Source organism: Streptomyces sp. NPDC111520, assembly GCF_055635295.1.
In genome coordinates this window covers 1-112,746 of record NZ_JBVKBW010000002.1, presented here as the reverse complement: position 1 = coordinate 112,746, position 112,746 = coordinate 1, and the positions used below count along the sequence as shown (strand labels likewise).

Sequence of the window (112,746 nt, the reverse complement as noted above, 5' to 3'; positions counted from 1 at the left end):
GGCGTCCCGGGCGAGGACGTCCGTCGAGCCGTTGGTGTTGAAGTCGTGCGGGTTGGCCTGGCGTGAGACCTGGAAGCTCCCGCCGGCGGTCGCCGACGCGCCGACGCCGTCGGCCGGGGCCGCGGTGATCTGCCAGGTGTAGGCACCGTTCGGGGCGCTGATGCCCTCCAGGACGCCGTCCCAGACGAAGGCGAAGCGGCTGTCGGAGACCGGCTGGGACAGGCGCTTGGTGAGCTTCTTGCCGGTGGCCGTGTGCGTGAGCGTGAGGTCGACGGTGGCGTCCGGGCGGGACAGGGTCCACTCCATCGGGACCGTGGTGCCCGGCTTCTCCAGGCTCACCGTGGTGGGCGCCTGCGACGCCGTCACCTTGACCCCGAGGACCCGGTCCGTACGGGCCACGAGCGTGGCGCTCGGCAGGTGGTCGTCCCCCTCCCAGATCCGGAACAGCCCGTCGGTGTCACCCGTCGAACCGCGCACGAACAGCCCGCCGTCGGGCGCGTGGGCCACGCTGGAGAAGTGCTCCAGGAGCTTGTACGGCGCGGAGGAGGAGCCCTTGATGCTCCGGGCGTACAGCGGGCTCAGCTGCGCGTCGGCCGCCTTGCCCGGGACCCCGTAGAGCAGCGAGTCCCTGGTGATGCCGGCGATGACGGCACCGCTCATGGAGCTGTCCATGGCGAACCTCTGGTGGTCGCGGACCCCGTCCACGACGAGTTCGGTGACGCCGCCCCGGTACTCGACCGCCGCCTCGTAGTCGGCGGTGTAGGCGCCCGTCGAGGCCTGGGTCCACGGGGCGATGTTCCACCCGCTGCCCTGCTCGATCGGCGCGTCGCTGTTGACGGTCGTGCGCGTCCGCCAGTACTCGGTCCGGTAGGTGGCCGAGTTCGGGAAGACCCGGTTGCTGCTGAGGACGATCATGACGTTGCTCGCGGAGGCGACGACCTTGAAGTCGATGCTGTAGGGGTTGGACGAGCGCTTCGTCTTCTTGGTGACGCCGTCGGCCCGGGAGAGCTGCCAGAGCTCGTGGTAGTCCCTGTCGCCTGTCGGAACCTTCACGAAGAGGTCGCCGCCGACCACGCCGACGAGCTTCGCGCCGGGCTTGAACTCGGACGCGAGGTCGTAGGACGCGGACCAGCCGGCGCCCTCGCTCATGTCCCGGAGGAAGACCGTGCTGCCGCCGTCGCTGGTCACGACGACGTCGGAGTTGCTGTCGTAGCCCACGGTGCCCGCGCTGATCGGCAGCACCGAGCCGTCGGCGTACGCGTGCCACTCCAGGACCTTGTTGCCGGAGCCGTCCGTCCGGGACGTGAGGTATCCGGTGTCGCCGGTGCTGACGATCTCCGCGTCGAGGGGCAGATGCGCCTCGCCGGTGACGGCGGCCACGGCGCCGGTCCCGGTCACGGCGGCGGGAGCGGCCACGGCCCCGGCCGAGCCCAGCGCGCCGGCGCCGATCGTCACGGCGAGAACGGTCGCGACGGAGGCGGCGAGACGGCGCCGGGTGGTGCGTATGGAAGCCAAGGAAGTCCTTCCTCATGAGCCGAGCTGTCCGCACATGCGTGCGAGGCACTCGGTTGGACCTGCGAAGGGGGTGTGGGGTTGTACGAGTTGCTCGTGTTCCTCGGGGAGCGACGAGCGGACCGGGAGCGCGGAACATGCCTCAGCCGGCACCGGGTTGAGGCCCTGGTGAGTCCGGTGTGGACGTGGCTGGGCCAGCCTTGCGCGGCTCCCGGGCGATGAGCTGACGGGAGCGTGCCCGCCCGGCGAAGAACGGGGTGCCGTGGCGGGCGCGGGCCACGTCCGCCCGGTCCCCTCCGGGTGGCGTGCACTCGGAGGGGACCGCCGCGGACCGGGTCTAGCAGAAGCCGTTGAGGCCCCACCACTCGCCGTCGGTCCGCTCGCCGCCGAGCAGGAGCCCGTTGCCGCGCCCGCGGTAGGTGACCAGCCAGCCGGGGTTGCCCGCGAAGCCGTCGATCTTGTACTTGTCGTTGGTCACGGCGACGAGGTCGGGGCGGCCGTCGCCGGAGAAGTCACCGGGGGCGATGAGGTTGGCCATGGCGTTCCAGCCGCCCGTACCCGCCAGGACGCGGCTGCCGAGGGCGCCGGCGCGGCCCGGGTAGAGCCACAGCTTGCCGGTGGCCGCCTCGCGGGCGTAGAGGTCGGGGCGGCCGTCGCCGTTCATGTCGCCCACGCCGACGAGTGCGTTCATCGAGTTCCAGCCACCGGTGCCGATGAGCTTGCGGGAGCCGAGGGAGCCGGTGGAGGTGCCCGGGTACAGGTACAGCTTGCCCGTGGACTTCTGGACCGCGATGAGGTCGGAGCGGCCGTCGCCGGTGAGGTCGCCGAAGGCGGTGACGTTGCTCATGCCGTTCCAGCCGCCCGCGCCGATCAGTTTGCGGGAGCCGAGGGAGCCGGTGCCCGTGCCCGGGTAGAGCCAGAGCTTGCCGGTGGACGCCTCGCGGGCGATGAGGTCCTCTCGGCCGTCGCGGCTGAAGTCGCCGTGCCGGGTGAGGGCGCTCATGCCGTTCCAGCCGCCGTTGCCGATGAGCCGGCCGGTGTCGTCGCCCGGGGTGAACCAGAGCCGGCCGACCTTGTCCCTGGTGATGACGTCGGCCTTGAGGTCCCCGTTCATGTCACCGAAGCCGAGCGCCTTGGGTGAGGTCTCGGCGACCCAGGACGGGTAGGCGGGCCGGCTGCACTCGCGCTCGGTGCGGACGAACTTGATCGAACTGGTCGTCGCGGGGATGTCCCCGCTCCATGCCAGCGACGAATCGGCGGGTTCCTCCGCGGAGTAGCCGTCCCACGGCACGTGGTTCTTGGCGTCGTAGGTGCAGGCGATCGACTTGGTGCGGTTGACGTGCGAGTGAATCTTGTTGCTCCACGTACCCAGGTCCGCGACGTCCTTGTTGGTCATGTACCGCGTCCCGGTGCCGTCGTCGCCGGTCCAACCGCACCAGTACCCCACCGTGCAGCCGTACACGTCCTTGGCGGCGGCCGGAACCGCGTTCACAGTGGCGAGGGCGGTGCCGGCGACCATCAGGCCGGACAGCATCGCCGCCCCCCGGATGAAACGTTTCCTCATGTGCTGCTTTCCCCTCCCATTCGGTCAGGCACCTTATCTCCTTGCCCGGCCTTTCCGTCAGCCTTACCCGTCCATTACCTGGGGGGTGCCCGGGGGCGCGGGCGCCGCCGGCCGGGAGTCGGGTCAGTGGTCCTCGGGCGTCGGCGTCGGTGCCGGCGCCGCGGCCACACCGCGGGCCGCGAGGGACGTGCCGAGCCGGCGGCGCAGACGGGCGGAAGCTCCGCGGAGGGCTCCCAACCGCCGTACCTCTTCCGCCTCGAGTTCCGTCCGCGCCGCCAGCGCGAGTACGGCGGCGTAGGGCCGTTCGCCCTCGGCAAGCTTCGCCGCCACGGCAGCGTGGACGGCCCGCAGGACCGTGCGGTCCGCGCGGGGGTGGTCCGCCAGCAGGCGCAGGAGCGCGTTGTCGTTCCAGGAACTGTCCCGGGCCGCGCTCAGTTCCAGCAAGGTGCCGGGCGCCGTGTGGGGGTTGGCGGCCAGCGCCTGCCAGACGAAGGGGTACGGGCAGTGCGCGAGTCGGTGCAGGACCGAAGCGTCGGTCTCGGCCCGCGCCCGTTCCAGGTACGCGGCAGGCGTGTGCACGTGCGGTGCCCCCACAGGGTCGTCGGGGCGCCATCCTGCCACGGGGCCCGGCTTGCGGGTGCGGGGGAAGCGGGCGGCGAAGCGCCGTCCGGCCCGGGCGTTCGGCCGCTGACGCCGACGGCACGGCTCCGGGCGGCGCTCGGTGCGCTGCCCGGGGCCGTGCCGTGGCACGCCGTTCGCCCGCGTCAGACGACGCGCTTGCGGCCCCAGAGGAAGATGAAGGCCGTGACGGCGGCGGTCAGGGCGAAGAGGATCGAGGCGCCGAACCACTGCATGCCGCTCATCTGGGAGAAGGGGATGTAGTCCACCGCCCAGCCCACGATGCCCTTCTGCTGCTGGCAGGCCGCGACGGCCTTCTCCGATCCGGCGTGCACGCAGGTGCTCCAGCCGAGGGTCTCCCCGGACGACGTGAGGAACGACTGGTCGACCTGGAACGCGGCGTCGGGGAGGCGCGGGCCCTCGCCGTTGACACCGGAGTTGCTGGTGGCCCTCAGCACGTTGCCGAGGTCGAGCCGGAAGTGGGCCCAGACCACCTGGACGGCGGCCGCGAAGAAGAAGGTCACGACCATGGAGATCAGGGTGCGGCGCAGGACCATGCCGATCGCGACGCCGCCCAGCACGGTGAACAGCGCGAGCGCGACGGGCACGGGCCCGGTGTTGTCGAACGCCTGGCCGGACGTCCAGTCCATGACGGTGTTCTGCTTGCTCACCGGCGCCCACCACCGGCCGAAGGCGAACGAGAGGGCGGCGGTGCAGACCACGACCACCAGGGCGCTGATGCCGAGCTTGGCGGCGAGCCAGCGGGCGGGGCCGGGGGCCTGGGAGGTGACGAGTTTGGCGGTGCCGCTCTCCAGGTCGCCGGCGAGCAGGGGGGCGCCGAGGAAGACCCCGAGGAGGACGGGGACGAAACCGAGGCCGAAGGCGGCCTTCAGGAGCGCCGCGCTCCGCGGGTTGATGTCCTCCATCCACTTGTCGGAGGGGGAGTGGGGCCATCCCCTGGCGGTGAGGTGGTCCAGCAGACCCGCGCGCTGGTAGAGCATCCACGCCACGGCCAGGGCCGTCGCGATCAGGAGGGTCCAGAAGGCGGCGCGGTGCTGGCGCCAGATGAGCCAGGTCATGCCGCTGAGCCGGGGACGGCGGGTGCCGCCGGCGGCGACGGGGGGCACGGGCGGTGCGGGCGGGTTCGCGGTGAGGTTGCTCATGCCGCCGCCCCCCGGCCGCTCGCGCCGTACGGGCGGCCCGGTATCTGGGCCACCGGACTGATCAGTGGTGGCGCCTCGGGCGAGCGCAGGTAGGCGAGCAGGAGTTCCTCCAACTGCGGGGTATGGGACTGCCACTGGCCGCTCACCGGACCGTCCGGGCGGATGAGGGCGGTGACCTGCCGGCCGCTGGTGCGGTACTCCACGACGGTGTGCCGGGCGAGTTCCGCGGGCATCCCGGCGCCCTCGCGCTCGGCCACGCCCTGCAGCAGTACGTGGGCGCTGCGGATCTCGTCCACGTCACCGGCCATGCGCAGCCCGCCGGTGGAGATGACCAGCAGGAAGTCGCAGACGCTCTCCAGCTCGCTGAGCATGTGGGAGGACATCAGCACCGTCGTGCCGTGCTCGGCGGCCTCGGCCATCAGTGTGCTCATCAGCTCGTGGCGCACCAGCGGGTCGAGGTCGGACATCGGCTCGTCGAGCAGCAGCAGGTCGGGCCGCTTGCCGAAGGCGAGGGCGAAGGCGACCCGGGTGCGCTGGCCGCCGGAGAGGGTGCCGACCTTCGCCTCCATCGGCACGTTGCCCGCGCGGACGATCTGCTCGGCGGCCCGCTGGTCCCAGCCGGGGTTGAGCTCGCGGCCCAGACGCAGGGTCTCGGCCACCGTGAAGCGGCGGAACAGCGGCTTCTCCTGGGCGAGGAAGGCTGTACGGCGTCCCGCCTCCGCCGACTGAGGCGCCGCGCCGAACACCGTCAGGGTGCCCTCCGTCGGCTCCAGCAGGTTGGCGGTCATCGACATCAGCGTCGTCTTGCCCGCACCGTTGGGGCCCACCAGCCCGCAGATCCGGCCGGCCGGCAGGCGGAAGGAGCAGTCCCGCAGGGCCCAGCCCCGCCGGTACTTGCGGCCGACCCCGTTGGCCTCGATCGCCGACTCCTCGACCGGGCCTCCCCTGTCCATGGCATCCGTGGTGTCACGCACTGGTCATCCTCTTCTCCCGACCTTCCGGTGTTCCGTCGGCCGCCGTGGTTCCGGCGTACCGCTCCTCCAGGACGGCCGCGACCAGCGCCGCCACGTCCTCCCGGTCCAGGCCCGCGGCCTGGGCCCGGGTCATCCACGCCTCCAGGTCCCCGCGCAGCGGGGAGTCGGCGCCCGCCTGGGGGCGGGCCAGCGAGCGGCGGATGAAGGTGCCGAGGCCGGGCCTGGGCTCGACCAGCCCCTCGCGTTCCAGTTCGCGGTAGGCCTTGAGCGTGGTGTTCGGATTGACGGCGCTGGTCTCGGCGACCTCCTTGGCGGTGGGCAGCCGGTCCCCCGGCATCAGGACGCCCAGCCGGAGGGCCTGTTTGGTCTGCTGCACGATCTGCTGGTAGGCGGCGATCCCGCTGCGCCTGTCGATGCGGAACTCCACGAGCTTCAACACCCTTTAGCTACTCGATTAGTGGAATGATGATGGGAGGGGGGCGCGAGCCGTGTCAAACGAAGCGGCCGCCCCGGCGTCCGTCGGGACAGAACCGTGACATTCGTGATGCGGCGAACCACGCGGCCCAGGACAGCACGAAGACCCCGGGCGGACAGCCCGGGGCCTTCTGTACGGACGGGAAGGGACGTCAGCGGTTCACGATGCCGCGACCGCGCTCCCCCGGTCGACGCGGACCTGCGTGGACGGGGCGCCCTCACGGCCCTCCAGGTCCAGGGCGACCACGTAGTAGTACACGGTCCCGGCGGGCGCGGCCGGGTCGGTGATGGTGCTCGCCTCCGCGGGGGCGTCGGCGACCGCGCTCCACACCTCCTGCGGGCTGCGGTGCCGGTAGAGCCGGTAGCCGCCCACGGCGCTCCCGTCGCCGCCCGGGGGGAGGGAGACCCGCACGACGTTCGCGTCCTCGCCCGGCGTCCCGCTGATCACCGGGACCGGCACCCCGGCCGGGGCGGGGCGGGTGACCGTCAGCGGTGCGGTGGACGAGGAGATGTTCCCGTAGTGGTCGACGGCCTGCACCGTGTAGACGGTCCCGACGCCGGTCTCCGCGCGGAAGTCGAACAGGGAGGTCCCACGGACCGAGTCCGGGCCGTCGGGGTCGTGGCCGCCGACGGGGGCCGCCCACACCTCGTAGTGGTCCACGTCGGCGGAGGGGGACGCCGCCCACGAGACCACGTTGCCGGCGGTGGTGCCGGTCCCGGTCACGCCGGTCGCCGGTTCGGGCCGGGTGGTGTCGGGGGCGCCCGGGGTGGCCACGGCGGACGGCTGGGAGACGTTCCCCGCCGCGTCGCGCGCGGTGACCCGGTAGAACCACTGCTGCCGGACGTCCGCCCGCACGTCGCTGAAGGAGGTGTCGGCCAGCCCCTCGGCCACCGTCGTCCACGGGCCTTCGGCGCTGCCGGAACGCAGCACGGCGTACTGCCCGGCGCCGGTCACCGCCGGCCAGTCCACGCGCAGCGTCCCCGAGAGCACCTCGGCGGTCACGGAGGCCGGCGCGGCCGGAGGCGTCCGGTCCCTGCTGGTCAGGCCCTTGTCGGCGGTGCCCACGGACTCGTTGCCCGCTTTGTCGGCGGCGCGGACCTCGTAGTAGTACGTCTGCCCAGTGGGCGGCGGGGTGTCGGTGTACGCCGTGGAGGCCGTCGTCGCGAGCGGCTTGGCGGGGTAGGCGCCGCCACTCAGCCGCCGGTAGACGCGGTAGCCGGCGAGGTCCATCTCCTGGTTGCGCGCCCAGCTGATCCCGGCCTTGCCGGTGGCGGAGTCGTACGTGACGACGGGGCCCGTAGGGGTCAGCGGCCTGACCTTGTCGACGGAGGCCGTGGTCCGGGGCGTGTAGGCGAACGTGACGTTGGCCGGGCCAGTCCAGTTGACGAAGTCGACCCGCAGGCTGTGCCTGCCCTTGGGGATCGTGAGGTTGAGCGTCTTCTTCTGCGTCGTGGAGACGTTCTTCCACAGGCTGATCTTGCGGACGCCGTCGAGGTACACGCGGATGCCGTCGCGTGACGCGACGGAGAGCGTGAAGGGGCCCCCGGAGCCGAAGTCACGGGTGTTCGTCCAGCGGACCCCGAAGTTGTCCTTGGGCAGGCCGCTCGCGGGCGCGCCGGACCACGTCTGGTCGACGGCGCTGTCGCAGTCCGTCTTCTTCGGTGTCCCCGCGAAGGAGGTGTTGGCGAAGAACTGCCGCTTGAAGACGGGCGCGGCGCAGGTCGTCGCTGCGGAGGCGGAGGCCGAGGCGGTGGCGGCGAGCAGGCCGCCGGTCGTGGTGAGCACCACAGCGGTGGCCACCATGACGCGTCTTGCAGGTCTCATTCGGTCCTTCAGTCGGTCTCGGTCACCAGAGGTGATCACCAGCCGTTTCCGGACAACGAGACTTACGGGAGGGGGAGTTGGTTGTGCTCGTGGCGGGCCGGGATCGGGCGCCCGGGCCGGGTGGGCCGGTGTCACGGGCGGGTCGGCGTCGTCTCGTCGGGCTTCCACGCGCTGACGCCCAGCTTGCCCGTCGTGCCGAGGTCGAACTCCGGGGTCAGCGTCACCGGAGCGGCGCCGGGTGTCGCCCGGACCCGGGCGTAGGGCGCGTTGACGGGTGTGCCGTCGGTGACCGTGTTGCGCCACATCAGGGCGGCGGTCGCGCTCCGGCCCGGCGCGAGGGTGACCGGGCGGGGCGCGTCGTCGAAACCGGGCAGGAGGGCGACGCCCCCGCTGCCCCGGGAGACCTCGACGCCCCTGACGGGCCGGCGCTCCTCGTCGAGGAGCCGGACCAGCGGATAGCCCTCGACGCGCCGCACGCGGGACGAGCAGTTCTCCAGGCGCAGGCCCACCACGCGCAGCCCCATGGCGGCGTCGCCGTCGTCGGCGGTCAGGCGCAGTCCGGAGGACGGGCAGGCGCCTCCCGTGGCGGGGACCTCGTCCGCCGGGACGCTCCGGACCTTGACGACGCGCACCCGTTCCGCGGTGTAGCGCGGCGTGGCAGGCGCGTCCAGGTCGGCCTCGCCCCGCACGGTCCGGCCGGGCGGCACCGCGGGCACGGTGTGCGGCACGTTCCCCAGGGCCTCGCCCGCACCGGTGGTGAGCCCGAAGGTGACGGTGTACGTGAGCGGTTCGCCGGAGTGGTTGGTGACACGGAACGCGACGTGGAACGAGGCGGGGCCCGGGCAGTGGGCGGGCGGTGCGCTCACGGCGGTGATCTCGACGTCCCCGCCGCTCCCGGTCCCGGTGGCACCGTCCGCGCCCGCCGGGGGAACCGGGGAGGCCCGGACGGCGCACGTGTCCCGGTCGTCCGCGTGCGGGACACCGCAGGCCGTGACCAGGAGCAGCGGAGCGACGAGCACGGCCGGGAGGAGGAGGGCGTTGGTGCGCATCCGGCGACCCCATCAGGGCCCTCCCGTTCCCGGCCGTGGCGGAGGCCACAATTCCGGTCACATGACCGTCACAAAGCGCGGTGCCCGGGCCGGGGTCAGCGGGAGGCGGCGCTGTCGATCCAGGCGACGACGGCGCTGACCGTGGCGTCGTCGAGCTGCCGGGCGATGGTGTGCACGGCATCGCTGTCCCCGGGCAGCGGGGGCACCCCGGCCGCGATGAGCGCGGCGTGGACCTCCACCCAGCGCGCGTCGACGGCGGCCAGGTGGGCCCCCAGCGGGACGCCTCCCAGTGACTGCTGCGGAGTATCGAGAAGGCTCATGGTGTTTCCTCTCGGATCTCGGACGGTGTCGACCGGACTCGCCGTGCAGGACAGCCCCGCTCCGCCCGCCGGTTGCGCCGCGCCCGCGACTTCACCCGTCCGGCCCTCACCGGGCCCACCGGGGCCAGTGCCATGGGGATGACATTCGCCGGTGGGGCGACGCGGACCGGGCCGGACGGGGCATGGCCTATCGCAGTGCCCGCGCCCGCATCCCACGGAAGGCCTCGGATGATCGACAGGCGGACCTTCGGCACGATCGTCGGCACCGGGGCGTTCGCGGCCACACTGGCCGGGCTCGCCACGGGCTGCGCGACGACCGGGCCCGACGAGAACAAGCCGGCGCCGCCCATGGCCCCCGGCAAGGAACGGCCCCGCGACACGCAGGCGTTCGGCCCGCTGAAGCAGGTGGAGGCCGGGGTGCTGGACGTCGGCTACGCCGAGGCCGGACCGGCCGACGGCCCCGCGGTGATCCTGCTCCACGGCTGGCCGTACGACATCCACAGCTACGTCGCCGTCGCACCCCTGCTGGCGGCGAAGGGCTACCGGGTGGTCGTGCCCTACCTGCGCGGCCACGGGACGACGCGCTTCCTGTCCCGCGCCACGCCGCGCGACCCCCAGCAGGCGGCGTTCGCGCTGGACATCGTCGCGCTCATGGACGCGCTGGGGATCAGGAAGGCGGTCCTGGCCGGCTTCGACTGGGGGTCGCGGACCGCGGACATCATCGCGGCGCTGTGGCCGGAGCGGGTCAAGGGACTGGTCTCGGTGACCGGCTACCTGATCACCAACCGCGAGGCGAACAAGCAGCCCCTGCCGCCGAAGACGGAGTGGGCGTGGTGGTACCAGTACTACTTCGCCACGGAACGGGGCCGTAAGGGGCTGGAGCGCTACCGGGACGACCTGGCCCGGCTGGTGTGGAAGTTCAACTCCCCGACCTGGGGATTCGACGACGCCACCTTCGAGCGCACCGCGACGGCCTTCGACAATCCGGACTACGTGCCGATCGTCATCGGCAACTACCGTTGGCGGCTGGGCCTGGTGGAGGGCGACCCGGCCCACGACGACATCGAGGCACGGCTCGCCCGTGGGCCGGTCGTCACCGTGCCCACGATCACCCTCGACGGGTCGGTCGACCCGTTCACCCCGCCCGGCGACGGCTCGGCCTACCGGGCCAAGTTCACCGGGAAGTACGCGCACCGCACGCTGCAGGGCATCGGGCACAACGTGCCGCAGGAGGCGCCCGCGGCGTTCGCGCAGGCCGTGGTGGACGTCGGGCGGCTCTGAACTGCGGAGGCGGCGCCTGTGGCCGGGCGCGGGGGGCCCGGCCACACGGGGGGATGTCAGTCGTCGTCGCCGCCGCGGCCCCGGCCCCGGCCGTGACCCCCGCCGTGGTCGTCGCCGGAACGGTCGCCGCCCCGGGCGCGGTCGCCGCCGTGGTCGTCACCCGGGGGGTCGTCGCTGCCGGCGCGGTCGCCGCCGTGGTCGTCGTACCCGGGCCGCGTGGTCGCGGGTGCGGGGGAGGCGGTGCGGGAGGCGTCCCCGGTGCGCGTGCGGCCGCGGGGGCGGTCGTCCTCCGTGACCCGGCCCGTCACCGCGTCCACGTGGAGTTCGTGGACGACCCCGTCCGCCCCGGTGACGTACACCTCCCAGGAGCCGCGGTGCCGGTCGTCCGGCTCGATCTTCGTGACGGTGCCCGGCGTGTGCGCGACCGCGGCGGCCGCCGCCTGGCTCGCCGTGACGCCCGGGGAGCCTTCGCCGGCGCGGGCGGCGGGGTCGTCGGCGCCGCGGTGGCGGCCGTGGTCGTCGCCGGCGTCGTGCCCCGGGGTCGCCCCGGGAGTTGCGGTCGAGAAGACCGTGCCGCGCGCGTCCTCGCGGCCACCGCCGCGGCCGCCGTCGTGGCCGCCCGTGGCGAACGCCGTGTAGCCGCCGGCGACGAGGAGCGCGGCCGCCATGGCGGCGACGATCGTGTTGCGCTTCATGAGGTGCCCTTCCGACCGGGCCGTACCCGGTCTGTGTCAGGTCTGTTCCGGGACCCCAATGTCGGCGGTACAGGCTGAAGGCAGCCTGAAACCGGCTGAAGATCTCTTCAGGTTGATTTGGGAGGCTGGGCCCGTGCGCGTGCTGATCGTGGAGGACGAGAGACGGCTCGCGGTCTCGCTGGCCAGGGGGCTGACGGCCGAGGGCTTCGCCGTGGACGTCGTCCACGACGGGCTGGAGGGGCTGCACCGGGCGGGGGAGGGCGTCCACGACCTCGTCGTGCTGGACATCATGCTGCCCGGCATGAACGGCTACCGCGTCTGCGCCGCGCTGCGGGCCGCGGGCAACGAGGTCCCCATCCTGATGCTCACCGCCAAGGACGGCGAGTACGACGAGGCCGAGGGCCTCGACACCGGCGCCGACGACTACCTGACCAAGCCGTTCTCGTACGTCGTGCTCGTCGCCCGGGTCAAGGCGCTGCTGCGGCGCCGGGGTTCCGCGGGGGCCTCGCCCGTGCTGCGGCTGGGCGGCCTCGTGCTGGACACCGCCGCCCGCCGGGTCTTCCGCGACGACACCGAAGTGACGCTGACGGCCAAGGAGTTCGCCGTGCTGGAGCAACTGGCGGTACGGGCCGGGCAGGTGGTCGGCAAGTCCCGGATCCTGGAGCACGTCTGGGACTTCGCCTACGACGGCGACCCCAACATCGTCGAGGTCTACGTCAGCACGTTGCGCCGCAAGCTCGGCGCGGACCTCATCCAGACGGTGCGCGGCGCCGGTTACCGGCTGGCGTCGTCGTGAGGCGCCCCCGGCCGCTCGGCACCGTCCAGGCCAAGATGTCGCTGGGCGCCACGGCCGTGGTCGCGGTGGCGCTGGTCGCCGCCGGCGTGGCCGTGCTGCTGTCGTTGCGCGCCAACCTCACCGCTCAGGCGCAGAGCCAGGCCGACGACACGGCCCGCAGGATCGCCCTCGACGTCGCCAGCCGCGGGGCGGGTACGGACCGGTACGCCCGGCTGCGCCTGCCCGAGGACGCTCCGGTGCAGGTGGTCGCCGAGGACGGGCGGCCGCTCGCGGTGACCAGGGGCCTGGAACGGATCAGCGGCACCGGGGTCGACGCCGTCACGGCCGTCCGCCTCCCCGCCGCGGCGGCGACCCCCACCCCCGCGCCCATCCCCTCCGCCACGGAGCGCACCGCGGAGGACGACGGCCACGGCGGCGGGGACGACGGCGGCCACGGACGCGGCCGGGGCCGCGGCGGACGGGACGACGGGACGCACGGCGGCGAGGACGACGACCGGCACGGCGGCGGCACGGCCTCCCCAGGCGCCGGGGACGACCCGGTCGTCGGCGCCATCGGCGCGACGGTGGCGCACGGCGCGGGACGGGCCACGCTGGACGGTCGGACGGCCGCCTACCGCTTCGCGACCGTCAAGGCGACCGACCTCGCGGGGCAGACCGTCCTCATCCACGCGGGCGCCTCGCTTGCGGCCCGGGAGAGCGCCCTGAACACCGCGGCGGCGGCCATGCTGGCCGGACTGCCGCTGCTCCTGCTGGTGGTCGGCGGCGCCACCTGGCGGGTCACCCGGCGCGCGCTGGCCCCGGTGGAGGGCATCCGGCGCGAGATGGCCGCCATCACGGCGTCCGAGGACCTCTCCCGACGTGTGCCCGAACCGGCCGCCCGCGACGAGGTGGCCCTGCTGGCGCGCACCACCAACGAGACCCTGACCGCCCTGGAGGCCGCGGTCGAACGGCAGCGCCGATTCGTCGCCGACGCCTCGCACGAACTGCGCAGCCCGATCGCCTCGTTGCGCACGCAACTGGAGGTCGGCACGGCCCATCCGCACCTGCTCGACGTCCCCGGCGCCGTCAAGGACACCGAGCGGCTGCAGCACCTCGCGGGCGACCTGTTGCTGCTCGCCCGGCTCGACGCGGGGGAACGGCCCGCGCGGCGGCGGGTCGACCTGGGCGAACTGGTCCGCGAGGAGATCCGCAGACGGCCCGCCGACCGGGTCCCGGTGACCGTCGACGCCGGCGCGGCCGACGGCGCCGGTCAGCTGCTCGACGTCGCCGGATCGCGCGGCCAGTTGGCGCGGGTGCTCGGCAACCTGGTCGACAACGCCCAGCGCCACGCGCGCACCGCGGTGACCGTGGCAGTGACCGCGCACCCGCGGAACGGGCAGGTCGTCCTCACGGTCGGCGACGACGGCGCCGGCGTGCCCCCCGCCGAACGGGAGCGGATCTTCGAGCGCTTCGTCCGGCTCGACGACGCCCGCAGCCGCGACGAGGGCGGCGCGGGACTCGGCCTGGCCATCGCCCGCGACGTCGCCCACCGCCACGACGGCACCCTCACCGTCGGCACGGCCCCGGCGGGCGGGGCCCTCTTCGCACTCCGCCTGCCGGCGGCCGCCGGGGACTGAACACCGGCCCGGCGCGGGGCGGTCAGGGGGTGAGGCCGAGCTGGCGCAGCATCCCGAGCTGGTCGCTGCTCCCCCAGCGCTCGACCATCTTCCCGTCCTCGAACCGGCTGATCTGCATGCCCCGGTAGCTGACGGTGCGCCCCGTCGGCGCGTGGCCCATCAGCTCGCCGAGGTGCGTACCGGTGATGGTGTACGCGAAGGCGACCTCGTCGTCGGTGGCCATGACGTGCTCGACCTCGACGTGCAGATCGGGGAAGGCCCGCCGCATCGCGCCGAACATCTCCTCGTACCCCTCGGGACCGGGGCCCTGACCGGGGCCGGGGTCGTGGTCCACCGAGCCGGACGCGACGTACGCGTCGAGTTCGCCGAGCCGGCCGTCGTTCACCGCCGTTCCGAAGCCCTCGAGGACGGAGAGGTTGTCGCTGCGGGACATGGGGCGCTCCTTGCCGTCGCATCCCGGGCGCGCGGGGCGCCCCTTCCTCCCCTCCACCGTAGGCGCGGCGCGGCGCGGCGGCCCGCCGGGGCTCAGCCGACGCACTGCTCCTTGTCGGCGCGGGACTGCGGGATGTCGTCCGGGAGCCGGTCCGGGTCGGCGAGCGCGGTCCCGGGGCCCCGGAAGTCGCCGCCGAGGGTGAGGGTCATGTCCGCGCCGGGTGCGGCGTCCGCCGTGCCGGGGCGGAGGGCGGCGGCGGGCAGGCCCATCATCGCGGCCAGGGCCCGGGCCTGGTCGGCCTGGTCGGGCGCGTACTCCAGGGTCGTGCGGTCCTGGCTGCCCCCGGGGGCGTTGCCGCCGTTGGTGGAGTGGGTGACGCCCTCGGTGTTCTGCAGCCACTCCTGCGTCGTCCGCGCCGCGCCCTGCGGACCGCCGCCGTTGTAGACGGCCACCCGTACCTGCGACGGGTCCGCCTTGGCCCCGCGGAGCTTGGAGTCGGCCGCGGCGGGCTTCTTCTTCGCCTTGGTCAGCGAGACGTCGCTCTTGATCGCCTTGAAGAGGGCGGGCGCCCTCGTGTCGTCCACGACGACCGTCGCGTGCTTCGTCCCCTCGGCCGGGTTGTCCTTGACCGGGAGCGTCGTGAAGGTGATGTGCTCGGCATCGACCCGGCTCAGGTCCTTGGCGAGGTCGGTGAGCTTGGCGACGCCGCCGATGCCGGTGTCCACGGTGAGCGACTTGGTGGCCGCGTTCGCCAGTTTGAAGAGCTTCCGGGGGTCGCTGAGGGTGTCACCGGACTTCATCTGGCGGATCATCGAGCCGAGGAACTGCTTCTGCAGGTCGATCCGGTCCAGGTCGCTGCCGTTCTTCAGGGAGTGGCGGGTCCTGACGAAGGCCAGGGCCTGCTCGCCCTGGACCTTGTTCGGTCCCGCGGGCAGGTCCAGGTGGGAGCCCTCGCCCTCGGGGGTGGTGTCCTTGATGGGGTGGGTGAGGCAGACCGGCACCCCGCCGACCGCCGTGGACAGGGTCTTCACGGCTTCGAAGTTGACCAGGACGAAGTGGTCGACGGGTATGCCCGTGATCTTCGTGACGGTCCGCATGGTGCAGCCCGGGTCGCGTCCCGCCTGGCCCAGGCTCTCGTTGAAGCGCGGGCCGAAATCGGCCTGGGGGGTGCCGGGGATCGTCTTGGTGGAACCGTCCTTCTGCTTGGTCGGGCAGTCGGGGATGCCGGTGACCATGTCGCGCGGGATGCTCATGGCGGTCGCGTTCGACCGGTCCTTCGCCACGTGGAAGAGGATCGTGGTGTCGGCGTGGCCGACGCTGCCCGCGTCCCCGTACTTGCCGCCGAGGCCTTCGCGGCTGTCGGTGCCGATGACCAGGATGTTCACGGCGTCCTTGCTGGTCACCTCCTTGCTGCCCGCCGTGCCGACGTCGACGGTCGCGATGTTGCCGTCGAGGTGCCGGTACAGGAGGTAGGCACCGGCGCTGCCCGCGAGCAGCACGAAGCCGAGCGTGCCCGCGGTCCACATCAGCACCCTGCGCCGGGTGGACCGCTTCGCCTTGCGGGACGGTGCCGGGGCTCCGGTGCGGCGGCGGCCGCCCGGAGCCGGGTCGGGCCGCCGCTCCTCGCGGTGCGTCGGCCGCCCGCCCTGCCGGGGCACCGTGGGAGCCGGCGGGGCGTCGGAGTCCAGCCGCAGCCGGTAGGTGCCGCTCTCCGGGTCGAGGACCCACTGGTCCGCGGGGTCGATGTCGCTGCCGTCGTGCCTGTCCACGGTCGTACGGTCCTCCGTCCACGACCGGGCCCCGCCCCCCGCGGGGCGCCCGGTCGTCACGTTCTGCCTCTGGGTCCACCCGTGGCCGGCACGGGGGATCTTCGGACGTCCAGACACCTGAGGAGGGCACATGGTTGTCCCGACGCGGTCGACTTCCGCGCGGGAAAGGGCGGAAACGGGCGTTTCCGGTACGACTGCAGCGCCGTGCGGTCGTCACGCTGCACGCGGGAGGACTCCCCCCGGCCGGGAGGCGCTGCCCGCGCCGCGCCGTCCACAGCCTGTGGACGGCGCGGCCGCGCGCTCAGCCCCGCCGGGCCCGTCCGGCGAGCCACTCCAGCGCGTCCACGGCGGAGCCGAGGACCGAGACGTGCCCCTCGCCGGGCCGCAGCCACAGCTCCGCGTCCGGGCACCGCCGGGCCAGCCACACCCCGTGGGCCGCGGGCACCATACGGTCGGCCTCGCCGTGCAGGACCAGGACGGGCGCGGCGACCGCCGACGGGTCGAAGCCCCACGGCGCCACATAGGCGAGGTCGTCGTCGACCATCGCGCCCGGGTCGCCCTCGAGCGCCTTGCCCGCCACGCCGCCCAGCCACGCCCACGGGCCCGCCAGCGCCGCGTGGTCGGCGGGGGTGAAGAGTTCGGGGTCGAAGTCGCCCGAGGCCAGCGCCTCTTCGAGCGCCGCACGCCCCCGGACCGCCGCGGCCAGTTCCGCCGCGCCCGCGGGCCCCATCCCGGCGAACCAGTCGAGCCCCTCCGCCCCGTACGGCGCCAGGCCGGACCCGCAGACCACCGCCAGGACACGGTCCGGAAGCAGGGCCGCGCAGGCCAGCGCGTGCGGGCCGCCGCCGGAGTGGCCCATGACGGCGAAGCGGCCGATGCCCAGCGCGTCGGCCACTGCCGCCGCGTCGCCGGCGGCGGAGGCGACGTCCCGGCCCGGGCGCGGCATCGAACCGCCGTAGCCGGGACGGTCGTAGCCCACCCAGCGGATGCCGCGCTCGGCGGCGGCCGCGAACAGCGGCTCGGGGGGCGTACCGATGTTGGGCGTGCCGTGGTGCCACAGGACGGCCAGCTCCGCGCCCTCCTCCCGGCCGGCCGGCCCGGTGTCGTACACGTGCAGCGTCCGCCCGTCGGCGAGTGCGATATCCGTCTCCGTCACCATCCGGCCGAGTCTAGGCGCGGGCTCCGACACGGCACCGGGAGAGGGCGCGCCAACGACCGGCGCGGGCGCGGAAATCCGCTGCCGCCGGCCGCCGCCCGCTGTTACCGTCCCCCGGTGTTCTCCCTCCTCGAACCCGCCCTGTTCACCCGCCTGCGCGACGCGCGGCGGATCCTCGTCGCCGGGGCCGGCGGCGGCTTCGACGTCTACGCAGGCCTGCCGATCGCGCTGGCGCTGCGCCAGGCGGGCAAGGAGGTGCACCTCGCCAACCTCTCCTTCGCCGACCTGTACGGCCTGGACCTCGACGTGTGGCTGGACCACGACGTCGCCGCCGTGCGACCCTCGACGGCCGCCCGCGGCGACTACTTCCCGGAGCGCACCCTCGCCCGCTGGCTGGAGTCGCAGGGCCTGCCCTCGACCGTGTACGCGCTGTCCCGCGCCGGCGTCGCACCCCTGAGGGACGCCTACCGGGCGCTGATCGGCCACCTCGGCGGGGTCGACGCGATCGTGCTGGTGGACGGCGGCACCGACATCCTCATGCGCGGCGACGAGAGCGGACTCGGCACCCCGGAGGAGGACATGGCCAGCCTCGCCGCGGTGGGCGGACTCACCGACGTCCCGCAGCGGCTGGTGGTCTGCCTCGGCTTCGGCGTCGACGCGTACCACGGTGTCAACCACTCCCTGGTGCTGGAGAACCTGGCCGCCCTGGAGCGCGACGGGGCGTACCTCGGGGCGTTCTCGCTGCCACGCGACAGCCGCGAGGGCCGGCTCTACCTGGACGCGGTCGCGCACGCCCAGGAGGCGACCCCGGACCACCCGAGCATCGTGCACGGCTCGGTCGCGGCCGCGGTCCGCGGGGACTTCGGGAACGTGCGCTTCACGGAACGCACCAAGCACAGCGAACTGTTCGTGAACCCGCTGATGGCGCTCTACTTCTGCGTGGACGCGGTGGGCCTGGCCGCCCGCAACCTCTACCTCGACCGGCTGGAACGGACCCAGCTCACCCGGCAGATCAGCTCGATCGTCGAGGAGTTCCGCGACGAACTGCCGCGCCAGCGGCCGCCGCGGACCTTCCCGCACTGACCGCCGCCACCGGCCCCGCCTGGTCCTCCTGGCCCGCAGCCCCAGTGGCCGTCAGCCGCGCACACCCGTCGCGAGGGCGTCCAGCGACACCTGCCACAGCAGTGCCGCCGCGTCCGGGTCGAGGGCGTGGTCGGCTACGCCGCCGGAGCTCCCGGGGATGTGGCGGTGGGCCTCGGCGCAGTCCTCGAAGTAGCGGCCCGCGACGCACTCGAGCCCGGGCGCGGTGGCCACGTACACGACCGTGGCGGCGCCCTGCTGCGGGGTCTTGAAGGTGTGTCCGCCGGACGCGGCGGCGTCCAGGGTCTCGCGGGTGAGGTGCCGGGAGAGGTCGGTGCCCAGGACCGCCCCGGGGTGGACCGCGTTGACGGTCACGCCGTCGGCGGCCCAGCGCCGGCTCGCCTCCACCGCGAACAGGACGTTGGCGGTCTTGGACTGGGCGTACGCCAGGCCCGCGTCGTACGGCCGGTCGCGGAAGTGGACGTCGTCGAAGTGCACCGGGCTGCGCAGGTGGGCGACCGAGCTGAGGGAGACCACCCGGGCGCGGCCCGCGGCGGCGAGGGCCGCGTGCAGGCGGGTGGCGAGCGCGAAGTGCCCGAGGTGGTTGGTCGCGAACTGCAGCTCCCAGCCCTCGGGCGTGCGCGTCTCGGGCGTCATCATCACCCCGGCGTTGTTGACGAGGACGTCCAGGGGGCCGTCCCAGGCGGCGGTGAAGGCCGCCACCGAGCGCTGGTCCGCGAGGTCGAGCGGGGCGACCAGGACCCGCCCGCCGCCGGCCGCGAGGCCGGCGGCGGCCCGTTCGCCGGCCGCGGTGTCCCGTACCGCGAGGGTGACCTCGGCGCCGGCCCCGGCCAGGGCACGGGCGGTCTCCAGGCCGATGCCGGAGGCCGCGCCGGTGACGACGGCACGGCGCCCGGTGAGGTCGATGCCGCCGACGACCTCGGCGGCGGTGGACTGTGCGGTGAAGTCGCCGGAGCCGCTCATGGCGCTGCCTTCCTCTCGGCGGTGCGGCGGCACCGCCCCTGCCGGCGGTGGTGCCGCCCCTTCCAGACAACCACCACCGGACGGGGGCGGCGCGGGGTCAGCGCAGCGCGCTCTTCTCCCGCCACCCGTCCCAGTCCACGTTCCAGTCGCCGAAGCCGTTGTTCGGCGCGACCGTGCCCTTGGCCTCGGACCCCGTGATCTCGAAGGGGTCGCCGACGCGGACCCGCGAGTACAGCCAGTCCGCGTCGGCGTCGCTCATCCCGACGCAGCCGTGGCTGCGGTTGGCGCGGCCGAAGAACGCGGCGTTCCAGGGCGCGGCGTGCGCGTACATCCCGGACCAGGTCAGCCGGATCGAGTCGTGGACGGTCTCGTCGTAGGCGTCGCCGAGGCCGACGGTCTCGGATCTCATCCGGACCGTGCCCTCCTTGGCCAGCACCACCGCCGTGCCGCGCCACGAGCCGGTGTCCGGGCCGGGGGTGCCGCCGGAGACCGGGAGGGTGCGCACCGTCCGGCCGTCGCGCTGCAGGGTGAGCCGCTTGCGGTCGAGGTCGACCTTGACGACCTGCCGGGCGCCGACCGTGAAGGAGGCCCGGTAGTCGCGGACGAACCAGCCGCCCCGGCCGGAGTCGGTGCCGTCCAGGTGGGCGTCCAGGGTGACCTCGGTGCCCGGCCGCCAGTACTCCCTGGGCCGCCAGTCGACCCGGTCCCGGCCGGAGTAGTCGGTCAGCCAGCCCCAGGAGCCCTCGGTGCCGTTCGAGGTCTTCACCTCGAGCTGCCGCTCCACGGCGGCCTTGTCGGTCACGGGGTTGTCGAAGACCAGGGATATCGGCTGGGCGACGCCGACCGTGGTGGCGTCGCCGGGCCGCCAGTCCACCTTGTTGACCTTGCCGGCGGCGGCCGTGCTGAAGCTGGACTCGCTCGTGCCGGTCGTACCGCCGGGGGTGCGGGTGCCGGCCCGCACGGTGTACGAGGCGCCGGGCACGACGTTGCGCTCCGAGGTCCAGGTGCGGCGGTCCGCGGACAGGGTGCCGGTCAGCCCCCTGCCGTGCGGCCCGGCGACGGTGACCGTCGTGAGGGTGCCGCCCCGGGCGGTGACCCGTACCGGCTCGCCGGCCTGGACCCGCCCGCCGTGCGGGGTGACGGTGACGGTCGCGGGCCGCTCCTTGCGCTGTTCCGCGTCGCCGGCCGCGTGCGTCGCCGCCGGGGCGCCGCCCGAGCAGCCGGTGAGCACGGCGGACAGCGCGGCCGACAGCGCGGCGGCCGTCACAGCGGCGGTGCGCGGGCGTGGCCGGCCTATGGGGCCCACACGTTTCCTGGACAACGGAGACCTCCGTGAAGGACGGGGAGAGCGGCCGGAACCGGCCGGACCCCGGGGACTCTAGGCCGCCGGAAGCCCAGGTGGAGGGCTTGGGAGCGGTATGACGGCAGCTGGGACGGAACGGTCATGGTCCGGTCACATTGGCCGCTCGGGGCGGTCATGAAGGGCTGTGAGCCTTCCTGTGTACCCACCGACCACACTCCAGGGAGGCACAGTGTCGGCACTGCTCGTGACGGCGGGCCCGGGCCCCCGGCAGGCCCGGCTCGGGCCGGTCAGCGCGGAGACGTACCGCGCGTTCCTGGCGTCCCGGACCGGCTCGGCGCTCGGCCCGGGTTTCCTCCAGTGCCCGTCGTGGGCGCAGGTGAAGCCGGGTTGGCGGGCCCGGCTGGTCGGCTGGGGACCCGCGGACGGCGCGGGGCCCGGTGAGTTGCACGGGGTCGCCCTGGTGCTGCTGCGGCAGTTCCCCGGTACGCGGAAGTCCTTCGCCTACCTGCCCGAGGGGCCGGTCGCCGACTGGGCCGACCCGGACATCGACGCCTGGCTGTCGCCGCTCCTGCGCCACCTGCGCACACTCGGCGCCTTCGCCGTGCGCATCGGCCCCTCGCCCGCCCACCGCCGCTGGGACGCCGCGGTCCTGAAGTCCGCGACCGGGCTCGGGCGGCGCCTGTCCGACGTGCTGACCTGCGAGGTCGACCCGCTCGGCACGGTCGTGGCCGAGCGGCTGCGGGCCCGCGGCTGGCGGCGCTGCGGCGGGGACGGCGACGGTCCGGACGGCGGCGGGGACGCGGACGCCCAGCCCCGCCACGTCTTCCGGGTCCCGCTGGCCGGCCGCAGCGCCGACGACCTGTGGGCGGGACTCAACCAGGAGTGGCGCCGCAACATACGGCGGGCGCAGCGGTCGGGCGTCGAGGTGGACGTGGGCGGGGCCGCCGACCTTCCCGAGTTCTTCCGGCTGCTGCGCGTCACCGAGGAACGCGACGGCTTCCGGCTGGGACGCTCGCTGGAGTACTACCAGCGCCAGTACGCGGCCCTCAACGCCGAGCAGCCGGGCCGGATGAAGCTCTACCTCGCCCGCCACGAGGGCGAGGTGCTCGCGGCCCACACCATGATCACCGTGGGCCGGAGGGTCTGGTACCAGACGGGGGCCTCGGCGGACCACCGCCGTGACGTCCGTCCCTCCAACGCCCTGCAGTGGCGCATGCTCACGGACGCCCGCGAACAGGGCGCACTGGAGTACGACATGCGCGGGGTACCCTCCACACTCGACCCGGAGGACCGGGCGTTCGGGCTCACCCGCTGGAAGCTCGGCACGGGCGGTCGGGTCGTCGAGACCCTGGGGGAATGGGAGACGGCCTTGGACGGCACCGCCAACCACACGCTCTACCGGGCGTTCCAGGCCTACATGGCGCGCCGGTGAGCGCCCCCTCGGCGGCCCGACCGGCCGACGCGACGGCGGACGCCACGGCCGATGCGGCGGCCGATGCGGCGGCGGACAGGACGGCCGGCGCCTCGGTGCTGCGCAGCGGCGCCCTCATGGCGGCGGGTTCCGTCGTCTCCCGCGCGACCGGCTTCGTACGGTCCGCGACCGTCGCCGCGGCGCTCGGCGTCGGCCTGGCCGCCGACGGCTACTCGGTCGGCAACTCGGTGCCCACGATCGTCTACATGCTGCTGCTGGGCGGCGCCCTCAACGCGGTGTTCGTGCCCGAACTGGTCAGGGCCGCCAAGGAGCACGCGGACGGCGGCGCCGCCTACACCGACCGGCTGCTGACCGTGTGCACCGCCGCGCTGCTGCTGATGACGACGGCGGCCGTGCTCGCCGCGCCCGCGATCGTGGCCGCGTACACCGGCTACACCGGGGCGCAGGCGGCGACGACGGTGGCCTTCGCGCGCGCCTGCCTGCCGCAGATCCTCTTCCTCGGGCTGTTCACGCTGCTCGGCCAGGTGCTCAACGCGCGCGGCCGGTTCGGCGCGATGATGTGGACGCCGGTCCTCAACAACCTGGTCGTCATCGCCGTCTTCGGCCTCTACCTGGTGACGGCCGGCACCGGCGGCGGGCTGACCCCGGGCGAGACCGCGCTGCTCGGCTGGGGCACCACGGCCGGCATCGCGGTGCAGGCGCTGGCGCTGGTGCCGTCGCTGCGGGCGGCGCGCTTCCGCTGGCGGCCGCGGTTCGACTGGCGGGGCAGCGGACTGGCCCGGCCGCTGCGCTCCGCCGGGTGGCTGGTGCTGCTCGTCCTCACCAACCAGGTCGCCTACTGGGTGGTGACCCGGCTCGCCACCTCCGCCGGGCAGCGCGCCGCGGCGCTGGGCATCGACGGCGGCGCCGGGTTCACCGCGTACAACAACGCCTACCTGCTGTGGGCCGTGCCGCACGGCATCGTGACGGTCTCGCTGGTCACCGCCCTGCTGCCGCGGATGAGCGCGGCAGCGGCCGACGGCGACCCCGCGCGGGTGCGCCGCGACGTCTCGTACGCGCTGCGCAGCAGCTCCGCGCTGGTGGTGCCCGCCGCGTGCGCGCTGCTGGCGCTCGCCGGGCCGGCGATGGCGCTGGTCTTCGAGCACGGCAGGACGGACGCCGCCGACGTCGCGGTCATGGCGAGCGCGCTGGTGGCCTTCGCCCCGGGCCTCGTCGCCTTCTCCGGGCAGTACGTGCTGTCGCGCACCTTCTACGCGCTCGGCGACACCCGCACCCCGTTCCTGCTGAACCTGGTGATCTCCGGGCTCAACGCGGGCCTGTCCGTCGCCGCCTACCTGCTGCTGCCCGCGCGCTGGGCGGTCACGGGCATGGCCGCGGGGTACTCGGTGGCGCTCTTCGCGGGCTGGGCGGTCACCGCGCACGTGCTGGACCGCAGGCTGGCGGCGCCGGACGGCGGCCGCGGGCCGTGGCGTTCGCCGACCGCGGGGGCGCTGGCCCGTCTGCTGCTCGTCGCGGTGCCCGCCGCCGCGTTGGGCCGGGTCGCGGCGGACCTCACCGCGCCGCTCGGGCCGCTCGCCGCCGCGACGGCCGGGGCCGCCGCCGTCGTGCTGGTCTTCGCGGCCGCGGCCCGCCCGCTGCGGCTGACCGAGGTCGAGGCGGCCCGGCGGGCACTGCTCGGCAAACTGCGGCGCGGTGCACGATGACTTGCGATACTCCGCTCATGCCACGCGTCCTGCTGATCGAAGACGACCCTTCCGTGCGCGAAGGTGTCGAACTGGGCCTGCGCCGCCGCGGTCACGAGGTACGGACGGCCGCCACCGGAGAGGCCGGGCTCACCGCCGTCGCCGAGTTCCGGCCCGATCTGCTGCTGCTGGACCTGATGCTGCCCGGCATGAACGGCGTCCAGGTCTGCCGCCAGGTGCGCGAGACGAGCCAACTGCCGATCATCATGCTCACCGCCCGCGGCGACGACTTCGACGTCGTCGTCGGGCTGGAGGCCGGGGCCGACGACTACATCGTCAAACCCGCCCGCACCGAGGTGATCGAGGCCCGTATCCGGGCCGTACTGCGGCGCATCGAGGAACCCGCGGGCCGCTCGGCCGTCGAGCAGCACGGCGACCTCGCCGTCGACCGCGCCGGGCTCGGCGTCGCCAAGTCCGGGCGGCGGCTGGCACTCGCGCCCTCCGAACTGAAGCTGCTGCTGTTCCTGTCCGCGGCGCCCGAACAGGTCTTCAGCCGCCAGCAGTTGCTGGAGCACGTGTGGGAGCACAGCTACCACGCGGACGCCCGGCTGGTCGACGCCTGCGTCCGGCGGCTGCGCAACAAGATCGAGGACGTCCCCGGCAGCCCCCGCTACATACAGACGCTGCGCGGCTTCGGCTACCGCTTCGGACCGCTGTGAGCCGCCGGTGATCCTCCGCAGGGCCCGGATCGGGCTGCGCACCCGGCTGGTGCTGGCGTTCCTGCTCGTCGCGGCGGTCAGCGCGGGCACCACCGCGACCCTCACCTACCGCGAGGCGCGCAACGCCGTCCTCGAACAGGCCCAGGACACCGCCGTCGCCTCCTTCCGCGAGCAGGTGGCCACCGTCGGCACCACGCTCCCGATGGACACCACGGCCCTCCAGGAGGTGCTGCGCGACATCGCCCGCAAGGGCAAGCCGCGCACCTGGGTGGTGTTCGCCGAGTACGGCTCGATCCGGGTCTCCTCCGGCACCAGTCCCGTCTCCACGGTCATCACGCCCGAACTGCGCCGCGCCGCGGCGGAACGTCCCCGGGGCGTCTTCCAGCGGGTCGAGAAGGACGGCGCCCCCTGGCTGACCGTGGGCGTGCCGACCGTCTTCAAGACCGGGCTGTCCGCCCGCCCCACCGGCCTCGTGCTCTACGCCGTGATGCCGCTGGCCACGGAGGACGACGGCGTCCGGGCACTGCTCGCCGCCGCCCGCGACGGAGCCCTGCCCGCGCTGGCCGTCGCCCTGGTCCCCGCCCTGCTCGCCGCCGGCAGCGTGCTCCGCCCGGTCCGTGAACTGCGCACGGCGGCGCAGCGCATGGGCCGCGGCGAACTCGACACCCGCATCCAGGTGAAGGGCAGCGACGAACTCGCGGACCTCGCGCACACCTTCAACGAATCCGCACTGGAGCTGGAGAGGTCGGTGGACGAGTTGCGCCGCGCCGAGGCCCGGGCCCGCCGCTTCGCCTCCGACGTCTCGCACGAACTGCGCACCCCGCTGGCCGGGATGCTCGCGGTCACCGAGGTCCTCGACGAGGACGCCGGGCGGCTCGCCCCGGACACCGCGGCCGCCGTCCGCCTCATCAGCGCCGAGACCGGCAAGCTGGCCGTCCTGGTCGAGGACCTGATCGAGATCTCCCGCTTCGACGCGCGGGCCGCCGAGCTCAACGCCGACGAGGTCGACGTCGCCGAGACCATCCGCAAGACCCTGGCGACCCGGCACTGGACCGACCCCGATCAGGTCGCCACCGAACTGCCCCCGGGCATCCGGGCCCGCCTCGACCCGCGGCGCTTCGACGTCGTGGTCGCCAACCTCGTCGGGAACGCGCTGCGCCACGGCGCCGCCCCCGTCCACGTGCGGCTGCGCACCGAACCGTCCGGCGACGGGCCGGAGCGGTTCGCCGTCGAGGTCGCCGACAGCGGCCCCGGTATCGCACCGGACGTCCTGCCGCACATCTTCGACCGCTTCTACAAGGCCGACGCGGCCCGCACCCGCTCCGCGGGCAGCGGCCTGGGCCTGGCCATCACCCTGGAGAACGTCCGCCTGCACGGCGGCACCGTCCGCGCCGCCAACGGCCCGCACGGCGGTGCCGTCCTCACCGTACGGATACCGCTGGCCGCTCCCGGCCCGGCCGGGGAGACGGCGCCGTGAGGCGCCGCCGCCTCCCGGCCGCCCTCTGCGTGGCGGCGGCGGCCCTGCTGGCCGGCTGCGGGGTCCAGGGGTCCGGGGTCGTCGAGGCGGGCGGGCCCGCCACCGTCGACGTCTTCCCCGGGCCGCCGGACCGGCTGACGCTCTTCTTCCTCTCCCCCGAGGGCCGGCTCACCCCCGTCCTGCGCGGGACGGGCGACGCCGCACCGGGCACACCGGTGGCGACCGCGAAGGTCGTCACCGTGCTGCTGGACGGGCCGGAGCCCCAGGAGAGCGCGGCGGGACTCGGCACCGGGCTGCCCGCCACCACCGGTCCGGTGGACGTCACCTCCTCCGGGGGCACCGTCCGGGTCTCGCTGCCGTTCCCCGTGCGGGACCTGGCCGAGAACGCCAGGCGCCAGGTGGTCTGCACCGCCGCCTACGCCGACGGCCACGAGGACGACCGCGTGGTCGTCCTGGCCGGCACCGACGTCGCCCTCCCCGCCGGGAACTGCGGCGGCGCCCTGCCCGGCGCGGCCTCGCGCTGACCGCGGACGGCCCGACCTGCGGCCACGGGCCAGGAGCGGTAGAAGTGGAGGAGGGCGCAGGCAGCCGCGTCCTGGAGGGGGCCGGAAGAGGACGGGCGACAACGGCGACGGATGGCGATGCGAGATTCCAGCCTCGACGACGACTTCGACGGCGGCCTCCCTCCCCGGCCCGATCCGGCCGTTCCGGCCACGGCCGTCATCGACGCCCACGGGGTCGTCACGGGCTGGAGCAGCGAGGCCGAGCGGCTGCTCGGCTACGGGCACGACGAGGTCGTGGGGCAGCCCGCCAGCCGGCTGCTCGGCTCGGACGCCGCCCGCTCCACCGAGTGGTTCCTGGCGATGCCCTTCGGCTGGGGCGGCAGGTCGGTGCTGCGCCGACGGGACGGGCGCCACCTGGACGTGTCCGTGCGCGTCTACCCGTCGCTGGACGGCTACGGCCGGCCGCAGCGGCTCGTCGTGGTCTCCCCGGTGGACCGGCGGCGCTGGGGAGCGGTGGACAGCGTGGTCGAGGAGGCCTTCGACCAGTCCATCCTGCCCATGGCGATCTTCGACAACGAGCTGCGGACCCTGCGCACCAGCAGGGGCATGCAACGCGAGGCCGGACGCACGGAGGAGCAGATGCGCGGCAGGCTCCCCTCGGAGTACCTGGCCGGCAGCGCCGGCGAGGCCGTCGAGGAGGGCGTCCGGCACGTCCTGGCCAGCGGCGAGTCCCACGACCTGCACCTGCGCATCCGGTCACGGGGGGCGCCCGCACCGCGCACCTGGACGATCACGCTCTCCCCGCTCACCGACCCGCAGCGCAGCACCCCCCGCGTCCAGCTCACCGCCGTCGACACCACCGAGCAGTACCTGGCACGGGAACGGCTCGCCCTGCTCAACGAGGTCAGCACCCGGATCGGCAGCACGCTGGACGTGACCCGCACCGCGCAGGAGATGGCCGACGTCGTGGTGGGCAACCTCGCCGACTTCGCCACCGTCGACCTGCTCGACCCGCTGTTCCGCGGGGTGGAGCCCAAGCCCGGCGAACCAGGGGTCGCCCTCCGCCGCGCCGCCCAGCAGTCCGTCCTGCCCGGCCTGCCCGAGTCGGTGACCGCGACCGGGGAGTTGGACCAGTACCCGGACGACTCCCCGCCCGCCCGCTCCCTCCGCACCGGCCGCGCCTCGCTGCACGGCACCGTCGACCAGGCCATCGACGGCTGGGCGGCGGGCGACGCCGGACGGGCCGCCATGCTGCGCCTGCACGGCATCCACTCGGTGATGGTCATCCCGCTGCGGGCCCGCGGCATCACCCTCGGCGTCGCCGTGCTGGCCCGGCACCGCAGACCCGACCCCTTCGACGAGGACGACCTGCTGGTCGCCGAGGAGATCGGCACCCGGGCCGCGGTCGCCGTCGACAACGCCCGCCGCTACACCCGCGAACGCGCCACCGCCCTGGCCCTCCAGCGCAGCCTGCTGCCGCAGCGGCTCGGCCGGCAGGACGCGGTGGAGGTGGCCTCGCGCTACCTGCCGGCGGGCAGCGGCGCCGGCGTGGGCGGTGACTGGTTCGACGTGATCCCGCTGTCCGGGGCGCGGGTCGCGCTCGTCGCCGGGGACGTCGTCGGCCACGGGCTGCGCGCCTCCGCCACCATGGGGCGGCTGCGGACGGCCGTGCGCACCCTCGCCGACGTCGACCTGCCGCCCGACGAACTGCTCGTCCACCTCGACGACCTGGTCGTGCACCTCGCCGGGGAGGAGGTCGACGAGGACGACGGCGAGAACGTCGTCACCGACCTCGTCGCGACCTGCCTCTACCTGGTCTACGACCCGGTCTCCCGGCTGTGCACCGCCGCCAGCGCGGGCCATCCCCCACCGGTGCTGACGGCGCCGGACGGCAGCGCGCAGTTCCTCGACCTGCCGCCCGGACCGCCGCTCGGGCTGGGCGGGCTCCCCTTCGAGACCATCGAGTGCGCACTCGACCCGGACAGCCTCCTGGTGCTCTACACCAACGGCCTCATCGCCACCGACGACCGGGACGTCGACACCGGCATGGCGGGCCTGCGCCGGGCGCTCACCCGGCCCGACCACGCCCTGGAGTCCGTCTGCGAGCGCCTGGTGGGCCTCGTCCCCGACCCCCCGGACGACGACGTCGCCCTGGTCGTCGCCCGCACCAAGGTGCTGGACGCGTCCCAGGTCGTCACCTGGGAGGTGCCCGCCGAGCCCGCGGCGGTGGCCGGTGTCCGCGCCGAGGTCGCCCGCCGGCTGGCCGAATGGGGGCTGGAGGACCTCACGTACACCGCCGAGCTGGTGGTCAGCGAACTCGTCACGAACGCCATCCGCTACGGAACCCCGCCCATAGGGCTGCGCGTCATCCACAACTGCACCCTCATCGTCGAGGTCTCCGACGGCAGCGGCACCGCACCCCACCTGCGCCGGGCCCGGGTCTTCGACGAGGGCGGCCGCGGACTGCTGCTGGTGGCGCAGGTCACCGAGCGCTGGGGGACGCGTCACACCCAGGAGGGCAAGACGATCTGGGCGGAGGTCGTCCTGGCCGTGCCCTGAGTACGGACGCCGCCCGGGCCCGGCGGACGGGGGACAGCGGAAGAGGAAGGGAATGGTGCACATGTGCCGGTGGCTCGCCTACTCGGGCACGCCCATGCTGCTCGACAACATCCTCTACAAACCCCGGCACTCCCTGATCGACCAGAGCCTGCACTCCCGGATGGGGGTCGAGACCACCAACGGGGACGGCTTCGGCATCGGCTGGTACGCCGCCGACATGGACACCCCGGCGATCATCCGCGACATCGGGCCCGCCTGGAACAACCGCAACCTGCGGGAGATCTCGCGCCACGTCACCTCGCCGCTGTTCTTCGCCCACGTACGGGCCTCGACGGGCACCGCGATCCAGCAGACCAACTGCCACCCCTTCCGGCACGGCCGCTGGCTGTGGATGCACAACGGCGCGATCACCGACTTCCACCGGCTGCGCCGCGACCTCTCGCTCGCCGTCGACCCCGCGCTGTTCTCCTCCATCGAGGGCTCGACGGACTCCGAGGTGATGTTCTTCCTCGCGCTCACCTTCGGCCTCGACCAGGACGTACCGGCGGCCGTGGCACGGATGGCCGGGCTGGTGGAGCGGACCGGCCACGAGCACGGCGTCGAGTTCCCGGTCCAGATGACGGTGGCGGTCACCGACGGGGAGAGCCTGTGGGCCTTCCGCTACTCCAGCGAGCACCTCTCGCGGTCGCTGTTCTACAGCAGCAAGGTGGACTCGCTGCGCGAACTCCACCCGGACCTGTGGTTCCTCCAGGGCGTGTCGGCGGAGACCCGGCTCGTGGTGTCCGAACCCCTGGGCGACCTGCCGGACGCCTGGCACGAGGTCCCGGAGAGCACCTTCGGGGTGGTGCGCCCCGGCCAGGACGAGCTGCTGCCCTTCGTACCCGCGGCCCCCGACGGGATCGCCGCGTGACGCGGGTCACGGGAACCCGCGGGGCACCGGCGGACAGCCGACAGGAGTGACCACTCATGTACGGACCCGGGTACGGGACGGGGACCCCACCGCCTTCGCGGAACTGTTCGACGCGTACGCCCGCACCGTCTACAACCACGCCTTCCGGCTGACCGCCGACTGGTCGGTGGCCGAGGACGTCATGTCGGCCACCTTCCTGGAGGCGTGGCGGCTGCGGGACCGCGTCGACCCCGAAGGGGGCTCGCTGCGGCCGTGGCTGCTGGGCGTCGCCACCAACATCGCGCGCAACCACTGCCGCAGCAACCGCCGTTACCGGGCCGCGGTCGCCGCCGGCGCCCAGGCCGGGCCCGCCGCGCTCGAAGTGCCGGACCACGCAGACCTCGTGGCCGGCCGGGTCGACGACCGGCGCCGCCTCGCCGCCGTGCTCACCGCCCTCGCCCGGCTGCGCCGCGCCGAACGCGAGGTGCTGACGCTGTGCCTGTGGGAGGGCCTGGAGTACGCCGAGGCCGCCGAGGCCCTCGGCGTCCCGGTCGGCACCGTGCGGTCCCGGCTGTCCCGGGCCCGTACGCGACTGCGCAAACTCGCCGACGCGGAGAGGGAACCCGACGTCCGCCGCCGACAGACAGAAGGGGACCGCACGAACGCGGTCCGGCCCGCACAGGAAGGAATCCGATGAACGCCCATCCCTCGGAATGGGAGGAGACCGCCCGTCTCCTGCCGCGCGTGGAGCGGGATCTGCCGGCGGACCGTCACCAGCTGCACAAGGAGCGTCTGATGACCCGGATCCACGAGGACCTCGCCGCGAGCCCCGCGCCCTCGACCACCGCTGCCACCCGCCCGGCCGGGCGCCGCAACCCGCTGCTGCGCCGCATGGTCCTCGTCCCGCTGACCGCGGGCGTGCTGGCCGGGGCACTGGCGACCGGCCTGTTCGTGTTCGGCGGCACGGAGGGCATCGGCGCGGGCGGCGGCTCCGGCACCACCGCAGCGCCCCCCGCCCTGACCACCCGCCTCGGCACCGCGGACCCGGGGGGCGCCGCCCGCCTGCTGGACACCATCTCGTTGGCCGCCGCCGAGTCGCCCGCCGCGCCGGTGGGCGACGGCCAGTACGTCTACATCGAGTCGCAGTCGGCCGGCACCAACGTGCGGCACGTGTACGGCAAGACCAGCCTGGCGAGTTCCCCGCTGCACCGCCGCCAGGTCTGGGAGTCCCGCGACGGCAGGGACGGCTGGCTCATCGAGCCCGGCACCACCGGCCCCGAGGGCATGACCCTGGCCGGCACCGACGAGCGGGGCAAGACGCCCGAGCCGTACCTGAACGCGCCGAGCTACGACTACCTGACCACCCTGCCCACCGACCCCGACGTCCTCCTGGCCAAGATCTACAAGGAGACGGAGGGCATGGGCAACGGCCCCGACCAGGAGGCCTTCACCACCATCGGCGACCTGCTGGGCGAGAGCTACCCGCCGGCCGAGCTGACCACCGCCCTCTACCGGGCCGCCGCCAAGATCCCCGGCGTGGTGGCCGTGGACGACGCCGTGGACGCCGCCGGCCGGCACGGGGTCGCGGTCGCCCGCCTGGACGAGACCAGCGGTGAGCGCACCGAGTGGATCTTCGACCGGAAGACCCACGTCTTCCTCGGCGAGCGCAGCGTCCAGGCCGAGCGGGACCCCGAGGGCGTCATGCCGCGCGGCACGGTCGTCTTCACCACCGCGGTGATGACCCGGTCCGTCGTCGACGCGGTGAAGCAGCTGCCCGGCGCGACGGGCTGAGCCCGGGTCGGGACCTCAGTGGGGCGGGTGCGGGGGCGGCGGCGGGAGCGTCGCCACGTCCGGCGCGGCCGCGGGCCACACCAGCAGGACCGGGCAGGGCGCGTGGTCGACGACGAAGCGCGCCGCCGGGCCCAGGCTCCGCGGCCCGAGCCGCGCGAGGTCGCCGTCGCGGGCCATCACCAGCAGGTCGGTCCCGGCCGCCGCGGCGACCACCTCCCGCTCCACCCGCCCCGACCGCTCCTCCCGGCGGCACGGCCGGTCCAGCCGCCGGGCGGCGGCGTCCAGCAGCCGCCCCGCGGAGTCCGCGCCGAGGCCCTCCAGGCGGGTGCCCGGATCGTTCTCCGGGTGCCCGCGGCCCAGCAGGCCGGCGTAGGCGGCGTGCGCGAGACCGGGGACGTCGGGGCCGCTGACGTGCAGCAGCACGACGTCGGCGGCCTCCGGCGCGTGGACGCGGACGGCGTCGACGCAGGCGGGCCAGGTCCCTTCGGCGATCCAGGCGGTCACGATCACGGACATCACCCTCCGAGGACGTGCAGCGAACCCCACAGTGCCACCACCGCCAGGCCCAGCGCCGCAGGCACGGTGAGCAGGCCGAGGACGGTGAACTCCTTGAGGTCCACGTCGTGTTCGTGCTGGTGCACGATACGCCGCCACAGCAGGGTCGCCAGGGAGCCGGCGTAGGTCAGGTTGGGGCCGATGTTCACCCCGAGCAGGACGGCGAGGACCGCGCCGGGCCCGGCGGGTGCGGTCAGCGGCAGCAGCACCAGCACGGCGGGCAGGTTGTTGATCAGGTTGGCCAGGACGGCGGCGAGCGCCGCGACGCCCAGCAGGGCGACCAGTCCGGTGCCCTCGGGCACGATCCGGCCCAGCGCGTCGGCGAGCCCGTTGTCGACCACCGCCCGGACCACCACGCCCAGCGCCAGCACGAACGCCAGGAACGGCACCCCGGCCGCCCCCGCCACGGCGCGCACCGTCATCCGCCGCCGTGCCACCGCCCGTACGGCCAGCACCAGCGCGCCGGCCGCGGCCGCCCACGCGGGATCGACCCCGAGCGCCGGGGTGACGACGAAGCCCGCCAGCGTGCAGACCACCGTGACCAGCGCGAACACTGGAAGCGGCGGTGTCCCGGCACCGTCCGGGACGGGGACGGCGGCCGCCAGGTCGCCGCGGAACCAGCGGCGGAAGACGAGGTACTCCACCGCGATGGCCACCAGCCAGGGCAGCAGCATCAGCGCCGCGAAGCGGGTGAAGCCCAGCCCGCTGGCCGTGAACGCCAGCAGGTTCGTCAGGTTGGAGACCGGCAGCAGCAGCGAGGCGGTGTTGGACAGGTGCGTGCAGGCGTAGACGTGCGGCTTGGGCCGCACCCCCAGGCGGGCGGCGGTCGCGAACACCACCGGGGTGAGCAGCACCACCGTCGCGTCCAGGCTGAGCACCGCCGTCACCATCGAGGCGAGTGCGAACACCGCCCCGAGCAGCCGCCGCGGCCGCCCCGCGGCGACCCGGGCCATCCACGCCCCGCCGGCCCGGAACAGCCCCTCCTCGTCGCAGAGCCGCGCCAGCACCAGCACCGCCGCCAGGAACCCGATCACCGGCCCCAGCCGCGCCGCCTCCTCCCGCGCGTGCTCCAGCGGGATCGCCCCGCTCCCCACGGCGACCGCCGCCGCCGGCACGGCGACCACCGCCTCCGGAAGCCCGAACGGCCGGATCACGGCCCCGGCGAGCACGAGGAGCAGCAGCGCGACGGACAGCGCCTCCGCGATCGTGGTGTTCAGGGTTCCGTTCCTCCCGGGTGGGACCGTGGCCCCTCATGGAACCACGCCCCACCCACCACGACCCCACCACGCCACCACGGCGCCCGCCCCGTCCCGTCCCCTGCCCGGTACGACGGCCCGGGGCTGCTGATCAGACCGTCGCGGTGGCCCGGCCGCCGCGGCGTTCCAGATGGGTGACGACCCCGGAGTAGAAGCGGTCCACGGCGTCGTCGACGCTGCGGATGAAGCCGGACTCCGCAGTGCCCCGGGTGCTCCCCATGCCCTTGAGGAGCGAGAGCCTGAAGCCGGTGATCGTCGCGCCCTCCTTCGGCAACAGGTCGGCAGGCTCGGGGCGCAGCCGTTCCAGCGTCCCGCGCGGCCCGCCGGCCTGGCCCTCGACCAGCGTCTCGATGTGCAGGTCGGCGGGGGCCTCGGACAACTGGCGCACGACACGCTTGACCAGGGCCAGTGGGTACCCCTGCTCCGGAGCCGGGACGTCGATGGAGGTACGGAGCCTGCCGGTACGCAGATCCGCAGTGAGCCCCAACACGCCGGGGGCCCCGTCGACGCGCAGGCCGGCGTTCAGACGCCCGTGCTCGCACAGCTCGTCGGCCAGTTGCGCGCGGTACGCGCCGGGGTCGGCGCCGCGGCGGCGGCCGGGCTGCACCGGGAGCACCTTCGTCCCCAGTTCACCGCCCAGCCGCAGGCACACCTGCCGGATCAGCCGCTCCCAGCTCTCCACGACCTCGACGGCACGTGGATCGCCCTGGCAGATGGTCTCGTCGTCGATGCCGTTGCGCACCGGCACCCAGGCCGCGCCCATGTTCTGGAATCCGTGGCAACCGGAGTTCTCGTGCTGGAGGTAGTGCAGCAGTTCCTGGAGGAGCCACATGTGCGCGGCGTTTCCCAGGCCCTCGTGGCGGATGAGCATCTGGGCCTGCTGCGTCACCTCCGCCCAGGACAGGTGCCAGAGGGCGACCTTGTGCTTGCGCCGCCCGTCGGTCTTGACCGTGACGAGCGGGCTTCCCTCAAGGGCCACGTCGTTGGACAGGGTGATGACGGCCTCGTACGCCCTGCGGGCCGCGATGTCCATGTAGGCCTGGACCTGCTCGGACTTCAGCTGGTTGCCGTTGGTCTTCGTCTCCACCAGGGCGGTCCACAGCTTGCCGGCGCGCTCGACACAGATCACGCCGTCCGGCCGCTTCGGTGTGTCCCCGTGCGGCAGGGAGACTTCGGCGAACGTCTCCATGCGTCCGGCGGGCGCCCCGAAGGCGGCGGTGAGCCTGCGGCCGAACTCCGGCACCTGCGCCATCACGGACAGCAGGACCGAGGTCGCGCGCGTCTCGCGTTCCCGGTCGCTCTTGAGCGACGACGCGGGGAAGAGCCGGGCCTGGCGCCATGTGTCGTTCTCGGCCAGCGACTTCCTGGCCGTCCTGGGCAGCGTGACCTTCTTCTTCGCGGTCCGGGGGCGCCGGGGCGGGCCAGGGGTGGCCGGTTCACGAGGACCGGCCTGTGCGGGCACGGTCGGCGCGGACACGGTGGTCGCGGGTGGGGCCTCGACGGCCGCGGGCGCGGCAAGGGACGCCGTGCTCCCTACCGCACGGGGCTCCGTCGCGATCGCGGTCTCGGTCTCGGTCCCGGTCTCAGGGGCGTCGTCGGCGTCGTCCACGTCGATGCCGAAGTCCGTGGCCAGTCCGGCGAGACCGGTCTCGTACCCCTGCCCGATGGCGCGGAACTTCCACTCCTCACCGCGCCGGTAGAGCTCGCCGAAGAGGAACGCGGTCTCCACGTCGGCATCGTTGATCTGGAACCCGAGCAACGGCTCCCCGCCCCGGTCCGCAAGCTCCAGCCGCAGGTCGTCCAGGTCACCGAAGCGCGCATGGGCGTCGCGGCTCGCGGCCACGACGATCCGTTCCACCGTCGCCGGGATCGCGGTCAGGTCGATGCTGATCCGGTCCTCGTTGCCGGCTGCGGTCGGCGTCTTCCCCAGGAGCTGCACACTGCCGTCGCGGGCAGCCACGTTGTTGTAGAAGAAGAAGTCCTCGTCGCTGCGGACCTTTCCGTTGGCGTCCAGGAGCAGCACGGAGACGTCGGCGTCCCCCTCACCCGTCGTACTGCTCCACGCCAGGCTCACGACCACGGAGCCGGTGTCCTCACTGAGCGCCGCCAGACCCACGTTGGCGCCCTTGACCATCTCGTGCATGAACCCCCCTGTCGCACGGCCGGGTCCGACGTGCGGTGGCGGCGCGACACCCTCTGTCATGTGACGCCGGACACATCCGTCCGGCCGAAGTGAACCCTAGCGGGCAAACCCCCCCTTTCGACATCGCATAACAGGAACTCCTGCGCCCGGCACGTGCCACACCCCGGGCCGCTCCGGAGGGCACCACGGCCCGAGGCGTCGTGGCGATCCGCTGCCGGAGGCTACTTCTGCTCGGGCGTGCCGCCCGTGATCTCGGTGAGGGCCGCGGCGATGTGGCGTTCGGTGGTGGGCTTGTCGAGGCCGAGGGAGGTCAGCGGGCCGTCGCCCGCCTCCAGTTCGAGGAGGGCGAGCAGGAGGTGCTCGGTGCCGATGTAGTTGTGGCCCAGGCGGAGGGCCTCGCGGAAGGTGAGTTCGAGGACCTTGCGGGAGGCGAGGTCGTACGGGACGAGTTCGGGGACCTCGTCCACGGCCGCGGGGAGGGCCGCGGTGAGGGCGGTGCGGACGGCGTCGAGACCGACGCCCTGGGCCGTCATCGCGAGGGCGGCGAGGGCCTGGGGTTCGCTGAGCAGCCCGAGGGCGAGGTGCTCGGGCCGGACCTCGGGGTTGCGGGCCGTCCTGGCCTCGGTGTGGGCGGCCATGACGACCTTGCGGGCGCGCGGGGTGAAGCGCGAGAAGCCCTGCGAGGGGTCGAGGTCGGGGGCGCCGAGGTCCTTGGGGACGAAGCGCTTCTGGGCGGCCTGCTTGGTCACGCCCATGCTCTTGCCGATGTCGGTCCAGGAGGCGCCGGACCGCCGGGCCTGGTCGACGAAGTGCCCGATGAGGTGGTCGGCGACCTCGCCCAGGTGCTCGGCGGCGATGACGGCGTCCGAGAGTTGGTCGAGGGCGTGGGGGTGGGCCTGCTTGATGGCTTCGATCAGGTCGTCGAGCCGGATCTGCTGCGTCATGCGTCAACGATAGGTTGACGCTACCCCATCGTCAACCCAAAGTTGACGATGGCCCGATTAACCGGTGGTGCGCCCGCCGCCGGGTGCGCCAGCCTGGGCGCATGTACCGGAACACCGCGGTCCTGCGGGAGTTGCACGCGTCCCTCGACCGGCGCAAGCGCCCCGAGGACATCGCCCACCTCGCCCTCCGGCTGCTGCTCGACGGCGACAGCCGACGCCCCGCCCGCCGTACCCGGCTGGCGCTGGAGAGGGCGGCGGGCGGGTCCCTGCGCACGCTGTGGCACGGCTACACCTCGATGCTGGAGGATTTCGCGCGGCCCGTCGGGGCGCAGCGCCAGCTGGCCCGCGCCGCCGAGCTGTTCCCGGGGCTGCCGGAGGCGGCCGGGTCGGCCGGGGACGATCCGGCGCAGGTGGAGGCGGCGGTCCGGGCGGCCGGTGAGCGGATCGCCAAGGGGTTCGGGGCGAGCGACTTCCTGAGCGACCGCCTCGACCGCGCCGGGCGCGCCGACGCCGGGCTAGGCGAGATGTCGAAGCGGCAGTACAACAAGCGGTTCCGGCTGCTGCGCCGCCTGGAGGCCAAGCTGGCGCGCATCCTGGTGGAGCAGCGCAAGCGGGACGTGACGCTGATCGGCAAGAGCGGTCTCGCCTCGCGGCTGTCGTACGAGGAGTTCGCGGCCGACACCCCGACCGCCGCCTTCGTGGCCTACCTCACCGCCCGCGCCAATCTGCGCAGCGAGTTCACGGTGTCAGGCCAGCAACGCCCTTACGACGAGGTGGCGGACGCCCTGTTCGGGGAGCTGCGACGGCGGCCGGACCGCACCAACTGGTACGCCGTCGCGCACGTCCACCCCACCGCCGAGGTGCTCGGCCACCTCGACGACGGGCAGCGGGGACGGCTGCTCGGGATCTGGTACCGCTTCCTGCTGGACGTGGCGGAACTCCTGGAAACCGCCTGGCGGCGGCAGCCCCTGGACCGGACGACGATGATCGTGCGCCGCGGCGACGACTCGACCACCTGGAACCAGGCCGCCCGGGCCTGGACCAAGGCCCGGGCCCACTGGTTCGCGCTGCTGCAGGCCCTGGCCGCCGAGGAGATCGCCGACCGGTACTGCCCCGGCAAGGTCCTGCTCCTCGTCGCCGCGGACGTGGCCGCCTGGCACCGGGGGACCGGCGGGGGGCTGCACCCGGACACCGGCGTGTGGGCCGAACTGCCGCTGCCCTGGCAGGTGCTGCGCGGTGAGGCGGAGTGCCCGCGCTCGCTGGTGGAGGAGGTGTGCCGGCGGCACGGCGTCGATCCCGTCGCGGGCGGCTGGACCGAACCGCTGCCGGCGGCGGGCCCGGTGCCCTTCCGGCCCACTCCGGAGCTCGTGCACGGGGTGGAGGTCGGTGACCCGGTGCTGGCCGGAGTGCTGCGCTCGGCGGGCTTCTTCTCGGGCCGCCCGCTCCGCCCGGCGGCGGCGGAGCTCGACGCCGAAATGCGTTGACGCCCCGCTGCCGCCGCGGTCAGGATCGGGGCACCGACGGGGAAGCTCAGTGGTGGAGCGGCCGGCTCTTCACCGGTTGGACGCAGGTTCGAGCCCTGCCCCCGTCGCCGGCCGTACGGGCACCGGGAAGCTCAGTGGTGGAGCTCCCGGCTCGGGACCGGGTGGACGCAGGTTCGAGCCCTGCCCCGGTGCCCGTACGGCTCGCCGGCCGCGCCGGCGTCAGCGCACGGTGAGGACCAGCTTCCCGGTGGTACGTCCGGTCTCCAGCGAGGCGTGCGCCTTGGCGGCCTCGGACAGGGGGAAGGTTTCGGCGACCGTGACGCGCAGGGCGCCCTCCTCGATCAGGCGGGCGACCGCGGTCATGCCGGCGTGGTCCGCCTCGACGAGCATGCCCGTGGCGCGCACCCCCCGGCGCTCGGCCTCCGCGCGCAGCTCGGCGACGCCGACCGGGAGGAGCGTCACGAGCAGCCCGCCCTCGCGCAGGGTGCGCAGGGCGCGGACGGACTCGGCGCCGCCGAGCGGGTCGAGGACGACGTCCACGTCGCGGACGGCCTCGGTGTAGTCGGTCGCGCGGTAGTCGACCACCTCGTCCGCGCCGAGGCCGCGCAGGAACTCGTGCTTGGCGGCGCTGGCGGTGCCGATGACGTACGCGCCGCGGGACTTGGCGATCTGGACCGCGACGTGGCCGACGCCGCCCGCGGCCGCGGGGATCAGCACGCGCTGCCCGGGGCGGAGCCCGGCGACGTCGACCAGGGCCTGCCAGGCGGTGAGCGCGACCAGCGGGACCGCGGCGGCCTCCACATGGCTCATCGCGGACGGCTTCCGCGCGAAGGCGCGGGCCGGCCCGGTGACGTACTCGGCGTGGGAGCCGGCACCGTACGGGTAGGGGAGCATGCCGAAGACCTCGTCGCCGGGCTGGAAGAGGGCCACCCCCAGCCCGGTCTCCTCCACGACGCCGGAGACGTCCCAGCCGAGGACGAACGGCGGGTTGCCGAGGAAGAGCCCGCTCTGCCGGTGCTTGGTGTCGGTCGGGTTGAGCCCGGCGGCGTGGACGCGGACGAGCACCTGCCCGATGCCGGCGGTGGGGCGCGCCGACTCCGCCTCGCGCAGCACCTCCGGGCCGCCGAGGACGTCCTGGGTGATCGCGCGCATGGTGTGAGGGGTCGTGTCGTTCATGCCTCCAGCGTGCGGTCCGGCGGCCGCCGGGGAAATGGCCTGATTGCCATCATCCGATAAGATCGTGCCATGCATCGTGTGGTCGTCCTCGCCCTCGACGGCGTCTATCCCTTCGAGCTGGGCATCCCCAACCGCGTCTTCGGCTCCGCCCGGGGTCGCTACGAGGTGCTGACCTGCACCGTCGACGGACGCCCCGTGCGCACGGACTCCGACTTCTCGGTCGCCGTCGAGAACGGTCCCGAGGTGCTGGCCACCGCCGACACCGTCGTGATCCCGCCGTACGACCAGGCGCGGATCGCCGCCGAACTCCCCGCCCCGGTCGCCGCCGCGCTCGCGGCGATCCGGCCGGGCACCCGGATCGTCTCCATCTGCACGGCCGCCTTCGCGCTCGCCGCCGCGGGCCTCCTCGACGGACGCCCCGCCACCACCCACTGGGCGCTGGCCGACCGCTTCCGGCAGATGTTCCCCGCCGTGGCACTCGACGCGGACGTGCTGTTCGTGGACGACGGCGACGTCCTCACCTCGGCCGGGGCCGCCTCCGGCGTGGACGTCTGCCTGCACCTGGTGCGCGCGGACCACGGCAGCGCGGTCGCCAACTTCGTGGCCCGCTGCTGCGTCGTACCGCCCTGGCGGGACGGCGGCCAGGCGCAGTACATCGAGCAGCCGGTGCCGCAGACCGCGGACGCCGGCACGGCGGCCACACGGCAGTGGGCCCTGGAGCACCTCGACCTGCCGCTCACCCTGAACGACCTCGCGGACCACGCACGGATGAGCCTGCGGACCTTCGCCCGGCGCTTCCGGGACGAGGTCGGCACGAGCCCGGGGAAGTGGCTGATCCAGCAGCGCGTCGCCCGGGCCCGGCACCTGCTGGAGTCCAGCGACCTCCCGGTGGACCGCATCGCGGGCGAGGTGGGCTTCGCCACCGCGACCTCGCTGCGGCAGCACCTCCACGCCGCCATCGGCGTCTCCCCGCTGGCCTACCGGCGCACCTTCCGGGCCACCGCCACCGTCCGCTGAGGCGCCCGGGGCCGGGCCGGAAACCCGGCGGGTGACTTACGGCGCGGTGAAGAGGGCGGGGAAGCGGGGGGCCAGCCAGGGACGGCGTCCCCAGGCGGCGATCCTGCCGCGGGCCATGGCGGCGGTGGCGCCCCGGCGGCCGAGCGCGATCAGGAAGAAGGTGACCGGCTCGGTGGTGATGGTGCAGTCCGGACGACGCGGCGGCTCGTCCGTGACGTCGGCGGCACCGTCGGTGAAGGTCACGGCGAAGCGGGTGATCCCGGGGACGCGCAGCACGTAGCAGGCGGAGAAGCCGGACGCCGCCCGCGGGTCCACGACGCGCGGCATGGCCGCCCTGAGGAAGGGCATGCACCGGGCGACCCGCTCGCGGTCCACCATGTGGGGCCGGCGCAGGGCGACCGCGATGTCGTAGCCGTGCCCGAGCAGGTGGGTGAGCAGGTACGAGCCGAGCGTGGCCAGGTCCATGGGGCCGAGCGGGGTGAGCACCGGCAGGCCGGGCGGACGGGTCGCGGCCGCGTCGGTGAACGCGCGGGTGTGCCGCACGATGCCCTCCGCCAGGATCCCGCCGTCGCGCTCGGGGAAGGCGGCCAGGGACGCGGCGTTCGCCGCGGCGAGGCCGCCGGGGGTGCCGTCGCCGTACGGCTGCTCGCGGCCCTCGGCCAGCGCGGCCATGAGTCCGCCCGCGAGCACCAGGTGCGCCGCGGCCTCGCCGACCGTCCACTCGGCGCCGGGTATCGGCACCGAGGTGTCCGGGCACGCGCGGAGCAGAGCGGCTATGTCCTCGGCGGCGGCGTGCAGGGCCTCGGCCTCGGCCGCGCGGTCAGGGGCGACGGTCATGGTCGGACAGCGTGGACCAGCGCCGTTCGCCTGTCCAGGCCCGGGGAGGAAACCGGCCGGGTGGGAAAGCAGGCGCGCCGGAAAAGGCGGTGGAAAGACGGGACGGGAAAAGGGGACGTCCCCGGCGGCCGTGGCTGCCGGGGACGTCCCCAGGAAAAGCTTTTGCGTACGCGATCAGTACGCCGAGTTGACGTTGTCGATCGTGCCGTAGACGTGGGCCGCGTAGTTGCAGGCGGCGGTGATGTTGGCGACCGGGTCGTAGATGTTCCACGAGGTACCGGCGACGTGGTAGGCCTTGAAGGTCGGGTCGATCACCTGCATCAGGCCCTTGGAGGGAATTCCCTTGGCCGCGTTCGAGTCCCAGCCGTTGATGGCGTTCGGGTTGCCCGAGGACTCACGCATCAGGTTCTTGTAGATCCCGTTGTAAGTGCCCGGGATGCCGTTGGCGCGCATCACCTTCAGGGACTCGTTGATCCACGTGTTGACGGAGCCCGACTGCGCCATGGGGGCGGCGGAGGCGGTGGGGGCCATGGCCACGCCACCGGCGACGACGGCGACGCTCGCGGCAGCGCAGCCGAGGGAGATCTTCTTGGCCTTGGCGACGCGGTTGAGCTTCGACATAGCGGAGATCTGCATTCGAGTAATTCCTCTTCCGTGGGGTACGCCATGAATTGTTGGCCGACATAAATCCCGAGGTCAATGCACCCCTGTTACTAACGGGATTAGTTGTGGGACCAGGGACGAAAGTCCCGCCGCTCAGGCGTGGGAAGGGGATTCCGGGGGACGGGCTACTAAGGGACCCCGAAAGTGACGCACGCCATATCGGCTACGTCACATGCAGACCCGGACAAATCGCCCATCGAGTGACGCAGGCCATGTGGCCTGCGTCACTCGATACGGCGTGGATTGACGCGGAGAAACGACGGATTCACGCACGGCGATGTATTCCGGCCCGCCGGGTCACCCACCGGCGGGTCGTGGAGGGCACGGGGCGGCCGCCCCGGCCCGAGCCGGGCCGGGCCGGGCTACGCCACCGGGGCCGAGGCGATCACGACCGTCGCGTACAGCTCCTCCGACACGGCCACCCGCGCCTCCAGCCCGGCCCGGGCGACCGCGGCGACGGCGGCCGGGGCCTGCTCCTCACCGGTCTCGAAGAGGAGCCGGCCGCCCGGCGCGAGCCACTCGGGCGCCGCGGCGGCGACCCGGCGGAGGACGTCGAGGCCGTCCGCCCCGCCGTCGAGTGCCACCAGGGGCTCGTGGTCCCTGGCCTCCGGGGGAAGGAGGGAGACGGCCCCGCTGGGGACGTACGGCACGTTCGCGACCAGGACGTCGACGCGGCCGCGCAGCTCCGCGGGGAGGGCGTCGTAGAGGTCGCCCTCGTGGACGTGGACGTCGCCGGCCGCGGCCGCGAGGTTGCGGCGGGCACAGGCGACCGCCACCGGGTCGATGTCGGCCGCGTGCAGCACGGGCCGATCGAGCACGGCCGCCAGGAAGGCGCCCACCGCGCCGGAGCCGCAGCACAGGTCGACCACGACGGCACCGGGCCTGCCCAGGGCGCGCCCGAGCGCGGCGGCCTCCTGGGCGAGGAACTCCGTACGGCGGCGCGGGACGAAGACCCCGGGGCCGACCGTGATGCGCAGACCGCAGAACTCCGCCCAGCCCACGACGTGTTCGAGCGGCAGCCCGGCCACCCGGCGCTCCACCATGGCGGCCAGCTCCCCGGGCGTCCGGGCGGCGGAGGCCAGCAGCCGGGCCTCGTCCTCCGCGAACACGCAGCCGGCGGCGCGGAGCACGGACACGACCGGGGCGAGCGAGGGCGCGGCGCCGGAACCGGAGGGAGCCGGAACGGGAGCCGGGCCCGGAGCGGCCGGGCCCGGGAGAGCGGGACCCGAGGGGGCGGAAACCGGAGCGGCCGGCCCGGGCGCAGAAGCTCCGGAGGAGGAGGACGGGCCCGAGGGAGCGGGTCTTGAGGAGGGTCCGGATGGTGCGGGCGAAGCGGAGGACATGGGGGCCTTTCGGGGCGCCGCGGGGCGCTCTCGACGGCCTAGGTCGTCCGGACCGCAGGGCCGCCGGAGGAGAGCACCCAACCTGACATGGCGGTAATGGGTCTCACCTCCTCGGTACGTCCACTGCTGGGGACGGCTACGTTACCCGAGCCCCCGGTACCGCGCCCACCCCCAGGGCCGCGACGGCCGCGCGCGGGTCGTCGGCGTGGAAGCGCAGGACGCGGGCCCGCACGGGCGCCCCGAGGGGACGCAGGAACGTGACGGGCTCGGTCAGTTCGACGGTCACCGTGGTCTGGCCCCCGACGACCAGGTCGACCGTGCCGTCCTCGGCGACCGACACGAGCCGCCCGTCGGGGAAGCGCCGGTCGACGCGGGCCGCGGCGATCCCCCCCGGCGGGCACGCGGACGTCGACGAGGGCGCCGTACCGCAGCCGCAGCGAGCCGTCCGCCCCGACGACGTGCGGGCGCACCACGCAGGCCGCGTGCATGGCCAGTACGAAGAAGCAGCCCCAGACGTCGAGGACGAGGGTGACGGCGTGCACCGCGGGCCAGGGGATGACCAGCGCCAGCACCACCGTCTCGACCACGGAGACGAAGAGGAAGCCGTACATCGTCGCCGTCTGCGCCCCGGTGTACGGGACGGCCACGGCGCCCGCACCCACCCCGTGCGGCCGGCGCGCGATCCAGCGCACCAGGCTCACCGAGAGGCTGAGTTCGTGGCGCATCAGCCGCCGCGCGGGCGCCGGGACGGTGTCCCGCAGGGCGGTCCAGGCCGCGGAGCGGCGGGTCAGGCCCCGCCGCCGCGCGTCCCGGTGGGCCCGCACCACACGCGGCAGCCGCCACAGCAGCACGGCGGTCGTGCACCCCTCGGCGCCCCGGAGCACCGGCGCCGGCACCGGCACGCCCGCCACCAGGCACGCGACGAGCACGGCTTCGGCCAGTACCAGGGCGCCCAGCGCCCACGCCCCCCAGCGGCTCACCGGGCACGCTCCCGCATCAACAGGATCGCCTGGCGTACGGCCTCCGCCTGGGCGGGGGCGTGGTCCTCGAAGAAGGCCGCCATGAAGCCGCCCTCCGCGCCGCCCGCCGCCGCGAGGTCCTCGCCGGAGACGTCGATCGAGGCGGCGACCTCGTCAGGGACGGAGTCGGCGATCGCCCGGGCCGCCTCGGCGACCCGGGGGTCGTCCACGGCCGCCCCGGCCAGTTCGTCCATCAGCGCGTACACCGCGTAGGCGCGGCGCATCGCCCCGGGGTCGGCGGCCATGGACTGCAGCAGACCGCTGAGCCAGGTGCGGGCCTCGGGGGTGCCCGTCGTGTCCAGCAGCGCGAGCAGTTCGCGCTCCCGCACGGCCATCGCGGGCTCGGGACCCGGGAGTTCGGCTGAGGTCCGGGCCATCTCGGCGAAGAGGGTCGCCAGTTCCGGGGACACCGGCGCCTCGGCGGGCAGTCCGCCGCCGGCCTCGGCCTGTGCGAGGAGTTCGGCGAGGCGGGCCCGGCGCGAGCGGATGGCCTCCTCCTGCCGCGCGAGGTCCGCGTCGAGCTCCGCCAGCACCTCGGGCAGGTCCTTGCCGGCGTCGTCGGCGAGCACGTCCCTGACCTCGTCCAGGCCGAGGCCGAGTTCCGTCAGGCGCCGGATGCGGGTGAGCTCGACGGCGGCGCGCAGACCGTAGTCGCGGTAGCCGTTGACCCGGCGCGCGGGCTCGGGCAGCAGCCCGATGCGGTGGTAGTGCCGCACCGTGCGGGTGGTGACCCCGGCGAGGGCGGCGAGTTCTCCGATGCGCATGAGCCCAGTAGAGACCTTGACGCTGCGACAAGGTCAAGGACCGACGGGCGCGGGCCGGGCATACACATGGAGTACGGGCGAGACCTCCCCCGGATCGGGGCGGCGGCCGGGACCACGGCGGCAAGCCCTCGCCGCCCCTCGAACCGGTCCCGGCCCGGGCCGGGCGTGATCGAGGTCCCGTACCGCGGGTAGGTACGCCCTGGCGGGTGCCGCCGCCCGCGCATCGACGACCGCGGGCGGCACCGCCGGCACCCAGGGACCCATTTGCGTCTGTGACACGTCAAAGCGGAAAGGAGGCCATCCATGCGACTCACGACAGCCGCGGCCGTCGCGGCGACCGCACTCCTGCTGACCGGCTGCGGCGCGCAGTCCGGCGGGCCCGCGGGCGGCAGCCCCAGCGGCTCCCCGAGCAGCACCGGCAGCGCCGGCACGGGGACCGGGACCGGTACCGGAGGAGCCTGCGCGGCCGAGGCCGCGCTCACCGCCGCGGACACCGGCCGTACCGTCTGCGTCACCGCCGGCGGCACGGTCCGCGTCACCCTCGACGGCACGCCCGACCGCCCCTGGTCCCGTGTCACCGGCGAGGGCGCCGCCCTCGTCCCCACCAACGCGGGCATCGGCGCCCCCCGCGGCGACACCATCGCCGCCTACCGCGCCGCCGCCCCCGGCACGGCACGGCTCACCGCCACCCAGCCGCTGTGCGCCTCACCCACCGCCCCGGACCAGGTGGCCTGCCTGGGACTGCGGGAATGGACGGTCACCGTGCGGGTAGCGAGCGGCTGAACACCCCCACCTCGCAGGAGGGTTGTAGTGCCCCAGGCATCGAATAGGGCACGGTATCCCCATCGGCGGGCGAAGCGGCGGTAACGGATCGGGAGCGGCGGCAATTGCGGTGGCTCCCTGTCAGAGGCATGACGTAGCGTTCCCTCTGGTCGCCGACGAAGGCGCGCCGGACCCACTGTCGGTGTCCGCGCCCCGCCGCGCACCCATTCTCGCCGGAAGACGTCCGGCCACCCACGCCTGCCTGGGGGGAACCAGCTTGCGCACCCGCCACCTCGCGGGCGGGACGGCTCTGTCCGTCCTGCTCGCCACCGCTTCCCTGCTCGGGGTCACGGCGACGCCGGCCGCGGCCGACAACGCCACGCCGCCGGCCGCCTCCTCCGAGCAGCCCACGCCGAACGCCCTGGACGACCCGGCCCAGGCCGCGACCACGCTCACCGTGAACGTCCCCACGACCGCCGTGCCGGGCGCCGAGGTCACGGTCACCGGCACCCTCGGCTCGGCCGAGCCCTTCGCGGCCGGCACCGAGGTCACCGTCACCCGCACGGACGAGGCCGACGCGGCCGGCACCCCGCTGGGCACCGTGGCCATCGCCGAGGACGGCACCTTCCAGCTCAAGGACACCCCCGCCGTCCAGGGCGTCACCACCTACTGGGTCAGCTACGCGGGCGACGCCACCCACGCGGCCACCGCCGCGACGCGCAACGTCACCGTGGCCCTGGCCTCCACCACCCTCGCCCTGTCCGCCCCGGCGACGGCCCTGCCCGGCGCGCAGGTCACGGTCAGCGGCTCCCTCGGCTCGGCCGAGCCCTTCGCTGCGGGTACCGCGGTCACCGTCACCCGCACCGACAGCCGCGGCGGGACCGGCACCCCGCTGGGCACCGCGGCCATCGCCGAGGACGGCACCTTCCAGCTCAAGGACACCCCCGCCGTCCAGGGCGTGAACACCTACACGGTCGGCTACGCGGGCGACGCGACCCACGCCGCCGCCGGCGCCAGTCGCACCGTCAACGTCACCCGGGCCGCCACCACGCTCACCGTGAACGCCCCCGCCACCGCCAAGCGGGCCACGAAGCTCACGGTCACCGGCAAGCTCAACGCCGCCGCGTCCTTCCCGGCCGGCACCAAGGTCACGGTCGCCCGGACCGACCTCACCACCCCCAAGGGCAAGTCGCTCGGCAGCAAGACGGTCGCCTCCAACGGGACGTTCAGCTTCACGGACACCCCGTACACGGGCGGCAGCGTCACCTACTCCGTGCACTACGCGGGCGACACCACGCACACCGCCGCCCTGGGCAAGGACACGGTCTCGGTCTCCCGCGCGGCCACCTCGGTCAGCATCAAGACCAACCACTCGACCTACGCCTGGGGTTCGACGGCCACCGTCACCGGCCACCTCGGCAAGACCGGCAAGAGCCGCGTCGTGTCGATCTACGCCAAGGCGGCGGACGGCACGAAGAAGCTGGTGAAGACCGGCACGGTCAACCGCTCCGGCGACTTCAAGGTGACCTACAAGCTCTACCGGAACACCACCTTCTGGGCGTCGTTCGGCGGTGACTTCTACTCGGCGCCGAAGTCGGTGTCCCGCTCGGTCGGCACGCAGGTCAAGGTCTCGACGTCCGTCTCCCGGTACTACAAGACGGGCAAGATCGGCTCGACCACGTACTACTGGTTCCACAAGAACACCGACCCGGTGTTCACCACGACCATGAGCTACTACAAGAACCGCAAGCAGCGGTTCGAGCTGCAGGTCTACTACCAGGGCAAGTGGTACTCGAGCGGCAGCCAGTACTTCTGGCTCGCCACCAACGGCAAGTCGGCCGTGCAGCTCGGCGCGCCCGGTGAGTCCGGCATCCGCGCCCGCATGCGGTCCACGTACGTCAAGGGCTCGTCTGGCGACTCCGTGAACACCACGACCTACGGCCCCTGGAAGTACATGTACTTCACCAAGTGACGCCGTCCGGCGCCGCACACGGGCGAGGCCGCCCCGGAGGTTCCCGGGGCGGCCTCGCCCGCGTCACGGGCCGGACGCGGGACGCAGGCGGGACGCACGGGGTGTATGGGGCGGGAGCCGCCGTCAGAGAACGAGCCGTCCGGGCCGGGAACGGGCAGTGGACGGATCGCCCACCCCCGTCCACCCCCAGGGGAACGCTCAGGCCTCGCCGGCCTCGAGCAGGTTCGCCGCGGCGCCGACGATCCGGGGGTCGGGCACCGCCACGACCTCCTCGTCCTTGTCGCCGTAGTCGAAGCGGCCCAGCACGGCGCGCATCGCCTCCACGCGGGCCCGCTTCTTGTCGTTGCTCTTCACCACCGTCCAGGGCGCCTGCTCGGTGTCGGTCTCCCGGAACATCGTGACCTTGGCCTCGGTGTAGTCGTCCCACCGGTCGAGGGAGGCCAGGTCCATCGGGCTGAGCTTCCACTGCCGCACCGGGTCGACCTGGCGGATGGTGAAGCGGGTGCGCTGCTCGTCGCGCGAGACGGAGAACCAGAACTTCACCAGGTCGATGCCGTCGTCCACGAGCATCCGCTCGAACGCGGGCGCCTGCCGCATGAACCGCTGGTACTCGTCCTCCGTACAGAAGCCCATGACCCGCTCGACGCCGGCCCGGTTGTACCAGGACCGGTCGAAGAGCACGATCTCCCCCGCGGTCGGCAGGTGCTCCACGTACCGTTGGAAGTACCACTGCCCGCGCTCGCGCTCGGTGGGCTTCTCCAGCGCCACCACCCGCGCCCCGCGCGGGTTCAGGTGCTCGGTGAAGCGCTTGATCGTCCCGCCCTTGCCGGCCGCGTCGCGCCCCTCGAAGACGATCACCAGCCGCCGGCCGGTCTCCTTGACCCAGCCCTGCAGCTTCAGCAGCTCTATCTGCTGGAGCCGCTTGTGCCACTCGTACTCCTTGCGCTCCATGCGGAAGTCGTACGGGTAGTTCTCGCGCCACGTCTCGACCGGACTGCCGTCCGGGCGGATCAGCACGGGGTCGTCCTGGTCGGTGTAGTCGACCTGCATCCCGGCGAGCAGATCCAGGTCCGCGGGGTGCGGGAGCGTCGTCATGTCGCCTCTCACCTCCGGGTCCGCGCGAACGCGCGTACGTCTGTCCCCACGGTAACGCCGCCCCCCGCCACCCCGCCCCACGCCCGGGCGAACCCCACGTGACACCCCCCGGTACATCCGGCGTGCCCCCGCCGACGGGACCGTCGGGTAAGGCCTCAGGGGTGGCAGCGGGGGAGGCCTTCGGGGCTGTAGCAGGGGAGGTGGCCGTGGGATCGGACGACGTCCTGGCCGGCGCCGCGGATCATGTAATTGAGGAAGCTCGCGGCGAGGGATCCGGTGGCGGGGCGGTCGTAGGTGTAGGCGTACTCGATCTCCGTGAAGGGGTAGCTGCTGTCGCCGATGGCGGCCGGGGTCGGGGTGCGGCCGTTGATGGCCAGGGGGTGCAGGCCGCGGGAGGCGGTGGCGGCGCGCAGTTCGCCGTAGCCGATGGCGCCGGGGAGGCGGGCGACGGTCGCCAGGACCTGGTCGGTGCTGTCCAGTTCGCAGCGGACGACCTTGTCCTCGGGGGAGTTGCGGGTGCGGCAGTCGCGTGAGGTGAACGCGGGCTCGCCGTGGCCGCCTAGGAGGTGGCGGCGGAACAGGTCGCGGGTGCCGGAGTCGGCGTTGCGGCTGACGAGGAGGACGGGCAGGTCGGGGCCGCCCAGCTGGCTCCAGTTGACGACGGAGCCGTTGTATATGCGCCGTATCTGGCTGACCGTCAGGGCCCGGACGGGGACGTCGTCGTTGACGACCAGCGCGAACGCGGAGACGGCGACCCGGTTCTCCTCCAGGCGGGGGTTGCCGTCCGGCTTGGGGCCGTCGGAGAGGGCGAGGACGCCGGGGGCCCGGGAGTCGGCCAGTTCGCGGACGCCCTCGTTGCTGCCGTGCGCGTCGACCGTGATCCGCGCGTCGGGGCAGTCCTCCGCGTAGCGGCGGGCGAGCTCGCGCATCACCGGGGCGAAGGCCGTGGAGCCGGTGACGGTGAGCCGTCCGGTGGCGCAGCCGATGGGCGGCGGCGGGTCCTCGCGGACGACGATGATGGCGGCCAGGACCGTCACGCAGAGGGTGAGCAGGATCGTCAGCCACCGGGCGGCCCGGCTGAACAGCGGCGGTTTGGAGTCGACCGGCATGGCCTTGTTGGGCACCACCACGCCGTCGCGGATGCCGCCGGTGACCCGGACGCCGCCGCCGACGTGGCCGCCGGTGAGGAGCACGAGCAGCTTGAAGTGCTGGCCCCGGTTGAGGGGGACCCGGGGCAGGTGGATCACGTTGCCCTGGTGGCGTACGCCGCCGGTGTCCCCGGCGGGGGCGAAGTGGTCCATCAGCAGACCGGAGTCGGCCTCGGTGACGGCGACGCCCCGTACCGTGCGGCCCGCGAAGACGACGGTGAGCGCGCGGTCGTGGTCCCGGTTGGTGTAGTCGGTGTCGGTGATGGCCTCGCCGCCGTCGTTCTCGACGCGGATCAGGACCAGCGTGGCGTCCGACATGTCGGGGAGGTCGTTGAAGAGCCCGAGCCGTACGTTGGGGGCGCCGCCCCCGCCGTCCGGGTCGTCGCTGCCGATGGGGGTGTCCATCTGGACGCGGTAACCGATGCGCCGGCGGCGCGGGACGCGGCGTTCGTACCAGACCACGCCGACCGAGACGACCAGACCCAGCAGCGCGGTCAGCACCGCCACCACGTTGTCGGCGCTCAGCCAGTCGCCCACCTCTCGCCCCGCTCCCCGGTGATCTCTCCTGCTGTGCGGTCACCGTACGGCGCCGCCGGCGCGCCGGAGGCGCCTTCCCTGTCCCGCCGTCAGATGTTCGCCGGGCGTTTCCCGGTCAGGCGCGGCGGATCCGGCGGACGCTCCAGTCGAAGCCGCCGCGGCAGACCACGGCGCCCGTCGCGTCCCTGATCTCCGCGGTCGTCGCCAGCCGCGCCCGGTCGCCGTCCCCGGACAGCACGGTCCGCAGCGCGCGCCGCGCGGACCCGTCCAGTGCGCACGAGGCGACCAGCCGGCCGCGTGCCGGTGCGAGGAACTCGACGGTGGCCGCGGCACCGAGCGGCACCACGCCGTCGAACTCCGCGGGGGCCTCGACCGCGGCGATCACCGCGGCCAGCCCCGCCGCGTCGAGGAGCGCGATCAGCCCGCTGGAGTGCAGGCTGCCGATCACGTTGGTCAGCCCGTACGGGGTGTCCAGCGCCACCTCGGCGGCGCAGTCCCCGGCCCGCAGCACCTGGATCCCGGCGGTCCGGTGCGCCGGGACCGGCTCCAGGAGGGAACGCGCCAGCTCGGTGGCATCCATGCGCCCAGGCTCGCGCCCCCGGCCGACGCCCGCGTTACGGGGAACCGTCGCCCCGCCCAAGACCGGGGGGAGGCACGCCCCACGCCCCGGCGCAGGAGGGAAAACCCGGCCCGTTCCGTTGCACAGGCGAAAGTTTGCACCGTACCAACAAGCACCGCCCGCGCTCAGGGAAATCGCGCAGGAGTACCGTCACGCCGCGTCGGGCCCTACGGTCCGGAAGCGCGTACGAATCCCGACCCTGGAGGCGCGATGAAGGCCAACCGGTTCACGGCGGGGACCGCCCTGGTCGCCGGAGCGCTGGTGTGCACGATCGCGGCGCTCGTGTACCCGGCGATGTCCGGTGCGAACGTCGCGGCGTCCTCCCCCGAGGCGCAGGCGGTGACCACTCCGTACGGCCCGCTGACCCCCCTCGACCGGGAGTTCGTCGTCAAGGTGCGGCTCGCCGGGCTGTGGGAGTTCCCCGCCGGGCAGATGGCGGAGCAGAAGGGCACGACGCAGGCGGTCAAGACCGCCGGACGGCACCTCATCGACGGGCACACCGCGCTGGACAGCGCCGACCGCACGGTGGCCGCCCAGCTCGGCATCCCGCTGCCCAACCAGCCCACCCCGCAGCAGATGGGCTTCCTCGGCACCCTGTCCTCCGCCTCCGGGGGCGACTTCGACAGCAAGCTCGCCAACATCCTGCGGCTGACCCACGGCCAGATCTTCAACACGATCGCCAAGGTCCGCTCCACCACCATGAACAGCCTCGTGCGGCAGCTGGCCGACCAGGCCAACGACACCGTGCTGGACCACATCACGGTCATGGAGCGGACCGGGCTGGTGGACTTCCCGACGATCGTCGCGCAGACCACCGCCAGCCCCACCACCGACCCCAAGGACCTGGTCGCGCCGACGCCCGTCCCCGGCGAGCCGACCCTCGTGGTCAACCCGTCGGCCGCGCCGCCGGCCACGGCCTCGGCGGCGCCGACCATCGGGTGACGGCCTACTCGCCGCCCTCCAGGTCGCCCTCCGTCTCCAGGAAGGCCTGGCGGAGCTGCTCGACGACCTCCGGGTCCGGCTCGGCCCACATGCCGCGCGACTCCGCCTCCAGCAGCCGCTCCGCCATGCCGTGCAGCGCCCAGGGGTTGGCCTCCTGGAGGAAGGCCCGGTTCTCCGGGTCCAGGACGTAGGTGCGGGCCAGCTTGTCGTACATCCAGTCGGCTACGACGCCCGTCGTGGCGTCGTAGCCGAAGAGGTAGTCGACGGTGGCGGCCAGCTCGAAGGCGCCCTTGTAGCCGTGCCGGCGCATCGCCGCGATCCAGCGGGGGTTGACCACCCGGGCGCGGAAGACCCGGGAGGTCTCCTCGGTCAGGGTGCGGGTGCGCACCGTCTCCGGGCGGGTGGAGTCGCCGATGTAGGCCTCGGGGGAACGGCCGGTCAGCGCGCGGACGGTGGCGACCATGCCGCCGTGGTACTGGTAGTAGTCGTCGGAGTCGGCGATGTCGTGCTCGCGGGTGTCGGTGTTCTTCGCCGCCACCGCGATCCGCCGGTAGGCGGTCTCCATCTCCTCCCGGGCCGGGCGCCCGTCGAGGCCCCGCCCGTACGCGTAACCGCCCCACATGGTGTAGACCTCGGCGAGGTCGGCGTCGCTGCGCCAGTCGCGGCTGTCGATCAGCTGCAGCAGGCCCGCGCCGTACGTCCCCGGCCGGGAGCCGAAGATGCGGGTGGTGGCCCGGCGTTCGTCGCCGTGCGCGGCGAGGTCGGCGCGGGTGTGGGCGCGCACGAAGTTGACCTCGTCCGGCTCGTCGAGGCCCGCGACGAGCCGCACCGCGTCGTCCAGCAGGCCCACCACGTGCGGGAACGCGTCGCGGAAGAAGCCGCTGATGCGCAGGGTGACGTCGACCCGCGGACGGCCCAGCTCCGCGGCGGGTACCGCCTCCACGCCGGTGACGCGGCGGGACGCGTCGTCCCACACCGGCCGCACGCCCAGCAGCGCCAGCGCCTCGGCGACGTCGTCGCCCGCGGTGCGCATCGCGCTGGTGCCCCACAGCGACAGGCCCACCGACTGCGGCCAGCTGCCGTCGCCGTCCTCGCGGTAGCGGGCCAGCAGCGAGTCGGCGAGGGCCTGGCCGGTCTCCCAGGCGAGCCTGCTGGGCACCGCCTTGGGGTCGACGGAGTAGAAGTTGCGGCCGGTCGGCAGCACGTTGACCAGCCCGCGCAGCGGCGAGCCCGAGGGACCCGCGGGCACGGCACCGCCGTTCAGCGCGTGCACGACGGCCTCGGTCTCGTCCGTCGTACGGGCCAGCCGCGGCACGACCTGCCGGGCGGCGAAGTCCAGCACCCGGGCGACGTCCCCGGGCAGGCCGTCCGCGACCGCGGCGACGGACTCCGGCGCCCAGCCGGCGTCCTCCATGGCCTGCACCAGTGCGCGGGCCTGCTCCTCGGCGGCGTCCGCGGAGAGCCGGGTGGCCTTCGACTCGTCCAGGCCGAGGGCCTCCCGCAGCCCCGGCAGCGCGGCCGTACCGCCCCAGATCTGCCGGGCCCGCAGGATGGCCAGCACCAGGTTGACCCGCTCGGCGCCGGTGGGGGCCTGGCCCAGCACGTGCAGGCCGTCGCGGATCTGGGCGTCCTTGATCTCGCAGAGCCAGCCGTCGACGTGCAGCAGGAAGTCGTCGAACTCGGCGTCGTGCGGCCGGTCCTCCAGGCCCAGGTCGTGGTCGAGCTTGGCGGCCTGGATGAGCGTCCAGATCTGGGCGCGGACGGCGGGCAGCTTGGCCGGGTCCATGGACGCGATCGCGGCGTGCTCGTCGAGCAGTTGCTCCAGGCGCGCGATGTCGCCGTAGGAGTCGGCGCGGGCCATCGGCGGCACCAGGTGGTCGACGAGGGTCGCGTGGGCACGGCGCTTGGCCTGGGTGCCCTCGCCGGGGTCGTTGACGAGGAACGGGTAGACCAGCGGCAGGTCGCCGAGGGCGGCGTCGGGGCCGCAGGCCGCGGACAGGGCCGCGTTCTTGCCGGGCAGCCACTCCAGGTTGCCGTGCTTGCCCAGGTGGATCATCGCGTCGGCGCCGAAACCGCCGTCCGCCCGCGCCGTGGCGATCCAGCGGTAGGCGGCCAGGTAGTGGTGGGAGGGCGGCAGATCGGGGTCGTGGTAGATCGCGATCGGGTTCTCGCCGAAGCCGCGCGGCGGCTGGATGAGGATCAGCAGGTTGCCGCGGCGCAGCGCGGCCAGCACGATGTCGCCCTCGGGGTTGACGCTGGTGTCGACGAACATCGCGCCGGGCGGCGGCCCCCAGTGCTCCGTCACAGCGTCCCGCAGCTCCTGCGGCAGCGCGCCGAACCAGCGGCGGTAGTCGGCGGCCGGGACGCGGACCGGGTTGGCGGCCAGTTGCTCCTCGGTCAGCCACTCCTGGTCGTGGCCGCCCGCGTCGATCAGGGCGCGGATCAGCTCGTCACCGTCCCCGGAGACCAGGCCCGGGATCTCCTCCCCGGGCCCGAAGTCCCAGCCCTCCGCGCGCAGCCGGCGCAGCAGCGCGACCGCGCTGGCGGGGGTGTCGAGGCCCACCGCGTTGCCGATGCGGGAGTGCTTGGTCGGGTACGCGGACAGCACCAGCGCCAGCCGGCGCTCCGCGACCGGGATGTGCCGCAGCCGCGCGTGGCGGACGGCGATGCCCGCGACGCGGGCGGCGCGCTCGGCGTCGGGGGCGTAGACGGGCAGGCCGTCCTCGTCGATCTCCTTGAACGAGAACGGGACGGTGATCAGCCGGCCGTCGAACTCGGGGACGGCGACCTGCGTCGCGGCGTCCATCGGGGACAGGCCCTCATCGCTGCCCTCCCACGTCTCGCGGGAGGAGGTCAGGCAGAGCGCCTGCAGCACCGGCACGTCCAGCGAGGCGATCGCGCCCGCGTCCCAGGCCTCCTCGTCGCCGCCCGCCGAGGCGTCGGCCGGGCGGGTGCCGCCGGCCGCGAGCACGGTGGTGACGACGGCGTCCACGTCCCGCAGGGCGTCGAGCAGTTCGGGCTCGGGGGCGCGCAGCGAGGCCACGTACAGCGGGAGCGCCCGGGCGCCGGCCTGCTCGATCGCGGCGCAGAGGGCCTCCACGAAGGCGGTGTTGCCGCTCATGTGGTGCGCCCGGTAGTAGAGGACGGCGACCAGCGGGCCGCCGGTCGCGGCGGCGGGGCGCTCCAGCCGGCCCCAGGAGGGGGCCGAGGCGGGGGGCTCGAAGCCGTGGCCGGTCAGCAGCACCGTGTCGGACAGGAAGCGGGCCAGCTGGGCCAGGTTGGCGGGGCCGCCGTGCGCGAGGTACCCGTGGGCCTCGGCCGCGATCCCGACGGGGACCGTGGACAGCTCCATCAGCTGGGCGTCCGGAGCCTGTTCACCGGTGAGCACCACCACCGGGCGCGGCCCCGCGAGCAGCGCGTCCAGGCCCTCCTCCCAGGCGCGGCGGCCGCCGAGGAGCCGTACGACGACCAGGTCGGTGCCGTCGAGGAGAGCGGGCAGCTCGTCCTGCGGCAGCCGGGCGGGGTTGGCGAAGCGGATCGGGACGGGCCCGCCGGCGGCGTTCGCGGCGCGGGCGCTGAGCAGGTCGGTGTCGGAGGTCGACAGCAGCAGGATCACGTCGGACGTGCCTTCCTCGGGGTCCGCGCCCCGGGCCGGTGGAGGACGGCGGGAGTTCCTGGCTCCCGTGGCCCGGCGCTCACGCGCCGGCCCCGGTGACAGTGGCGGGACCGCACCGGAATCGCACCGGTTTCCTCCGCTGATGCCGTCGATGGCGTGGGCGCGGCTGGATGACCTGCCCGCCCAGCATAGTAAGGGGCTTCGGCGTCTCTTTCGGATCGATGTGGGGGACGGAACATTGCCGGACGCGTGCGGGCGCACCGGGTGCTGGGAGGTGCCCCGCAGCACAGCGCGCGGGCGGACGGCAACGGCGGCAGGCATCGGCGAACCGCAGCGACGCGGCGGATGCGCGTACCGGGCAGGGCGATGCGGCCCAGGTCGTGTCGTCGAACGAGCTCCGCCGGTCCGCGCTGGAAGGTGCCCGCGGTGCGGGGCGGGGCGGGGCGGGGCGGGGCGGGGCGGAGAAGTGTCCTCGCAGTGGGGCGCTCGGACGCTTCGACAACGCAGCGTGGCAGCCCCAGCCGAGGGTTCGGGGAGGGCGTTCGACGACACGGCCCAGGTCCGCGGGACGGGCCCGCGCCCGTCCCGGGGCCCTACGGTCCGGACGGCCCGCTGACGGCCGCGGGTATGCTCGCGGCCATGCCGTCGCCCTCCGATCCCCCCGTGAGCGGCGCCTTCGCCGCAGCGACGGCGGGGCGCGGACGTGACGACGCCTGCCCCGGCGCGCTGCGCCTGCACGCCGCCGACGACGGCGGGCTGGCCCGCATCCGCATCCCCGGCGGCCTGCTGACGATACGTCAGACCGAGGCGCCGGCGGACGCCGCCGACCGCCTCGGCGACGGGCGCATCGACCTCACCTCCCGCGGCAACCTCCAGGTGCGCGGACTGCGCGACCCCGGCGCGGGGACCGAGCTGGCGGCGCTGCTCGGCGAGGCCGGGCTGCTGCCCTCGTGGGCCCACGAGAGGGCCCGCAACGTCGTCGCCTCGCCGCTCGCCGGACTCGACGGCCGCGGTCACGGCGACCTGCGCGGCTGGATACGGCGGTTGGACGCCCTGCTCTGCGCGAGCCCGGCCGCCGCCGGACTCTCCGGACGCTTCCTCTTCGCCCTCGACGACGGCCGCGGCGACACCGCCGCACTCGGCGCCGATGTGACATTGATCGCCCGACCCGGCGCCGCCGCCGAACTCCGCCTCGCCGGGCGGCCCGTCGCGCGGGTGCCGGCCGCCGACGCCCCGCACTGGGCGGTGCGCGCCGCCGAGACCTTCCTCTCGCTCGCCGCCGAACGCGGCGCCCGTGCCTGGCGGATCGCCGACATCGACCCGGACGGCACCGCCATCGCGGCGCGGCTGCGCGCCGAAGGCGCCGCGTCCGCCGGACCCTCGGCAGCCGTCGCGGGCGGACCGCCCCCGCTCGGCCTCGTCCCGCACCCCGACGGAACCACCTGCGCGCTGTCCGTGGGCGTCCGCCTGGGCCGTCTCACCACCGGGGCGTGGCGGCTGCTCGCGGACGTCGCCCGGTCCGGCGCCGGGGAACTGCGGGTCACCCCCTGGCGCGGCGTCGTCGTGCCGGGCCTGCCGCGCGCCGCCGCGCGGGAGGCGCCGGCCCGCCTGGCCGCGGCCGGCTTCCTGACCGGCGAGGACTCCCCGTGGCGCGGCGTCACCGCCTGCGCGGGACGCCCGGGATGCGCCAAGTCGCTGGCGGACGTACGCGCCGACGCCGGGACCGCACTGCGCGACGCCGTCCCCGAGCCGGGGCACCGCCTGCTGCCCGTGCACTTCTCCGGCTGCGAGCGCCGCTGCGGCCACCCGGACGGCTCGTGGGTCGACGTGGTCGCCGGCGCCGACGGCCGCTACCGCGTCGCCACGGCGGGCACCACCTCCGCCACCACCTCCGCCACCACCGCCGCGGACCTGCCCGCCGCCCTGGACACCGCCCGCCGCACCAGCACCCCACCACCCCCGAGGACGACGTGATCGAGTACGAGAAGGACGGACCGGAGATCTACCGTCAGTCCTTTGCCATCATCCGCGCCGAGGCGGAACTCGACGGTCTGCCACCGGACGTGGCGCAGGTCGCCGTCCGCATGATCCACGCCTGCGGCATGACCGACCTCGTACGGGACCTGGCCTACAGCCCGTCGGTGGTCGCGGACGCCCGCGCCGCGCTGCGCGCCGGGGCGCCGATCCTCTGCGACGTGCAGATGGTCGCCAGCGGCGTCACCCGCAAACGGCTGCCCGCCGACAACGAGGTGGTCTGCACCCTCTCCGACCCCGCCGTCCCGGCCCTCGCCGCCGAACTCGGCACCACCCGCAGCGCCGCCGCCATGGAACTGTGGCGGGACCGCCTGGAAGGCGCCGTCGTCGCCGTCGGCAACGCCCCCACCTCCCTGTTCCGGCTGCTGGAGATGGTCGAGGCGGGCGCACCGCGCCCCGCCGCCGTCATCGGCGTGCCCGTCGGCTTCGTCGGCGCCGCCGAGTCCAAGGACGCCCTGGCCGCGCACCCCTCCCGCCTGGAACACCTGGTGGTGCGGGGCCGGCGCGGCGGCAGCGCCCTGGCGGCCGCCGCCCTCAACGCCCTTGCGACCGAAAGCGAAATCGCATGACCACCGGCCGTCTCTACGGAGTGGGCCTCGGCCCCGGAGACCCCTCCCTGATGACCGTGCGGGCCGTGGAGGTCATCCGCTCCGCCGACGTCATCGCGTACCACTGCGCCCGGCACGGCCGCAGCATCGCCCGCTCCATCGCCGCGGCGCACATCCGCCCCGAGCAGATCGAGGAGCGGCTGATGTACCCGATCACGACGGAGACCACCGACCACCCCGGCGGCTACCGGGGCGCGCTGGACGACTTCTACGCCGAGTCGGCCGAACTGCTCGCCGCGCACCTGGACGCCGGGCGCACCGTCGCCGTCCTCGCGGAGGGCGACCCGCTCTTCTACGGCTCGTACATGCACATGCACAAGCGGCTCGCCGACCGCTACCCGGCCGAGGTGATCCCCGGCGTCACCTCCGTCAGCGCCGCCGCCGCCCGCATCGGACGGCCCCTGGTGGAGGGCGAGGAGGTGCTGACGATCCTGCCCGGCACGCTGCCGGAGGGGGAGCTCGCGGCCCGGCTCGCGACCGCCGACGCGGCGGCCGTGATGAAGCTCGGCCGCACCTTCCCCGCCGTGCGCCGCGCCCTGGAGACGGCCGGGCGGCTGGAGGACGCGCACTACGTCGAACGCGCCACCATGGAGGCCGAGCGGCTGGACATGATCGCCGACGTCGACCCGGAGTCGGTGCCCTACTTCGCCGTCGCCGTGCTCCCCAGCCGCGTCGACGAACGGCCCGCCCCGGACCCGGCACCGGCGGACGGCGAGGTCGTGGTCGTCGGACTCGGCCCGGCCGGGCCCATGTGGCTGACGCCCGAGGCGAGGTCCGCGCTCGCCGGTGCGGACGAACTCGTCGGCTACACCACCTACATGGACCGCGTCCCGGTCCGCCCCGGGCAGTCGCGGCACGCCTCCGACAACCGGGTCGAGGCCGAACGCGCCGAGTTCGCCCTCGACCTCGCGCGGCGCGGACGCAAGGTCGCCGTGGTGTCCTCGGGCGACCCGGGCGTCTTCGCCATGGCCACCGCCGTGCTGGAGGCCGCCTCCGCCGAGCCCTACCTCGGTGTCCGCGTACGGGTCGTGCCGGGCATCACCGCCGCCCAGTCGGCGGCGGCCCTCGCGGGCGCGCCCCTCGGCCACGACTACGCGGTCGTCTCGCTCTCCGACCGGCTCAAGCCCTGGACCGTCGTCGAGGAGCGGCTGCGCGCCGCCACGGCCGCCGACCTCGTGCTCGCGCTCTACAACCCGGCCTCCCACAGCCGCCGGACGCAGCTGGAGAACGCGCTGAAGGTGCTGCGCGAGGGCCGCGTGCCGGGCACGCCCGTGGTCGTCGCCCGGGACGTCGGCGGACCCGAGCAGGCCGTACGGGTCACCACCCTGGAGGATCTGGACCCGGCGACCGTCGACATGCGGTGCGTGCTGCTGGTCGGCTCCTCGCAGACCAGGACGGTACGGCGCGGCGACGGCACCACGGTGGTGTGGACGCCCCGGCGGTACCCGGCCTGACGCCCGGGCCGCCCGCTCAGGCCGGCAGCGCGCGCAGCCACTCCAGCGCGCCCGGCACGTCCGGGACGACGGGCACCCCCTCCGGGACCGGCGGGCGCTCCACGACCACCACGGGCAGCCCCAGTTCGCGGGCGGCCGCGAGCTTGGGCGCGGTGGCGGTGCCGCCGCTGTCCTTGGTGACCAGCACGTCGACGCGGTGCCGGCGCATCAGCTCCAGCTCCCCGTCCAGCGTGAACGGGCCCCGGTCCAGCAGCACCTCCGTCCGCGGGGGGTGCGGCGGCGCCGGGGCGTCCACCGAACGCACCAGGAACCACAGGTCCGTGAGCCCGGCGAAGGCCGCCAGCCCCGTACGGCCCGTGGTGAGGAAGACCCGCCGCCCGAGCCCCGGCAGCAGCGCCGCCGCCTCCGCCAGGGACGCCACCGGGTGCCGTCGGTCGCCGGGGGCGGCGACCCAGCCGGGGCGGCGCAGGGCGAGCAGGGGAACATAGGTGGCCGAGGCCGCCTCGGCGGCGTTGAAGGACATCGTCCCGGCGAAAGGATGGGTGGCGTCGATGACCACGTCGACCGCGTGTGCGCGCAGCCACGCCGCGAGCCCCGCGGGGCCGCCGAAGCCGCCCGTGCGCACCTCCCCCGGCGGCAGCCGCGGCCGTTCCACCCGCCCCGCGAGCGAGCTGGTCACCCGCCACGCCGCCGGGTCGGCGGCCAGCGCCTCCGCGAGGCGGCGCCCCTCGGTGGTGCCGCCCAGGACGAGGACGTGCCGCTGTCTGCCGGTCATCCCCGCACCCTACGGTGCGCGGTGAGCGGCGGCCGGAGCGCCCAGCTGGAACGGACCGGGCTGCGGCACGGCTGGACCACCGGCGCCTGCGCCACGGCGGCCGCCACCGCCGCGTACACCGCCCTGTTGGACGGCGGGTTCCCCGACCCGGTGACCATCACCCTGCCCAAGGGGCAGCGGCCCGCCTTCGCCCTCGCCGTTGAGGATCGCGGCGACGGCTGGGCCATGGCCGGCGTCGTCAAGGACGCGGGCGACGACCCCGACGTCACCCACGGCGCGCTCGTCCGGGCCACGGTGCGCCACGGCGCCCCCGGCAGCGGCGTCGTCTTCCGCGCCGGCCCCGGCGTCGGCACCGTCACCCGGCCCGGACTCCCGCTCGCGGTGGGCGAGCCCGCGGTCAACCCCGTCCCGCGCACGATGATGCGCGACCACCTGGCGGAGGTCGCCGCGCGGTACGGCACCGCCTGCGACGCCGAGATCACCGTCTCCATAGACAACGGCGAGGAACTGGCCCGCCGCACCTGGAACCCGCGGCTCGGCATCCTCGGCGGGCTGTCGGTGCTCGGCACCACCGGCATCGTGGTGCCGTACTCCTGCTCGGCCTGGATCGACAGCATCCGGCGCGGGGTGGACGTGGCACGCGCGGCGGGCCGCACCCACGTCGCGGGCTGCACCGGTTCGACGTCGGAGAAGGTGGCCGTCGCCGTGCACGGCCTGCCCGAGGACGCGCTGCTGGACATGGGGGACTTCGCGGGCGCCGTGCTGAAGTACCTGCGCCGCCACCCGGTGCCGCGACTCACGATCGCGGGCGGCTTCGCCAAGCTCTCCAAACTGGCCGCGGGCCACCTCGACCTGCACTCCTCGCGCTCCCAGGTCGACAAGGCGTTCCTCGCGGACCTGGCCCGGCGCGGCGGCGCCGACGAGGCCCTGGCCGAGGCCGTCGCCACCGCCAACACCGGTCTGCAGGCCGTCCAGTCCTGCCTGGCCCACGGCGTCCCCCTCGGCGACCTCGTCGCCGAGGAGGCCCGCCGCACCGCCGTCGGCGTGCTGCGCGAGGCCCCGGTCGCGGTCGACGTCATCTGCATCGACCGCGCCGGCACGATCGTCGGCCGCGCGGGCTGAGACGCCCCCGCGGGACCCGGGCCGTCGCTACGCTCGGGGCATGAGAGCCGCGGGAACGTTCAGCGTCACGTCGTTCGTGCCGACCGAGCTCGTACCGGAGCCGGCCGTGGCCACCGGGACGCCGGTGGGGGTCGCCAGGATCGACAAGACCTTCGAGGGCGAGGTCACCGGCCGCTCGTCGACCCTCTTCACGGCGGCCTACGACCAGGCGAGCGGGATCGGCACCTATGTGGCGATGGAGTCCTTCGAGGGCGCGCTGAACGGCCTCGAGGGCACCTTCAACTTCGCCCACTCGGCGACGACCTCGGGCAGCGACCGCGCCGCCGAGTTCTTCGTCGTCGTCCCCACCAGCGGCACCGGCGAGCTGGCCGGGATCACCGGCACGGGCGGCCTCGCGGTCGACGAGGACGGCACCCACCGCATCTGGTTCGACTACGACCTCGGCTGAGGCCCCTGCGAGACGGCGGCACAGCCGGTGTCAGCCCCTACGAGGAGGTGCCGCACTCCGTCGCGTGCCGGTGGACGCGCTCGGCCGAGTAGAGGTGGCTGTCACGGAACTGTTCCGCGCCCAGCGTGCGGCCGACCATGATGACCGCCGTGCGAACCACACCGGCCGTCTTCACCTGCTCGGCGATGTCCGCGAGCGTCCCGCGCAGCACCAGCTCGTCGGGGCGCGAGGCCATCGCGACGACGGCCGCCGGGCAGTCGGCCCCGTAGTGCGGGGTGAGTTCGGCCACCACGCGGTCGACGTAGCGGGCCGCCAGGTGCAGCACCATCAGCGCGCCGCTGCGGCCCAGCGTCGCCAGGTCCTCCCCCTCCGGCATGGGCGTGGCCTGCTGCGCGATCCGGGTGAGGATGACGGTCTGGCCGACGGTCGGCACCGTCAGCTCCCGCTTCAGGGCGGCGGCGGCCGCCGCGAACGCCGGGACGCCGGGGACGACGTCGTACGGGACGCCGGCTGCGTCGAGGCGGCGCATCTGCTCGGCGACGGCGCTGAAGACGGACGGGTCGCCCGAGTGCAGCCGGGCCACGTCGTGGCCCTCCTCGTGGGCGCGGACCAGTTCCTCGGTGATCCGGTCGAGCGTGAGCTGCGCCGTGTCCACGAGCCGGGCGTCCGGCGGGCACTCGGCGAGCAGTTCGCGGGGCACGAGGCTCCCCGCGTACAGGCAGACCTTGCTGGCCGCCAGGATCCGCAGGCCGCGCAGGGTGATCAGGTCGGCGGCGCCGGGTCCGGCACCGATGAAGTGGACGGTCATGGCTGCCCTCCGGTGGGTTTGACGGCGGACCACTGGGTGACGGGCATGGCCTGGCGCCAGCCCGTGAAGCCTCCCACCGGCACGGCGTGCGCGACGGCGAGCCGGACGAGTTCGCCCCCGTGCCGCGCGTACCACCGGGCGAGCAGGGCCTCGGACTCCAGCGTGACGGTGTTGGCGACCAGCCGCCCGCCCGGCCGCAGGGCCGCCCAGCAGGCCTCCAGGAGGCCGGGCGCGGTGAGCCCGCCGCCGACGAACACGGCGTCGGGGACGAGCAGTCCGTCCAGCGCGGCCGGGGCGGCACCGGTCACCACGCGCAGCGCGGGAACGCCGAGCGCGGCCGCGTTGCGCGTGATGCGCTCCGCGCGCACGGGGTCGCGCTCCACGGTGACGGCGCGGCAGGTCCGGTGCGCCCGCATCCACTCGACGGCGATCGAGCCGGAGCCGCCGCCCACGTCCCACAGCAGTTCGCCGGGCGCGGGCGCGAGGGCGGCGAGCGTCGCGGCCCGTACGTGGCGCTTGGTGAGCTGCCCGTCGTGCTCGTACGCGGTGTCGGGCAGCCCGGGGACCAGGCCCAGCCGCGGCGCGCCGGGGTCCGCGGCGCACTCGACGGCGACGACGTTCAGCGCATCGCCGGGCGCGTGCGGCCAGTCGCCGGCCGTGCCGTCCAGGATCCGTTCGCGGGGCGAGCCCAGTTGCTCCAGCACGCGCAACCGGCTGGCGCCGAAGCCCCGTTCGCGCAGCAGCCCGGCCACCGCGGCCGGGCTCCCGGCGTCCCGGCTCAGCACCAGCACCCGGCGCCCGTCGTGCAGCGCGCCCGCCAGCGCGGGCAGCGGCCGCCCGACCAGGCTGACCACGTCGGTGTCCTCCACCGCCCAGCCCAGCCGCGCGCAGGCGTACGACACCGACGAGGGGTGCGGGAGCACCCGCAGCCGGTCCGCGCCCAGTACCTCGGTGAGCGTCCGCCCGATGCCGTGGAACATGGGGTCACCGCTGGCCAGCACCGCGATCCGCCGCCCGGCGTGGGCGGCGAGCAGCCCCGGCACGGCGGGCCGCAGCGGCGACGGCCAGGCGACCCGCTCGGCGGTGACCTCCGGGGGCAGCAGCTCCAGTTGGCGCGGGCCGCCGATGACGACCCCGGCCCCGGTGAGCGCCTCCCGCGACACGGCGGACAGCCCAGCCCAGCCGTCGGCGCCGATCCCGACGACGGCCACGGGGGCGGACGCGTCGTCGTCCATCACGGTCACCTCGGCAGTCGGCGGGAACGGGCGGGCACCGCACTCTACGTGAAGTCCCAGGTGAGCCCGGGGCCCGGGGCCCGGTGGCTGAGGTGGTTCCGCCTCCGGTGAGGGGCCGGCCGTGTGCGGGTGGGGTGGCGCGCCCGCGGCGGGCGGGCTCGTGTCAGTCGTCGCCGCGGGCCGCGTCCGCGTCGGCCGCTGCGGCGGCGCTCTCCGCGTCGTCGACGATGCGGGCGAAGTCGGCGGGGGCCGAGGGGGCCGGGGCGGTGGCGGGGGCGGTCGGGGCCGAGGTGGGGGCGGCGGACGGGCCGCAGGCGGTCAGCAGTGCCGCGCAGGCCGCCGCGGCGGCGGCGAGTGCCGCCAGGCGGCGGGTCACGAGGCGGCGCCGTTGTCGTGGGAGGCGCACCAGCTGCGGACCCGGGCCAGGTCGGTGCGGCGCTTGTCCAGGGTCGACGGCAGGGACTTGCGGAAGGTCAGCCGGTCGTCCAGGTACGTCGCGATCTCGTCGTGCCCGGCGGCCCTGGCGTTGGCGACCCGCTTCTCCAGCCGCTCGATCGAACCGCGGCGCGTGGCCGGCCCGTTCAGCCGCTTCAGTGCCCGGTCGATGCGGGCGTCGATCTTCCCGGCGCGCTTGCACAGGCCCTTGGCGCCGTCCCCGGTGGGGGCGGCGGCCGGGGTGCGGCCGGCGCCGGCGTCGGCGGTGGCGGGGCCGGCGAGGCCCAGCAGGGTGACGACGGTGGCCAGGGCCACGGCGGTGGTGCGGTGTCGCATGACGTCCTCCTTCGGTCGGAAGCGAGCGCGGAGCGCCTTCGCGACGGACATTAGGGAGCGTCCTTGTGGAAACCCTGTGGTTCGCCGGCCCGCCCGGAGAGCCAGTCGCGGCGCGGCAGTTGGAGCGGCACGGTCGGCGGGTCGCCGTCGCGGACGGCGCCGAGCGGCAGCCGCACCTCGAAGCGGGTGCCCGGCGCGCCGTCGGGGCGGTCCAGTACGGCGACCGTGCCCCGGTGCAGCGCGATCTGCTGGGCGACCAGGGTCAGTCCGAGCCCGGAGCCGGGGCTGTCGGGACGCCGGTGGAAGCGGGCGAAGACCGCGGCCCGCGCCTCGGGCGGGATGCCGGGCCCGTGGTCGTCGACGGTGAGGACGACGACCGGGGCGCGCTCGTCGTGCCCGCGCCGCAGGGTCACCTCGATGTGGGGCCGGCCGCCCGGAGCGCGCCCGTGGACGGTGGCGTTGGCCAGCAGGTTGTCCGTCATGGACCGCAGCCCCTGCTCCCAGCCGTGGACGAGGAGCCCGGGCGCCGCCGTCACCTCGACCCGTGCCTCGGGGTGGCGGCGCCGCAGGTCGGCGGCGGAGGCGTCGACGAGTTCGGCCGCGTCGACGGGACCGAAGGCGTCCTCCTCGACGAGGTCGCCCTGGGCGAGGGCGCGCAGCATGACCAGCAGCCCCAGCACGCGGGCGTGTTCGGCGCGCAGGTCGTCCACGACCTCGTGGCGCTCCGTGTCCGGCAGGCCGGGGTGGGCGGCGAGGATGTCGAGGTTGGTGCCCATGCTCATCAGCGGGTTGCGCAGTTCGTGCGAGGCGACCGCGGCGAACGAGCGGGCGGTGGCGAGCGCCTCACCGGTCCTGGCGGCCTGCTCGTCGTAGCGGGCGAGCACGGTCCGCAGGGTGTGCGCGAGGTCGTCGACCTCGGTGATCCGGGCGGGGGTGTGCTCCAGGCGTACGGCGCTGACGCGCGGGTCGAGGCCGCTCGCGCGCTGCTGGAGCCGGCGCAGCGGACGGACGGCGCGGCCCGCCGCGGCCCAGGCCAGCAGTCCGGACACCGGGGCGGCCAGCAGCGCCACCGTCACCACGCGGCGGCGCACCTGCTGCAGCTGGGTCCGCGTGGCCGCGTCCGGCGAGAACAGCCACAGGGTGCCCCGGACGCCCTTGCGGCCGCCGTTCACCGGCACGGACAGCACGCGCCAGCGGGTGCCGCCGGCCAGGACCGTGACCGGCGAGGGCGCACGGGCGGGCAGCGCGGCGGACGCGTCCGGCTGGGGGCCGCCCGACACCGTGCCCTCGGGGCCGGTCAGCCGGATGCCCACGTCGAGGGCGGAGCTGAACAGCCTGCGCGTACGGGCCTGTTCGGCCGCCGGACGGTCCGCGGCGGTGGCCCGCAGCAGGGCCTTGGCGTCCGCGGCGACGGCCGTGGCGCGCTCCCGCAGGTGGGCGTCCTGCTGGGCGTGCAGGTCGGCGGCGACCAGCCGGATCAGCAGCGCGCCGGAGGCGAGGACGAGCAGCGGGACGACCACGCCCACGGCGAGGGCGACCCGCGTGGACAGCCTCACGAGAGGTCGTCCCGTTCATCACGCTCGTCCCGGTCGTCGCGCAGGACGAAGCCGACGCCGCGCACCGTGTGCAGGATCCGCGGCCGGCCGCCCGCCTCCATCTTGCGCCGCAGATAGCTGACGAAGGTGTCCACGGCGTCCGTGCGCACGTCGAAGTCGTAGCCCCAGACCCGGTCCAGCAGCTGGTCGCGGGTGAGCACGAGCCCGGCGTTGCGGGCGAGGACCTCCAGCAGCTCGAACTCCCGCCGGGTCAGCGCCAGCGGCTCGCCGTCCAGCCGGGCCTCCCGCGCCGCGGGGTCGACCAGCAGCCCCCCGGCGCGCACCCGCCCGCCCGCGGCGGGGGGACGCCGGCGCAGCAGCGCCCGCAGCCGCAGGACCAGTTCCTGCAGCGCGAAGGGCTTGACCAGGTAGTCGTCGGCGCCCGCCTGGAGGCCGGCGACGCGGTCGGCCGCCTCGTCCAGTGCGGAGAGCATCAGGACGGGGACGTCGTCGTCCTGCTCGCGCAGCGTGCGGCACACCTCGATCCCGCTGAGGTCGGGCATGGAGATGTCCAGGACCACCACGTCCGGCGCCGCCTCGCGTACGGCGGCGAGCGCGGCCCGGCCGCCGTCGGCCAGGCTCACCGAGAAGCCGTCCAGGCGCAGCCCCCGTTGCAGGGACCTGCGTATCGCCGCGTCGTCGTCGGCGACCAGGACCCGGCCGCCGGTGTGCGCATCGGTTCTCACGGCGGTGATGGTAGGCGCAGCGCCCGGGCGGCGAAGCACCCCGTTCGCGAAGAGTCCCGTTCGTGAAGAACCCCGTTCGCGAAGAGCCCCGGCGCTCCGCCGCGCGTCAGATGTCCAGCCGGTACGGCAGGAGGCACACCACGGCGTCGGTGCGGGAGCGCAGGATCGTGGCGAGGAGGATGCCGCGCTGGTTCTGCAGGATGCGGTAACGGGCGTGCCGCGGCTGGACCTCGGGGATGAGGACGGCGATCTGCCGGCCGTCCTGCGACATGCGGCGGACGTAGGAGAGGATCGGCAGCACCAGGGAGCGGTGCGGGCTCTCGATGACGTCGAGGCGGACGCCGGGCTGCCAGCGCGCCCAGGTGTCGAGCAGTTCGCGCGCCTTGGCCTGGTCGGGCTCGACGGTGACCGCGACGACCTCGTCGCCCAGGGCGATGGCCGCGGTCAGCGCGTGCCGGGCGAGCCGGCTGACCCCGCCGAGGGGGACGATGACCAGGCTGTCGGTGCGCCGCGGCCGCTCGGGGACGGTGCCGAGGGCGAGTTCCCTGCCGACCTCCGCGTAGTAGTGCTCGATGCGGGCGAAGAGCAGCATCAGCAGCGGGACCACCACGACGACCATCCACGCGCCCTCGGTGAACTTGGTGGTCACCAGGATCACCCCGGCCAGCGCGGTCAGCACGGCGCCCACCCCGTTGACCACCACCCGCGGCACCCAGCCGCGCGGCCGCGCCCCCCTCCAGTGCCGTACGAGCCCGGTCTGGCTGATGGTGAAGCCGGTGAACACACCGATGGCGTAGAGCGGGATGAGCCGTTGCGTCTGCGCGTCGACGGCGATGAGCAGCACCGCCGCCACGACCGCGAGGGCGACGACGCCGTAGCGGTAGACGGGCCGCTCGGCGCGCAGCCCGAAGACGTGGGGCAGCCGGTTGTCGCGGGCGAGCAGGCTCATCAGGACGGGCAGGCCGCCGAAGCTGGTGTTGGCGGCCAGCCCGAGGACGAGCGTGACCAGCAGGTTGCTGACGTAGTACGGCCACCCGGTGCCGAAGGAGCCCGCGGTCAGCTGGGCCAGCAGGGTCACCCCGCCGCGCGGGGCGACCTCGTCCCGGCGGATCAGGAACGCGAGGCCGATCAGCATCAGCCCCAGCAGCGCGCCGAGCATCAGTTCCGTGCGCTGGGCGCGGCGCACCTTGGGCGGCCGGAAGGAGGGCACGGAGTTCGCGATGGCCTCCACCCCGGTCAGCGCGGAACAGCCGGAGGAGAAGGCCTTCAGCACCAGCAGCACGCTCAGCGCCTCCGTCGCGTGGACGGGCTGCGCGCTGCCGACGACCGCCGCGGGGTGGGCGCGCAGCAGGCCGGCGACGACGACCCCGCCGATGCACAGCACGAACAGCGCCGCGGGCAGCATCAGCACCCGCGCGCTGTCGGCGACGCCGCGCAGGTTCACCAGGGTGAGCAGGGCGAGCCCGCCGAGGCAGATCTCCAGCAGGTAGGGGGTGAGCGAGGGGAACGCGGAGGCGAGGCTTGCGGCGCCGGCGGCCAGGCTGACGGCGACGGTGAGCACGTAGTCGACGACCAGGCTGGCCGCCGCCAGAAGGCTCACCCGCGCCCCGAGGTCCTTCTTGGCCACCGCGTAGGAGCCCCCGCCGTCCGGGTGCACCGCGATGACCTGCCCGTACGAGATGACCAGCACGACCAGCAGCCCCGCGATGACCAGCATGACGGGCAGCGTCACGGTCAGCGCCGCGGTCCCGGCGGCGATCAGCACGAGGACGATGGCCTCGGGACCGTACGCCACCGAGCTGAGGGCGTCCAGCGACAGCGCGGCGAGCCCCTGCACGCTGGTGAGCAGGGAGCGGTCGCCCTCGCCGTGCCGCAGCGGCACCCGCGGCCGCACCTGGCGGCGGGCCAGCCCGAAGGTCATCGCCGGCCCGCCGGCTGCGCGTCGCTCATGGCTGTTCTCCTCCGCCGGCGGGACCTCCCGTCAGCCTCCGGCGGGGGCCTTCCTGGCGCAGCGCGGGGTGGCCGATCGGGTGAGCGCTCAGTCGGGCCGGGCCAGGAACTCCACGACGGCGAGGACGAGGACGACGGCGAGGGCCAGCCCGAGGACGACCCAGCCGGTCGGGTAGGACCAGAAGGCGAGCGCGAGGGCCGCGGCCGCGACGACGACCCAGGCGACCGGCAGTTTGTGGCGGACGAGCCAGGGCCCGACGGGACCGGTCCGCATCCCCACCCGGTGCGCCGCGTCGCCCGCGCCGCCCAGCACGGACTCCCACACCCCCCGGGTCCGGCGGGCGTACCGCCCGGGCCCACTCAGCCAGGCGCCCAGCGCGACGACGACGCCGAGCACGAACACCGCGCGGACGGTCTGGCGCAGGAAGCGGATGAGGGCGTCGTAGACCGTCCCGGCCGCCCGCTGATCGACGTCGGCGGGCAGCGCGTCGAGGTAGATCGCCCGGAAGACGGTCAGGGCCGCGCCGAGCACGAGGGCCGCGGCGGCGAAGCCCAGCGCGGCGGCGACCAGGGCGCGGCGCCGGCGGACGGCGAGCAGCACGCCCGCGGCCGCGAGGACGACGGTGACGACCGGCAGCCAGAGGCCGGCGAGCTGCAGCAGCCGGAAGGCGGTCCTGATCTTGCCGACCTTCTCGGAGCGCACGACGGTGAAGTCGGTGTGGACCTCGGGGATCTTCGCCGCGATGGTCAGGCCCGCCTCGACCAGCCGCTGCTTGACCTGGTCGATGACGGGGGCGAGGTCGATCGCCACGGTGTCGTTGGTCAGCTTGACCGCGCCGCCCCCCTGGCCGGTCAGCGCCTTGTCCAGCGAGTCGTGGATCCGGCGGTTGGCGTCGGTCCAGATCGTTTCGAAGGCCTCGCTGCTCACGACCTTCTCCGCCGTCGAGTGCACCAGGCTCTCGATGCCGCTGGTCAGCGGGCCGGAAATCCGGCTGAGCAGCTGGTCCAGGCGGGGGCGGTCCTGCGGGGCGACCTCGTCCAGGAGGCTCTTCACGTCGATCCGCTGCATCACGGCGGACGTGATCCGGTTGGCGGCTGCGTCCTGCACGGCGGGGGCGCTCGCCAGGGGCGCGACGGTGGCGACGTAGCGGTCGGTGTCGCCGACCTCGGAGTCCACCCAGACGGCCAGCGCGCTCAGCGGCACGAACACGCAGGCCACGACGATGAACAGGGCCGAGAAGAAGGCCCGCACGGGGCGTCGCCGGTGAGGCGGCGGGGTCTGCGCTCCGGCGCCCGCGGGAACGGTCTCCCGCGCCTCCAGTGCCGACAGCCGGGCGCGCAGTTCGGCGAGATCGTCACGCCCCTCGGGCGTTGAACCCGCCATGCCACCGCCGCCTCTCCTTCACCACGCGACACGGCAATTTAATACGTATGGTGATTGATGTGCCATTTGAGGCGCATGAGTCCGTGGAGGTAGGAATGACGAGGCCGTACCGGGGTCGCGCGGTGTGCGCGGCGGTCGTGCTGTCCGCCACCGCGCTGGCCGCGAGTGCCTGTTCCGACACCGGGAGCACCCCCGGCGAGAAGGCGTCCAAGGCCGCTTCCGCCGCGTCCTCGCTGGTGTCCGAGGGTGCGGAGGCCGTCGCCTCGGCGACCGCCGCCGCGCAGTCCCAGCTGGCGAAGATCAAGAACGGCGTCAACGCGAAGGACGACGTCAGGCTCGACCCCGTGTCCGTGGAGGGCGGCAAGGCCACCACCACGGTCACGGCCACCAACAGCGGCGACAAACAGGCCACGTACACCGTCGAGGTGACCTTCCGCGACACCAGCGGAAACCTCCTCGACGCCGCCGTGGTCAACGTCGCCGACGTGGCCCCGCAGAAGTCCGGCGAGGCCACGGTACGCAGCAACCGCGACCTGACGGGCACGGTCGAGGCCCAGGTGGAACGGGCGCTGCGGCACTGAAGCACCATCACGCGAGGAGGCAGCCATGGCAGCCACCGGCACCACACCCCGGACCGGGAACCACCGCGACGGGTGGGCACGCGGCGGCGTCACCTTCGCCGGCGTCCTGCTGCTCGTCGACGGCGTCCTGGCCATCTTCCAGGGCATCTCGGGGATCGCAGCGGACAACGTGTACGCGCAGATCGGCAACTACATCTACAAGTTCAACCTGACCGCGTGGGGCTGGATCCACCTCGTCCTCGGCGTGCTCCTGGTGGTCACGGGCACCGCACTCCTCAGCGGCGCCGCGCTCTGGTCACGCATCACGGGCATCGTCCTGGCCGGCCTGGGCATCATCGTGAACTTCCTCTACCTGCCCTACCTGCCGTTCTGGTCGATCATCCTCATCGCGCTCGACATCTTCGTCATCTGGGCGCTCGCGCACTACAGGCCGGACCGCTCGCCCGCCGCCTGACCGCCGCCCGCCCGGCCCTCCCCCGGCGGACCGGGCGCGGCGGGACCGGCCCCGGCCCCCGGCTGGTCGCCGTGGAACACCGCGCCCACGGTGAGGCACACGGTCGCCACGACGCACAGCGCGATCAGCCCGGACAGCAGGGTGAACACCGAGCCCAGCGAGCCGTACGCCTGCAGGCTGCGGTTGAGCGCCGACGGCACGTACAGCGGAGCGGCGAAGACCGCCGCCTCCAGGAACAGCGCCGTGAGCAGCGCCCCCGGCAGCAGCGGACGCCAGCCGATCCGGCCGCCCAGCAGCAGGTGCTGGGTCCACCACCAGATCCCCACCGCGCTCACCAGGGCCAGCGGGACGCCCAGCCAGCGGCCGGCGCCGAAACCCAGCCGCAGCGGCCCCTGGACGGCCAGGTAGAGCAGCGCCGCGCACACCCAGGCGAACCAGCGCCAGGCCGCGATGCGCGCCGCCGACTTCGGCATGTGCCAGGCGCGTTCGCACACCCGCTGCATCGCCCGGCTGCAGGCCGTCGCCGACAGCAGGGCCATCAGGGTGCCGACCACACCCACCGTCTGCCGCAGGCTCCCGGGGTCGGACTCGTAGACCGAGCGCAGCTGTTCACGGGAGGGGCCGGAGAGCCCCATCACCCGCACCAGCGAGTCGAACAGTTCCTGGCGCACACTCTCCGGCGCGAAGGACGAGATGACGAACAGCAGCGGCACGGCGGTCAGGAAGGCCTGGGCGGCCAACCGGGTGGCCGCGTCCAGCACGTTGACGCTCAGCAGCCGGGCGGCGAGCCGGGTGATGATCGGGAACCGCCGCTCCGCGTCGGCCCGCAGGGCGCGCGCCCGCACCGGCAGGTCCGCGAACCGCGCACGGAGCCCCTCCGGGATCGAGACCCGTGGCCGCCCTCTCACAGTCCGACTATTTTTCAGCCCGCCGGGGCCCGCAACCGCTGGCCTACGGCAGGACCGGGGGGCGGCGGCGGCCGCCCCGGGTTACCTGCGGGCGGCGGCACCCCGGCGGTGCGGAAGCCCCTGCGGGCGAAGCCCGCGAGGCCCTTGGAGGCGCGGCGCCGGCGCACGGGACGAAGCCCGCAACGCCCTTGGAGGTGCGGCGTCCAGCCAGGCCCCCACAACGAAGAGGGGCTGCCCGGGCAGATCCGGGCGGGCACAGCCGCACACTCCCGCACCGGCCCGCGTCCGGAGCGCGGGCGAAGCCCAGCAGCACCGTCGCAGGTTGCCCGCGGCCGCCGAGCCGCATCCCTACCGGCACCTGCAGGCGGCGCACCCCGGCGGTGCGGCGCCCTACCGGCGGTGCGGGAGCCGGCGCGGACGAACCCAGCGACACCCTTGTAGGTGTCGCGCCCGGCCACACCCCCACAACAAAGAGGGGCTGCCCGGGCAGATCCAGGCCGGCACCGCCGGACGCTGCCGCACCGGTCCACGTCCGGCGCGCGGGCGAAGCCCAGCAGCACCGTCGCAGGTTGCCCGCGGCCGCCGAGCCGCATCCCCTACCGGCACCCGCGGGCGGCGTCCCACGGCGGGCGGCGACTTCCCGGCCAGGCGGAAGCCGGCGCGGGCGAAGCCCGCGAGGCCCTTGGAGGCGCGGCACCCGGCGCACGGGGCCGTGTCCGGGGTGCGGGTTCAGGCGCGCTTTGCGCGCCACCGGGCGACGACGGCGTCGACGTCGTACGGGACGAGGCCGAGCGGGGGGCCGTCCATCGGTGTGCGGATGCCCCTGCGGATGGTCTCGTTGACCTCTTCGACGATGCGGCGCACCTCGCGTTCGGAGGGGGCGCGGGAGGCCGCGTCCATCGCGTCCTCCACCTCCTTGCGCAGCCGCAGGCTCGCCGGGAGGTGGGACAGCCCCTCGCGGGCCATCTTCTCCCTGATCCACCACAGCTCGTCGTAGGGCCGGTCCAGGGAGGCCAGCGGCTTCCCCGCGCCGGGCAGGTTGTCGAAGGCGCCGCGCTCCGTCGCCTCCCGGATCTGCTTGTCGACCCAGGACTCGAAGGGGACGCCCGGTGGCTTGCGCTCCGTCATGCCCTCGATTCTCCCCCCGGCCGCGTCGGCGGGGGAGGGGAGGGGACGAGGGGAGGACGGAGCGGGCCGGGCGGCGCCGACCCGCGCGCCCTGCGGGTCGGCGGCCGGTCCGGGGCCGGTCAGCCCGTGATGGAGTACGAGTGGGCGCCCGTGCCCGCCAGCGCTCCGCCCGCGACGATCAGGTACTCGTCCCGGATCGGCCTGCCGTCCAGCCAGCACTCGAGGATCTCGCGGGTCCCCGCCGCGTACCGGGCCTGGGCCGACAGCGAGGAACCGGAGATGTGCGGCGTCATGCCGTGGTGCGGCATGGTGCGCCACGGGTGGTCGGCGGGGGCCGGCTGCGGGTACCAGACGTCGCCCGCGTAGCCCGCCAGCCGTCCGTCCCGCAGGGCCCGGCCCACGGCGTCCTGGTCGACGATCAGCGCCCGCGCGGTGTTGATGAGGTAGGCGCCGCGCTTCATGGTGTCGATCAGCTTGTCGTCGAAGAGGCCCTCGGTCTCCGGGTGGAGCGGGGCGTTGACGGTCACGACGTCGCAGTGCGGCACCATGTCGGCGGCGCTCTCGTGCCAGGTCAGCCCGAGCTCCTGCTCGACGGCCTCCGGCAGCCGGTGCCGGTCGGTGTAGTGCAGCTTCACGTCGAAGGGCGCCAGGCGGCGCAGGACCGCCAGGCCGATGCGGCCCGCGGCGACCGTGCCGACGTGCATGCCCTCCAGGTCGTACGACCGGGCCACGCAGTCCGCGATGTTCCAGCCGCCGTCCAGGACGACCCGGTGCGAGGGCAGGTAGTTGCGCACCAGCGACAGGGTCATCATCACCACGTGCTCGGCGACGCTGATGCTGTTGCAGTAGGTGACCTCGGCGACGGTGATGCCGCGGGCGACGGCCGCGTCCAGGTCGACGTGGTCCGAGCCGATGCCCGCCGTGACGGCCAGCTTCAGGTTCTTGGCGGCGGCGATGCGCTCGGGCGTCAGGTAGGCCGGCCAGAAGGGCTGGGAGATGACCACGTCGGCGTCGGCCAACTCACGGTCGAAGACCGATCCGTCGCCGTCCTTGTCCGAGGTGACGACCAGGCTGTGGCCGCGCTCCTCCAGGAAGCGGCGCAGGCCCAGTTCGCCCGAGACGCTGCCGAGGAGGGCGCCGGGGGTGAAGTCGGTCGCCTGCGGCGTGGGGGTGGTCTGGCCGCCGGGGTACTGGTCGATGCGCGGCAGGTCGTCGCGGGCGTACGTGGTCGGGTAACCGTCGGCCGGGTCGTCGTACAGGACGCACAGCACCTTTGCCATGACTGCGGCTCCTCATCCGTGAAGTGGACGCTGCGGAAGGTCACTTCACGTTCGCGGCCCGGCCACCCGGGGGTCAAAGCGAACGTCGCTATGGCGGGATAGCCCGCTCCTATCACCGCACCCCGGCCCGCTCACCGGCCCGGGTACGCGTCCACCAGGGCCACCAGGGCGTCGAGGGCGTCACGACGGCAGGGGTCGGCGCCGCGCCCCGGGTCACTCCCCGGCGGGCGTCCAGCCCTGGCCGCGCAGCACCGCCGCGACGTCCGGGGCCCGGTAGTGCTCGCCCTTGAGGACCTTGCCGTCGGCCCGCAGGGCCGGCCGTCCGTCGGGGCCGAGCTTGCTCATGTTGGCGCGGTGGATCTCCGCGATGACCTCGTCGAGGTCGATGCCGTGCACCAGCGCGGTGCCGTACGCGACGTAGACCACGTCGGCCAGTTCGTGCGCGAGGTGGTCCAGCGGCCCGGCCTCGGAGGCCTCGGCGACCTCCGCCACCTCCTCGGCCAGCAGGTCCTGGCGGTGCGCCGCGTACTCGGGCGGGATCTCGGTCGGGCGGGGACGGACGTCGAGGCCGAAGACGGTGTGGAACTCACGGACCAGGCCGGCGGGGGAGGGTCGCATTCCGCCGATCGTAGTGCCCGCTCACAGGCCCCCGTCGCTCCCCGCCGCCGGGCCGCCGCCGTACCCGCCGTCCACGCGGATGCCGGTGATGCCGCTGATGTGCCGGGCCCCGCAACGGTCCTGGGGCAGCACCAGTTGCGGGCCCTGGACGTCCAGCGGGGTACCGTCGATGCGGGTGGCCAGCAGCACGCGGGCCTGCCCGAAGTCCGGGTCGATCTCGGCCCAGGACAGCAGTGCGTGGTGGCCGTCCGCCCCGGTCACGGCGATGAGGAAGCGCAACCGGTCCTTGCGGCGGCCGGGGTCGAAGCCGGGACCGGCCGAGCACAGCACCTCGTGGAGCAACGGGCCCTCGAACCGGTGGTGCTGCACACCGCTGGTCTGGCACTCGAAGCTCACCCGGGCCGTGTGCTGGGGCCAGGCGAGCAGGTCCGGCACGGTGAGCGGGGCGGGGCGGGCCAGGTCGCCGCTCAGGGTGAACCCGGCGAGCTCCGGCGGCGGCGCGGGAACGGACACGGTCACGGGCTTCCACCTCCCCCGGTGACCGTACCCGCGCCCGGCCGTCGTGGAAACGCACATGCGATCCCCAAAGCTCAGGGATCCGGCTCATGCAATCCGACAAGGGGCTTCCAGCTCGCATCTGCGTCACTATGATCGAGTCATGCACACCTACCGGATCGGCGAGGCGGCCGCGTTGATGGGCGTGAGCGCGGACACCCTCAGGCGCTGGGTCGACAGCGGGCGGCTGCGGGCGGAGCGCGACGAGCAGGGCCGGCGCATCATCGAGGGCCCCCACCTGGCCGCGTTCGCCAGGGAGTTCAACCGCACCGAACGCGAGCACACCGGCTCCTCGGCCCGCAACCGCTTCTCGGGCATCGTCACCGAGGTGATCCTCGGCGACGTGTCCGCGCAGGTCGAGATCCAGGCCGGCCCGTTCCGCGTGGTGTCCATGATCAGCCGGGAGTCGGCCGAGGAGCTGAAGCTCGAGCCCGGCGTACCGGCGGTCGCCGTCATCAAGTCGACCAACGTGGTCGTCGAGAGACCGTAGAGACCGAGACTCGGAGGAGCAGCCCTGTGATGACCCGTCCCACGCACCGCCGGACCCTTCAGCTGGCCGTCGGAGGAACCGCGGTGCTGCTGGCCCTCAGCGCCTGCTCGTCCTCGGACGACTCCGCCGGCGCCTCCGCGTCGTCCTCGCCCTCGGCGGGCACGTCCTCCGCGGACGAACTGAAGGGCACGGTCACCGTCTTCGCCGCGGCCTCGCTCAAGGAGAGCTTCACCGAACTGGGCAAGGAGTTCGAGGCGGCTCACCCCGGCACCAAGGTCACCTTCAACTTCGGCGGCAGCGACGCCCTCGCCGCCAGCATCACCTCCGGCGCCCCCGCCGACGTCTTCGCGGCCGCCTCCGCCAAGACCATGCAGATCGTCACCGACGCCAAGGACGCCGCCGGCGAACCCGCGACCTTCGTCCGCAACCAGCTGGAGATCGCCGTCGTCCCCGGCAACCCCAAGGACGTCGCCACGCTCAAGGACCTCACCAAGTCCGGCATCAAGGTCGCCCTGTGCGCCAAGGAAGTCCCCTGCGGCGCAGCCGCGCAGAAGGCACTGGACGGCGCCGGCCTCAAGCTCACCCCCGTCTCCTACGAACAGGACGTCAAGAGCGCCCTGACGAAGGTCGAACTGAAGGAGGTCGACGCCTCCGTGGTCTACAAGACCGACGTCAAGGCCGCCGCCGGCAAGGTCGAGGGCGTGGACTTCCCCGAGTCCGCCGGCGCCGTCAACGACTACCCCATCGTCCTCCTCAAGGACGCCCCCAACGCCCCCACCGCCGAGGCCTTCATCGCCCTCGTCCAGTCCGACCAGGGCCGCAAGGTCCTCAGCGACGCCGGCTTCCTCAACCCGTGACCGACCACAGCGGCGGCGCGCCCGGACCCGCCCGGTCCGGGCCGCGCCGCGCCGGCCGCCGGCAGGGTCACCGCTCCCCGGTGCCCCTGCCGCTGCTGCTGCCCGCCCTGCTCGGGCTCGCCTTCCTCGTGCTGCCGCTCGCCGGGCTGCTGGTCCGCACGCCCTGGAGCGAACTGCCCGCGCAGCTCACCAGCCCCGGGGTGTGGCAGGCGCTGCGGCTCTCCCTGATCTGCGCCACCCTCGCGACCGCGGTGACCCTCGTGCTGGGAGTGCCCCTGGCCTGGCTGCTGGCCCGTACCGAGTTCCCCGGGCGCCGGCTGGTGCGCGCCCTGGTGACACTGCCCCTGGTGCTGCCGCCCGTCGTCGGCGGTGTGGCCCTGCTGCTGGCACTGGGCCGCAACGGCATCGCCGGACGGTGGCTGGACCAGTGGTTCGGGGTGACGCTGCCCTTCACCACGGCGGGCGTCGTCATCGCGGAGGCCTTCGTCGCGATGCCGTTCCTGGTCATCAGCGTCGAGGGCACCCTGCGGGCCGCCGACCCGCGCTACGAGGAGGCCGCCACCACCCTCGGCGCCTCCCGCTTCACCGCCTTCCGCCGGGTGACGCTGCCGCTGATCGCCCCCGGCATCGCCGCCGGTGCCGTCCTGGCCTGGGCGCGGGCGCTCGGCGAGTTCGGCGCCACCATCACCTTCGCGGGCAACTTCCCCGGCCGTACGCAGACGATGCCGCTCGCCGTCTACCTCGCCCTGCAGAGCGACCCGGCCGCCGCCATCGCGCTCAGCCTGGTGCTGCTCGCCGTCTCCATCGCCGTCCTGGCCGGACTGCGCGACCGCTGGATGGCCACGCCATGACCTCCCCGGACAAAGCCCCCGCGTCCACCGGCGGCCCGGCCCCGCAGGGCCTGGACGCCCGGCTGGTCGTCGACCGCGGCGCCTTCCGCCTCGACGTGACACTCACCGCCGCCCCCGGCGAGGTGCTCGCCCTGCTGGGGCCCAACGGCGCCGGCAAGACCACCGCGCTGCGGGCCCTGGCCGGGCTGACCCCGCTCACCGACGGCCACCTGCGGCTGGACGGCGCCGCCCTGGACGGCACGCCCCCCGAGACCCGCCCGGTCGGCGTCGTCTTCCAGGACTACCTGCTCTTCCCGCACCTGTCGGCGCTGGACAACGTGGCCTTCGGCCCGCGCTGCCACGGCGTCCCCAAGGCGCGGGCCCGCGCCGAGGCCGCCGGGTGGCTGGAGCGCATGGGCCTGGCCGAGCACGCCGCCGCCCGGCCCCGCCGGCTCTCCGGCGGCCAGGCGCAGCGCGTCGCCCTCGCCCGGGCGCTCGCCACCCGGCCCCGGCTGCTGCTCCTGGACGAGCCGCTGGCCGCCCTCGACGCCCGCACCCGCCTGGAGGTCCGCTCCCAGCTCCGCCGGCACCTCGCCGACTTCGAGGCGGTGGCCGTCCTGGTCACCCACGACCCGCTGGACGCCATGGTGCTGGCCGACCGGCTGGTGGTCATCGAGCACGGCGGCTCCGTGCAGGAGGGCACCCCCGGCGAGATCGCCCGCCGCCCGCGCACCGACTACATCGCGCACCTCGTCGGCCTCAACCTCTACCGGGGCCGCGCCGACGGCCACACCGTGACGATCGACGGCGGGCCGGACATCACCACCACGGAGGAACTGTCCGGCCCGGCCTTCGTGGCCTTCCCGCCCGGCGCCGTCACCCTGCACCGGGACCGCCCCACGGGCTCCAGCGCCAGGAACCTGTGGCGGGGCACGGTTGCGGGACTGGAGTCGCACGGCGACCAGATCCGCGTCGACGTCCGGGGCGAACTCCCGCTCGCCGCCGACCTCACCACGGTGGCGACCGCCGAACTCGGCCTGCACCCCGGCACCGATGTGTGGGCGACGGTCAAGGCGGCCCAGACGCACGCCTATCCGGCCTGAGCCCCGTCGGGGTCGGAACGGGACCAAGGCGGGGTCAGGGCGGCGTCAGGAGAGCGCCGCCCGGCGACAAGAGCGCGACAAGAAGGCCCCGCGCCGCCCCGCCCGGGTCTTCCATGGACGGCATGGACGACGCCCGAAACCACCGCGTGGTCGTGGGGGTGAGCGGCTCCCTCGGCAGCCTCACGGCACTGCACCGGGCCGCAGCCGAGGCGCGCCGCACGGGTGCGGTGCTGGTCACCGTGCTCGCCTGGGAACCTCCGGGCGGGGAGTTCGCCTACCGGCGTTCCCCGTTCCCGCCGCTGCTGCACGAGTGGCAGGACCGGGCCCGCAGGCAGCTGGCCGACGCCATCGGGTCCGCCTTCGGCGGCCTCCCGGAGGGCCTCCGCCTGCGCGCGGTGATCGTCCGCGGGCCCGCGGGATGGGCGCTGACCCAGGTCGCGGACCGTCCGGACGACCTGCTGGTGGTCGGCGCCGGACGCCGCGGCCCGCTCCGCCGGCTGCTGAGGCCGTCGGTGGCGCGGCACTGCCTCGTCCACGCGGGCTGCCCGGTGCTCGCCGTACCCCGTTCCCCGCTCCACGACGTCCTCGACGACATGCACCGCCGCAACACCTGGCGGCTGCCCCTGCACACCGCCACGCCCCTGCGGTGAACCCCGGGGCCGCGGCGGCCCCCTGACGGAGGCGATGACCATGACGCGTCCTTCCTTCCGCTCCCCCTTCCCCCACCTGGCACGGCTGGCCCTGCCGGCCGGGCTGCTCCTGCCGCCGCTGGTGTGCCTGGCCCTCGTGCCGTTCCGCACCCAGGTGTCGAACACGCACGTCGCCCTGGTGCTGGTGGTCGCGGTCGTGGTCGTCGCCGTCCTCGGCAGCCGCCGCGCCGGCGCGCTCGCCGCGCTGTCGGCCGCGGCCTGGTTCGACTTCTTCTTCGCCCCGCCCTACGAGCGGTTCACGATCAGCGGCCCGGGCGACGTGGTGACGGCGGTCCTGCTGCTCGCCGTCGGCCTGGCCGTCTCGCAGCTCGCCGCCCGCACCCGGCGGCTCGCGGTGATCGCGATCACCGACGCCGACCACCTCGCCCGCATCCACGAGACGGCCCGGCTGGCCCAGTCCGCGGTCACCCCGCACGTCGTGGTCGACCACGTCCGCGACCAGCTGGTCAGCCTGCTGCACCTGCGGGGCTGCCGGTTCGAGTACGGCACCCTCGTCGGGCACCCGCCGCGGCTGGAGCAGGACGGCACCGTGGTGCGGGGCCGCCGCCCCTGGGACGCCGACGCGTACGGCCTGCCGGACCAGGAGGTCGAACTCCGGGTCTTCCACAACGGGCGCTTCCACGGCCGCTTCATGATGCTCCCCACCCCCGGCACCGTCCCCTCCCGCCAGGCCCGCCTGGTCGCGGTCACCCTCGCCGACCAGGCCGGCAGCGCCATCGCCGCCATCCCGTCCGCCCCGGCCCACTGACGGCTCCGCCCCCGCCCTCCGGGCGGCCCCGACGGACCGGCAGGCGCCGACGACGACCAGCCGCCGTCCGCCGCGGTGCGTGCCGCGAGCCTGCCCGGCCGTCCGGTCGCCCCGGACAGCGCCTGCCCGGGCGGTCAGGTCGTTGAGGGCGCCCGGCGTGCGGTACAGGTACGCGGCCGACAGGCGCCGCACGGGACCTCGCGGTGATCTTCCCTTCGCACCCGACCGCCCGCCGGTTCCGATCCCGGCCCCGGGCGGCCCCGCGCCGGCCCGTCAACCCCGCCAGGCACGGCAGTTCGAGGCCGGCACACGGCCGCCGTCCCTGGCCCTCCCGACCAGGCGCGGGCCCCGGGCAACCCGGCGGGCCCTCGCCCCCTGGGCACCGGGTTCCGCGGGGAGGAGACGGGGCGAAGGGGGGCGTATCGTCCCCCTTATAGGTGGTGTCGGACCGATGGTGGAGCCACGCATGGTGGTGACTGCCCCCGCCCGGGAGCTGCTGGACCAAGTGCTCGCCGAAGTGGTGCGCGCGACGGGCGCCCATATCGGTGCGGTCTTCCTGGTGATGCCCGAGGGCCGGGCGCTCGGGATGGAGGTCATCACCGGGGCGCCCCGGGAGCTGTCGATGCCCTGGTCGCGGCTGCCCATGGAGCGGTCGACCCCGGTGGCCGACGCCGTACGGGAGGGCCGGACGATCCTGGTCCGCTCCCGGGAGGAACTGGCGGACCGCTATCCGCGCACGGCGCTGGTCATGCCGTACGACCTGTCCATGGTCGCCGCCCCGCTCACCGTCGGCGACGCCGCGCTCGGCACGCTCGTGCTGATCTGGTCCCGGTCGCGCACCGCCGAGGCGCCGCCCGCGGAGCGCGAGCTGCTGGAGCGGGCGCGCGAGCGCCTCGCCGACCAGCTCGTACGGGCCGGCGCCGACGGGGAGCCGATCCTGCCGGGGCCCGAGCCGCGGGTGCTGCGGACCGCGCGGGCCCTCCCGGTGGACCCGTACGAGGCCCTGGCCGCGGCGGACTGGGCCCGGCGGTTGCCCGAGGGGGCCTGCGCCCTCGACTTCGACGGACGGATCACCTACGCCAGCGCCCGCGCGGCGGAGCTCGTCGGCGTGCCCGTCGAGCGGCTGGTGGGCACCTTCCCGTGGGAGAGCCTGCGCTGGCTGCGGGACCCCGCCCACGAGGACCGCTACCGTGCCGCCGTGCTCAGCGGGCGGCCGGTCTCGTTCACCGCCCTGCGGCCGCCCGACCACTGGCTGCTCGTGCAGTTGTTCCCCGACGCGACCGGGGTCAGCGTGCGGATCTCCCCCACCGACGCGGACACGGTGGACCCGGCCGCGCGCGCGGCGGCCTACGACGAGGCCGCGGTGCCGATCCGGATCGGCGCGATCTACCACCTCATGCACCTCGCGACGGCCCTCACCGAGGCCGTCGGCGTGGACGACGTCGTCCGGCTGGTCGCCGACCTCTTCCCGGCCGCGATCGGCGCGGACGCCTTCGTGCTGTGCGTCGCGGAGGGCGGCCGGCTCCACATCATCGGCGACCGCGGCTACCGGCCCGAGGTCATGGCGGCCCTGGACGGCACCGCGCTGACCGCGCGCCTCCCGGCCACCCGGGCGTTGACCACCGGCGTCCCCAGCTTCTACGGCTCGCGCGAGGACCTCGTCCGGGCCTACCAGGGCCTGGAGCTGTTGTCGGACATGGCGGCCTGGGCCTTCCTGCCGCTGATCGCGTCCGGCCGCCCCGTGGGCGCCTGCGTCATGGCGTTCGCCGAGGAGCGTTCCTTCCCGGCCGACGAACGAGCCGCCCTGACCTCGCTCAGCGGGCTGATCGCCCAGGCCCTGGACCGGGCGCGGATCTACGACGCCAAGCACCACCTCGCGCACAGCCTGCAGTCGGGGCTGCTGCCGCACACCCTGCCGACCCTGCCCGGCCTGGAGGTCGCCGCCCGCTACCTCCCGGCGACCAGCGGCATGGAGGTCGGCGGCGACTTCTACGACCTGATCAGGCTGGACGACACCTGCGTCGCCGCGGTCATCGGCGACGTCCAGGGCCACAACGTCAACGCCGCCGCCCTGATGGGCCAGGTGCGCACCGCGGTGCACGCGCACGCCACCGCCGGGGCCTCCCCCGACCAGGTGCTGTCCCGCACCAACCGGCTGCTGGACGAACTCGACACCGGGCTGTTCACCAGCTGCCTCTACGCTCACCTCCGGCTCACGGAGGGCATCCTGCGGCTGGCCTCCGCGGGCCACCCGCCGGCCCTGCTGCGCCTCCCCGACGGCCGCACCGACGTCCTCAGCCGGCCGACCGGGCTGCTGCTCGGCATCGACCCCCGGGCCGAGTACCCCACCACCACGCTGACGCTGCCCCGCGGCGCCGTCCTCGCGCTCTACACCGACGGGCTCATCGAGACCCCCGGCGGCGACCTGGACGAGGCCATCACCTCCCTGGCCGTGGCCCTGTCCGCCCGGGGCGGGCTCCCGCTGGAGGAACTCGCCGAGGTCCTCGTGCACCACGGCGGCCGGGCCACCGACCGCACCGACGACACCGCGCTCCTGCTGCTGCGCCCCGTGCCCCCGTCATGAGGCCTTGTCACTTCCGGTCCCGGGCCCAACACTGGTGACCATGCCGGTCGTTGCGCTGCTGGGAACGCTGGACACCAAGGGCACGGAGTACGGCTGGCTGCGGGACCGGCTGCTGCGCGGCGCCGTCGAGGTCGTGCTGATCGACGCGGGCGTGGCCGGCGAACCCCTGGTCACCCCCGACATCCCCCGTACCGTCGTGGCCGCCGCCGCGGGCGCGGACGCCGAACGGCTGCGCAGGGCGGGCGACCGCGGTGCCGCAGTGACGGTCATGGCCGAGGGGGCGGCGCGGGTGGTGCGCCGGCTGCACGACGAGGGCAGGCTGCACGGCGTCCTGGCCATCGGCGGCAGCGGCGGCACCTCGATCGCCACCCGCGCGATGCGGGCGCTGCCGCTCGGCGTGCCGAAGCTGATGGTGTCCTCGATGGCCGCGGGCGACGTCTCGCCGTACGTGGGCTCGACCGACATCGCCATGATGTACAGCGTCGTCGACATCGCGGGCGTCAACCGGGTGTCGGCGCCGATCCTGGCCAACGCGGCGGACGCGATCGCCGGCATGGCCAGGGGCTTCGCCGCGGCGTCCGCACCGCCCGCCGGGGACCGGCCGCTGGTGGCGGCCAGCATGGCGGGCGTGACGACCCCCGGCGTCGACGCCGCCCGGGCGCGGCTCACCGAACTCGGCTACGAGGTGCTGGTCTTCCACTCCGTGGGCTCCGGCGGCCGTTCCCTGGAGTCGCTCGCCGGGGAGGGCATGTTCAGCGGGGTGCTGGACCTGACGCTCAGCGAGCTCGCCGACGAGCTGGTGGGCGGTGCCTTCGGCGCGGGGCCCGACCGGCTGCGTACCGCGGGCCGCGCGGGGCTGCCGCAGGTGGTGGGCCCGGGGGCGCTGGACATGGTCAAGTTCGGCCCGCTCGCCTCGCTGCCGGACCGCTTCCGGTCCCGCCACGTCCACGTCCACAACCCCTCGGTGACCGTGATCCGCACCTCCGCCGCCGAGTGCGCCGAACTCGGCCGTCAGGTCGCGGCGAAGCTGCGCGCGGCCACCGGCCCGGTCACGCTCATGCTGCCGCTGCGCGGGCTGTCCACCCTCGGGGCGCCGGGCGGGCCGTACCACGACCGCGCCGTGGACGGGGTGCTCTTCCGCACCCTCCGTGAGGAGCTGCGCGGCAGCCGGGTGGAGGTCGCCGAGTACGACACGCACCTCAACGACCCGGCCTTCGGCCGTGCCGCGGCCGAGCGACTGCACGCGCTCGTCTCCGCGCACACGGACGCGCCCAAGGACGCACACACGAACGCCCGCACGACGCACTGAGCGTCGTACGGGCGGTCGGTCGGCACCGCGGGCCCGGCGAGGCGCCGGGCCGTGTCGTCCTAGACGGACGCCGTCGTGCCCGCGCCCACGGTGCCGCGCCCCGCGGGGGCGGCGGCCGGGGCCGGTTCCAGCAGGCGTCCGGCCAGGTGGCCGAAGAGCAGCCCGAACGAGGTCCACAGCGTGAGCTGGATCGCCAGCGCCGCCAGCCGGAACTGCCACAGCAGCGCCGCCGGGAAGTGCTCCGGCACCTCGTTGATCGCGGGCAGGAACGCGTACGCGAGTCCCACGGTCACGACGAAGAAGACACCGGCGGCCACGGTCGCGTACCAGTTGCCCAGGCGCGGCGCGAGGCGCCGGCCGAGGATCACGGTGGCGATCGCGAGCAGCACGCTGAGCAGCATCATCAGGAAGTACAGCGTGGTGCGTTTCCCGATGGTGTCGGGGTCGCCGACGGCCGGCGGGTTGGCGGGGTACTTCAGGAAGGGCACGACGTAGACCGTGACCAGTGCCGCCGCCGAGAGCAGCACGGCCGTGGGCCGGGCGCCGAAGCGCCCGATCCGCCCGAGGGCGAAGCAGTAGGCGAGGGCGGCGATGCCGCCCACCGCCACGCCGTACACGAGGATGCCGGTGGCCAGACCGGCGGTGGACTGCAGGGCACGGCTGACCGGTTCGGCGCCGCCGTGCTCGTGCGCGTGCGACTCCTCGAACGCGATGGCCGCGTCGACCCGGGACTCGCCCAGCAGGTAGGCGACGACCAGCGCGAGCACGCCGGCGGCGAGGCCGGCCAGCATGCCCCGCACGAGCAGTCGTCTGACGGTGACGGAGTTGACGGGGTTCATGGGTGCGGCGCCCCTGTCAGTGGCAGGGGAAGCCGAGCAGGTGGCGCCCGTCGTGCAGCCACTCGTGGACGTTCTCGCCGGACATGAGGGACGTGGCCCCCTGCTCGGCGCCCACGAAGTAGAGCAGGACCAGCATCAGGACGCCGAAGAAGACCGCCCAGGGCAGGATCGCCCTGATCGGCAGCGTCACGGGGGCGGCGGAAGGGGCTACGGCCGGCGGGGCGGCGGACTGCGCCATGGCATGACCTCCTGGTGGGAACTCGCGTCCCGGTCGGTGGAGCTCTGTCGGACGACTGCGGGTCTGACTCGCCTGGCGCGGGGCTGGGCTTACAGTGGCGCGACCGTGCCGGATTTGCACCGGACTTCCGCCGTGTCGTCGTGAATGTCGTCGTGACGGTACCGCGATCCGGAGATCCGGCCAAGAGCGCGCGGGGCGCCCCGGCATGCGCGGGAGCCGTCCGCGGGTGGCCCACGGGCCCTGGCCGAGGCGGCAGTCGGCGATTCCACGGGGTCGCCGGAGGACGAGGAGGGTGCATGACGACCCGGGTGACGTTGATCTCACCGGTGGTGAACGCGGCGCTGCGCGAGGCCCGTTTCGACGACGACGTGCCACCGGACGAGCACGCGCTCGGCGCCGCCCGCGCGTTGGCCGGTTCGCCGCCGGTGTCCGGCACGGGACCGGTGCCCGTCTCGCCCACGGTGCGCTGCCGCGCGACCGCGGAGGCGCTCGGCCTCGACGCCGAGGAGACCGCGCCCGCGGGATGGGCGCTGGGCCGCTGGCGGGGACGCACCCTGGCCGAGGTGAGCGCCGAGGAGCCGGAGGCGGTCGCCGCCTGGCTGTCCGACCCGGACGCGGCGCCGCACGACGCCGAGTCGCTGCGCGAGCTGTGCGCCCGCGTCGCCGACTGGCTCGACGGGCTGGCCGCGACGCCGGGCCGCGTGCTGGCCGTCGTCGAACCGGAGATCGTCCGGGCCTGCGCGGTACGGGCCCTGGGCGCCCCCGAGGCGTCCTTCTGGCGGATCGACGTGCCGCCGCTGACGGCGACGGAACTCAGCGGGCGGTCGGGGCGCTGGAACCTGCGGGCGGGACGCCCGCTGCTCTGAGCCGTCACGGGAACCGGGGATGAAGCGGAGACGAAGCACGGACGGATACACGCGCGGGATGCGCTCCAGCGGGGTTCGGGCTCTTGCAAACGACTCGCAATAGGACTCTATGATTGAGCGTTCGCCTTCCGACACGACCCTGGAGCGGAGCTCCCCATGCACGTACCCGACGGATTCATCGACGCCCCGGTGTCGGTGGCGACCGGTGCCGTCGCGGCCGCAGCCGTGGCGGTGAGCCTGCGCGGTGCGCGACGCGAACTGGACGAGCGCACCGCGCCGCTGGCCGGGCTCGTCTCGGCGTTCATCTTCGCCGTCCAGATGCTCAACTTCCCGGTGGCCGCGGGCACCAGCGGTCACCTCCTCGGCGGCGCGCTCGCGGCGATACTCGTCGGCCCCTACACAGGGGTGTTGTGCGTATCCGTCGTCCTGATCATCCAAGGCGTGCTCTTCGCCGACGGCGGCCTCACCGCCCTCGGCGTGAACATCACCGACATGGCGATCGTCACCGTCGTCGTCGCGTACGCCCTGTTCCGCGCGCTGGTGAAGGTGCTGCCGAACGGGCGTGGCGGGGTGACCGGCGCGGCCTTCGTCGCGGCCCTGCTCTCCGTACCGGCCGCGGCCGTCGCCTTCACCGGGATCTACGCGCTGGGCGGGACGACCGACGTCGCGCTCGGCAAGGTCTTCACCGCCATGGTCGGCGTGCACGTCCTGATCGGCATCGGTGAGGCGGTGATCACCGCCGCGACGGTGGGCGCCGTCATCGCCGTCCGCCCCGACCTCGTCCACGGCGCCCGTGACCTGCGCCGCCCGCTGGAGCTCAAGGAGGCGACCGTCTGATGGCGGCCGTGACCGACACCGCGAAGCGCGGCGGCATACGGCCGCTGTGGATCGCCGGCCTGATCGCCGCCCTGGTGCTCGCCGGATTCGTCAGCTACTACGCCTCGGCGAACCCCGACGGCCTGGAGAAGGTCGCCGCGGACCACGGCATCGACAAGAAGGCCGAGGACCACGCGGCCAAGGACTCCCCGCTGGCGGACTACCAGACCAAGGACGTCGGCGACGCCCGGATCTCCGGCGGCCTCGCCGGTGTGATCGGCGTCGGCGCCACCCTCGCGCTCGGCACCGGGGTCTTCTGGGTCGTCCGCCGCCGCCCGCAGACGGACGAGGGCTAGCGGTGGGCGCGGGGCACGCCCACCGGCTCTACCGGCACGGGCACTCACCGGTGCACGCGCTGCCCCCGCAGTGCAAGATCGCCGCGGTCTTCTGCTTCGTGCTCGTGGTGGTCTCCACCCCGCGCACCGCCATGTGGGCCTTCGCCCTGTACGCGGTGCTCCTGACCACGGTCGCCGTCGTGGCGCGGGTACCGGCCGGGTTCCTGCTGCGGCGGCTGCTGGTCGAGCTGCCGTTCGTGGCCTTCGCCTTCCTCATGCCGTTCGTCGCCGAGGGCCCGCGCACCGCGGTGCTGGGCCTGTCCCTGAGCGTGCACGGCCTGTGGGGCGCCTGGAACATCCTCGCCAAGGGCACCCTCGGCGTCGCCGCCTCCGTCCTGCTGGCCTCCACCACCGAGCTGCGCGAACTCCTCCTGGGCCTGCAGCGGTTGCGCCTGCCGGCGCTGCTGGTGCAGATCGCCTCGTTCATGATCCGGTACGGGGACGTCATCACCGACGAGATGCGCCGGATGCGCGTCGCCCGCGCCTCGCGCGGCTTCGAGGCGCGCGGCCCGCGCCACTGGGGCGTGCTCGCCAAGTCCGCGGGCGCCCTGTTCATCCGCTCCTACGAGCGCGGCGAACGCGTCCACCTGGCGATGGTCAGCCGCGGCTACGCCGGCAGCATGCCGGTGATCGACGAGGCCACGGCCTCGCGCGCCCAGTGGTCGTACGCGGCCGTGCTCCCGGCCGCCGCACTGGCGGTCTGCCTGATGGGATGGTTCCTGTGACCGCTTCACTCGAGGTCAAGGGCCTCGCCTACGCCTACCCCGACGGCCACCAGGCCCTGTTCGGCGTCGACCTGACCATCGCCCGCGGCGAGCGGGTCGCCCTCCTCGGCCCCAACGGCGCGGGCAAGACCACCCTCGTGCTGCACCTCAACGGCATCCTCGAGGCCGGGGCCGGCTCCGTGACCGTCGCCGGGCTCCCGGTCGGCGACCGCAAGCACGTGGCGGAGGTCAGGCGCCGGGTCGGCATCGTCTTCCAGGACCCGGACGACCAGCTCTTCATGCCCACCGTCCGGGAGGACGTCGCCTTCGGCCCGGCCGCGGCCGGTCTGCGCGGCGCCGAGCTGGAGGCCTGCGTCCGCAAGGCGCTGCAACGGGTCGGCATGGCGGAGTTCGCCGACCGGCCGCCGCACCACCTGTCCTTCGGCCAGCGGCGCCGCGTGGCGGTGGCGACCGTCCTCGCCATGGAGCCGGAGATCCTCGTCCTGGACGAGCCCTCCTCCAACCTGGACCCCGCCTCCCGCCGCGAACTGGCCGACATCCTGCGCTCGCTGGACGTCACGGTCCTGATGGTCACCCACGACCTGCCGTACGCCCTGGAGCTGTGCCCGCGCTCGGTCGTCCTCAGCGGCGGCACCGTCGTCGCCGACGGCCGCACCCAGGAACTCCTCTCCGACGACGCCCTGATGCGCGCCCACCGCCTGGAACTCCCCTACGGTTTCGACCCCCGCTCGGTCACCGTCCAGGCCTGAGAACCGGCCCCACGAACCGGCCGCAACAGCAACCCGGCGACCCCGCCGCTCCTCAGCCGTCGCAGGGGGGCCCGGACGGCGGATCGGGGTCGACGGCGGTGACCGCGTCCGTGAGGGCCTCGAACCGTTCCGGGCCGCCGAGTGGGCCGACCACGCGCTCGCGCAGCGCGTCGGCCAGTGTGAGCGCCGCCGTCATGGCCACCCGAAGGCCCTGTTCGGTCAGCACCGCCAGCGTGACGCGCCGGTCGTCCCGGCAGGGGCGGCGTTCGATGAGCCCCGCCTCCGTCAGGCGGTCGGCGACCTTGGTGGTGCCCGCCGTGGTGAAGCCCAGCGTGCCCGCGAGCCGGTGCATGGGCGCGGAGCGCTCCGGGGTGGTCATCAGGAACCACAGCGCCTGGAACGAGGACGGGGCCAGCCCGGACCGTGCCTCGACGTCCGCCAGCAACTGGTCGGTGACCCGCCGGAAGCCGGACTGGAGCGCGTCCCACCGCGCGAGCAGGTGCAGGTCGGCGGTGCCCGGGCACCGGCCGTCCGTCTCCGCGTGGATCTCCGCCGTCACATTGCCCAGGGTACCAACGCCGGTTATTGTCTAACTGGCTACTTAATATCTGGCTAGCTATCGCGGTTGGCCGGCCGAGCTACGAAGGGTGCGGCACCCATGACCGACTCGACGACCACCCCCACCGGCCTGCGCACGGGCACCTGGACCCTCGACCCCGCGGCCTCGGCCGTACGGCTCCGCCACCGCACGATGTGGGGCGCGGCCACCGTGAAGGGGGCGTTCGGCGAGGTCGGCGGCGAGGGCGAACTCGCCGCCGACGGCACCGCGCGGGGCACCCTCACCGTGGGCGCCGCCTCGCTGGACACCGGCAACAAGCAGCGCGACACCCACCTGCGCTCCGCCGAATTCCTCGACGCCGACGCCCACCCGGCGATCGTCTTCACCGCCCACCGGGTCACCACCGGCACCGACGGCACCCTCTCCGCCGACGGCGAGCTGACCGTCCGCGGCACCACCCGCCCGGTCGCCCTCACCGGCAGCGTCGAGTCCCCCTCCGCGGACGCCGTCGTGCTCACCGTGGACGTACTCGTCGACCGGGCCGACTTCGGGCTCACCTGGAACCGGATGGGCATGATCAAGGGCGCCGCGGCCCTCTCGGTCGTCGCCCGCTTCGTCCACCGCGACTGACCGGGACCGCTCACCGGGGGCGCAGAACCGCACAGCCTCGCTCAGGCCCCAACCACCCTGTCGGCAAACGAAGTCGCGCCTTGCTACTTGTGTGGGAACCGTGAAAGGCTCCCCGCACCACCAGGCGCAGGCGCAACCGCCTCCCGACGCCGAAGGGTTGGTCCCCCGCCCGATGACTTCCGCAGCCCCGGTCCCCGAGGCCGTACCGCTGTCCGAGTTCTGGGCGGAAGCGCTGTGCTTCGCCCAGTTGTGCACGCTCTCCCCCGAGGACGGCGGACTGCTCGCCGCCGACGCGTTCGAACGCGGCCTGGACCTGACGTCCGACGCCATGGACCCCGCGCCCGGACCGGGACTGCCGCCGCTGCCGCTGCTCCTGACCGCCGTACGGGACACCGCCGCGGACTGGCAGGCCCGGGGCGAGGGGGACAGCCTGCACCCGGAGTTCCGGATCTGGCTCAACGCGGAACGCGCCGCACGCCGCGGCAGGGCGGCGCGCCCCGAGCCGCTGGCCCTGCGCGGCCTGCGGGACATGGCGGAGGCGGACGCGGCACTGCTCTGGTTCGCCGAGGTCGAGTGCCGCCCCGCGGCCGTCACCGCCCGCACGCTGGGCATCGACGCCGCCGCCGCGGAGCGGGAGACCGACCGGGCCCGGCAGGACTTCCGGGACCGCTGCCTCCGCGCCCACCAGGAGGAACCGCCCTCCGACGAGTGCCAGGGCTACGCCCGGTTGCTGGACGCGGCCACCCGGATGCCCGTCGACGCGGCGCCTGAGGACCTGCGCAGGCACCTGCGCGGCTGCGCGGACTGCGCGCGGGCCGCCGTCTGCCTGACCCCGTTCGGCGGCGGCCCGGCAGAGGCGCTGGCCGAGGGGGTGCTGGGCTGGGCGGGTCCCGCCTACCTGGAGGCCCGGCGCCGGGCGGCCGGGCGGGGCGCCGTGCCGCCCCCGCCGTCGCGACGGGCGGCCCGTACCGCCCGTGCCTCCCGTACCGTGCGGGCCTCCCGTGCCGTGCGGGCCGGGCGCCGGATACCCGGGGGCAGGGCCGCCGTGGCCGGGGCGGTCGCGGCGCTGGCCGCCGTGGTCTGCCTGACGGCCCTGGTCACCGCCGACGACTCCGCCCCCCGCTCCGCCGAGGCCGCGCCGACGGCCCAGGGCGGCAACGACGGCGCCGCCCCCGACGGTCCCGGTTTCCCGCCGCTGCCGTCCCCGGGCGCGTCCGGCGCCTCCGGGGCGGTCGAGCCCGGCGGGAGCGCGCGGTTCCCCGAGGAGATCGAGCCCTCCGCCGCCGAGCACACCATCCCCGCCGCCGACCGCGTGCCGTCCTCCAGCGCGCCGCCCGCCCAGGAGGCCCCGGCGAAGCCGCCGGCGCCGTCCTGCACGGTCACCTACGAGGTGACCGACCGCTGGTACGACGGCTTCCAGGCCGAGGTCACCCTGACGACCCGCAAGGACCTCCACGGCTGGACGGTCGGCTGGCGGTACTCCGACGGCCGGCGCGTGACCCAGATGTGGGACGCCGGCTTCTCCCAGCGCGGCGGTACGGTCACCGCCCGGGCCGAGGACTACAACCGAGACGTCCGGGCGGGCGGTTCGGTCACCTTCGGGCTGGTCGGCACCCGGTCCGGCACGTCCTCCCCGCCCACGGGCTTCACCCTCGACGGCGCGTCCTGCGCCACCGGCTGACGGCCCCGTACGCGACCGGGCCGGAGGGGCGGCCCGAAACCGCCCCTCCGGCCCGTACGGCCCTGCTCGCGACGCCTAGCTCAGACCGTTGTTGATCGCGGTGATCAGCTCACCGTTGCCCGTGTCGCCGCTGAACTCCCAGAAGAACGCGCCGCCGAGGCCCTGGTTCTTCACGTAGGCCATCTTGCCCGCGATGGTCGACGGGGTGTCGTAGCTCCACCAGTTGTTGCCGCAGTGCGCGTACGCGGTGCCCGCGACGGTACCGGTGGCCGGGCAGGTGTTCTTGAGGACCTTGTAGTCCTCGTTGCCCGCCTCATAGGTGCCCGGGGCGGCGCCGGTCGCCGAGCCTCCCGGGGCGGACTGGGTGACGCCGGTCCAGCCGCGGCCGTAGAAGCCGATGCCCAGGTTGAGCTTGTTCGACGGGATGCCCTTGCCCTTCAGCTTCTGGATCGCCGCGTCGGAGTAGAACCCGGCGATCGGGATGCCGCTGTAGGAGGTGAGCGGGGAGTGCGGGGCGGTCGGGCCGTCCGCGTCGAAGGCGCCGAAGTAGTCGTACGTCATCACGTTGTAGTAGTTGACGTACTGCGCGGCGCCCGCGTAGTCCGCGGCGTCGATCTTGCCGCCGTTGGTGCCGTCGGCGGTGATGGCCGCGGTGACCAGGTTGTTGGAGCCGAACCTGGTACGCAGCGCGGACATCAGGGTCTTGAAGGACGAGGCCCCGCTGGTGTCGCAGGACAGGCCGCAGGCGTTCGGGTACTCCCAGTCGATGTCGATGCCGTCGAAGACGTCGGCCCAGCGCGGGTCCTCGACCAGGTTGTAGCAGGAGTTGGCGAAGGCGGTCGGGTTGGCGGCCGCCTGGCCGAAGCCGCCGGACCAGGTCCAGCCGCCGAAGGACCAGAGGATCTTGATGTTCGGGTACTGCTTCTTCAGCTTGCGCAGCTGGTTGAAGCTGCCGCGCAGCGCCCCGGTGTCCCAGGTGTCGGCAACGCCGTCGACGCTCTGGTCGGCGGTGTAGGCCTTGTCGTAGTCGGCGTAGGAGTCGCCGATGGCGCACTGGCCGTTGGTGACGTTGCCGAAGGCGTAGTTGATGTGGGTCAGCTTGCTCGCCGAGCCCGAGGTCACCAGGTTCTTGACGTGGTAGTTGCGGCCGTAGACGCCCCACTCGGCGAAGTAGCCGAGGCGGATCTTGCTCCCCGCGGGGCCGGTGGGGGTCGGCGTCGGGGTCGGCGTGGGCGTCGGGGTGGGGGTCGGCGTCGGAGTCGGGGTGGGCGTCGGGTCGCCGCCACCACCGCCGGTGCAGGAGCCGCCGCTCAGCTTGCAGCCGCTCGGGCTGCCGCTACCGGCGCCGTTGAAGCCGAAGCTGATGCTGGCGCCCGGGGCCAGGGTGCCGTTCCAGCTCTTGTTCCTGGCGGTCCAGTGGGTGCCGGAGCCGGTCACGTCGGCGTCCCACGCCGAGGTCACCGAGGTGCCGGCGGGGAAGTCCCACTCGACGGTCCAGCTGCTGATCGGCGATGAACCGCCGTTGGTGATCGTCCACTTGCCCTCGAACCCCGTGCCCCAGTCCTGGGTCTTGGTGTACGTGGCGGTGGTACCCGCGGCATGGGCCGGTGTGGCCAGGCCGACGAGTGCGGCGAGCGGGAGCAGCAGCGCGGTGAGTCCCGCGGCGGCTGTGGTCCTGATGCGTCTGGTGCGTGGAGTGCGTGGGGTGTCTCCAGTGCTCAAGGGTGCTCCTCGAGTGGGGGGCCGACGGGGAAACCAGTGCCGCCTGGTGGACGGTTGACGCCATGTCATGCCCACCACAGTTCCCTGGCAGGGTAGAAAGGTCTGGACCAGATGGCAATAGGTCTGGACCATCCCCGTCCCCGGGCCGGCAGCACGACGCCCCGGCGACGATGCCGGGGCGTGCGGGCGTGCGGGTGAACGGGCGTACCGGTGACGGGGAACAGGCGTACGCGCGCGGCGGACCCCGGCGTCAGGCCGGCCCGCCCACCGTCACCGTGTCGATGCCGATGTCGATGCCCACGTCGGGACCGTGGCCGTCGAGGAACTGCTCGGCCCAGATGATCTTCCCCTCGTCCGTGTAGCGGGTGCCCCACCGCTGCGCGAACTGCGAGATCAGGAACAGCCCGCGACCGCCCTCGTCGGTGGTGCGCGGGTGCCGCAGGTGCGGCGAGGTGCTGCTGGCGTCGGAGACCTCGCAGATCAGCGCGCGTTCCAGGATCAGCCGGAGGCGGATCGGACCGGAACCGTGCCGGATCGCGTTGGTGACCAGCTCGCTGACGACCAGTTCGGTGGTGAAGGCGAGGTCGCCCAGGCCCCAGTCCTCCAGCTGCCTGGTGGACAGCGCTCGCGCCCGGCCCACGACCGCGGGGTCGGCGGGCAGGTCCCAGGAGGCCACCCGGCCGAGGTCCAGGCAGCGCGTCCTGGCCAGCAGCAGCGCCACGTCGTCGTGCGGGCGGGCGGGGGCCAGTTCGTCGACGACACCGCGGCACAGCGCGTCCAGCGGCACGTCCTCCGCCTCCAGGGCGGCCCGCAGCCGGCTCCGCCCGCTGTCCGGCACGTCCCCCGCGCCCTCCACCGGCGCGACCAGGCCGTCGGTGTACAGCGCGAGGACGCTGCCCTCCTCCATCTGCAACTCGGTCGCCTCGAAGGGCAGTCCCCCCAGGCCCAGCGCCGGGCCGATGGGCAGCTCGGGGAAGCGGACGGCCTCCCCGCCCTCGGCCCCGCACCGCTCGCCCGCGGGCCGGAGCACGGCGGGCGGCAGATGGCCGGCACTGGCCATGACGCAGTGCCTGCTGACCGGGTCGTACGTCACGTACAGGCAGCTCGACCCGAGCGCGCTGCCGCCGACCCCGACGGTCGCGGACTCCCCGGCCTCCCGGGACACCTGGACGACCAGGTCGTCCAGGTGCGCCAGCAGCTCCTCCGGCGGCAGGTCGAGGTCGGCCAGCGTCCGCACCGCCGTACGCAACTGGCCCATCGTCGCGGCCGCCTCGATGCCGTGGCCCACCACCTCCCCCACCACCAGCGCGACCCGCGCCCCGGACAGCGGGATGACGTCGAACCAGTCGCCGCCCACGCCCGACAGCTCGTCCGCCGGCCGGTAGTAGGTGGCGACCTCCACCGCGTCCTGCGGGGGGAAGGTGTGCGGCAGCAGGCTGCGCTGCAGCACGAGGGCCGCGTCCCGTTCCCGGGTGTAGCGGCGCGCGTTGTCCAGGCAGACCGCGGCCCTGGCGACGACCTCCTCCGCCAGCCGCAGGTCCTCCCCGTCGAAGGGGTCGGCCCGGCGCACCCGGAAGAAGAGGGTCACGCCGAGGGTGACCCCGCGGGCCCGGATCGGCACCACCATCGCCGTGTGCAGGCCGAGTTCACCGAAGTGGAGCACCCGGTCGCCGGCCGGGCCCGCGGCCCACTCCCGCTCCAGCGGGTCCAGCCGCGAGCTGAGCCAGGACGTGCCGTCGGTCAGGCAGCGGATCGGCGGGGTGTCCTCCTGGTACGCGGAGACCGCCCCGATGCCGAACGCCGGGTGGGGCTCACCCTGCCGCGCCGACCGCATCCCGCCGCGGCGCAGCGGCACGGTGACCGCGTCGCCCAGCGGACCGGGCTGTGGCTCCGCGCCCTTGATGACCGACTCCAGCAACTCGACCGCCACGTAGTCGGCGAGGTCCGGCACGACCACGTCCGCCAGGTCCTGCGCGGTGTGCATCACGTCCAGGGTGCGGCCGATGTGCTCGCTGGCCCGGTCCAGCAGCGACAGCCGCTTCCTGGCCCGCCAGCGGTCGCTGATGTCCACCACGGAGTAGCAGACGCCCACGGGGACGCCGCGCTCGTCCTCCAGCCGCACGAAGGACATCGCGTGCGCCTGCTCGCGGCGCGGGTCGGTTCGGAACCGTCCGACGTGCTCGTAGTCGATCACCGGAACGCCCGTCTCCAGGACCTGGCGCATCTGCGCCTCCAGGACCGTGGCGTTCAGGCCCGGCTGGATCTCCGCGAGCCGGCGGCCCAGCCGCTCCTGGGAGGGGCCGCCGCCGAAGCGCTCCAGTGCCGCGTTCGACCAGACGCAGCGCAGTTCGGTGTCGACCACGGCCAGCCCGATCGGTGTCTGGCCCACGATCCGCTCCAGCATCGTCGGGGTCATCCCGGACGCCGACGACCGGGCGGTGCTGCGGGACTCCGCCGCCAGGACCATCCAGCGGGCGGACGAGCCGCCGACGCCCTCCGGGAGCCCGGCCACCCGTACGCCCAGCGTGACCCTCAGGCCGTCGTCGCGACGCAGCCGCAGCGCGCCCGTCCAGCCGCCCTCGGTACGGCAGCGCTCGGCGATCTCCGGCGGCCGTGCGGCGTCCTCCGGGGCGAGCAGGCCCACCGCGGGGGTGCCGATGACGTCCGCCGCCCGGCGGCCGAGCAGCCGCTCGGCGGCGGGGGGCCAGGTCAGCAGCTTCCCTTCGGCGTCGAGCAGCAACGTGACGGCGTCCGCCACGCCCGCGTCCACGCGTTCCTCGGGAGTCCCCATGGCCAGCCACTCCGTATCCGCCCGCAACGTTACGCTCCGCTCACCGTTCTTGTTCTTCCCGCCCGAGGGGTGCCGCTCACGGCGTCACGGGAAGCGGGGAGGGCGGGTCGGAGAACGGGCCGGCTGCCTGCCGGAGCCCGTGGCCGGGGCGGGAGGGGAAGGCGGAGGGGAACGGCCCGCGGAGCACGCCCGGCGGGAACCGGTCCTCGGGGCGGACGGCGGCCCCCGCGGGGGCGGGCGGCGCGAGGAGAAACCGGCCGAAGAGCACCGGGACGTCCATCAAGACCTCCGGAGTACGCCCCCGGTGTCCCCCGTGTCCCCCGCGAATCAGGTTACTCGTCGGTCCCGGTCACCGCCCCCCGCGTGCGTACCGCCGTATCGCGAGCGGGACGAAGACCGCGAGCAGCGCCGGCCGGCCCACCGAGGCCGCGACCGGTACGTCGACGAGCCGGCGCCCGGCCGTCGGCACGGACGCCCCGGGCCGGGCGACGGCACCAGGAACCGGGTGCCGGTGCGGGTGAGGTGCGGCCCTTCCCGGCGGGCTCGGGCTACCCTGCTCGGAAGGCCCGAAGGAGGGGGTGCTGCCGGTGTCCGGGCGTCGACTGCGAGCCCTGCGCGCACTGAGGAACTCGGCGAAGGAGAGGACCAGGACGGCGAGGACGGCCCGCCCCGCCCGGCCGTCCGCACCCCCGGCCGGGGACGGCGACGCCTCCCTGGAGCCGCGGATCGCGGAGACCGCGGTCGCCGGCGTGAGCAGCGTGATGGACGCGGCCCTCTACCGCGACGGCCGCCGCATCGCCACCCCCTCCTCGCTCGCCGAGGCGTACACCCAGTTGCGCGCGGAGCCGGGCGCGATGGCGTGGATCGGGCTCTACCGGCCGAGCGAGGCCGAGCTGGTGTCGCTGGCGAAGGAGTTCGACCTGCACCCGCTGGCCCTGGAGGACGCGATCCAGGCCCACCAGCGCCCCAAGCTGGAGCGCTACGGCGAGACCCTCTTCGTCGTCCTGCGCGCCGCCCGTTACCTGGACGCCCCGGAGGAGGTCGACTTCGCCGAGCTGCACATCTTCGTCGGCCCCGGCTTCGTGCTGACCGTCCGCCACGGCGCGGCCCCCGACCTGTCCGCCGTGCGGCGCCGCATGGAGAGCAACCCCGAACTGCTGACGCTCGGGCCGGAGGCGGTGCTCTACGCGATACTCGACACGGTCGTCGACGGCTACGCGCCGGTCGTCGCGGGGGTCGAGAAGGACATGGAGGAGAGCGAGATCCAGGTCTTCGGCGGCGACCCGCAGGTCTCCCGCCGGATCTACGAGCTCTCCCAGGAGGTGCTGGAGTTCCAGCGCGCGACCCGCCCGCTCGTCCCCATGCTGGACGGGCTGCAAGCGGGCTTCGTGAAGTACGGCACCGACGAGGAACTGCAGCGCTACCTGCGCGACGTGGCCGACCACGTCACGCACACCATCGAGCGGGTGGACGGCTTCCGGCAGGCGCTCGGCGACCTGCTCACCCTCAACGCGACCCTCGTCGCGCAGCAGCAGAACGCCGAGATGCGGGCGCTCGCGGAGGCCGGCTTCGAGCAGAACGAGGAGATCAAGAAGATCTCCGCCTGGGCCGCCATCCTCTTCGCGCCCACCCTCGTCGGCACGATCTACGGCATGAACTTCGACCACATCCCCGAGCTGCACTGGCTGCTCGGCTACCCCTTCGCGATCCTGCTGATGGGCGTGGTCTGCGTCAGCCTCTACCTGGTCTTCAAGCGGCGCGGCTGGCTGTGAGGGCCCCGGGCCGGGCCCGGCCCGCTCGGATCCTGGGGGGGCTCAGATCCTGGGGTGCGCGGGCACCCGGGTGACCTCCTCGATCTCGTGCGCCGCCTTGCCGAGGAGCTGACGGGCGAGGTCGTTGAGGGCCCTGGCCGCCGCGAGTTCCTCGCCGACCCGTTCCTGCTCGGGGTCGGAGGGATGCCGGTTGGCGTGGCCGTGCGACCGGACCTCAGTGCCGTCCGGGAGGCGGAGCAGCGCGGCGGCCTTCGTCCGCGCGCCGTCCTCCCGGAAGTCCATCTCTATGTGCCATCCGACGAGGGTCTGCATGACGGAACACCTCCAGCGGTCCCGGTGTCTCCTTCCAGCGTGCTCCCTATCGCGGAAGTACTCCACCAGGGTGACGATGGAGCCAAAGGAAATCGGTCCACGCCACAAGGAGGCGCCGTCATGACCACCGCACTGGACATCATGCACCCCGGCGCCATGTGCGTAGGGGAGCGGGAGAGCCTCACCGACGCGGCCCGGATCATGCGCGAGCAGGACATCGGCTCGCTGCCGATCTGCGGGGACGACGACGTGCTGGTCGGCATCGTCACCGACCGGGACATCGTGCTGAAGTGCGTCGCCGAGGGACGCGACCCGGCCGAGGTCACCTGCGGCGAGCTGGCCATGGGCCGGCCGCAGATCATCGAGGGGGACGAGCAGATCGACCGGGTGCTGGAACTGATGGAGGAGTACCGGGTGCGCCGGCTGCCGGTGATCGACCATCCCGCGCACCGCCTCATCGGCATGATCAGCGAGGCCGACGTGGCCCGCCACCTGCCGCAGGAACGGGTCGCCGAGTTCGTGTCGGCCGTCTGCTCGGACTGACCCACGGCCGTGTGGACGGGGCGGTCACGGCCGCCCGATCCGGGCGAGCGCCTCGTCCACGCTCGGCACCGGCCGGAAGGCCTTCAGCAGCCCGGTGGCGCGCAGGACCCTGAGGGTCGGGGGCCGGGCGCAGACGAACTGCACCCGCCCGCCGTTGCCGTGGACCCGGCTCCGTACCCGGCACAGCGCAGCGAGTCCGGAACAGTCGATGAAGTCGACCGGCCCCAGGTCGACGACGAGGTCCGTGCGGGGGGCGCGGGTCAGCGCGTCGAGCAGCGGAGTGATCTCGATCGCCGCCACGATGTCGATCTCCCCGCTGAGTTCGACCACGACGCACCCGTCGGTCGTGCGGGTCCGCAGGTACGGGCTCACCGGAGCATGAGATCACCGGGCCGATGACCCGACCAATGCGTCAAGGTCCACTTCACTCGATCGAGTGAGATCTGTGAAAAGCTGCAAAACCCCTGTTCAGAGGGGCCGACGCGGCACCCGGCGGGTGCCGCCGGGCACGCTCAGATGTCGCGGAGGACGGCGTTCAGCCGGTCCCTGGTGGCCTCCGGGGAGAGGCAGTCGGCGCGGAGCTTCGCCATGACGACGCGGTACTGGTCGACCTCCTCGCGCTTGTCGATGTACATCGCCCCGGTGAGCTGCTCCACGTAGACGACGTCCGGCACGTCGGACTCCGGGAAGGTCAGCTGGGTGAAGGTACCGCTGGCCCCGGCGGAGTACCCGGTGAACTCCAGCGGCAGCAACTGCACCGTCACGTGGGGGTGCTCCGAGACCTCGGCCAGGTGCGCGACCTGGGCCCGCATCACCTCACGCCCGCCGAACCTGCGCAGCACGACGGCCTCGTCCATCACCGCCACGATCTCCGGGGCGAGTTCCGAGCCGAGCAGCTTCTGGCGCTTGTGCCGCAGGTCCAGCCGGCGTTCCACCTCGTCGGCGGGGGCGTCCGGGTGGCCCAGTTCGATGACGGCGCGGGTGTAGTCGTCGGCCTGCAGCAGTCCGTGCACGAACTGCGTCTCGAAGGACCGGATGACCGAGGCGGACTCCTCCAGGCCCACGTAGGTCTGGAACCACTGCGGCAGGACGTCGCCGAAGCCGTGCCACCAGCCGGCGACGTTGGCCTCCCGCACCAGCCCGAGCAGCCCCGTGCGCTCGGCGTCGTCGGTGATGCCGTAGAGGGTGAGCAGATCGGCCACGTCGCGCTCCTTGAAGCTCACGCGCCCGAGCTCCATGCGGCTGATCTTCGACTCGGACGCCCGGATGGAGTAGCCGGCGGCCTCACGGGTGATGCCCTGCGCCTCGCGCAGCCTGCGCAGCTGCGAGCCCAGGAGGATGCGGCGCACCATGGATCCGCTTCCTGACTGCACTGTGGTCATTTGCGCCTACCTTCTCCCCCGTGGCATCCAGCAGTCTGCCATCTTCGCGCTGCGTTCAGTACTCGATCGGTCACGCTCGATCGTCACTTCCGCACCACCCGCCCGTGTCATGCAAATGCACGTGCATCCGCCCCTTGCATCGGCCACCGGCCGTACGGGACGATGACGTACGTGCCGATACCGGGTGGTGCGCATGTGGACTGAGAGCTCGGCCGGGGTGCAGCCCTTATGGGACGGGCTGGTTCCGGAGCGCCTTTCGTCGTCGAGCGCCACCTCCTGCCCGCTGCCGCCCCGGTACGAAGCGGTCGGTGACGCACGAAGATTCGCGCGGACGACGCTGCACGCCTGGCAGCTCGAGGAGCTCCAGGACGGCATCGAACTCGTCGCCTCCGAACTGGTGACCAACGCCCTGCGCTACGCACTGCCCGAGGACGCGGCCCACGGGTGCGTCAGGCTCAGCCTGGTCAGATGGTCAACGCGCGTAGTCTGCGCGGTCCGTGACCCGAGCAACCACGGACCCGTCGCCAAGGCCCCCGACTTCGTCGCCGAGTCCGGACGCGGGCTGCACCTGGTGGAGTCCTTCAGCGAGACCTGGGGCTGGCATCCCCTGACCGGCACGGGAAAGGTCGTCTGGGCCCTCTTCCGCATGCCCGGACAGGACGACGGCACGTCCCGTTGAACCGTGCCGGGGACGACCGGGGTCAGTTCGCCACGAAGTGATCGAACTCCCCGTTCTTCATCCCCACGATGAGGGATTCGATCTCGTCCTTCGTGTATATCAGCGCCGGTCCGTCCGGAAAACGCGAATTGCGCACCGCCACGTCGCCGTCCGGAAGCGCGGCCAGTTCCACGCACTGACCGTTCGCATTGCTGTGCCGGCTCTTCTGCCACACCACTCCGCGGAGATCGGACGCGGCCATGCCGTTGTACGTGTGGCGCATGCTTCTCTCCAGGTAAGTGCCGTGCAGGACACGGGAGATGATAGCCAGAGACGTAGTCACGTGCATCTGCACGTGCAAGTGCACGTGCAGTCACTCAGGGTGAATGCAGCGGCCAATGAAGGGCCAACGAACCGCCCGACGGAATTGCTCCCACCGTATGCGACGGCCCCGTCCGGGAATCGGATTCCCGGCCGGGGCCGTTTAATGCCGGAGCCGCCCGCGGCGGCCGCCGTCACTCCTGACCGGCGGGAACGGTGCCGAGCCGGCCGGCCTTGAAGTCGTCGAAGGCCTGGGCGAGTTCGGCGTGGGTGTTCATCACGAACGGGCCGTACTGCATCATCGGCTCACGGATCGGCAGCCCGCCCAGAAGGACGACCTCGAAGTTCGGGCTGCGCGTTTCCTGGGACTCGTCGGCGCGGATCGTGAGGGAATCGCCGCGCCCGAAGACCACGGCCTGCCCCATGCGGAAGGGCCGGCCCTCCGGGCCCGCGGTGCCGCGGCCGGCGAGGCCGTACGCGAGGGCGTTGAAGTCCGCGCGCCAGGGGAGCGTGAGCTCCGCGCCGGGGTTCACCGAGACGTGCAGCATGGTGATCGGGGTATGCGTGGCGCCCGGGCCCTCGTGGCCGTCGATGTCGCCGGCGATGATCCGGATGAGCGCGCCGCCGTCCTCCGACGCCAGCAGCTTGACGCTGCCGCCGCGGATGTCCTGGTACTTCGGCGCGATCATCTTGTCCTTGGCGGGCAGGTTGACCCACAGCTGCAGACCGTGGAACAGGCCGCCGCTCATGACCAGCGCCTCGGGCGGGGTCTCGATGTGGAGCAGCCCGCTGCCGGCCGTCATCCACTGCGTGTCGCCGTCGGTGATGGTGCCGCCGCCGCCGTGGGAGTCCTGGTGGATGAACGCGCCGTCCATGATGTAGGTGACGGTCTCGAAGCCGCGGTGCGGGTGCCAGGGCGTGCCCTTGGGCTCTCCGGGCGCGTACTCCACCTCACCCATCTGGTCCATCATGATGAACGGGTCGAGGTTCTTGTAGTCGATGCCCGCGAAGGCGCGGCGGACGGGGAAGCCCTCCCCCTCGAAGCCGCTGGGGGCGGTGGTCACCTGCAGTGCACGCCGCCGTACCGCGTCGGCGGGGGCGTGGACGCGCGGCAGGGTCAACGGGTTCTCGACGGTCACTGCGGGCATGGCCTGGATCCTCCTCGTATTGTTCAACGTTCAACATAGTTGAACGCTGAACTTCCCGCAACCGTTCCCCGGCCTTTGTCCGGTTTCCGTGGCCTGCGGCGGGATCAGCCGTACATCCGCCGCATGGTGAACTCCACCATCTGCTCGACCGCCTTGGCGTCGAACACCATCCGGTGCTCGCCCTCCATGTCCAGCACGAAGCCGTAGCCGGTCGGCAGCAGGTCCAGCACCTCGGCGCCCGTGATCACGAAGTACTTGGACTCCTTGCCCGCGTAGCGGCGCAGCTGCTTCAGCGAGGAGAACATGGGGATCACCGGCTGCTGCGTGTCGTGCAGCGCCAGGAAACCGGGGTTGTCGCCGCGCGGGCAGTAGACCTTGGACGTGGCGAAGACCGCCTGGAAGTCCTCCGCCGACATCGAGCCCGTCGTGAAGGCGCGGACCGCGTCCGCCAGCGAGGGCGGTGACGGCTCGGGGTAGCTCGCACCCATCGCGGCCCCGCCCATCGGCGGCGCCGCCCCTGCCATCCCGTTCTGGTCGTAGCCGTACACGGCACACAGCGTATCGGGCCGCTAGGCCCGGACGGGAGCCTCGTGGAGTTCGAACCAGATCGCCTTGCCCTCGCCCAGCGGATCCACGCCCCAGGCGTCCGACATCTCCTGCAGGAGCAGCAGTCCGCGCCCGGAGGCCGCCAGCTCGCCCGGGTTGCGGCGGTGCGGCATGTCGTCGCTGCGGTCGGCCACGTCGACCCGCAGCCGCCGGACGCCCGGAACGCCGAGCAGCTGCGCGCCCAGCACCGCGTCGTCGTCGGTGTGCAGCAGCACGTTGGTGACCAGCTCCGACACCAGCAGCACGGCCGCGTCCACCTGTTCCCCCGACGTCCAGTCGTGCAGCAGCGCGCGGACCTCCTCCCGGGCCGCCCGCAGCTGCCGGGCGTCGGTCTGGGCGACGGTGAGCACACTGCGCCGCACCGGGACCTCGCCCCGCGTCCCGACGGGGTCGCGGCGCACCAGCAGCAGCGCGATGTCGTCCTCGCGGCGGTCGGCGAGCGGGCCGGTCAGATGGTGCGAGGCCGGCCCGTGCACCGCCTCCACGAGCGTGTCGGCGAGTGCCTCCAGCCCGTCGTCGACCGTGTCCTCCAGCACCGAGCGCACCCGCTCGAAGCCGGTGTCCAGGTCGTGGCCCCCGGTCTCGATCAGGCCGTCCGTGCAGATCAGCATCGTCTCGCCGGGCTCCAGGGTGAGCCGCGTGGTCGGGTAGTCGGAGTCGGGCACGACCCCCAGCGGGAGCCCGCCGGCCGTCCGCCGGACGATCGTCGTACCGTCCGCCAGCCGCACGACCGGGTCCAGATGGCCGGCCCGCACCACGTCCAGGGTGCCGCTCGCCGGATCGAACTCCATGTAGAGGCAGGTGGCGAAACGGCTGTCCTCGCTCTCCTCGGAGCAGTGGGTGAGCCCGGCCAGGAAACGGGAGGTCCGGGACATCACCGCGTCCGGGCGGTGCCCCTCGGCGGCGTACGCGCGCAGCGCTATGCGCAACTGCCCCATCAGCCCCGCCGCGCGCACGTCGTGGCCCTGTACGTCCCCGACGACCAGCGCGGTGCGCCCGGACGGCAGGTCGATCACGTCGTACCAGTCGCCGCCCACCTGCAGCCCGCCGCCGGTCGGCACGTAGCGGGCGGTCAGCGCCATCCCCTCGACGGCCGGCCGGCGTCCCGGCAGCATCGCGCGCTGCAGGCCCGCGGACAGCTCCCGTTCGGACTCGTGCAGATGCGCCCTGGACAACGCCTGGGCGAGCATCCGGGCGACGGTGGTCAGCACCGACCGCTCGTCCGCGGTGAACGCGACGCGTTCCCGGAAGGCCGCCATCCACGCGCCGATCGTGCGGCCCGCGACGACCAGCGGCACGTACGCCCAGGACGACCGCCCGAAGTCCCGCACCAGCGGCCACGTCGCCGGGAAGCGTTCCTCGTACGCCTGGGGGCTCTGCAGGTACACCGCCCGGCCGGTGCGCACCACGACCGCCGCCGGGTACTCCGTGCCGAGCGGCATGTCCAGGAAGGGCGCCTCGTCGCCCGGCCGCTGCCCGTGGAACCCGATGGCGCGGAGCCGGTCGCCCTGAACGCCGAAGACGGCGAGGCGGTCGGGGGAGAACCCCGGCATGGACAGGTGGGCGGCCACGCGGAGCACCTCCTCGGTGCTGTCCGCCTCCGCCAGCGCCCGGCCCGCGTCCAGCAGGAAGGCCTCGCGGGACCGACGCCAGTCGGCCGGTGCGGCCGGGGCCGTCACGGCGGGCCGGGCGCCGGTGCCCGCGCCGACGATCCCGTGGACCGCGGCCGCCTCCTGCAGCGTCCCGACGATCTCCTGCGGCCGGCCGTCCGCGGAGGGGAGCCCGAAGGTGCGCATCACGACCGTGCGGACGACCCGTCCGTCCTCGCGGACCACGCGCAGCGAGGACTCCGAGGAGGTGCCCTCGGCCACCGCCAGGGCGACCGCCGCCGACATGTCCACGTAGTCGGAGGCGTGGTAACGGGCCCGGGTCACGCCCGAGTGGACCCTCTGCGGCCGGGGCGGAAGTCCGAGCAGCCCGGCGCACACGGCGTCGAGCTCCACCATGTCCGTGGCGCTGTCCCAGCGCCAGACACCCGTGCCGAGCGAGGCCAGCACGTCCTCGATGCGCATTCGCATAGTTTATGGTTTTTCGCGGCTTTCATCCGAATGGGGTCGGGCGCGCGTACCCCCGTAGACTGGGGAGGCCTCATCCCCGAACTTCAGACGACTTGGATGAACGATGCATCGGTACCGGTCCCACACCTGCGGTGAGCTGCGCGCCACCGACGTAGACGCGGAAGTGCGCCTGAGTGGTTGGCTGCACAATCGCCGGGATCTGGGCGGCATCCTGTTCGTCGATCTCCGGGACCACTACGGGGTGGTCCAGCTGGTCGCCCGGCCGGGCACGCCCGCGTACGAGGCACTGAGCCACCAGTCCAAGGAGTCCGTGCTGCGCGTCGACGGCCGCGTCGTCGCCCGTTCGGAGGAGAACGTCAACCCCGACCTGCCCACCGGCGCGGTCGAGGTCGAGGTCACCGAGCTGGAGGTGCTCGGCGCCGCCGACCAGCTGCCGTTCCCGGTCTTCCCCGAGGACAACGCCAACGAGGAGATGCGGCTCACCAACCGCTTCCTCGACCTGCGCCGCGCCCGCATGCACCGCAACATCATGCTGCGCACCCAGGTCATCAGCTTCCTGCGGCGGGAGATGACGGCGCTCGGCTTCAACGAGCTGGCCACCCCGATCCTGTCCGCGACCTCGCCCGAGGGCGCGCGCGACTTCCTGGTGCCCTCCCGCGTGCACCCCGGTACCTTCTACGCGCTCCCGCAGGCCCCGCAGCAGTTCAAGCAGCTGCTGATGATCGCGGGCTTCGACCGCTACTTCCAGATCGCGCCCTGCTTCCGCGACGAGGACAGCCGCGCCGACCGCTCGCCCGGCGAGTTCTACCAGCTCGACGTCGAGATGAGCTTCGTCGAGCAGGAGGACGTCTTCCAGGTCATCGAGAAGGTCATGACCGACCTCTTCGAGGAGTTCGGCGGCGGCCGCCACGTGACCTCCCCGTTCCCGCGGATCCCGTTCCGCGAGTCGATGGTCAAGTACGGCAACGACAAGCCCGACCTGCGTGCCCGCCTGGAACTGGTGGACGTCTCCGCGGTCTTCGCCGACTCCGGCTTCAAGGCCTTCGCCGGCAAGCACGTCCGGGCCCTGCCGGTGCCGGACACCGCCGAGCAGCCGCGCAAGTTCTTCGACAACCTCGGCGACTACGCCGTCGAGCAGGGCGCCAAGGGCCTGGCCTGGGTCCGGGTCGGCGACGACCTCACCCTCACCGGCCCGATCGCCAAGTTCCTCACCGAGGACGACGTCAAGTCGCTGCTCGCGGCCGTCGACGCCAAGCCGGGCCACGCGATCTTCTTCGGCGCGGGCGAGTTCGACGAGGTCTCCAAGATCATGGGCGCCGTCCGGGTCGAGGCCGCGAAGCGGGCCGGCCAGTTCGAGGAGGACGTCTTCCGCTTCTGCTGGATCGTCGACTTCCCGATGTTCGAGAAGAACGAGGACACCGGCCAGGTCGAGTTCTCCCACAACCCGTTCTCCATGCCGCAGGGCGGCCTGGAGGCGCTGGAGACCAAGGACCCGCTGGACATCCTGGCCTGGCAGTACGACATCGTCTGCAACGGCGTGGAGCTGTCCTCCGGCGCCATCCGGAACCACGAGCCCGCGATCATGTACAAGGCCTTCGAGATCGCCGGCTACGACCGGGACACCGTCGAGCACGAGTTCGGCGGCATGCTCCGCGCCTTCCACTTCGGCGCCCCGCCGCACGGCGGCATCGCCCCGGGCGTCGACCGCATGGTCATGCTGCTCGCGGACGAGCCCAACATCCGCGAGACCATCGCCTTCCCGCTCAACCAGAACGCCCAGGACCTGCTCATGGGCGCCCCGAGCCAGGTCGACGAGGCCCGCCTGAAGGAGCTGCACCTCGCGCTGCGGCTCCCCCCGGAGAAGAAGGCCTGACGGCCCGCACCACGTCGTGACGCCGAGGGGCCCGGAACCATGCGGTTCCGGGCCCCTCGCGTCCGCCCGCGTCCCGTGCCGCCCGGCCGGTCGGTCCCCGTCAGCCGACGACCTCGACCGCGCAGCGGATGCCGGAAGCCCGGGCCATCCGCCCGTCGGTCGTGAGGAGCGGGCAGCCGTACGCCTCCGCGGCGGCCACGTACGCCGCGTCGTACGCCGTGAGGTTGCCTCGGAGTTCCCAGACGCGGGGCAGCAGAACGCGGGTCATCGGGACAACGGGGTCGAGCCCGCAGAGTGCCTCCACCGCGTCCGCGGCATGACCTGCCGTGATCTTTCCGCCGAGCAGATTGCCCCGTATCACGGACATCACTTCGATCGTCCAGTGATGTGGCGCGATCCACCGGTCGTCCTCAGCCAGGGCGCTTCGGCAACGCTCACCGGTCGTGCCTTCGTCCAGGAGCGAAAAGGCGAAGACCGAGGCATCGACGACGATCACTCGTCGCCTCCCGGCACACCGAGTTGCGCGTCCCGCTCGGCCCTCGCCGTACGCAACACGTCCATGACGTCGCCTTCGGCGAGCCGGGTGCCGTACGCGGACCGCGAGAACCGCTCGAGGACGGCCAGGTTGTCCCTGCGTCGCACCTCGTCGCGCACGAGGTCGAACAGGTATGCCTGAAGCGACTGGCCGCGTTCCTCCGCTATGGCCGCAAGGCGGTCGCGAAGTTCCTCGGGCACGTCACGGATCTGGAGAGCAACCATACGGACAGTGTCGCACGCCTGCATGCACATGTGCATGCAGGCGCCCGGCGGGACGTCGGGCGGCCGCCCCGCTCAGCCGTCCAGGGCGACGAGGGCGACGACCGGGTGGGCGGGGTCGCTGTCGTCGACGGCGACGCCGCGGCTGTAGGCGCCGTGCGCCGCCGCCGCGGGGACGTGGTCGCCGGCGTAGCGGGCGTTCGCCAGGCCACCGGCGGCGCGGCGGCAGGGGTCGGCCGGGGGCTCGCCCACGCGCAGCGCCTGGACGTCGGGGCCGAGCGCACCGAAACCGGAACCGGAGAGGAACCCCTCCAGGCCGTCGGCCGTCGTACGGAAGCTCAGTTCGAGCTCGTGCGCGCCGGACAGCCCGCCGCCCTGCGCGAGGTAGTGCACGTCCCGCCGGTCGTCCGGCAGCCGCAGGCCGAAGCGCCGGGCGGCCGCCTCCAGCGTGACGTTGCTGCCGCGGCACGCGCCGTCCGCGTCCGGGGCCGCGCCGGAGCGGCGGTCGCCCGAACCGGTCAGCGAGACCGCGACGATCACCCCGGCCACCAGCAGGACCAGGGTCAGGCCCACCGCCAGGATCAGCACCACTGGGGACCTGTCCCTGGCCTCGGTGGGCATCAGGCGGCCTCCGGCTCCCCGCCGAAGCGCTCGCGGTAGGACTCCAGGTCCTCCTCGGTGATCTTCGCGAAGAGCACCGGCGGGACGGTGAAGGACGTCCCGGCCGGGACGGCGGCCAGGGCGCGGGCCTCCTCGGGGGTGACCCAGACCGCGGTGTCGTCCGCCAGGGCGAAGGCACCGCGCATCGCGGCGGCCGTGGCCGGGATGAAGGGCTCGGAGACGACCGCGTAGAGGTGGATCAGGTTCATGGCCGTGCGCAGGGTCAGGGCGGCGCCGTCGGCGTCCGTCTTGATCTCCAGCCAGGGGGCCTTCTCCTCCAGGTAGGAGTTGCCGGCGCTCCACAGGGCCCGCAGTGCCTGCGCGGCCTTGCGGAACTGCAGGTCCTCCATGTGCCGCTCGTACTCGGCGAGGAGCTCCGCGATCTGCTCGCCCAGGCGCCGCTCGGCCTCCCCGGCCTCCTTGCCCGCGGGCACCTCGTCGCCGAAGCGCTTGCGGGAGAAGGACAGCACCCGGTTGACGAAGTTGCCGAGGGTGTCGGCGAGGTCCTTGTTGACGGAGGCCGCGAAGTGCTCCCAGGTGAAGGAGGTGTCGTCGGACTCGGGCGCGTTCGCGATCAGGAAGTAGCGCCAGTAGTCGGCGGGCAGGATCCCCAGGGCCGCGTCGGTGAAGATGCCGCGCCGCTGCGAGGTGGAGAACTTGCCCCCGTAGTAGGTGAGCCAGTTGAAGGCCTTGACGAAGTCGACCTTCTTCCACTTGTCGCGGGTGCCCAGCAGGGTGGCCGGGAACATCACGGTGTGGAAGGGGACGTTGTCCTTGGCCATGAACTCGGTGTAGCGGACGTCGGTGTCGACGTCGTACCACCAGGAGCGCCAGTCGCGCGGCTCGCCGTCGGCGGCGGCGTCCGACCACTCCTTGGTGGCGCCGATGTATTCGATCGGCGCGTCGAACCAGACGTAGAAGACCTTGCCCTCGGCCGCCAGGTCCGGCCAGGTGTCGGCCGGCACCGGCACGCCCCAGTCCAGGTCGCGGGTGATCGCGCGGTCCTGGAGGCCCTCGGTCAGCCACTTGCGGGCGATGGAGGAGGCGAGCGTCGGCCAGTCCTTGCCGTGCTCGTCGACCCAGGCCTCGACCTCGTGGGAGAGCTTGGACTGGAGCAGGAAGAGGTGCTTGGTCTCGCGGACCTCCAGCCGGCTGCTGCCGCTGATCGCGGAGCGCGGCTCGATCAGGTCGGTCGGGTCAAGGACGCGGGTGCAGTTCTCGCACTGGTCGCCGCGCGCCTTGTCGTAGCCGCAGTGCGGGCAGGTGCCGACGATGTAGCGGTCGGGCAGGAAGCGCTCGTCGTCCAGGGAGTAGACCTGGCGGATGGCGCGCTCCTCGATGAAGCCGTTCTCCTTGAGCTCCCGGGCGATGGCCTGGGTGATCTCCCGGTTCTGCGGCGAGGAGCTGCGGCCGAAGTAGTCGAAGGAGAGTGCGAAGCCGTCGTAGACCGCCTTCTGCGCGTCGTGCTGCTGGGCGCAGAACTCGGCGACCGGGAGCCCGGCCTCCTGCGCGGCGAGCTCGGCCGGGGTGCCGTGCTCGTCGGTGGCGCAGATGTAGAGGACCTCGTGGCCGCGCTGGCGCAGGTAACGGGAGTAGACGTCGGCCGGGAGCATGGACCCCACCATGTTGCCCAGGTGCTTGATCCCGTTGATGTACGGAAGGGCGCTGGTGATGAGGTGTCGAGCCATTGCCGGCTGCTCCCAAGTCGCTACTGTGGGTGAGGATTTCCTCTACGGACCGTCAATATCGTATCCGACCGCGGCGGGCCACCCGTTCGCCTTTTCCGGCATGCGGACAGCGGACCCCCCGTGATCCGCTGGACGGGTGGACGCGCCCCTTCTGCCGGCCTCCGCGCGACGGACGGCCGCGTGGTGCGGCGTCGTGCTCCTGGTGGCCGGGGTGGGCGCGCTCGCGGTCTGGCTCGTCGTCACCTTCGCGGCGGTGGTCACGCCCGTCCTGCTGGCCCTGCTGGGCAGCGCCCTGCTGGGCCCGCTCCACCGGAGACTGCGGGCCGCACGGGTGCAGCGGTCGCTGGCCGCGGCGCTGACCTGCGTGGTGCTGGTGCTGTTCGTGGCCGGCGCGGGGTACGTCGTGGTGCACAGCCTGCTGGACACCGGCGACGAGATCGTGGCCTCGCTCAAGGACGTGGCCCGCAAGGTGCTGCCGCGCCTGGGCGCCACGGGGACCTCGCTGAACGACACCATCGACAGCCTCAAGTCCTTCGCCACCAAGTACGGGGCCCGCGCGGCCTCCGGGGTGGTGTCCGGGATCAGCATCGTGGGCCAGGTGATCGCGACCGCCGTGCTGGCACTGCTGCTCACCTTCTTCTTCCTGCGCGACGGCGCCCGCTTCCCCGGCCTGCTGCGCGACGCCGCACCCGGTCGCACCGGGCCGCTGCTGGAGCGGATCGCGCGCCGCTCCTTCGGGGCCGTCGAGGGCTTCATGCGGGGGACGACGGTCATCGCGCTGATCGACGCCACGCTGATCGGCATCGGCCTGCTGATCCTGGGGGTGCCGGGGGCGGTGGGGCTGGCCGCGCTGGTCTTCGTCGGCGCCTACATCCCGTACCTGGGGGCGTTCATCTCGGGCGCGGTGGCGGTGCTCGTCGCCCTCGCCGACCGGGGGTGGGTGATCGGCGTCTGGGCGCTGGGGGTGGTGCTGGCGGTGCAGGTGCTGGAGGGGCACGTGCTGCAGCCGATGGTGCAGAGCCGCACGGTGCAGATGCACCCGGCCGTCGTGCTGCTGGCGATCACCGCGGGGGCGAGCCTCGCGGGCATCCTCGGGATGCTGCTGGCGGTGCCGGTCACGGCGGCCGCCGTAGGGGCCCTGGACGAACTACGGCGCCAGGAGCCGGACGTTCCTCCAGAAGTCGAAGGCCCTCCGTCACGTCCGGCCGGATAGGGGTTGTTTTTATTACCCGCGGGTAGCATCATTACCGACTGGTAAGTGATAAAGCTGCGAGGACTGCGCACCCTTCCCGCCGTCCGACCGACCCCGACGGAGCCGTCGCCATGGGCCACTACAAGTCAAACCTTCGCGACATCGAGTTCAACCTCTTCGAGGTCCTCGGACGCGACAAGCTGTACGGGACCGGCCCGTTCGCCGAGATGGACGTCGAGACCGCCAAGGACATCCTGGGCGAGGTCGCGCGCCTCGCGGAGAACGAGCTCGCCGACTCCTTCGCGGACGCCGACCGCAACCCGCCGGTCTTCGACCCGGCGACCAGCACCGCCCCGGTGCCGGACTCCTTCAAGAAGAGCTACAAGGCCTTCATGGCCTCGGAGTACTGGCGCCTCGGCCTGCCCGAGGGCATCGGCGGCACCACCGCCCCGCCGTCCCTGATCTGGTCGTACGCGGAACTGATCCTCGGCTCCAACCCGGCCCTGTGGATGTACTCCTCCGGCCCGGCCTTCGCCCGCATCCTCTTCGAGGAGGGCAACGAGGTCCAGAAGAAGATCGCCTCGATCGCCGTCGAGAAGACCTGGGGCTCCACCATGGTCCTCACCGAGCCGGACGCCGGCTCGGACGTGGGCGCCGGCCGCACCAGGGCCGTCGAGCAGGAGGACGGCTCCTGGCACATCGAGGGCGTGAAGCGCTTCATCACCTCCGGCGAGCACGACATGGAGGAGAACATCCTCCACTACGTCCTCGCCCGCCCCGAGGGCGCCGGCGCCGGCACCAAGGGCCTGTCCCTCTTCCTCGTCCCGAAGTACCTCTTCGACTTCGAGACCGGCGAGCTGGGCGAGCGCAACGGCGTCTACGCCACGAACGTCGAGCACAAGATGGGGCTGAAGGCCTCCAACACCTGCGAGATGACCTTCGGCGACAAGCACCCCGCCAAGGGCTGGCTGATCGGCGACAAGCACGACGGCATCCGCCAGATGTTCCGCATCATCGAGTTCGCCCGCATGATGGTCGGCACGAAGGCGATCTCCACCCTCTCCACCGGCTACCTCAACGCGCTGGAGTACGCCAAGGAGCGCGTGCAGGGCCCGGACCTCGCGCAGTTCACCGACAAGTCCGCGCCGAAGGTCACCATCACCCA

Annotated in this window: 104 protein-coding genes, 2 tRNA genes, 1 pseudogene and 1 riboswitch (1 of these 108 only partly in view); of the genes and pseudogenes, 47 read left to right on the top strand and 60 right to left on the bottom strand. The window is 73.9% G+C overall.

Annotated elements, in window-relative coordinates:
* From ACZ7MY_RS04525 to ACZ7MY_RS04485, 9 genes are all read right to left on the bottom strand, one after another.
* Positions 1-1,515, bottom strand: partial view of an FG-GAP repeat domain-containing protein gene (locus tag ACZ7MY_RS04525; protein WP_499599532.1) — the 5' portion only. It extends 729 nt beyond the left edge of the window; 1,515 of the gene's 2,244 nt are visible here — the first part of the coding sequence; the start codon lies at positions 1,513-1,515; the stop codon falls past the left edge of the window.
* Positions 1,516-1,849: 334 nt separating this feature from the next.
* Positions 1,850-3,076, bottom strand: a complete 1,227-nt coding sequence (locus tag ACZ7MY_RS04520; RefSeq protein ID WP_499599531.1) for an FG-GAP-like repeat-containing protein — start codon at positions 3,074-3,076, stop codon at positions 1,850-1,852.
* 123 nt (positions 3,077-3,199) lie between these two features.
* Positions 3,200-3,655, bottom strand: coding sequence for a hypothetical protein (locus ACZ7MY_RS04515; protein WP_499599530.1), 456 nt, complete (start codon positions 3,653-3,655; stop codon positions 3,200-3,202).
* A gap of 185 nt (positions 3,656-3,840) precedes the next feature.
* Positions 3,841-4,857: an ABC-2 membrane transporter-related protein gene (locus tag ACZ7MY_RS04510; protein ID WP_499599528.1), complete on the bottom strand. Its 1,017-nt coding sequence runs from the start codon at positions 4,855-4,857 to the stop codon at positions 3,841-3,843.
* The gene (locus ACZ7MY_RS04505; RefSeq protein ID WP_499600259.1) at positions 4,854-5,810 is read right to left on the bottom strand and encodes an ABC transporter ATP-binding protein; all 957 of its coding nucleotides are present in this window, start codon (positions 5,808-5,810) and stop codon (positions 4,854-4,856) included. The genes ACZ7MY_RS04510 and ACZ7MY_RS04505 overlap by 4 nt, the downstream gene beginning before the upstream one ends.
* Positions 5,811-5,823: 13 nt before the next feature.
* Positions 5,824-6,270, bottom strand: a complete 447-nt coding sequence (locus tag ACZ7MY_RS04500) for a GntR family transcriptional regulator (protein WP_499599526.1) — start codon at positions 6,268-6,270, stop codon at positions 5,824-5,826.
* Between the two features lie 195 nt (positions 6,271-6,465).
* Entirely contained in the window at positions 6,466-8,130 is a 1,665-nt protein-coding gene (locus ACZ7MY_RS04495) for a PA14 domain-containing protein (protein ID WP_499599525.1), read from the bottom strand.
* Positions 8,131-8,261: 131 nt separating this feature from the next.
* Entirely contained in the window at positions 8,262-9,179 is a 918-nt protein-coding gene (locus ACZ7MY_RS04490; RefSeq protein WP_499599523.1) for a DUF4232 domain-containing protein, read from the bottom strand.
* Positions 9,180-9,274: 95 nt separating this feature from the next.
* On the bottom strand, positions 9,275-9,499 hold the full coding sequence (locus ACZ7MY_RS04485; protein WP_499599522.1) for a hypothetical protein: 225 nt from the start codon (positions 9,497-9,499) through the stop codon (positions 9,275-9,277).
* 228 nt (positions 9,500-9,727) lie between these two features.
* Here ACZ7MY_RS04485 and ACZ7MY_RS04480 point away from each other — a divergent pair, with 228 nt between their 5' ends.
* Positions 9,728-10,780 carry an alpha/beta fold hydrolase gene (locus ACZ7MY_RS04480; RefSeq protein ID WP_499599520.1) on the top strand — a complete coding sequence of 351 codons (1,053 nt, stop codon included), beginning with the start codon at positions 9,728-9,730 and terminating at the stop codon, positions 10,778-10,780.
* A 56-nt stretch (positions 10,781-10,836) separates the two neighbouring features.
* Here ACZ7MY_RS04480 and ACZ7MY_RS04475 read toward each other — a convergent pair whose 3' ends face one another.
* Entirely contained in the window at positions 10,837-11,475 is a 639-nt protein-coding gene (locus tag ACZ7MY_RS04475; protein WP_499599518.1) for a PepSY domain-containing protein, read from the bottom strand.
* 133 nt (positions 11,476-11,608) lie between these two features.
* Between ACZ7MY_RS04475 and ACZ7MY_RS04470 the strand changes: the two genes are divergently transcribed.
* Together ACZ7MY_RS04470 and ACZ7MY_RS04465 are read left to right on the top strand one after the other, a co-directional pair.
* Complete coding sequence (locus ACZ7MY_RS04470; RefSeq protein WP_499599517.1) at positions 11,609-12,271, top strand: response regulator transcription factor; 663 nt, start codon at positions 11,609-11,611, stop codon at positions 12,269-12,271.
* A gap of 35 nt (positions 12,272-12,306) precedes the next feature.
* Complete coding sequence (locus ACZ7MY_RS04465) at positions 12,307-13,887, top strand: sensor histidine kinase (RefSeq protein WP_499600258.1); 1,581 nt, start codon at positions 12,307-12,309, stop codon at positions 13,885-13,887.
* Positions 13,888-13,909: 22 nt separating this feature from the next.
* On the opposite strand, the gene ACZ7MY_RS04460 is transcribed toward ACZ7MY_RS04465, so the two are convergent.
* The 3 genes from ACZ7MY_RS04460 to ACZ7MY_RS04450 form a co-directional block, all read right to left on the bottom strand.
* Positions 13,910-14,320, bottom strand: coding sequence for an ester cyclase (locus tag ACZ7MY_RS04460; protein WP_499599515.1), 411 nt, complete (start codon positions 14,318-14,320; stop codon positions 13,910-13,912).
* A gap of 92 nt (positions 14,321-14,412) precedes the next feature.
* Complete coding sequence (locus tag ACZ7MY_RS04455; RefSeq protein WP_499599513.1) at positions 14,413-16,089, bottom strand: LCP family protein; 1,677 nt, start codon at positions 16,087-16,089, stop codon at positions 14,413-14,415.
* Between the two features lie 301 nt (positions 16,090-16,390).
* Positions 16,391-17,248: an alpha/beta fold hydrolase gene (locus tag ACZ7MY_RS04450; protein ID WP_499599511.1), complete on the bottom strand. Its 858-nt coding sequence runs from the start codon at positions 17,246-17,248 to the stop codon at positions 16,391-16,393.
* Positions 17,249-17,362: 114 nt separating this feature from the next.
* Here ACZ7MY_RS04450 and ACZ7MY_RS04445 point away from each other — a divergent pair, with 114 nt between their 5' ends.
* Positions 17,363-18,328: a DUF1152 domain-containing protein gene (locus ACZ7MY_RS04445; RefSeq protein ID WP_499599509.1), complete on the top strand. Its 966-nt coding sequence runs from the start codon at positions 17,363-17,365 to the stop codon at positions 18,326-18,328.
* Between the two features lie 51 nt (positions 18,329-18,379).
* Here the strand turns inward: ACZ7MY_RS04445 and ACZ7MY_RS04440 are convergent, their stop codons facing one another.
* Both ACZ7MY_RS04440 and ACZ7MY_RS04435 read right to left on the bottom strand, forming a co-directional pair.
* Positions 18,380-19,309, bottom strand: a complete 930-nt coding sequence (locus ACZ7MY_RS04440) for an SDR family NAD(P)-dependent oxidoreductase (RefSeq protein WP_499599507.1) — start codon at positions 19,307-19,309, stop codon at positions 18,380-18,382.
* Positions 19,310-19,406: 97 nt separating this feature from the next.
* Positions 19,407-20,615, bottom strand: coding sequence for a L,D-transpeptidase (locus ACZ7MY_RS04435; RefSeq protein ID WP_499600257.1), 1,209 nt, complete (start codon positions 20,613-20,615; stop codon positions 19,407-19,409).
* A gap of 226 nt (positions 20,616-20,841) precedes the next feature.
* On the opposite strand from ACZ7MY_RS04435, the gene ACZ7MY_RS04430 reads away from it, so the two are divergent.
* The 9 genes from ACZ7MY_RS04430 to ACZ7MY_RS04390 all read left to right on the top strand — a co-directional run bounded on the left by ACZ7MY_RS04430 (position 20,842) and on the right by ACZ7MY_RS04390 (position 31,664).
* On the top strand, positions 20,842-22,044 hold the full coding sequence (locus tag ACZ7MY_RS04430; RefSeq protein WP_499599505.1) for a lipid II:glycine glycyltransferase FemX: 1,203 nt from the start codon (positions 20,842-20,844) through the stop codon (positions 22,042-22,044).
* On the top strand, positions 22,041-23,747 hold the full coding sequence (murJ, locus tag ACZ7MY_RS04425; protein WP_499599503.1) for a murein biosynthesis integral membrane protein MurJ: 1,707 nt from the start codon (positions 22,041-22,043) through the stop codon (positions 23,745-23,747). The genes ACZ7MY_RS04430 and murJ overlap by 4 nt, the downstream gene beginning before the upstream one ends.
* Positions 23,748-23,764: 17 nt before the next feature.
* Positions 23,765-24,445, top strand: a complete 681-nt coding sequence (locus ACZ7MY_RS04420; protein ID WP_499599501.1) for a response regulator — start codon at positions 23,765-23,767, stop codon at positions 24,443-24,445.
* Positions 24,446-24,452: 7 nt separating this feature from the next.
* Positions 24,453-25,922 carry an ATP-binding protein gene (locus ACZ7MY_RS04415; RefSeq protein ID WP_499599500.1) on the top strand — a complete coding sequence of 490 codons (1,470 nt, stop codon included), beginning with the start codon at positions 24,453-24,455 and terminating at the stop codon, positions 25,920-25,922.
* A complete protein-coding gene (locus ACZ7MY_RS04410; protein WP_499599498.1) occupies positions 25,919-26,446 on the top strand; it encodes a hypothetical protein in 528 nt (175 codons plus the stop codon). The genes ACZ7MY_RS04415 and ACZ7MY_RS04410 overlap by 4 nt, the downstream gene beginning before the upstream one ends.
* A gap of 111 nt (positions 26,447-26,557) precedes the next feature.
* Positions 26,558-28,984, top strand: a complete 2,427-nt coding sequence (locus ACZ7MY_RS04405; protein ID WP_499599497.1) for a SpoIIE family protein phosphatase — start codon at positions 26,558-26,560, stop codon at positions 28,982-28,984.
* A gap of 61 nt (positions 28,985-29,045) precedes the next feature.
* Positions 29,046-29,894, top strand: coding sequence for a class II glutamine amidotransferase (locus ACZ7MY_RS04400; protein ID WP_499600256.1), 849 nt, complete (start codon positions 29,046-29,048; stop codon positions 29,892-29,894).
* 46 nt (positions 29,895-29,940) lie between these two features.
* Complete coding sequence (locus ACZ7MY_RS04395; protein ID WP_499599495.1) at positions 29,941-30,570, top strand: RNA polymerase sigma factor; 630 nt, start codon at positions 29,941-29,943, stop codon at positions 30,568-30,570.
* Positions 30,567-31,664: a CU044_5270 family protein gene (locus ACZ7MY_RS04390; RefSeq protein WP_499599494.1), complete on the top strand. Its 1,098-nt coding sequence runs from the start codon at positions 30,567-30,569 to the stop codon at positions 31,662-31,664. The genes ACZ7MY_RS04395 and ACZ7MY_RS04390 overlap by 4 nt, the downstream gene beginning before the upstream one ends.
* A gap of 15 nt (positions 31,665-31,679) precedes the next feature.
* On the opposite strand, the gene ACZ7MY_RS04385 is transcribed toward ACZ7MY_RS04390, so the two are convergent.
* The 4 genes from ACZ7MY_RS04385 to ACZ7MY_RS04370 all read right to left on the bottom strand — a co-directional run bounded on the left by ACZ7MY_RS04385 (position 31,680) and on the right by ACZ7MY_RS04370 (position 36,562).
* Positions 31,680-32,180 carry a universal stress protein gene (locus ACZ7MY_RS04385; protein ID WP_499599492.1) on the bottom strand — a complete coding sequence of 167 codons (501 nt, stop codon included), beginning with the start codon at positions 32,178-32,180 and terminating at the stop codon, positions 31,680-31,682.
* Positions 32,180-33,436 carry an SLC13 family permease gene (locus ACZ7MY_RS04380; RefSeq protein WP_499600254.1) on the bottom strand — a complete coding sequence of 419 codons (1,257 nt, stop codon included), beginning with the start codon at positions 33,434-33,436 and terminating at the stop codon, positions 32,180-32,182. Before ACZ7MY_RS04380 ends, ACZ7MY_RS04385 begins: the two co-directional genes overlap by 1 nt.
* Before the next feature lie 130 nt (positions 33,437-33,566).
* Complete coding sequence (locus ACZ7MY_RS04375; RefSeq protein WP_499599491.1) at positions 33,567-35,618, bottom strand: TerD family protein; 2,052 nt, start codon at positions 35,616-35,618, stop codon at positions 33,567-33,569.
* Positions 35,619-35,839: 221 nt separating this feature from the next.
* Positions 35,840-36,562: a Clp protease N-terminal domain-containing protein gene (locus ACZ7MY_RS04370; RefSeq protein ID WP_499599490.1), complete on the bottom strand. Its 723-nt coding sequence runs from the start codon at positions 36,560-36,562 to the stop codon at positions 35,840-35,842.
* Between the two features lie 101 nt (positions 36,563-36,663).
* On the opposite strand from ACZ7MY_RS04370, the gene ACZ7MY_RS04365 reads away from it, so the two are divergent.
* The 3 genes from ACZ7MY_RS04365 (at position 36,664) to ACZ7MY_RS04355 (ending at position 38,239) form a co-directional block, all read left to right on the top strand.
* Positions 36,664-38,046 carry a hypothetical protein gene (locus ACZ7MY_RS04365; protein ID WP_499599488.1) on the top strand — a complete coding sequence of 461 codons (1,383 nt, stop codon included), beginning with the start codon at positions 36,664-36,666 and terminating at the stop codon, positions 38,044-38,046.
* A gap of 35 nt (positions 38,047-38,081) precedes the next feature.
* Positions 38,082-38,153: transfer RNA gene (locus tag ACZ7MY_RS04360), tRNA-Lys, on the top strand.
* Positions 38,154-38,165: 12 nt separating this feature from the next.
* Positions 38,166-38,239, top strand: a tRNA-Pro gene (locus ACZ7MY_RS04355).
* 26 nt (positions 38,240-38,265) lie between these two features.
* On the opposite strand, the gene ACZ7MY_RS04350 is transcribed toward ACZ7MY_RS04355, so the two are convergent.
* Positions 38,266-39,222: an NADP-dependent oxidoreductase gene (locus tag ACZ7MY_RS04350; protein WP_499599487.1), complete on the bottom strand. Its 957-nt coding sequence runs from the start codon at positions 39,220-39,222 to the stop codon at positions 38,266-38,268.
* A gap of 69 nt (positions 39,223-39,291) precedes the next feature.
* Here ACZ7MY_RS04350 and ACZ7MY_RS04345 point away from each other — a divergent pair, with 69 nt between their 5' ends.
* A complete protein-coding gene (locus tag ACZ7MY_RS04345) occupies positions 39,292-40,239 on the top strand; it encodes a GlxA family transcriptional regulator (RefSeq protein ID WP_499599486.1) in 948 nt (315 codons plus the stop codon).
* A 36-nt stretch (positions 40,240-40,275) separates the two neighbouring features.
* On the opposite strand, the gene ACZ7MY_RS04340 is transcribed toward ACZ7MY_RS04345, so the two are convergent.
* The 5 genes from ACZ7MY_RS04340 to ACZ7MY_RS04320 form a co-directional block, all read right to left on the bottom strand.
* The gene (locus tag ACZ7MY_RS04340) at positions 40,276-41,076 is read right to left on the bottom strand and encodes a maleylpyruvate isomerase family mycothiol-dependent enzyme (RefSeq protein WP_499599485.1); all 801 of its coding nucleotides are present in this window, start codon (positions 41,074-41,076) and stop codon (positions 40,276-40,278) included.
* Positions 41,077-41,250: 174 nt separating this feature from the next.
* Positions 41,251-41,712, bottom strand: a complete 462-nt coding sequence (locus ACZ7MY_RS04335) for a transglycosylase SLT domain-containing protein (protein ID WP_499599484.1) — start codon at positions 41,710-41,712, stop codon at positions 41,251-41,253.
* A gap of 389 nt (positions 41,713-42,101) precedes the next feature.
* Positions 42,102-42,875 (bottom strand): putative protein N(5)-glutamine methyltransferase, encoded by a 774-nt coding sequence (locus tag ACZ7MY_RS04330; RefSeq protein WP_499599483.1) that lies wholly within the window; start codon positions 42,873-42,875, stop codon positions 42,102-42,104.
* Positions 42,876-43,218: 343 nt separating this feature from the next.
* On the bottom strand, positions 43,219-43,422 hold the full coding sequence (locus ACZ7MY_RS04325) for a hypothetical protein (protein WP_499599482.1): 204 nt from the start codon (positions 43,420-43,422) through the stop codon (positions 43,219-43,221).
* A gap of 636 nt (positions 43,423-44,058) precedes the next feature.
* Positions 44,059-44,865, bottom strand: coding sequence for a MerR family transcriptional regulator (locus tag ACZ7MY_RS04320; protein WP_499599480.1), 807 nt, complete (start codon positions 44,863-44,865; stop codon positions 44,059-44,061).
* Positions 44,866-45,168: 303 nt separating this feature from the next.
* Here ACZ7MY_RS04320 and ACZ7MY_RS04315 point away from each other — a divergent pair, with 303 nt between their 5' ends.
* Together ACZ7MY_RS04315 and ACZ7MY_RS04310 are read left to right on the top strand one after the other, a co-directional pair.
* Positions 45,169-45,648: a hypothetical protein gene (locus ACZ7MY_RS04315; protein ID WP_499599478.1), complete on the top strand. Its 480-nt coding sequence runs from the start codon at positions 45,169-45,171 to the stop codon at positions 45,646-45,648.
* 256 nt (positions 45,649-45,904) lie between these two features.
* Positions 45,905-47,599 (top strand): Ig-like domain repeat protein, encoded by a 1,695-nt coding sequence (locus tag ACZ7MY_RS04310; protein ID WP_499599477.1) that lies wholly within the window; start codon positions 45,905-45,907, stop codon positions 47,597-47,599.
* 198 nt (positions 47,600-47,797) lie between these two features.
* On the opposite strand, the gene ppk2 is transcribed toward ACZ7MY_RS04310, so the two are convergent.
* The 3 genes from ppk2 to ACZ7MY_RS04295 all read right to left on the bottom strand — a co-directional run bounded on the left by ppk2 (position 47,798) and on the right by ACZ7MY_RS04295 (position 50,959).
* Entirely contained in the window at positions 47,798-48,694 is an 897-nt protein-coding gene (gene ppk2, locus ACZ7MY_RS04305; RefSeq protein WP_499599475.1) for a polyphosphate kinase 2, read from the bottom strand.
* 155 nt (positions 48,695-48,849) lie between these two features.
* Positions 48,850-50,379 carry a PstS family phosphate ABC transporter substrate-binding protein gene (locus ACZ7MY_RS04300; protein ID WP_499599473.1) on the bottom strand — a complete coding sequence of 510 codons (1,530 nt, stop codon included), beginning with the start codon at positions 50,377-50,379 and terminating at the stop codon, positions 48,850-48,852.
* 115 nt (positions 50,380-50,494) lie between these two features.
* On the bottom strand, positions 50,495-50,959 hold the full coding sequence (locus tag ACZ7MY_RS04295; RefSeq protein WP_499599472.1) for a DUF4442 domain-containing protein: 465 nt from the start codon (positions 50,957-50,959) through the stop codon (positions 50,495-50,497).
* A gap of 249 nt (positions 50,960-51,208) precedes the next feature.
* Here ACZ7MY_RS04295 and ACZ7MY_RS04290 point away from each other — a divergent pair, with 249 nt between their 5' ends.
* Entirely contained in the window at positions 51,209-51,940 is a 732-nt protein-coding gene (locus tag ACZ7MY_RS04290; RefSeq protein ID WP_499599471.1) for a DUF4142 domain-containing protein, read from the top strand.
* 4 nt (positions 51,941-51,944) lie between these two features.
* Here the strand turns inward: ACZ7MY_RS04290 and cobN are convergent, their stop codons facing one another.
* On the bottom strand, positions 51,945-55,556 hold the full coding sequence (cobN, locus tag ACZ7MY_RS04285; RefSeq protein WP_499599468.1) for a cobaltochelatase subunit CobN: 3,612 nt from the start codon (positions 55,554-55,556) through the stop codon (positions 51,945-51,947).
* A 52-nt stretch (positions 55,557-55,608) separates the two neighbouring features.
* A riboswitch (cobalamin riboswitch) is annotated at positions 55,609-55,693 on the bottom strand.
* 502 nt (positions 55,694-56,195) lie between these two features.
* Here cobN and cobG point away from each other — a divergent pair.
* Genes cobG through ACZ7MY_RS04270 form a run of 3 tightly spaced genes read left to right on the top strand, consistent with a single transcriptional unit; the run spans position 56,196 to position 59,652 of the window.
* Positions 56,196-57,530 (top strand): precorrin-3B synthase, encoded by a 1,335-nt coding sequence (gene cobG / locus ACZ7MY_RS04280; protein ID WP_499599466.1) that lies wholly within the window; start codon positions 56,196-56,198, stop codon positions 57,528-57,530.
* Complete coding sequence (locus ACZ7MY_RS04275) at positions 57,527-58,159, top strand: precorrin-8X methylmutase (RefSeq protein WP_499599464.1); 633 nt, start codon at positions 57,527-57,529, stop codon at positions 58,157-58,159. The genes cobG and ACZ7MY_RS04275 overlap by 4 nt, the downstream gene beginning before the upstream one ends.
* Positions 58,156-59,652: a precorrin-2 C(20)-methyltransferase gene (locus ACZ7MY_RS04270; RefSeq protein WP_499599462.1), complete on the top strand. Its 1,497-nt coding sequence runs from the start codon at positions 58,156-58,158 to the stop codon at positions 59,650-59,652. Before ACZ7MY_RS04275 ends, ACZ7MY_RS04270 begins: the two co-directional genes overlap by 4 nt.
* 16 nt (positions 59,653-59,668) lie before the next feature.
* On the opposite strand, the gene ACZ7MY_RS04265 is transcribed toward ACZ7MY_RS04270, so the two are convergent.
* Positions 59,669-60,427, bottom strand: a complete 759-nt coding sequence (locus ACZ7MY_RS04265) for a cobalt-precorrin-6A reductase (protein WP_499599461.1) — start codon at positions 60,425-60,427, stop codon at positions 59,669-59,671.
* Here ACZ7MY_RS04265 and ACZ7MY_RS04260 point away from each other — a divergent pair.
* The gene (locus ACZ7MY_RS04260) at positions 60,413-61,549 is read left to right on the top strand and encodes a cobalt-precorrin-5B (C(1))-methyltransferase (protein WP_499600253.1); all 1,137 of its coding nucleotides are present in this window, start codon (positions 60,413-60,415) and stop codon (positions 61,547-61,549) included. The genes ACZ7MY_RS04265 and ACZ7MY_RS04260 overlap by 15 nt on opposite strands.
* Before the next feature lie 40 nt (positions 61,550-61,589).
* Complete coding sequence (locus ACZ7MY_RS04255; protein WP_499599460.1) at positions 61,590-61,997, top strand: DUF3224 domain-containing protein; 408 nt, start codon at positions 61,590-61,592, stop codon at positions 61,995-61,997.
* 37 nt (positions 61,998-62,034) lie between these two features.
* On the opposite strand, the gene cobM is transcribed toward ACZ7MY_RS04255, so the two are convergent.
* The 8 genes from cobM to ACZ7MY_RS04215 all read right to left on the bottom strand — a co-directional run bounded on the left by cobM (position 62,035) and on the right by ACZ7MY_RS04215 (position 70,426).
* On the bottom strand, positions 62,035-62,805 hold the full coding sequence (cobM, locus tag ACZ7MY_RS04250; RefSeq protein WP_499599459.1) for a precorrin-4 C(11)-methyltransferase: 771 nt from the start codon (positions 62,803-62,805) through the stop codon (positions 62,035-62,037).
* Complete coding sequence (cbiE, locus tag ACZ7MY_RS04245) at positions 62,802-64,040, bottom strand: precorrin-6y C5,15-methyltransferase (decarboxylating) subunit CbiE (protein ID WP_499599458.1); 1,239 nt, start codon at positions 64,038-64,040, stop codon at positions 62,802-62,804. The genes cobM and cbiE overlap by 4 nt, the downstream gene beginning before the upstream one ends.
* 163 nt (positions 64,041-64,203) lie before the next feature.
* The gene (locus ACZ7MY_RS04240; protein WP_499599456.1) at positions 64,204-64,416 is read right to left on the bottom strand and encodes a hypothetical protein; all 213 of its coding nucleotides are present in this window, start codon (positions 64,414-64,416) and stop codon (positions 64,204-64,206) included.
* Positions 64,413-64,811 carry a hypothetical protein gene (locus tag ACZ7MY_RS04235; protein ID WP_499599454.1) on the bottom strand — a complete coding sequence of 133 codons (399 nt, stop codon included), beginning with the start codon at positions 64,809-64,811 and terminating at the stop codon, positions 64,413-64,415. The genes ACZ7MY_RS04240 and ACZ7MY_RS04235 overlap by 4 nt, the downstream gene beginning before the upstream one ends.
* A 50-nt stretch (positions 64,812-64,861) precedes the next feature.
* Positions 64,862-66,367, bottom strand: coding sequence for a sensor histidine kinase (locus ACZ7MY_RS04230; protein ID WP_499599452.1), 1,506 nt, complete (start codon positions 66,365-66,367; stop codon positions 64,862-64,864).
* Positions 66,364-67,092 (bottom strand): response regulator transcription factor, encoded by a 729-nt coding sequence (locus ACZ7MY_RS04225; RefSeq protein ID WP_499599450.1) that lies wholly within the window; start codon positions 67,090-67,092, stop codon positions 66,364-66,366. The genes ACZ7MY_RS04230 and ACZ7MY_RS04225 overlap by 4 nt, the downstream gene beginning before the upstream one ends.
* Positions 67,093-67,198: 106 nt before the next feature.
* Entirely contained in the window at positions 67,199-69,013 is a 1,815-nt protein-coding gene (locus tag ACZ7MY_RS04220) for an APC family permease (RefSeq protein WP_499599449.1), read from the bottom strand.
* Positions 69,014-69,130: 117 nt separating this feature from the next.
* Positions 69,131-70,426, bottom strand: coding sequence for a hypothetical protein (locus ACZ7MY_RS04215; protein ID WP_499599448.1), 1,296 nt, complete (start codon positions 70,424-70,426; stop codon positions 69,131-69,133).
* Positions 70,427-70,521: 95 nt separating this feature from the next.
* Between ACZ7MY_RS04215 and ACZ7MY_RS04210 the strand changes: the two genes are divergently transcribed.
* Positions 70,522-71,007, top strand: a complete 486-nt coding sequence (locus tag ACZ7MY_RS04210; protein ID WP_499599446.1) for a hypothetical protein — start codon at positions 70,522-70,524, stop codon at positions 71,005-71,007.
* Positions 71,008-71,032: 25 nt separating this feature from the next.
* Positions 71,033-71,461: a DUF7144 family membrane protein gene (locus ACZ7MY_RS04205; RefSeq protein WP_499599445.1), complete on the top strand. Its 429-nt coding sequence runs from the start codon at positions 71,033-71,035 to the stop codon at positions 71,459-71,461.
* Here ACZ7MY_RS04205 and ACZ7MY_RS04200 read toward each other — a convergent pair.
* The 5 genes from ACZ7MY_RS04200 to ACZ7MY_RS04180 form a co-directional block, all read right to left on the bottom strand.
* A complete protein-coding gene (locus ACZ7MY_RS04200) occupies positions 71,431-72,369 on the bottom strand; it encodes a YhjD/YihY/BrkB family envelope integrity protein (protein WP_499599443.1) in 939 nt (312 codons plus the stop codon). The two genes, ACZ7MY_RS04205 and ACZ7MY_RS04200, sit on opposite strands and share 31 nt — an antisense overlap.
* 729 nt (positions 72,370-73,098) lie before the next feature.
* Positions 73,099-73,497, bottom strand: coding sequence for a DnaJ family domain-containing protein (locus ACZ7MY_RS04195; RefSeq protein WP_499599442.1), 399 nt, complete (start codon positions 73,495-73,497; stop codon positions 73,099-73,101).
* Positions 73,498-73,616: 119 nt separating this feature from the next.
* Positions 73,617-74,777 carry an NAD-dependent formate dehydrogenase gene (locus ACZ7MY_RS04190; RefSeq protein WP_499599440.1) on the bottom strand — a complete coding sequence of 387 codons (1,161 nt, stop codon included), beginning with the start codon at positions 74,775-74,777 and terminating at the stop codon, positions 73,617-73,619.
* A gap of 213 nt (positions 74,778-74,990) precedes the next feature.
* Positions 74,991-75,395 carry a pyrophosphohydrolase domain-containing protein gene (locus ACZ7MY_RS04185; RefSeq protein ID WP_499599438.1) on the bottom strand — a complete coding sequence of 135 codons (405 nt, stop codon included), beginning with the start codon at positions 75,393-75,395 and terminating at the stop codon, positions 74,991-74,993.
* Positions 75,396-75,416: 21 nt separating this feature from the next.
* Positions 75,417-75,914 (bottom strand): molybdopterin-dependent oxidoreductase, encoded by a 498-nt coding sequence (locus tag ACZ7MY_RS04180; RefSeq protein ID WP_499599436.1) that lies wholly within the window; start codon positions 75,912-75,914, stop codon positions 75,417-75,419.
* A 139-nt stretch (positions 75,915-76,053) separates the two neighbouring features.
* Between ACZ7MY_RS04180 and ACZ7MY_RS04175 the strand changes: the two genes are divergently transcribed.
* The 8 genes from ACZ7MY_RS04175 (at position 76,054) to ACZ7MY_RS04140 (ending at position 84,581) form a co-directional block, all read left to right on the top strand.
* A complete protein-coding gene (locus ACZ7MY_RS04175; protein WP_499599434.1) occupies positions 76,054-76,440 on the top strand; it encodes a TOBE domain-containing protein in 387 nt (128 codons plus the stop codon).
* A 29-nt stretch (positions 76,441-76,469) separates the two neighbouring features.
* The gene (gene modA, locus ACZ7MY_RS04170; protein ID WP_499599433.1) at positions 76,470-77,297 is read left to right on the top strand and encodes a molybdate ABC transporter substrate-binding protein; all 828 of its coding nucleotides are present in this window, start codon (positions 76,470-76,472) and stop codon (positions 77,295-77,297) included.
* Positions 77,294-78,148, top strand: a complete 855-nt coding sequence (gene modB, locus ACZ7MY_RS04165; RefSeq protein WP_499599431.1) for a molybdate ABC transporter permease subunit — start codon at positions 77,294-77,296, stop codon at positions 78,146-78,148. Before modA ends, modB begins: the two co-directional genes overlap by 4 nt.
* Positions 78,145-79,230 carry an ABC transporter ATP-binding protein gene (locus ACZ7MY_RS04160; protein WP_499599429.1) on the top strand — a complete coding sequence of 362 codons (1,086 nt, stop codon included), beginning with the start codon at positions 78,145-78,147 and terminating at the stop codon, positions 79,228-79,230. Before modB ends, ACZ7MY_RS04160 begins: the two co-directional genes overlap by 4 nt.
* A 113-nt stretch (positions 79,231-79,343) precedes the next feature.
* A complete protein-coding gene (locus tag ACZ7MY_RS04155; RefSeq protein WP_499599428.1) occupies positions 79,344-79,880 on the top strand; it encodes a universal stress protein in 537 nt (178 codons plus the stop codon).
* Between the two features lie 40 nt (positions 79,881-79,920).
* Positions 79,921-80,688, top strand: coding sequence for a DUF4118 domain-containing protein (locus tag ACZ7MY_RS04150; protein ID WP_499599427.1), 768 nt, complete (start codon positions 79,921-79,923; stop codon positions 80,686-80,688).
* 466 nt (positions 80,689-81,154) lie between these two features.
* A complete protein-coding gene (locus ACZ7MY_RS04145; protein ID WP_499599426.1) occupies positions 81,155-83,272 on the top strand; it encodes a SpoIIE family protein phosphatase in 2,118 nt (705 codons plus the stop codon).
* A gap of 40 nt (positions 83,273-83,312) precedes the next feature.
* Positions 83,313-84,581: a Tm-1-like ATP-binding domain-containing protein gene (locus ACZ7MY_RS04140; RefSeq protein WP_499599424.1), complete on the top strand. Its 1,269-nt coding sequence runs from the start codon at positions 83,313-83,315 to the stop codon at positions 84,579-84,581.
* A 59-nt stretch (positions 84,582-84,640) separates the two neighbouring features.
* Here the strand turns inward: ACZ7MY_RS04140 and ACZ7MY_RS04135 are convergent, their stop codons facing one another.
* Positions 84,641-85,420, bottom strand: coding sequence for a CbtA family protein (locus tag ACZ7MY_RS04135; protein WP_499599423.1), 780 nt, complete (start codon positions 85,418-85,420; stop codon positions 84,641-84,643).
* 16 nt (positions 85,421-85,436) lie between these two features.
* Entirely contained in the window at positions 85,437-85,658 is a 222-nt protein-coding gene (locus tag ACZ7MY_RS04130) for a CbtB domain-containing protein (RefSeq protein ID WP_499599421.1), read from the bottom strand.
* Positions 85,659-85,954: 296 nt separating this feature from the next.
* Between ACZ7MY_RS04130 and ACZ7MY_RS04125 the strand changes: the two genes are divergently transcribed.
* The 4 genes and pseudogenes from ACZ7MY_RS04125 (at position 85,955) to ACZ7MY_RS04110 (ending at position 89,209) form a co-directional block, all read left to right on the top strand.
* Positions 85,955-86,524, top strand: a complete 570-nt coding sequence (locus ACZ7MY_RS04125; protein ID WP_499599419.1) for a histidine phosphatase family protein — start codon at positions 85,955-85,957, stop codon at positions 86,522-86,524.
* A gap of 156 nt (positions 86,525-86,680) precedes the next feature.
* Positions 86,681-87,696: pseudogene (locus ACZ7MY_RS04120) on the top strand (energy-coupling factor ABC transporter permease).
* Positions 87,697-87,698: 2 nt separating this feature from the next.
* Positions 87,699-88,460 carry a cobalt ECF transporter T component CbiQ gene (gene cbiQ / locus ACZ7MY_RS04115; protein WP_499599418.1) on the top strand — a complete coding sequence of 254 codons (762 nt, stop codon included), beginning with the start codon at positions 87,699-87,701 and terminating at the stop codon, positions 88,458-88,460.
* A complete protein-coding gene (locus ACZ7MY_RS04110; protein ID WP_499599417.1) occupies positions 88,457-89,209 on the top strand; it encodes an energy-coupling factor ABC transporter ATP-binding protein in 753 nt (250 codons plus the stop codon). The genes cbiQ and ACZ7MY_RS04110 overlap by 4 nt, the downstream gene beginning before the upstream one ends.
* A gap of 52 nt (positions 89,210-89,261) precedes the next feature.
* On the opposite strand, the gene ACZ7MY_RS04105 is transcribed toward ACZ7MY_RS04110, so the two are convergent.
* Positions 89,262-89,768, bottom strand: a complete 507-nt coding sequence (locus tag ACZ7MY_RS04105; RefSeq protein ID WP_499599415.1) for a MarR family winged helix-turn-helix transcriptional regulator — start codon at positions 89,766-89,768, stop codon at positions 89,262-89,264.
* Positions 89,769-89,867: 99 nt separating this feature from the next.
* Between ACZ7MY_RS04105 and ACZ7MY_RS04100 the strand changes: the two genes are divergently transcribed.
* Both ACZ7MY_RS04100 and ACZ7MY_RS04095 read left to right on the top strand, forming a co-directional pair.
* Positions 89,868-90,398 carry a YceI family protein gene (locus ACZ7MY_RS04100; protein ID WP_499599413.1) on the top strand — a complete coding sequence of 177 codons (531 nt, stop codon included), beginning with the start codon at positions 89,868-89,870 and terminating at the stop codon, positions 90,396-90,398.
* A gap of 172 nt (positions 90,399-90,570) precedes the next feature.
* Complete coding sequence (locus ACZ7MY_RS04095) at positions 90,571-92,079, top strand: cellulose binding domain-containing protein (RefSeq protein WP_499599412.1); 1,509 nt, start codon at positions 90,571-90,573, stop codon at positions 92,077-92,079.
* A 75-nt stretch (positions 92,080-92,154) separates the two neighbouring features.
* Here the strand turns inward: ACZ7MY_RS04095 and ACZ7MY_RS04090 are convergent, their stop codons facing one another.
* From ACZ7MY_RS04090 to ACZ7MY_RS04080, 3 genes are all read right to left on the bottom strand, one after another.
* On the bottom strand, positions 92,155-93,801 hold the full coding sequence (locus tag ACZ7MY_RS04090; protein WP_499599411.1) for a glycosyl hydrolase family 18 protein: 1,647 nt from the start codon (positions 93,799-93,801) through the stop codon (positions 92,155-92,157).
* Between the two features lie 250 nt (positions 93,802-94,051).
* Positions 94,052-96,592: a SpoIIE family protein phosphatase gene (locus ACZ7MY_RS04085; RefSeq protein ID WP_499599409.1), complete on the bottom strand. Its 2,541-nt coding sequence runs from the start codon at positions 96,590-96,592 to the stop codon at positions 94,052-94,054.
* A gap of 76 nt (positions 96,593-96,668) precedes the next feature.
* Positions 96,669-96,872 carry a hypothetical protein gene (locus ACZ7MY_RS04080; RefSeq protein ID WP_499599407.1) on the bottom strand — a complete coding sequence of 68 codons (204 nt, stop codon included), beginning with the start codon at positions 96,870-96,872 and terminating at the stop codon, positions 96,669-96,671.
* A 307-nt stretch (positions 96,873-97,179) separates the two neighbouring features.
* Here ACZ7MY_RS04080 and ACZ7MY_RS04075 point away from each other — a divergent pair, with 307 nt between their 5' ends.
* Positions 97,180-98,364, top strand: coding sequence for a magnesium and cobalt transport protein CorA (locus ACZ7MY_RS04075; protein ID WP_499599405.1), 1,185 nt, complete (start codon positions 97,180-97,182; stop codon positions 98,362-98,364).
* A 42-nt stretch (positions 98,365-98,406) separates the two neighbouring features.
* Here ACZ7MY_RS04075 and ACZ7MY_RS04070 read toward each other — a convergent pair whose 3' ends face one another.
* A complete protein-coding gene (locus tag ACZ7MY_RS04070) occupies positions 98,407-98,676 on the bottom strand; it encodes a DUF1876 domain-containing protein (protein ID WP_018559126.1) in 270 nt (89 codons plus the stop codon).
* Between the two features lie 120 nt (positions 98,677-98,796).
* On the opposite strand from ACZ7MY_RS04070, the gene ACZ7MY_RS04065 reads away from it, so the two are divergent.
* Entirely contained in the window at positions 98,797-99,219 is a 423-nt protein-coding gene (locus ACZ7MY_RS04065) for a CBS domain-containing protein (protein WP_499599403.1), read from the top strand.
* A 24-nt stretch (positions 99,220-99,243) separates the two neighbouring features.
* Here the strand turns inward: ACZ7MY_RS04065 and ACZ7MY_RS04060 are convergent, their stop codons facing one another.
* Both ACZ7MY_RS04060 and ACZ7MY_RS04055 read right to left on the bottom strand, forming a co-directional pair.
* The gene (locus tag ACZ7MY_RS04060) at positions 99,244-99,591 is read right to left on the bottom strand and encodes an STAS domain-containing protein (RefSeq protein WP_499599402.1); all 348 of its coding nucleotides are present in this window, start codon (positions 99,589-99,591) and stop codon (positions 99,244-99,246) included.
* Between the two features lie 140 nt (positions 99,592-99,731).
* A complete protein-coding gene (locus ACZ7MY_RS04055; RefSeq protein WP_499599401.1) occupies positions 99,732-100,601 on the bottom strand; it encodes a Sco1979 family transcriptional regulator in 870 nt (289 codons plus the stop codon).
* A 193-nt stretch (positions 100,602-100,794) separates the two neighbouring features.
* On the opposite strand from ACZ7MY_RS04055, the gene ACZ7MY_RS04050 reads away from it, so the two are divergent.
* The gene (locus ACZ7MY_RS04050) at positions 100,795-101,280 is read left to right on the top strand and encodes an ATP-binding protein (RefSeq protein ID WP_499599399.1); all 486 of its coding nucleotides are present in this window, start codon (positions 100,795-100,797) and stop codon (positions 101,278-101,280) included.
* 22 nt (positions 101,281-101,302) lie between these two features.
* On the opposite strand, the gene ACZ7MY_RS04045 is transcribed toward ACZ7MY_RS04050, so the two are convergent.
* The 4 genes from ACZ7MY_RS04045 to ACZ7MY_RS04030 form a co-directional block, all read right to left on the bottom strand.
* A complete protein-coding gene (locus ACZ7MY_RS04045; protein ID WP_499599398.1) occupies positions 101,303-101,542 on the bottom strand; it encodes a DUF397 domain-containing protein in 240 nt (79 codons plus the stop codon).
* Between the two features lie 232 nt (positions 101,543-101,774).
* Positions 101,775-102,728 (bottom strand): pirin family protein, encoded by a 954-nt coding sequence (locus ACZ7MY_RS04040; RefSeq protein WP_499599397.1) that lies wholly within the window; start codon positions 102,726-102,728, stop codon positions 101,775-101,777.
* A 104-nt stretch (positions 102,729-102,832) separates the two neighbouring features.
* Positions 102,833-103,276 (bottom strand): SseB family protein, encoded by a 444-nt coding sequence (locus ACZ7MY_RS04035; RefSeq protein WP_089227507.1) that lies wholly within the window; start codon positions 103,274-103,276, stop codon positions 102,833-102,835.
* A 21-nt stretch (positions 103,277-103,297) separates the two neighbouring features.
* Positions 103,298-105,406 (bottom strand): ATP-binding SpoIIE family protein phosphatase, encoded by a 2,109-nt coding sequence (locus ACZ7MY_RS04030; protein WP_499599395.1) that lies wholly within the window; start codon positions 105,404-105,406, stop codon positions 103,298-103,300.
* A 109-nt stretch (positions 105,407-105,515) separates the two neighbouring features.
* Here ACZ7MY_RS04030 and aspS point away from each other — a divergent pair, with 109 nt between their 5' ends.
* Positions 105,516-107,285: an aspartate--tRNA ligase gene (aspS, locus tag ACZ7MY_RS04025; RefSeq protein WP_499599393.1), complete on the top strand. Its 1,770-nt coding sequence runs from the start codon at positions 105,516-105,518 to the stop codon at positions 107,283-107,285.
* Positions 107,286-107,385: 100 nt separating this feature from the next.
* Here the strand turns inward: aspS and ACZ7MY_RS04020 are convergent, their stop codons facing one another.
* From ACZ7MY_RS04020 to metG, 4 genes are all read right to left on the bottom strand, one after another.
* Positions 107,386-107,781, bottom strand: a complete 396-nt coding sequence (locus ACZ7MY_RS04020) for a type II toxin-antitoxin system VapC family toxin (protein ID WP_499599392.1) — start codon at positions 107,779-107,781, stop codon at positions 107,386-107,388.
* On the bottom strand, positions 107,778-108,044 hold the full coding sequence (locus tag ACZ7MY_RS04015; protein WP_499599390.1) for a hypothetical protein: 267 nt from the start codon (positions 108,042-108,044) through the stop codon (positions 107,778-107,780). Before ACZ7MY_RS04015 ends, ACZ7MY_RS04020 begins: the two co-directional genes overlap by 4 nt.
* A 72-nt stretch (positions 108,045-108,116) precedes the next feature.
* Positions 108,117-108,662, bottom strand: coding sequence for a hypothetical protein (locus tag ACZ7MY_RS04010; protein WP_499599388.1), 546 nt, complete (start codon positions 108,660-108,662; stop codon positions 108,117-108,119).
* Entirely contained in the window at positions 108,662-110,389 is a 1,728-nt protein-coding gene (metG, locus tag ACZ7MY_RS04005) for a methionine--tRNA ligase (RefSeq protein ID WP_499599386.1), read from the bottom strand. Before metG ends, ACZ7MY_RS04010 begins: the two co-directional genes overlap by 1 nt.
* A 136-nt stretch (positions 110,390-110,525) precedes the next feature.
* Here metG and ACZ7MY_RS04000 point away from each other — a divergent pair, with 136 nt between their 5' ends.
* Entirely contained in the window at positions 110,526-111,602 is a 1,077-nt protein-coding gene (locus ACZ7MY_RS04000; RefSeq protein WP_499599385.1) for an AI-2E family transporter, read from the top strand.
* A 110-nt stretch (positions 111,603-111,712) separates the two neighbouring features.
* The coding region (locus ACZ7MY_RS03995) for an acyl-CoA dehydrogenase family protein (protein ID WP_499599384.1) at positions 111,713-112,746 on the top strand (1,034 nt) is incomplete at its 3' end.

Coding starts and splice junctions, on each gene's coding strand:
- ACZ7MY_RS04265 (WP_499599461.1), bottom strand. CDS start 60,427: ATGACCGGCAGACAGCGGCACGTCCTCGTCCTGGGCGGCACCACCGAG.
- ACZ7MY_RS04295 (WP_499599472.1), bottom strand. CDS start 50,959: ATGGATGCCACCGAGCTGGCGCGTTCCCTCCTGGAGCCGGTCCCGGCG.
- ACZ7MY_RS04505 (WP_499600259.1), bottom strand. CDS start 5,810: ATGGACAGGGGAGGCCCGGTCGAGGAGTCGGCGATCGAGGCCAACGGG.
- ppk2 (WP_499599475.1), bottom strand. CDS start 48,694: ATGACGACGCTCCCGCACCCCGCGGACCTGGATCTGCTCGCCGGGATG.
- ACZ7MY_RS04155 (WP_499599428.1), top strand. CDS start 79,344: ATGGACGGCATGGACGACGCCCGAAACCACCGCGTGGTCGTGGGGGTG.
- ACZ7MY_RS04010 (WP_499599388.1), bottom strand. CDS start 108,662: ATGCCCACCGAGGCCAGGGACAGGTCCCCAGTGGTGCTGATCCTGGCG.
- ACZ7MY_RS04290 (WP_499599471.1), top strand. CDS start 51,209: ATGAAGGCCAACCGGTTCACGGCGGGGACCGCCCTGGTCGCCGGAGCG.
- ACZ7MY_RS04385 (WP_499599492.1), bottom strand. CDS start 32,180: ATGTCCGTGATCGTGACCGCCTGGATCGCCGAAGGGACCTGGCCCGCC.
- ACZ7MY_RS04135 (WP_499599423.1), bottom strand. CDS start 85,420: ATGAACCCCGTCAACTCCGTCACCGTCAGACGACTGCTCGTGCGGGGC.
- ACZ7MY_RS04255 (WP_499599460.1), top strand. CDS start 61,590: ATGAGAGCCGCGGGAACGTTCAGCGTCACGTCGTTCGTGCCGACCGAG.
- ACZ7MY_RS04495 (WP_499599525.1), bottom strand. CDS start 8,130: ATGAGACCTGCAAGACGCGTCATGGTGGCCACCGCTGTGGTGCTCACC.
- ACZ7MY_RS04370 (WP_499599490.1), bottom strand. CDS start 36,562: ATGACGCAGCAGATCCGGCTCGACGACCTGATCGAAGCCATCAAGCAG.
- ACZ7MY_RS04485 (WP_499599522.1), bottom strand. CDS start 9,499: ATGAGCCTTCTCGATACTCCGCAGCAGTCACTGGGAGGCGTCCCGCTG.
- ACZ7MY_RS04375 (WP_499599491.1), bottom strand. CDS start 35,618: ATGCACGAGATGGTCAAGGGCGCCAACGTGGGTCTGGCGGCGCTCAGT.
- ACZ7MY_RS04095 (WP_499599412.1), top strand. CDS start 90,571: ATGACTTCCGCAGCCCCGGTCCCCGAGGCCGTACCGCTGTCCGAGTTC.
- ACZ7MY_RS04390 (WP_499599494.1), top strand. CDS start 30,567: ATGAACGCCCATCCCTCGGAATGGGAGGAGACCGCCCGTCTCCTGCCG.
- ACZ7MY_RS04210 (WP_499599446.1), top strand. CDS start 70,522: ATGACGAGGCCGTACCGGGGTCGCGCGGTGTGCGCGGCGGTCGTGCTG.
- ACZ7MY_RS04205 (WP_499599445.1), top strand. CDS start 71,033: ATGGCAGCCACCGGCACCACACCCCGGACCGGGAACCACCGCGACGGG.
- ACZ7MY_RS04315 (WP_499599478.1), top strand. CDS start 45,169: ATGCGACTCACGACAGCCGCGGCCGTCGCGGCGACCGCACTCCTGCTG.
- ACZ7MY_RS04195 (WP_499599442.1), bottom strand. CDS start 73,497: ATGACGGAGCGCAAGCCACCGGGCGTCCCCTTCGAGTCCTGGGTCGAC.
- ACZ7MY_RS04175 (WP_499599434.1), top strand. CDS start 76,054: ATGCACACCTACCGGATCGGCGAGGCGGCCGCGTTGATGGGCGTGAGC.
- ACZ7MY_RS04365 (WP_499599488.1), top strand. CDS start 36,664: ATGTACCGGAACACCGCGGTCCTGCGGGAGTTGCACGCGTCCCTCGAC.
- ACZ7MY_RS04065 (WP_499599403.1), top strand. CDS start 98,797: ATGACCACCGCACTGGACATCATGCACCCCGGCGCCATGTGCGTAGGG.
- cobG (WP_499599466.1), top strand. CDS start 56,196: ATGCCGTCGCCCTCCGATCCCCCCGTGAGCGGCGCCTTCGCCGCAGCG.
- modA (WP_499599433.1), top strand. CDS start 76,470: ATGACCCGTCCCACGCACCGCCGGACCCTTCAGCTGGCCGTCGGAGGA.
- ACZ7MY_RS04220 (WP_499599449.1), bottom strand. CDS start 69,013: ATGACCTTCGGGCTGGCCCGCCGCCAGGTGCGGCCGCGGGTGCCGCTG.
- ACZ7MY_RS04125 (WP_499599419.1), top strand. CDS start 85,955: ATGACGACCCGGGTGACGTTGATCTCACCGGTGGTGAACGCGGCGCTG.
- aspS (WP_499599393.1), top strand. CDS start 105,516: ATGCATCGGTACCGGTCCCACACCTGCGGTGAGCTGCGCGCCACCGAC.
- ACZ7MY_RS04400 (WP_499600256.1), top strand. CDS start 29,046: ATGTGCCGGTGGCTCGCCTACTCGGGCACGCCCATGCTGCTCGACAAC.
- ACZ7MY_RS04080 (WP_499599407.1), bottom strand. CDS start 96,872: ATGGACGTCCCGGTGCTCTTCGGCCGGTTTCTCCTCGCGCCGCCCGCC.
- ACZ7MY_RS04520 (WP_499599531.1), bottom strand. CDS start 3,076: ATGAGGAAACGTTTCATCCGGGGGGCGGCGATGCTGTCCGGCCTGATG.
- ACZ7MY_RS04070 (WP_018559126.1), bottom strand. CDS start 98,676: ATGCAGACCCTCGTCGGATGGCACATAGAGATGGACTTCCGGGAGGAC.
- ACZ7MY_RS04270 (WP_499599462.1), top strand. CDS start 58,156: ATGACCACCGGCCGTCTCTACGGAGTGGGCCTCGGCCCCGGAGACCCC.
- ACZ7MY_RS04420 (WP_499599501.1), top strand. CDS start 23,765: ATGCCACGCGTCCTGCTGATCGAAGACGACCCTTCCGTGCGCGAAGGT.
- ACZ7MY_RS04215 (WP_499599448.1), bottom strand. CDS start 70,426: ATGGCGGGTTCAACGCCCGAGGGGCGTGACGATCTCGCCGAACTGCGC.
- ACZ7MY_RS04040 (WP_499599397.1), bottom strand. CDS start 102,728: ATGCCCGCAGTGACCGTCGAGAACCCGTTGACCCTGCCGCGCGTCCAC.
- ACZ7MY_RS04335 (WP_499599484.1), bottom strand. CDS start 41,712: ATGCAGATCTCCGCTATGTCGAAGCTCAACCGCGTCGCCAAGGCCAAG.
- ACZ7MY_RS04130 (WP_499599421.1), bottom strand. CDS start 85,658: ATGGCGCAGTCCGCCGCCCCGCCGGCCGTAGCCCCTTCCGCCGCCCCC.
- cobM (WP_499599459.1), bottom strand. CDS start 62,805: ATGACCGTCCACTTCATCGGTGCCGGACCCGGCGCCGCCGACCTGATC.
- ACZ7MY_RS04405 (WP_499599497.1), top strand. CDS start 26,558: ATGGCGATGCGAGATTCCAGCCTCGACGACGACTTCGACGGCGGCCTC.
- ACZ7MY_RS04480 (WP_499599520.1), top strand. CDS start 9,728: ATGATCGACAGGCGGACCTTCGGCACGATCGTCGGCACCGGGGCGTTC.
- ACZ7MY_RS04345 (WP_499599486.1), top strand. CDS start 39,292: ATGCATCGTGTGGTCGTCCTCGCCCTCGACGGCGTCTATCCCTTCGAG.
- ACZ7MY_RS04145 (WP_499599426.1), top strand. CDS start 81,155: ATGGTGGTGACTGCCCCCGCCCGGGAGCTGCTGGACCAAGTGCTCGCC.
- ACZ7MY_RS04050 (WP_499599399.1), top strand. CDS start 100,795: ATGTGGACTGAGAGCTCGGCCGGGGTGCAGCCCTTATGGGACGGGCTG.
- ACZ7MY_RS04475 (WP_499599518.1), bottom strand. CDS start 11,475: ATGAAGCGCAACACGATCGTCGCCGCCATGGCGGCCGCGCTCCTCGTC.
- ACZ7MY_RS04150 (WP_499599427.1), top strand. CDS start 79,921: ATGACGCGTCCTTCCTTCCGCTCCCCCTTCCCCCACCTGGCACGGCTG.
- ACZ7MY_RS04350 (WP_499599487.1), bottom strand. CDS start 39,222: ATGAACGACACGACCCCTCACACCATGCGCGCGATCACCCAGGACGTC.
- ACZ7MY_RS04190 (WP_499599440.1), bottom strand. CDS start 74,777: ATGGCAAAGGTGCTGTGCGTCCTGTACGACGACCCGGCCGACGGTTAC.
- ACZ7MY_RS04085 (WP_499599409.1), bottom strand. CDS start 96,592: ATGGGGACTCCCGAGGAACGCGTGGACGCGGGCGTGGCGGACGCCGTC.
- ACZ7MY_RS04055 (WP_499599401.1), bottom strand. CDS start 100,601: ATGACCACAGTGCAGTCAGGAAGCGGATCCATGGTGCGCCGCATCCTC.
- ACZ7MY_RS04490 (WP_499599523.1), bottom strand. CDS start 9,179: ATGCGCACCAACGCCCTCCTCCTCCCGGCCGTGCTCGTCGCTCCGCTG.
- ACZ7MY_RS04235 (WP_499599454.1), bottom strand. CDS start 64,811: ATGCGACACCGCACCACCGCCGTGGCCCTGGCCACCGTCGTCACCCTG.
- ACZ7MY_RS04045 (WP_499599398.1), bottom strand. CDS start 101,542: ATGCGCCACACGTACAACGGCATGGCCGCGTCCGATCTCCGCGGAGTG.
- ACZ7MY_RS04510 (WP_499599528.1), bottom strand. CDS start 4,857: ATGAGCAACCTCACCGCGAACCCGCCCGCACCGCCCGTGCCCCCCGTC.
- ACZ7MY_RS04015 (WP_499599390.1), bottom strand. CDS start 108,044: ATGGTTGCTCTCCAGATCCGTGACGTGCCCGAGGAACTTCGCGACCGC.
- ACZ7MY_RS04440 (WP_499599507.1), bottom strand. CDS start 19,309: ATGAGCGGCTCCGGCGACTTCACCGCACAGTCCACCGCCGCCGAGGTC.
- ACZ7MY_RS04340 (WP_499599485.1), bottom strand. CDS start 41,076: ATGACCGTCGCCCCTGACCGCGCGGCCGAGGCCGAGGCCCTGCACGCC.
- ACZ7MY_RS04140 (WP_499599424.1), top strand. CDS start 83,313: ATGCCGGTCGTTGCGCTGCTGGGAACGCTGGACACCAAGGGCACGGAG.
- ACZ7MY_RS04030 (WP_499599395.1), bottom strand. CDS start 105,406: ATGCGCATCGAGGACGTGCTGGCCTCGCTCGGCACGGGTGTCTGGCGC.
- ACZ7MY_RS04450 (WP_499599511.1), bottom strand. CDS start 17,248: ATGGTGACGGAGACGGATATCGCACTCGCCGACGGGCGGACGCTGCAC.
- ACZ7MY_RS04160 (WP_499599429.1), top strand. CDS start 78,145: ATGACCTCCCCGGACAAAGCCCCCGCGTCCACCGGCGGCCCGGCCCCG.
- ACZ7MY_RS04100 (WP_499599413.1), top strand. CDS start 89,868: ATGACCGACTCGACGACCACCCCCACCGGCCTGCGCACGGGCACCTGG.
- ACZ7MY_RS04460 (WP_499599515.1), bottom strand. CDS start 14,320: ATGTCCCGCAGCGACAACCTCTCCGTCCTCGAGGGCTTCGGAACGGCG.
- ACZ7MY_RS04465 (WP_499600258.1), top strand. CDS start 12,307: ATGTCGCTGGGCGCCACGGCCGTGGTCGCGGTGGCGCTGGTCGCCGCC.
- metG (WP_499599386.1), bottom strand. CDS start 110,389: ATGGCTCGACACCTCATCACCAGCGCCCTTCCGTACATCAACGGGATC.
- cbiE (WP_499599458.1), bottom strand. CDS start 64,040: ATGGACGACGACGCGTCCGCCCCCGTGGCCGTCGTCGGGATCGGCGCC.
- ACZ7MY_RS04320 (WP_499599480.1), bottom strand. CDS start 44,865: ATGCGCATCGGAGAACTCGCCGCCCTCGCCGGGGTCACCACCCGCACG.
- ACZ7MY_RS04185 (WP_499599438.1), bottom strand. CDS start 75,395: ATGCGACCCTCCCCCGCCGGCCTGGTCCGTGAGTTCCACACCGTCTTC.